The 115,343-nt window shown below is 51.1% G+C and carries 101 protein-coding genes and 1 pseudogene (2 of these 102 cut by a window edge); 71 read left to right on the top strand and 31 right to left on the bottom strand.

Annotation, left to right across the window (positions count from 1 at the left end; all coding sequences use genetic code 11):
• Together IJ22_RS24170 and IJ22_RS24175 are read right to left on the bottom strand one after the other, a co-directional pair.
• Window positions 1-632, bottom strand: the start of a protein-coding gene (locus tag IJ22_RS24170; protein WP_054817334.1) for a sensor histidine kinase. 859 nt of this gene lie to the left of the window's left edge; 632 of the gene's 1,491 nt are visible here — the first part of the coding sequence; it begins with the start codon at window positions 630-632; the stop codon falls past the left edge of the window.
• Window positions 629-1,315: a response regulator transcription factor gene (locus IJ22_RS24175; RefSeq protein WP_054817335.1), complete on the bottom strand. Its 687-nt coding sequence runs from the start codon at window positions 1,313-1,315 to the stop codon at window positions 629-631. The genes IJ22_RS24170 and IJ22_RS24175 overlap by 4 nt, the downstream gene beginning before the upstream one ends.
• Window positions 1,316-1,423: 108 nt before the next feature.
• On the opposite strand from IJ22_RS24175, the gene IJ22_RS26420 reads away from it, so the two are divergent.
• Window positions 1,424-1,567, top strand: coding sequence for a hypothetical protein (locus IJ22_RS26420; protein ID WP_160327407.1), 144 nt, complete (start codon window positions 1,424-1,426; stop codon window positions 1,565-1,567).
• Window positions 1,568-1,644: 77 nt separating this feature from the next.
• Here IJ22_RS26420 and IJ22_RS24180 read toward each other — a convergent pair whose 3' ends face one another.
• From IJ22_RS24180 to IJ22_RS24220, 9 genes are all read right to left on the bottom strand, one after another.
• Complete coding sequence (locus IJ22_RS24180) at window positions 1,645-2,343, bottom strand: ABC transporter ATP-binding protein (protein ID WP_175471946.1); 699 nt, start codon at window positions 2,341-2,343, stop codon at window positions 1,645-1,647.
• Window positions 2,327-3,055, bottom strand: coding sequence for an ABC transporter ATP-binding protein (locus IJ22_RS24185; RefSeq protein WP_062410607.1), 729 nt, complete (start codon window positions 3,053-3,055; stop codon window positions 2,327-2,329). The genes IJ22_RS24180 and IJ22_RS24185 overlap by 17 nt, the downstream gene beginning before the upstream one ends.
• On the bottom strand, window positions 3,024-4,034 hold the full coding sequence (locus IJ22_RS24190) for a branched-chain amino acid ABC transporter permease (RefSeq protein WP_062410608.1): 1,011 nt from the start codon (window positions 4,032-4,034) through the stop codon (window positions 3,024-3,026). The genes IJ22_RS24185 and IJ22_RS24190 overlap by 32 nt, the downstream gene beginning before the upstream one ends.
• 3 nt (window positions 4,035-4,037) lie before the next feature.
• A complete protein-coding gene (locus IJ22_RS24195; protein ID WP_062410609.1) occupies window positions 4,038-4,913 on the bottom strand; it encodes a branched-chain amino acid ABC transporter permease in 876 nt (291 codons plus the stop codon).
• A gap of 111 nt (window positions 4,914-5,024) precedes the next feature.
• Window positions 5,025-6,260 (bottom strand): ABC transporter substrate-binding protein, encoded by a 1,236-nt coding sequence (locus IJ22_RS24200; RefSeq protein WP_062410610.1) that lies wholly within the window; start codon window positions 6,258-6,260, stop codon window positions 5,025-5,027.
• A 22-nt stretch (window positions 6,261-6,282) separates the two neighbouring features.
• Window positions 6,283-7,719, bottom strand: a complete 1,437-nt coding sequence (locus tag IJ22_RS24205) for an aldehyde dehydrogenase family protein (protein WP_062410611.1) — start codon at window positions 7,717-7,719, stop codon at window positions 6,283-6,285.
• A 195-nt stretch (window positions 7,720-7,914) separates the two neighbouring features.
• On the bottom strand, window positions 7,915-9,330 hold the full coding sequence (locus IJ22_RS24210; protein WP_054817345.1) for a sigma-54-dependent transcriptional regulator: 1,416 nt from the start codon (window positions 9,328-9,330) through the stop codon (window positions 7,915-7,917).
• The gene (locus tag IJ22_RS24215) at window positions 9,308-10,774 is read right to left on the bottom strand and encodes an ATP-binding protein (protein ID WP_062410612.1); all 1,467 of its coding nucleotides are present in this window, start codon (window positions 10,772-10,774) and stop codon (window positions 9,308-9,310) included. Before IJ22_RS24215 ends, IJ22_RS24210 begins: the two co-directional genes overlap by 23 nt.
• Window positions 10,743-12,218, bottom strand: coding sequence for a sodium:solute symporter family protein (locus IJ22_RS24220; RefSeq protein WP_062410613.1), 1,476 nt, complete (start codon window positions 12,216-12,218; stop codon window positions 10,743-10,745). The genes IJ22_RS24215 and IJ22_RS24220 overlap by 32 nt, the downstream gene beginning before the upstream one ends.
• Window positions 12,219-12,434: 216 nt before the next feature.
• Here IJ22_RS24220 and IJ22_RS24225 point away from each other — a divergent pair, with 216 nt between their 5' ends.
• The 23 genes from IJ22_RS24225 (at window position 12,435) to rpoN (ending at window position 39,072) form a co-directional block, all read left to right on the top strand.
• Entirely contained in the window at window positions 12,435-13,760 is a 1,326-nt protein-coding gene (locus tag IJ22_RS24225; RefSeq protein WP_062410614.1) for an ABC transporter substrate-binding protein, read from the top strand.
• A gap of 23 nt (window positions 13,761-13,783) precedes the next feature.
• Window positions 13,784-15,532, top strand: coding sequence for a sensor histidine kinase (locus IJ22_RS24230; RefSeq protein WP_062410615.1), 1,749 nt, complete (start codon window positions 13,784-13,786; stop codon window positions 15,530-15,532).
• The gene (locus tag IJ22_RS24235; protein ID WP_062410616.1) at window positions 15,507-17,159 is read left to right on the top strand and encodes a response regulator transcription factor; all 1,653 of its coding nucleotides are present in this window, start codon (window positions 15,507-15,509) and stop codon (window positions 17,157-17,159) included. The genes IJ22_RS24230 and IJ22_RS24235 overlap by 26 nt, the downstream gene beginning before the upstream one ends.
• Before the next feature lie 193 nt (window positions 17,160-17,352).
• A complete protein-coding gene (locus IJ22_RS24240; protein ID WP_062410617.1) occupies window positions 17,353-18,672 on the top strand; it encodes an ABC transporter substrate-binding protein in 1,320 nt (439 codons plus the stop codon).
• Window positions 18,673-18,744: 72 nt separating this feature from the next.
• Window positions 18,745-19,617 carry a carbohydrate ABC transporter permease gene (locus tag IJ22_RS24245; protein WP_054817350.1) on the top strand — a complete coding sequence of 291 codons (873 nt, stop codon included), beginning with the start codon at window positions 18,745-18,747 and terminating at the stop codon, window positions 19,615-19,617.
• A gap of 10 nt (window positions 19,618-19,627) precedes the next feature.
• Window positions 19,628-20,455 carry a carbohydrate ABC transporter permease gene (locus IJ22_RS24250; protein WP_062410618.1) on the top strand — a complete coding sequence of 276 codons (828 nt, stop codon included), beginning with the start codon at window positions 19,628-19,630 and terminating at the stop codon, window positions 20,453-20,455.
• Window positions 20,455-21,417, top strand: a complete 963-nt coding sequence (locus IJ22_RS24255; protein ID WP_062410619.1) for a phosphoglycerate dehydrogenase — start codon at window positions 20,455-20,457, stop codon at window positions 21,415-21,417. The genes IJ22_RS24250 and IJ22_RS24255 overlap by 1 nt, the downstream gene beginning before the upstream one ends.
• A 23-nt stretch (window positions 21,418-21,440) precedes the next feature.
• On the top strand, window positions 21,441-22,355 hold the full coding sequence (gene rbsK, locus IJ22_RS24260) for a ribokinase (RefSeq protein ID WP_062410620.1): 915 nt from the start codon (window positions 21,441-21,443) through the stop codon (window positions 22,353-22,355).
• An 18-nt stretch (window positions 22,356-22,373) separates the two neighbouring features.
• A complete protein-coding gene (locus IJ22_RS24265; protein WP_062410621.1) occupies window positions 22,374-23,282 on the top strand; it encodes a dihydrodipicolinate synthase family protein in 909 nt (302 codons plus the stop codon).
• 597 nt (window positions 23,283-23,879) lie between these two features.
• Window positions 23,880-24,611, top strand: a complete 732-nt coding sequence (locus IJ22_RS24275; protein ID WP_062410623.1) for an IclR family transcriptional regulator — start codon at window positions 23,880-23,882, stop codon at window positions 24,609-24,611.
• A gap of 63 nt (window positions 24,612-24,674) precedes the next feature.
• Window positions 24,675-26,060, top strand: coding sequence for a hydantoin-5-propionate amidohydrolase (locus tag IJ22_RS24280; protein WP_062410624.1), 1,386 nt, complete (start codon window positions 24,675-24,677; stop codon window positions 26,058-26,060).
• A gap of 12 nt (window positions 26,061-26,072) precedes the next feature.
• Window positions 26,073-27,197, top strand: coding sequence for a betaine/proline/choline family ABC transporter ATP-binding protein (locus IJ22_RS24285; protein WP_062410625.1), 1,125 nt, complete (start codon window positions 26,073-26,075; stop codon window positions 27,195-27,197).
• 15 nt (window positions 27,198-27,212) lie between these two features.
• On the top strand, window positions 27,213-27,881 hold the full coding sequence (locus IJ22_RS24290; protein WP_373864983.1) for an ABC transporter permease: 669 nt from the start codon (window positions 27,213-27,215) through the stop codon (window positions 27,879-27,881).
• Window positions 27,882-27,926: 45 nt separating this feature from the next.
• Window positions 27,927-28,859 carry an ABC transporter substrate-binding protein gene (locus tag IJ22_RS24295; protein WP_062410627.1) on the top strand — a complete coding sequence of 311 codons (933 nt, stop codon included), beginning with the start codon at window positions 27,927-27,929 and terminating at the stop codon, window positions 28,857-28,859.
• Between the two features lie 29 nt (window positions 28,860-28,888).
• Window positions 28,889-29,629 carry a cyclase family protein gene (locus IJ22_RS24300; protein ID WP_062410628.1) on the top strand — a complete coding sequence of 247 codons (741 nt, stop codon included), beginning with the start codon at window positions 28,889-28,891 and terminating at the stop codon, window positions 29,627-29,629.
• 7 nt (window positions 29,630-29,636) lie between these two features.
• Complete coding sequence (locus IJ22_RS24305; protein WP_062410629.1) at window positions 29,637-31,001, top strand: UbiD family decarboxylase; 1,365 nt, start codon at window positions 29,637-29,639, stop codon at window positions 30,999-31,001.
• Window positions 31,002-31,005: 4 nt separating this feature from the next.
• Entirely contained in the window at window positions 31,006-32,559 is a 1,554-nt protein-coding gene (locus tag IJ22_RS24310) for an HAL/PAL/TAL family ammonia-lyase (protein ID WP_062410630.1), read from the top strand.
• 2 nt (window positions 32,560-32,561) lie between these two features.
• Window positions 32,562-33,302 (top strand): SDR family NAD(P)-dependent oxidoreductase, encoded by a 741-nt coding sequence (locus tag IJ22_RS24315; protein WP_062410631.1) that lies wholly within the window; start codon window positions 32,562-32,564, stop codon window positions 33,300-33,302.
• A gap of 28 nt (window positions 33,303-33,330) precedes the next feature.
• Entirely contained in the window at window positions 33,331-34,044 is a 714-nt protein-coding gene (locus tag IJ22_RS24320; protein ID WP_062410632.1) for a cyclase family protein, read from the top strand.
• A gap of 108 nt (window positions 34,045-34,152) precedes the next feature.
• Entirely contained in the window at window positions 34,153-35,415 is a 1,263-nt protein-coding gene (locus IJ22_RS24325; RefSeq protein WP_062410633.1) for an N-carbamyl-l-glutamate amidohydrolase ErtE, read from the top strand.
• Between the two features lie 450 nt (window positions 35,416-35,865).
• Window positions 35,866-36,726 (top strand): DUF421 domain-containing protein, encoded by an 861-nt coding sequence (locus IJ22_RS24330; RefSeq protein WP_062410634.1) that lies wholly within the window; start codon window positions 35,866-35,868, stop codon window positions 36,724-36,726.
• 81 nt (window positions 36,727-36,807) lie between these two features.
• A complete protein-coding gene (locus IJ22_RS24335) occupies window positions 36,808-37,581 on the top strand; it encodes a transporter substrate-binding domain-containing protein (RefSeq protein ID WP_235594215.1) in 774 nt (257 codons plus the stop codon).
• 174 nt (window positions 37,582-37,755) lie between these two features.
• Entirely contained in the window at window positions 37,756-39,072 is a 1,317-nt protein-coding gene (gene rpoN, locus IJ22_RS24340; RefSeq protein WP_062410635.1) for an RNA polymerase factor sigma-54, read from the top strand.
• On the opposite strand, the gene IJ22_RS24345 is transcribed toward rpoN, so the two are convergent.
• Window positions 39,065-40,753, bottom strand: coding sequence for a sigma 54-interacting transcriptional regulator (locus tag IJ22_RS24345; protein WP_062410636.1), 1,689 nt, complete (start codon window positions 40,751-40,753; stop codon window positions 39,065-39,067). The genes rpoN and IJ22_RS24345 overlap by 8 nt on opposite strands.
• Window positions 40,754-40,964: 211 nt before the next feature.
• Here IJ22_RS24345 and IJ22_RS24350 point away from each other — a divergent pair, with 211 nt between their 5' ends.
• The 11 genes from IJ22_RS24350 to IJ22_RS24400 all read left to right on the top strand — a co-directional run bounded on the left by IJ22_RS24350 (window position 40,965) and on the right by IJ22_RS24400 (window position 55,372).
• Window positions 40,965-42,398, top strand: a complete 1,434-nt coding sequence (locus IJ22_RS24350) for an aldehyde dehydrogenase family protein (protein WP_054817373.1) — start codon at window positions 40,965-40,967, stop codon at window positions 42,396-42,398.
• A gap of 13 nt (window positions 42,399-42,411) precedes the next feature.
• A complete protein-coding gene (gene ahlS, locus IJ22_RS24355; protein ID WP_054817374.1) occupies window positions 42,412-43,260 on the top strand; it encodes an AhlS family quorum-quenching N-acyl homoserine lactonase in 849 nt (282 codons plus the stop codon).
• A 29-nt stretch (window positions 43,261-43,289) separates the two neighbouring features.
• Window positions 43,290-44,474, top strand: coding sequence for an iron-containing alcohol dehydrogenase (locus tag IJ22_RS24360; RefSeq protein WP_054817375.1), 1,185 nt, complete (start codon window positions 43,290-43,292; stop codon window positions 44,472-44,474).
• 349 nt (window positions 44,475-44,823) lie between these two features.
• Window positions 44,824-45,690, top strand: a complete 867-nt coding sequence (locus IJ22_RS24365; protein ID WP_062410637.1) for an AraC family transcriptional regulator — start codon at window positions 44,824-44,826, stop codon at window positions 45,688-45,690.
• A 64-nt stretch (window positions 45,691-45,754) separates the two neighbouring features.
• The gene (locus tag IJ22_RS24370; RefSeq protein WP_062410638.1) at window positions 45,755-47,053 is read left to right on the top strand and encodes an ABC transporter substrate-binding protein; all 1,299 of its coding nucleotides are present in this window, start codon (window positions 45,755-45,757) and stop codon (window positions 47,051-47,053) included.
• Between the two features lie 69 nt (window positions 47,054-47,122).
• The gene (locus tag IJ22_RS24375) at window positions 47,123-48,022 is read left to right on the top strand and encodes a carbohydrate ABC transporter permease (protein WP_062410639.1); all 900 of its coding nucleotides are present in this window, start codon (window positions 47,123-47,125) and stop codon (window positions 48,020-48,022) included.
• A 1-nt stretch (window position 48,023) separates the two neighbouring features.
• Complete coding sequence (locus IJ22_RS24380; RefSeq protein ID WP_062410640.1) at window positions 48,024-48,848, top strand: carbohydrate ABC transporter permease; 825 nt, start codon at window positions 48,024-48,026, stop codon at window positions 48,846-48,848.
• Between the two features lie 118 nt (window positions 48,849-48,966).
• Window positions 48,967-50,463: a glycerol kinase GlpK gene (glpK, locus tag IJ22_RS24385; protein ID WP_062410641.1), complete on the top strand. Its 1,497-nt coding sequence runs from the start codon at window positions 48,967-48,969 to the stop codon at window positions 50,461-50,463.
• Between the two features lie 220 nt (window positions 50,464-50,683).
• Window positions 50,684-53,170: a glycoside hydrolase family 31 protein gene (locus tag IJ22_RS24390; protein WP_054817377.1), complete on the top strand. Its 2,487-nt coding sequence runs from the start codon at window positions 50,684-50,686 to the stop codon at window positions 53,168-53,170.
• Window positions 53,171-53,205: 35 nt separating this feature from the next.
• A complete protein-coding gene (locus tag IJ22_RS24395) occupies window positions 53,206-54,891 on the top strand; it encodes a glycerol-3-phosphate dehydrogenase/oxidase (RefSeq protein ID WP_062410642.1) in 1,686 nt (561 codons plus the stop codon).
• A 169-nt stretch (window positions 54,892-55,060) separates the two neighbouring features.
• Window positions 55,061-55,372: a YnfA family protein gene (locus IJ22_RS24400; RefSeq protein ID WP_373864985.1), complete on the top strand. Its 312-nt coding sequence runs from the start codon at window positions 55,061-55,063 to the stop codon at window positions 55,370-55,372.
• Here IJ22_RS24400 and IJ22_RS24405 read toward each other — a convergent pair.
• The 3 genes and pseudogenes from IJ22_RS24405 to IJ22_RS24415 form a co-directional block, all read right to left on the bottom strand.
• A complete protein-coding gene (locus IJ22_RS24405; RefSeq protein WP_062410643.1) occupies window positions 55,347-56,468 on the bottom strand; it encodes a GerAB/ArcD/ProY family transporter in 1,122 nt (373 codons plus the stop codon). The genes IJ22_RS24400 and IJ22_RS24405 overlap by 26 nt on opposite strands.
• A gap of 1 nt (window position 56,469) precedes the next feature.
• Window positions 56,470-57,549, bottom strand: coding sequence for a Ger(x)C family spore germination protein (locus IJ22_RS24410; protein ID WP_054817379.1), 1,080 nt, complete (start codon window positions 57,547-57,549; stop codon window positions 56,470-56,472).
• Window positions 57,550-57,564: 15 nt separating this feature from the next.
• Window positions 57,565-59,094 (bottom strand): annotated as a pseudogene (locus IJ22_RS24415) (spore germination protein).
• 207 nt (window positions 59,095-59,301) lie between these two features.
• Here IJ22_RS24415 and IJ22_RS24420 point away from each other — a divergent pair.
• On the top strand, window positions 59,302-59,562 hold the full coding sequence (locus tag IJ22_RS24420) for a metal-sensitive transcriptional regulator (RefSeq protein WP_054817380.1): 261 nt from the start codon (window positions 59,302-59,304) through the stop codon (window positions 59,560-59,562).
• Window positions 59,563-59,705: 143 nt separating this feature from the next.
• Here the strand turns inward: IJ22_RS24420 and IJ22_RS24425 are convergent, their stop codons facing one another.
• Window positions 59,706-60,257, bottom strand: a complete 552-nt coding sequence (locus IJ22_RS24425) for a DJ-1/PfpI family protein (protein WP_062410644.1) — start codon at window positions 60,255-60,257, stop codon at window positions 59,706-59,708.
• A 176-nt stretch (window positions 60,258-60,433) separates the two neighbouring features.
• Here IJ22_RS24425 and cdaS point away from each other — a divergent pair, with 176 nt between their 5' ends.
• The gene (gene cdaS / locus IJ22_RS24430) at window positions 60,434-61,048 is read left to right on the top strand and encodes a sporulation-specific diadenylate cyclase CdaS (RefSeq protein WP_062410645.1); all 615 of its coding nucleotides are present in this window, start codon (window positions 60,434-60,436) and stop codon (window positions 61,046-61,048) included.
• A gap of 141 nt (window positions 61,049-61,189) precedes the next feature.
• Here cdaS and IJ22_RS24435 read toward each other — a convergent pair whose 3' ends face one another.
• A complete protein-coding gene (locus IJ22_RS24435; protein ID WP_235594379.1) occupies window positions 61,190-62,803 on the bottom strand; it encodes a catalase in 1,614 nt (537 codons plus the stop codon).
• A 150-nt stretch (window positions 62,804-62,953) separates the two neighbouring features.
• Between IJ22_RS24435 and IJ22_RS24440 the strand changes: the two genes are divergently transcribed.
• The 5 genes from IJ22_RS24440 to IJ22_RS24460 all read left to right on the top strand — a co-directional run bounded on the left by IJ22_RS24440 (window position 62,954) and on the right by IJ22_RS24460 (window position 67,336).
• Window positions 62,954-63,880, top strand: coding sequence for an MBL fold metallo-hydrolase (locus tag IJ22_RS24440; protein WP_062410647.1), 927 nt, complete (start codon window positions 62,954-62,956; stop codon window positions 63,878-63,880).
• Between the two features lie 138 nt (window positions 63,881-64,018).
• Window positions 64,019-64,786: a DODA-type extradiol aromatic ring-opening family dioxygenase gene (locus tag IJ22_RS24445; RefSeq protein WP_062410648.1), complete on the top strand. Its 768-nt coding sequence runs from the start codon at window positions 64,019-64,021 to the stop codon at window positions 64,784-64,786.
• 33 nt (window positions 64,787-64,819) lie between these two features.
• The gene (locus IJ22_RS24450; protein WP_054817382.1) at window positions 64,820-65,233 is read left to right on the top strand and encodes a DoxX family protein; all 414 of its coding nucleotides are present in this window, start codon (window positions 64,820-64,822) and stop codon (window positions 65,231-65,233) included.
• Between the two features lie 225 nt (window positions 65,234-65,458).
• Window positions 65,459-66,109 (top strand): DsbA family oxidoreductase, encoded by a 651-nt coding sequence (locus IJ22_RS24455; protein ID WP_054817383.1) that lies wholly within the window; start codon window positions 65,459-65,461, stop codon window positions 66,107-66,109.
• Window positions 66,110-66,202: 93 nt separating this feature from the next.
• Entirely contained in the window at window positions 66,203-67,336 is a 1,134-nt protein-coding gene (locus IJ22_RS24460) for an NADH-dependent flavin oxidoreductase (RefSeq protein ID WP_062410649.1), read from the top strand.
• 59 nt (window positions 67,337-67,395) lie between these two features.
• Here IJ22_RS24460 and IJ22_RS24465 read toward each other — a convergent pair whose 3' ends face one another.
• On the bottom strand, window positions 67,396-68,067 hold the full coding sequence (locus IJ22_RS24465; RefSeq protein WP_062410650.1) for an SOS response-associated peptidase: 672 nt from the start codon (window positions 68,065-68,067) through the stop codon (window positions 67,396-67,398).
• A gap of 134 nt (window positions 68,068-68,201) precedes the next feature.
• Here IJ22_RS24465 and fdhF point away from each other — a divergent pair, with 134 nt between their 5' ends.
• The 8 genes from fdhF to IJ22_RS24500 all read left to right on the top strand — a co-directional run bounded on the left by fdhF (window position 68,202) and on the right by IJ22_RS24500 (window position 74,568).
• A complete protein-coding gene (gene fdhF, locus IJ22_RS24470; protein ID WP_062410651.1) occupies window positions 68,202-71,180 on the top strand; it encodes a formate dehydrogenase subunit alpha in 2,979 nt (992 codons plus the stop codon).
• A complete protein-coding gene (locus tag IJ22_RS24475) occupies window positions 71,155-71,637 on the top strand; it encodes a helical membrane plugin domain-containing protein (RefSeq protein WP_062410652.1) in 483 nt (160 codons plus the stop codon). The genes fdhF and IJ22_RS24475 overlap by 26 nt, the downstream gene beginning before the upstream one ends.
• 25 nt (window positions 71,638-71,662) lie before the next feature.
• On the top strand, window positions 71,663-71,890 hold the full coding sequence (locus IJ22_RS24480) for a heavy-metal-associated domain-containing protein (protein ID WP_062410653.1): 228 nt from the start codon (window positions 71,663-71,665) through the stop codon (window positions 71,888-71,890).
• A gap of 47 nt (window positions 71,891-71,937) precedes the next feature.
• Window positions 71,938-72,081: a hypothetical protein gene (locus tag IJ22_RS26425; RefSeq protein ID WP_160327408.1), complete on the top strand. Its 144-nt coding sequence runs from the start codon at window positions 71,938-71,940 to the stop codon at window positions 72,079-72,081.
• A gap of 121 nt (window positions 72,082-72,202) precedes the next feature.
• Window positions 72,203-72,904: an MBL fold metallo-hydrolase gene (locus tag IJ22_RS24485; RefSeq protein ID WP_062410654.1), complete on the top strand. Its 702-nt coding sequence runs from the start codon at window positions 72,203-72,205 to the stop codon at window positions 72,902-72,904.
• A 36-nt stretch (window positions 72,905-72,940) separates the two neighbouring features.
• Window positions 72,941-73,528 (top strand): TetR-like C-terminal domain-containing protein, encoded by a 588-nt coding sequence (locus IJ22_RS24490; protein WP_062410655.1) that lies wholly within the window; start codon window positions 72,941-72,943, stop codon window positions 73,526-73,528.
• Between the two features lie 85 nt (window positions 73,529-73,613).
• Window positions 73,614-73,916: a hypothetical protein gene (locus IJ22_RS24495; protein ID WP_054817387.1), complete on the top strand. Its 303-nt coding sequence runs from the start codon at window positions 73,614-73,616 to the stop codon at window positions 73,914-73,916.
• A gap of 241 nt (window positions 73,917-74,157) precedes the next feature.
• Window positions 74,158-74,568 (top strand): hypothetical protein, encoded by a 411-nt coding sequence (locus IJ22_RS24500; RefSeq protein WP_054817388.1) that lies wholly within the window; start codon window positions 74,158-74,160, stop codon window positions 74,566-74,568.
• A gap of 128 nt (window positions 74,569-74,696) precedes the next feature.
• On the opposite strand, the gene IJ22_RS24505 is transcribed toward IJ22_RS24500, so the two are convergent.
• From IJ22_RS24505 to IJ22_RS26430, 3 genes are all read right to left on the bottom strand, one after another.
• Window positions 74,697-75,425, bottom strand: coding sequence for a YwmB family TATA-box binding protein (locus IJ22_RS24505; RefSeq protein WP_062410656.1), 729 nt, complete (start codon window positions 75,423-75,425; stop codon window positions 74,697-74,699).
• Window positions 75,426-75,731: 306 nt separating this feature from the next.
• Complete coding sequence (locus tag IJ22_RS24510) at window positions 75,732-76,238, bottom strand: SMI1/KNR4 family protein (RefSeq protein ID WP_062410657.1); 507 nt, start codon at window positions 76,236-76,238, stop codon at window positions 75,732-75,734.
• A complete protein-coding gene (locus IJ22_RS26430; RefSeq protein ID WP_160327409.1) occupies window positions 76,222-76,377 on the bottom strand; it encodes a hypothetical protein in 156 nt (51 codons plus the stop codon). Before IJ22_RS26430 ends, IJ22_RS24510 begins: the two co-directional genes overlap by 17 nt.
• Before the next feature lie 144 nt (window positions 76,378-76,521).
• Here IJ22_RS26430 and IJ22_RS24515 point away from each other — a divergent pair, with 144 nt between their 5' ends.
• The 8 genes from IJ22_RS24515 to IJ22_RS24550 are packed head-to-tail and all read left to right on the top strand — an operon-like array spanning window position 76,522 to window position 89,271.
• Window positions 76,522-78,924: a DUF7408 domain-containing protein gene (locus IJ22_RS24515; protein WP_062410658.1), complete on the top strand. Its 2,403-nt coding sequence runs from the start codon at window positions 76,522-76,524 to the stop codon at window positions 78,922-78,924.
• A gap of 8 nt (window positions 78,925-78,932) precedes the next feature.
• Entirely contained in the window at window positions 78,933-79,862 is a 930-nt protein-coding gene (locus tag IJ22_RS24520) for an ABC transporter ATP-binding protein (RefSeq protein WP_062411136.1), read from the top strand.
• The gene (locus IJ22_RS24525) at window positions 79,859-80,758 is read left to right on the top strand and encodes an ABC transporter permease (protein WP_418007066.1); all 900 of its coding nucleotides are present in this window, start codon (window positions 79,859-79,861) and stop codon (window positions 80,756-80,758) included. Before IJ22_RS24520 ends, IJ22_RS24525 begins: the two co-directional genes overlap by 4 nt.
• 12 nt (window positions 80,759-80,770) lie before the next feature.
• Window positions 80,771-82,441, top strand: a complete 1,671-nt coding sequence (locus IJ22_RS24530) for a hypothetical protein (RefSeq protein WP_062410659.1) — start codon at window positions 80,771-80,773, stop codon at window positions 82,439-82,441.
• A gap of 33 nt (window positions 82,442-82,474) precedes the next feature.
• The gene (locus tag IJ22_RS24535) at window positions 82,475-83,464 is read left to right on the top strand and encodes an AAA family ATPase (RefSeq protein WP_062410660.1); all 990 of its coding nucleotides are present in this window, start codon (window positions 82,475-82,477) and stop codon (window positions 83,462-83,464) included.
• Window positions 83,461-84,360 carry a DUF58 domain-containing protein gene (locus IJ22_RS24540; RefSeq protein ID WP_062410661.1) on the top strand — a complete coding sequence of 300 codons (900 nt, stop codon included), beginning with the start codon at window positions 83,461-83,463 and terminating at the stop codon, window positions 84,358-84,360. Before IJ22_RS24535 ends, IJ22_RS24540 begins: the two co-directional genes overlap by 4 nt.
• A gap of 50 nt (window positions 84,361-84,410) precedes the next feature.
• The gene (locus IJ22_RS24545) at window positions 84,411-86,390 is read left to right on the top strand and encodes a vWA domain-containing protein (RefSeq protein ID WP_062410662.1); all 1,980 of its coding nucleotides are present in this window, start codon (window positions 84,411-84,413) and stop codon (window positions 86,388-86,390) included.
• The gene (locus IJ22_RS24550; RefSeq protein WP_062410663.1) at window positions 86,371-89,271 is read left to right on the top strand and encodes a VWA domain-containing protein; all 2,901 of its coding nucleotides are present in this window, start codon (window positions 86,371-86,373) and stop codon (window positions 89,269-89,271) included. Before IJ22_RS24545 ends, IJ22_RS24550 begins: the two co-directional genes overlap by 20 nt.
• A gap of 27 nt (window positions 89,272-89,298) precedes the next feature.
• On the opposite strand, the gene IJ22_RS24555 is transcribed toward IJ22_RS24550, so the two are convergent.
• Entirely contained in the window at window positions 89,299-89,634 is a 336-nt protein-coding gene (locus tag IJ22_RS24555; protein WP_054820148.1) for a L,D-transpeptidase, read from the bottom strand.
• 192 nt (window positions 89,635-89,826) lie between these two features.
• Here IJ22_RS24555 and bacA point away from each other — a divergent pair, with 192 nt between their 5' ends.
• Window positions 89,827-90,624, top strand: a complete 798-nt coding sequence (bacA, locus tag IJ22_RS24560; protein ID WP_054820149.1) for an undecaprenyl-diphosphate phosphatase — start codon at window positions 89,827-89,829, stop codon at window positions 90,622-90,624.
• A gap of 74 nt (window positions 90,625-90,698) precedes the next feature.
• Here the strand turns inward: bacA and IJ22_RS24565 are convergent, their stop codons facing one another.
• A complete protein-coding gene (locus IJ22_RS24565) occupies window positions 90,699-91,478 on the bottom strand; it encodes a DUF1836 domain-containing protein (protein WP_062410664.1) in 780 nt (259 codons plus the stop codon).
• 255 nt (window positions 91,479-91,733) lie between these two features.
• Here IJ22_RS24565 and IJ22_RS24570 point away from each other — a divergent pair, with 255 nt between their 5' ends.
• Window positions 91,734-93,074: a hemolysin family protein gene (locus tag IJ22_RS24570; protein WP_062410665.1), complete on the top strand. Its 1,341-nt coding sequence runs from the start codon at window positions 91,734-91,736 to the stop codon at window positions 93,072-93,074.
• Between the two features lie 520 nt (window positions 93,075-93,594).
• On the opposite strand, the gene IJ22_RS24575 is transcribed toward IJ22_RS24570, so the two are convergent.
• Window positions 93,595-94,461 carry a transposase gene (locus IJ22_RS24575; protein WP_062410666.1) on the bottom strand — a complete coding sequence of 289 codons (867 nt, stop codon included), beginning with the start codon at window positions 94,459-94,461 and terminating at the stop codon, window positions 93,595-93,597.
• A 324-nt stretch (window positions 94,462-94,785) separates the two neighbouring features.
• Between IJ22_RS24575 and IJ22_RS24580 the strand changes: the two genes are divergently transcribed.
• The 5 genes from IJ22_RS24580 to IJ22_RS25905 all read left to right on the top strand — a co-directional run bounded on the left by IJ22_RS24580 (window position 94,786) and on the right by IJ22_RS25905 (window position 99,377).
• The gene (locus tag IJ22_RS24580; protein ID WP_054820151.1) at window positions 94,786-95,109 is read left to right on the top strand and encodes a DUF2325 domain-containing protein; all 324 of its coding nucleotides are present in this window, start codon (window positions 94,786-94,788) and stop codon (window positions 95,107-95,109) included.
• A gap of 178 nt (window positions 95,110-95,287) precedes the next feature.
• Window positions 95,288-95,920 carry a stalk domain-containing protein gene (locus tag IJ22_RS24585; RefSeq protein ID WP_062410667.1) on the top strand — a complete coding sequence of 211 codons (633 nt, stop codon included), beginning with the start codon at window positions 95,288-95,290 and terminating at the stop codon, window positions 95,918-95,920.
• A 271-nt stretch (window positions 95,921-96,191) separates the two neighbouring features.
• Entirely contained in the window at window positions 96,192-96,743 is a 552-nt protein-coding gene (locus IJ22_RS24590; protein WP_062410668.1) for a hypothetical protein, read from the top strand.
• Window positions 96,744-96,829: 86 nt separating this feature from the next.
• Window positions 96,830-97,699: an alpha/beta fold hydrolase gene (locus IJ22_RS24595; protein WP_062410669.1), complete on the top strand. Its 870-nt coding sequence runs from the start codon at window positions 96,830-96,832 to the stop codon at window positions 97,697-97,699.
• 196 nt (window positions 97,700-97,895) lie between these two features.
• Window positions 97,896-99,377 (top strand): DUF3658 domain-containing protein, encoded by a 1,482-nt coding sequence (locus IJ22_RS25905; RefSeq protein WP_082660946.1) that lies wholly within the window; start codon window positions 97,896-97,898, stop codon window positions 99,375-99,377.
• Window positions 99,378-99,476: 99 nt separating this feature from the next.
• On the opposite strand, the gene IJ22_RS24605 is transcribed toward IJ22_RS25905, so the two are convergent.
• Window positions 99,477-99,950, bottom strand: a complete 474-nt coding sequence (locus tag IJ22_RS24605; RefSeq protein ID WP_054820158.1) for a hypothetical protein — start codon at window positions 99,948-99,950, stop codon at window positions 99,477-99,479.
• 256 nt (window positions 99,951-100,206) lie between these two features.
• Between IJ22_RS24605 and IJ22_RS24610 the strand changes: the two genes are divergently transcribed.
• The 3 genes from IJ22_RS24610 to IJ22_RS24620 are packed head-to-tail and all read left to right on the top strand — an operon-like array spanning window position 100,207 to window position 104,586.
• Window positions 100,207-102,507 (top strand): putative bifunctional diguanylate cyclase/phosphodiesterase, encoded by a 2,301-nt coding sequence (locus IJ22_RS24610; protein ID WP_082660947.1) that lies wholly within the window; start codon window positions 100,207-100,209, stop codon window positions 102,505-102,507.
• Between the two features lie 17 nt (window positions 102,508-102,524).
• Window positions 102,525-104,165, top strand: coding sequence for a thiamine pyrophosphate-binding protein (locus IJ22_RS24615; RefSeq protein ID WP_054819609.1), 1,641 nt, complete (start codon window positions 102,525-102,527; stop codon window positions 104,163-104,165).
• Between the two features lie 40 nt (window positions 104,166-104,205).
• On the top strand, window positions 104,206-104,586 hold the full coding sequence (locus tag IJ22_RS24620) for a carboxymuconolactone decarboxylase family protein (RefSeq protein ID WP_235594216.1): 381 nt from the start codon (window positions 104,206-104,208) through the stop codon (window positions 104,584-104,586).
• Between the two features lie 71 nt (window positions 104,587-104,657).
• Here IJ22_RS24620 and IJ22_RS24625 read toward each other — a convergent pair whose 3' ends face one another.
• The gene (locus IJ22_RS24625; RefSeq protein ID WP_062410670.1) at window positions 104,658-106,262 is read right to left on the bottom strand and encodes an ATP-binding protein; all 1,605 of its coding nucleotides are present in this window, start codon (window positions 106,260-106,262) and stop codon (window positions 104,658-104,660) included.
• A gap of 334 nt (window positions 106,263-106,596) precedes the next feature.
• Between IJ22_RS24625 and IJ22_RS24630 the strand changes: the two genes are divergently transcribed.
• On the top strand, window positions 106,597-107,829 hold the full coding sequence (locus tag IJ22_RS24630; protein ID WP_054819613.1) for an aminopeptidase: 1,233 nt from the start codon (window positions 106,597-106,599) through the stop codon (window positions 107,827-107,829).
• A gap of 92 nt (window positions 107,830-107,921) precedes the next feature.
• On the opposite strand, the gene IJ22_RS24635 is transcribed toward IJ22_RS24630, so the two are convergent.
• From IJ22_RS24635 to IJ22_RS24645, 3 genes are all read right to left on the bottom strand, one after another.
• Window positions 107,922-108,500 (bottom strand): thymidine kinase, encoded by a 579-nt coding sequence (locus tag IJ22_RS24635; protein ID WP_062410671.1) that lies wholly within the window; start codon window positions 108,498-108,500, stop codon window positions 107,922-107,924.
• 246 nt (window positions 108,501-108,746) lie between these two features.
• The gene (locus IJ22_RS24640) at window positions 108,747-109,256 is read right to left on the bottom strand and encodes a hypothetical protein (RefSeq protein WP_062410672.1); all 510 of its coding nucleotides are present in this window, start codon (window positions 109,254-109,256) and stop codon (window positions 108,747-108,749) included.
• A 59-nt stretch (window positions 109,257-109,315) separates the two neighbouring features.
• Window positions 109,316-111,109, bottom strand: a complete 1,794-nt coding sequence (locus IJ22_RS24645) for an ABC transporter substrate-binding protein (RefSeq protein ID WP_062410673.1) — start codon at window positions 111,107-111,109, stop codon at window positions 109,316-109,318.
• 139 nt (window positions 111,110-111,248) lie between these two features.
• Between IJ22_RS24645 and IJ22_RS24650 the strand changes: the two genes are divergently transcribed.
• Window positions 111,249-111,665: a hypothetical protein gene (locus IJ22_RS24650; protein ID WP_062410674.1), complete on the top strand. Its 417-nt coding sequence runs from the start codon at window positions 111,249-111,251 to the stop codon at window positions 111,663-111,665.
• Window positions 111,666-111,687: 22 nt separating this feature from the next.
• The gene (locus tag IJ22_RS24655) at window positions 111,688-113,214 is read left to right on the top strand and encodes a DUF4153 domain-containing protein (protein WP_062410675.1); all 1,527 of its coding nucleotides are present in this window, start codon (window positions 111,688-111,690) and stop codon (window positions 113,212-113,214) included.
• Window positions 113,215-113,231: 17 nt separating this feature from the next.
• Here the strand turns inward: IJ22_RS24655 and shc are convergent, their stop codons facing one another.
• A complete protein-coding gene (gene shc / locus IJ22_RS24660) occupies window positions 113,232-115,139 on the bottom strand; it encodes a squalene--hopene cyclase (protein WP_062410676.1) in 1,908 nt (635 codons plus the stop codon).
• A 59-nt stretch (window positions 115,140-115,198) separates the two neighbouring features.
• Window positions 115,199-115,343, bottom strand: partial view of an HAD family hydrolase gene (locus IJ22_RS24665; RefSeq protein ID WP_062410677.1) — the final stretch only. It continues 608 nt past the right edge of the window; 145 of the gene's 753 nt are visible here — the last part of the coding sequence; its start codon lies off the right edge, out of view — the gene reads right to left on this strand; the stop codon is at window positions 115,199-115,201.

Consider the following 115,343-nt stretch of genomic DNA (forward strand, 5'->3'; position numbering starts at 1 on the left):
GGCAGATAGAACGCCAAGCCACCCGCCAATGCTAGAACGGACAGCGCCACGAACGTCAGCAGCTGGCGCATGACCACATCCTGCAGAGGCGCTGTGGCTGTCCCCATTTGAAACATGCCGCCGATCTGCAAGCCGACCGGCCGGAACACGATGAGCTGTTCTTTCCCTTCCTCGTCCCGGACAACGCGATAGTGGACCCGTCCCCGATGATCGGACGGCTGAATGGAGCGGTACTCCTCGTCCGACAGACGCGGCGAAACGGAACCATTATCCCTGGTCAGATCGATGAAGGTTCCGTCGTGCCCGATATAGGCGACAGACATATCCGGGAGGAACAGAACCGGGCCCCGAGGCCGGCCTGTATCGGACTGCGAGCCGGGCGCACGGTCGCCGGAAGACCGTTCCGGAAGCGGATTCGGCCGGGTCAATATATCTCTTGGCAGCGTCCTTAGCTGCGTTACCATCGTTTCCGCCTGATTCCGGTATAGAAAATCCTTCATTAATACATATTGCAGCGCGCCGATCAGCAGGAGAAGGGCGGCCAAAATGAACAGCGACCGTGTCAGAAGCTGAAAACGGAGCGAACGGGGAGCCATCACCCGTTTAACCGGATCAAGAACTTTCCTTATCATGGCAAATCCATCCGGTACCCGGCGCCCCTGAGCGTCCGGATCAACCGATGCTCCTTGTCGGCCAATTTGTCCCGCAAAGAACGGATGTAAACCTCGACAATATTTTCTTCCCCTCCGAAGTCATATCCCCAGACCTTATCCAAAATTTTCGTCTTGCTTAGCACGATGCCATGATTGATGACCAAAAATTTAAGCAGCTCGTATTCCGTCGGGGAGAGCCCCAGCGCCTGCTCCTGATAGACGATTTCTTTTCTGCGGTCGTCAATGCGGAAAGGGCCGATCGTTACCTCGCCGAACAGATTCGGAAACTGATTGCGAATCCGGGCGCCGATGCGGGCAAGCAGCTCTTCGAAGCTGAACGGCTTGACCACGTAGTCGTCCGCTCCGAGTGTCAGTCCCTTTACCCGGTCATCGACTTCGTCTTTGGCAGTTAACATGATCACGGCAATATTGTTCCCGTTCTTCTTGAGCAGCCGACACACCTCAAATCCGTCCATGCCCGGCATCATCACGTCCAGCACGACGACATGCGGCTCGAATTCTTGTGCCAGATTGACGGCGCTCATGCCGTCAGGCGCGGTTTTGACTTCGAAGCCTTCGTTTGTCAGTCCCAGCTCCAGAAATTGCAGTATGTGGGGTTCGTCATCGACCAGCATAATTTTAATGCCTTTTAAGCTTTTCATCCCTATGCCTCCCACGTCAGTCCATGGTATAAATTATCCGCCACGAAGCTGAATGTACGCTGAATGCGGCCTGAACCGCGGCTGAATCATTGCAGGAGGCTTGAAAGCATGCCGAGAAGCGATGCCGTACTCGCATTAAAGGAGGGCCTTGCCATGACAAAACCAACGGTTCTGTACGAAGCGGACTTGGATCAAAGAAGCTCTCCTTCTATGGTAACGTTTTGGCTGTATGAAGTAAATTCAACCGGATAAACAAACGATTAAAAGCAGGCTTTCGAGTGATTATCGGAAGCCTGCTTTGGTTTCATCCATATTCGTCGAGGGGTCATTTATAAGCCGAGGTAGGCTGCTTTGACATGCTCGTTTTCCTGCAATTGTTTGCCTGTTCCGCTGATGGCCACCTTGCCATGCTCGATGACGTATCCCTTGTCGGCAATCGACAAGGCGTGATGAACATGCTGCTCTACGAGGACAATGGTGATGTTCTTTTTCATTTTTTGGATCGTTTCGAATATTTCATCCACGAGAATCGGTGCGATTCCAAGTGACGGCTCATCCAGCAGCAGCAAGGAGGGCTTGGATGCGAGGCCCCGGCCGATGGCCAGCATCTGCTGTTCTCCGCCGGACAGGTTCCCGGCCATATTGCCTGCTCTTTCTTTTAAGCGGGGGAAGGTATCAAGGATATGGGCGATGGATTCCTCGCGAAATTTCGCCGCCCGCTTGTTATAGCTGCCCATTCGCAGGTTCTCCAGGACGGTCATTTGCGGGAATACCTTACGGCCCTCCGGGACATAGGCGATTCCGAGCTCGGCCATTTTGTGAGCGGGAAGATGGCCTATTTCCTGATCTTTGAAACGGACCGATCCTGTGTGAGCGGTCAAACCTACAATCGACTTCAGTATCGTTGTTTTACCGGCTCCGTTGGTGCCGATGATGGATACGACCTCTCCGGGACTGACATCAAAAGAAACATTCCAGACCGCTTGCACCGCCCCATAGAAAGATTCCAGATTAGTGACTTTTAACATATCCATCCCCCAAGTACGCTTTAATCACCGTCTCATCGTTCATAACCGCCTTTGGGTCCCCGTTGGCAATCATGACGCCGTTCTGGAGCACGACAATGTGATCCGAAACCGCCATCACGGCTTTCATAATATGCTCGATAATCACAATGGTTGTTCCATTCGTACGGATTTGATGAATCAGCCTGATCGCCTCGTCCACCTCGGATGGCGTGAGCCCGCCCATCGGCTCGTCCATGAGAAGCAGCTTGGGTCTTGTCGCGATTGCGCGCGCCACCTCAAGCCGTTTCAAATTTCCGATCGAAAGCTGTCCAGCCGGAATATGCTGAAGAGATTCCAAATGCGTGAAGGACAACATCTCCTTTGCTTTTTCTTGAGCTTCTTTTATATTTTTGCTTTTAGCCAAGGAGGCGACCATCAGATTATCGAAAACGGTTAATTTGGCCAGCGGTTTTACGATTTGGAAGGTGCGTGCGATCCCTATGGCATTCAACTCATGCGGCTTCTTTCCGGTAATGTCCTGACCGTCGTAATAAATTTTTCCTTCGGAAGGAGGGAAGACGCCTGCAATCATGTTAAAACAGGTCGTTTTGCCGGCTCCGTTAGGTCCGATGAGCGCGAGTATCTGCCCTTCTTTCACATGAAAGCTGATGTTCTCATTAGCGGTGACTCCTCCGAACCGTTTAGTAATGCGGTCGATTTTCAGTAAGCTCATGCGGTTCTCCCCTCCTTTTTTTCATGCGTGTCATCCATTTCTTTATCCCGTCAACCATGCCGCCCGGAAGGTAAACGATAACGGCCATAATCATCAGACCGTAAATGACCAGATAAAGGGAAGGGTAGGTTTGCAGCGCAGGAATTCCCTTTAAGTATTCCTGCAGGCCGATAAGCAGCGTGGACCCGATTATGGGCCCGGCGATGGTTCCGATACCGCCGATAACGGTGACAAAAATCATTTCCGCTGAAAGATGAACGGTAAAGGCCATCTCGGGATCGATAAACTTGTTGAACAATCCGTAATAGGAGCCTCCCAAGCCTGTGATCGCTGCAGAAAGAAATAAGGATAGGCTCTTATATCGTGCGGCATGAATCCCCATGGACTCCGCGGCATCTTCATTCTCGCGGATCGCGATGAGCGAATAACCGGTTTTTGTTTTCATCAGATAAGAAATGAACAGACAAACCAGAACCGTTAACGCCAAGCCGAGAAAAAAATACTCTTGTTTATCCGAAACGCTTATGCCAAGAAAGGTGCCGCCGGACTCCAGCATGATCCCTTCGCCGCCATTGGTCACGCTTTTCCAGTTTCGGGCGATAATCAGCAAAATTTCGGCCATCGCCAAGGTTCCTAAACCGAGATAAGGTCCCCGCAGCCGGAATATCAGTTTGCCCAGAGGGAGGGAGAACAGTCCTGCCAGCAGGGCGGAGAGCGCCATGCTCAGAAACATATCCATGTTGAGCTCGTTCATGAAAATCATGGAGGCGTAAGCCCCGATGCCAAGAAACATGGCGTGACCGAAGGAAATTTGTCCGGTGAAGCCGCCGAGCAGGTTCCAGGCTTGCCCCAAGATGATCCAAACGAGAATATAGGAGCAAACGGTGTAGAAGTAAGCGTTTTGTGCGCCGATGAAGGGGACGATCAAGCCTATGGCCAGGGCTGAGACGAGGGCAATGACAGCCGTTTTGGTTTTCATGTTTTATTTCGCCCTCCCAAACAATCCCTGCGGTCTGAACAGGAGAACCAACAGAAAGATGACTAACCCGAACATATCGCGGAAGCCCGTTCCGCCCGGAATGTAAGCCGCACCGAAGCTTTCCGTAACGCCAAGAATCAAACCTCCGAGCGCGGCTCCCGGAATGGAACCCATGCCGCCCAATACGACGATGACGAATGCTTTAACGACAAAAAGTGTTCCGATGGAAGCATAGATGGGATAATTGGCCGCCAATATATTTCCGGCAATCCCGGCAAAGGCCGCACCGAGACCGAAGGTTAAACCGGAGATGACCGACACGTTGACGCCGACAATCGTAGCCGCCATAGGCTCTTGTGATGCGGCACGGATGGCAAATCCGGTATCTGTTTTCGTTAAGAACTTGTGCAGACTATAGATCAAGAGTGCGGTGACGACAAAACCGGCCGTAAGGGTGGCATTGAGCGACAAGCTTCCGAAATGCCATACTTTGTTTTCCCAATACAGGTTTTCACCGTTAAGACGCAGGAATTTAGGTCCGATAAAAGCGGGAAGCGCCATCACATTGGCAAATAAAATTCCCGTGCCTGCCGTAAGCAGAAGCGTATTTTCCTCGCGAGCTTTTTTGGCTTTTTCAACAAACCATCGATAAAGAAAATACCCGATAGCAAAACAAACGGGTACAGAGAACAACATGCTGATAAAAGGATCCATGCCGAATTTGGAAAACAGGAAATAACTGATAAACATACCGATCATCACGAATTCGCCGTGGGCCATATTGATGACGTGCATAACCCCGAATATCAGGGTCAACCCGAGGGCGATAATGGCGTAAATACCCCCGATCAGCAATCCATCCAGGAGGGTCTGGAGCATAGGTGTACTTCCTTTCTGTAAATAAAGTCGGGCAAGAGGGGACGGGGGATCCCATCCCCTCCGCCACGATACGCATCGTAAAGAATGCCTCTCTGATTCCTGCCGGGCTCTTTACCAGCCTTTGAAATCTTTCATTTGATCCTGTGCGTACTCATCCGGATACACGGTGATCATTTTTCCGCCGATCCATTGGGAAATATCGGTCATGCCCTTGTTCTGATTTTTGTAACCGTCAAAATCTTCGAACTTCACACGTCCAAACACCGTTTCCAGATCGGTGGCTTCCAGCGCTTCTTTTACTCCTTCACGATCCAGGGTTTTGGCGCGCTTCAAGGCGTCGGCGATGACATAAATCGCTGCATAGCCCTCTACCTCGTGCTCGCCGGGCTCATGCTGGAACTTGGCGGTGAAGTTTTTATGGAACTCCTGGAATTTCGGATCCTTTTTGTTTCCGTGCCATGGGCCTGCGGTCAATACCGTTTCGGCGAGCTCGCCGGACTGCTGCGCAAAGCCGATGATCGAGTGGCCCGCGCCGGTACCGACAAACATCTTTGGAGACAGGCGGGATTCTTTGGCTGCCTTCATGATTTGAGTGGCGTCGTTGTCATCCCCGGCGGTGACGATAACCACCTCGGGGTTAGCCGCTTTGATTTTTTCCATTAATGGCTTGAAGTCCAGCTCTCCGGCTTTATACTTTTCCAGCGTGAATGGAATGCCTGCGGAGTCGGTATATTTTTTGATGCCGTATTCATACACCGCTTCACCGAACGCATTATCTACATTGATATAGGCGATGGATTTCGGCGGATTGGTTTGAAAGTAGTCGCGCAGAGCGGAGGTGTACATTCCGGCTGTCGGGCTTAAACGAAATACGTAATCATAATCGCTCATCGTGGCTTTATCGGAGCTGCCGTGATCGATCAGGTAAGGGATTTTATTTTCATTGGCCACTTGGGCTTCGACCAGGGTGACCCCGGATGAGCGTCCGCCGGTCAGCAGCAAAATGTCCTTATTGGCCACCAGCTTCTCCGTCGCGGTTTTACCCACCTGGGGCTTTTCTTGAGAATCTTCAATGATAATTTCGAGCTTTTTCCCGTTGATCCCCCCGGCCGCGTTAATTTCTTCAACGGCAAGGGAGTAGGCTTGCTTGAATTTTTCTCCGAATACGGCCGAACCGCCTGTCATCGGCAGCACGGCGCCGATTTTCAGGGTACCTTCACTGGAGGGGGCGGGCGTTCCGGCGTTCGAAGGTGCATTCGTCTCCGCAGCTCCGCATCCGCTGAGAAGCGAGCCTGCCAGAAAGACGGCGGACAAAACACCCCAATAGGCTTTTCGTGAATTTTTCATGGCTTACTCTCCTTTGAATGAATTAAAGCTGAATGACAATCAATTTTTCTTCGGTCATTTCCGAAATGGCATAACGGATTCCTTCTTTGCCGATTCCCGAGTCCTTGACGCCGCCGTAAGGCATATGGTCGGCACGGAAGGTAGGAATTTCATTGATCATGACCTGACCGACGTGCAGCCCTTGTGCGGCACGGAAGGCGGCATCCAGATTCGTGGTGAAAATCCCGGCATTCAGGCCGTAACGGGATTGATTCGTTAGACGAACCGCTTCTTCCACCGAGCCGACGCGATTGATGATGACAACGGGGCCAAACACTTCCTGGCAAACGACCTTCTCTGACTCGTTGACATCGGTCAAGATGGTAGGGGGAATGACTTGTCCGTTGGCTTCACCCCCGGCCAGAAAAGTCGCACCGGATTGCCGGGCTTCGTCGAGCCAGGCCGTAATACGCTGCAGGCTGCGTTGATTCACCACGGCGGAGACATCGGTTTGTTCATCGGAAGGAGCTCCGACGATTAATGTTTTGGCGGCTTCGACAAAGCGTTCCACAAAAGCATCGTAAATCGCTTCGTGCACATAAATCCGCTGGGTATGAATACAAACCTGTCCCGCGTAGGTGAAGGCACCGGTTAAAGCTTTAGGAACGGCTTTATCGAGATCGGCCTGCTCGTCGATGATGAGCGCCGAATTTGATCCTAATTCTAGGGTGATCTTCTTTAAGCCCGATTGGGAACGAATGAGCTTTCCTACTTCGGGAGATCCCGTAAAGGAAATTTTCTTCACTCGTTCATCCGCCAAGAGAACAGGCCCCAGCGTCGGTCCATCCCCTGCAACGACATTCAACGCACCGTCGGGAAGTCCGGCGTCCCGCAGCAGTTCAGCGAGCTTGAAGCTGGTCAGCGGCGTTTGTTCCGCCGGCTTAAGCACGATCGTGTTACCGCTTGCAATCGCGGGAGCGACTTTGTGGGCTACCAGGTTCAGGGGAAAATTGAACGGTGTGATAGCTCCAATCACTCCAATAGGTTCCCGGACGGTAAAAGCGATTTTTCCTTCCCCGCCTTTGGCCGCATCCATCGGGATGGATTCTCCGTACATCCGCTTGGCTTCCTCGGCGGCGAACAAGAACGTTTGAATCGACCTGGTTACTTCCATGCGGGCGGTTTTAATCGGTTTCGCCGCTTCCAGGGAAATCGTTCGGGCGAAATCCTCCGCCCGCTCTTCCAGCAATTGTGCGGCTCTGTACAAAATGCTTGACCTTTCATGAGAGGAAAGGGTTTTCACAAGTGCGTAAGCCTGTTCGGCTTCTGCAATGGCTTCCTCCATTTCCTCCGGTGTAGAGAGCGGGATTTCGGCAATGGTGGATAGATCATAGGGATTCTTTAATTCATAATGAAAAAAGCTCGATTTCCATCGTCCCCCTATAAAATTGGCTTTTCTTATTACAGCTGCCCCATTCAACGGATGTCCCTCCTTTTTCTCGCCTTCGTACGGCTCAAGTTATAAATAAGCAAAGTCCATGCCAAAGCTTTTTGTATCAAATAAAGGCTAGCGCATGTTTGGAGAGCGGCTGATAACCGAAAGCCCACACCTCAAGTGTGGGCTTTCGCACAGCAACTATTTAAAAATCGAGCGATTTCGCACAGTATCCGGGCGCTAGAATACCTCGCCAAAGTATTTCTTCACTCTCCGCTGTAATGAAAATCGGCTGATCCCCAAGAGCTGGGCCGATTTACTTAAGTTCCACCGTGTTTGATGCAGAGCCTGCTCGATATATTGCTTCTCCAATCTCTCCAATTCCCGTTCCAGATGAAAAGCTTCCGGGAAAGGGCGGACGGTTTCGCGGACGGAGGCCTTTTCGCAGTCATTTTCCGCCGCTTTGAGATCCAACTGATGCAAGGCCTCGATGACGATTTCCTCCGGCAGTTGGGAAGGGGTGATCATGGTGTCATGGTTGAGGATGACCAATCGTTCAATGCAATTTTTCAATTCCCGCACGTTCCCCGGCCATGGATATTGGCGGAACAAGTCCAGTACGGCGGGGGAAAAGCCGGGGATATTTTTGTTGAGCTTGGCGGACAGCGATTTCAAAAAATGGTCGGAGAGCAGCACCACATCGTCTCCGCGGTCGCGCAAAGGAGGCAAATAAATGGGGACCACATGCAGACGATAATAGAGATCCTTGCGAAAAAGCCCGGTATCGACCATTTCTTTCAGATGACGGTTGGTTGCCGCTACCACGCGAACATCGATCGCCCGATCCTTTGTGCCGCCTACCCGGCGAAGCTTCCGATCCTCCAGGAACCGCAAAAGCTTGACTTGAATGTCCAACGGCAGTTCTCCGATTTCATCGAGAAAGATGGTGCCTCCGCAGGCTAATTCAAGCAAACCGGATTTTGCCTTGTCGGCCCCCGTAAACGCATGCTTCTCAAAACCAAAGAGCTCGCTCTCGAGAAGATTGGAGGGTATTGCGCCGCAGTTCAGAGCGATAAAGGGCATTTGCCGGCGATGGCTGCAGGCATGGATGGCATGGGCAGCCAATTCCTTTCCTGTGCCGGTTTCTCCCATAATCAGAATACTTGTATTGGTCTCGGCCACTTGGCGGATTTGGGCAAGCACGTCCAGCATCGGACGGGACCCGCAGATGATCGGAGGGTGATCGATAGGCTGCTCCCCCTGATGCCGGGGGGAACCAAGCTCCGCCGCCTTTTTCTCCTTTGTCCACACGCTTTCGATGAGGGTCAGCACATCCTCCAGTTCAAACGGTTTATCAATGTAATCAAAGGCTCCCGCTTGAAGGGCCTTGACCGTGGATTGGGCATCTCCGTAGGCCGTCATCATCAGCACGGTCACGTCGGGATTCATTTTTTTAATGTCCTTCAGAATCTCGATCCCGTTTTTCCCCGGCAGCCGAACATCCAAAAATACCAGATCCGGCTGAACCTCGGCAATCCGCTTCAGCCCCGATTCGCCGGTTTCTTCGGTCCAAACCGAAAATCCCTCATCCTCCAAACCCATTTGCAAGGACAAGCGGATAACCGCTTCATCATCAATAATGACCACTCGCTTCATTAACATGCTTCCTCCTCTTCTTCGGTATTGTAAAGGAAAATACGGTGCCTTGTTCCTCATCTCCAACATCTTTGGCGTCAATATGTCCGCCGTGCTCCGTCACGAGCCGGTGTACGACAGACAACCCTAATCCGGTTCCCTTCGGATCGGTCGTAAAAAAGGGATTAAATATTTTATCCGCATGTTCGGGAGGGATCCCGATGCCATTATCCGAGATGTCGATGCGGAGTTCATCGGAGTTTTCCGTCATGTGAATGACAATTTTGCCTTCTGCAGACGGGACCACTTTAATCGCGTTCAGCAGTAAATTCAGATAAATCTGTTTCAAATGATCCGGATCGTAAAAGGCGAAAAGAGGGGTATGCGTCTGTCGTACTTCAATGCGGATCTGTTTGTCCCGGATGGGCTGGGCGAGAAGGGCCAGTACTTCATCCAGTACTTGGCGGATGTCAACCCGGAGCAGCCTGGCAAGCTGCGGCTTGGCGAAATGAACCAGCTGAATGGTTAGCCGATTCAGCCTTTCAATTTCCGACTGAATTCCGGTGAGCAGCATATCGTTTTGCTCATTTCCGGCAATCCGCCTTTGCAGCACCTGCACGCTCGTTTTCATTCCCGTCAGCGGATTGCGGATTTCATGGGCCATACCTGCTGCAAGCTCACCCAGCGCGGCTAATCTTTCCAGGCGGGTCAGCCGGACTTCCATCTGTTTTCTCTCTTCCATTTGCCGGACCATTTGATGAAAGGCGTCGACAAGGATTCCGACTTCATCCTTCCTTTGCAGCATTTCCTCGTTTTTCTTTTCAAGGTGGAAGGGCTGCCCGTCCCGAACCTGATCAAACCATCCGGCCAGACGTTTCAATGGCTTGGCAATGTGGTGCGCCAGCAGGATGGTTGCCTGAATGACGAATATACTGGCAATGACGATGGTGATCAGCGTATACTTCTGGATATTGGTTAAGGCTGGGGAAAACGGATTTATCGTTACCAGGATGCCTATGCGCCAATTCCATGGTTCATAGGTATCAAACAGCAAATACGACTGATGAAACCAGGTATTGTCAAGGATGACCCGGCCATGAGGCTGATCCGTTCCGGACAGATGCAGCCGGAGCTCCGTCCATGGATCGGACGGCGCCAATAACATGACCTCTCCTTCGACAATGACCATCTCGTTCTTCCACAGCTTTTGGGTAAACTCGATACTATCCTTCTTTCCTTCTGTCAATGAAACGGCCCGGGCGAGGACTTTCTGATGGATGTGCTCCAGCTGCAGCAGCGCTTGATTAAGGCTTAACGCCGCTTTTTCTTCCATGCTCTGGCTATAGTTTTTATAAGCGGACCAATAGGAAATTCCCCCGACGAAGAGAACGGGGAAAATGACCAGCAGGAGAAAGGGAAGCATAATTTTGGTTTCAATGGAGGGTGAGAATGGGATCTTCTTCATTTTTCCTGTTCCTTTTTCTTCTATAGAATGTGCTGACCGTTACCAGACAGAGAAGAGAGACCAGGACGCCGGGTAAAGCCGGATTCGTCCATTCGCCTTCGAGACGGAAGAAGAGGATTTCCATGATATAGATCGAGGTGCCGCCGACAAATCCCGCCCATGCCCCTTCCTTGGTCGCCCCCTTCCAGAACAGTCCGCCATACAGGGGGACGAAGAACGTCGCGGCAAAAAATCCCCATATATAGCTGCTGTAATCGAGCAAAGTTCCGGGAGGAATAAAAGCCATCAGCAAAGAGACGGTTGCTCCAATGGTAACAAGCCATCGGCTCACGCGAATCAGCTTCTCTTCAGTGGCTGGGCGTTTCACGGCATAACGATAAATATCCCAGCTGAAGCTCCCCGCCAGAACCAGAAGCTGGGAGTTGGCCGTAGAAACGGCGGCAGCCATAATGGCCGTCAAAATCAGTCCGGCCCAATAGGGGGCGAATAGGCGTTCCACTGCCATGGGCATGATTTCGTCTAACGATACGGCCGCAAGCTCCGGGGATAAGGCCCGGATTCCCAGGCTGGTGAAGATCAGAACGGCATACGTCGCAACCAGCAGGATGAGGGAGATGCCGATCATTTTGACTGCAGTGGAACGATCCTTCGCCGCGAGCACCCGGTTCATATATTGGGGATAGGTGGATTTGCCCAATGCCCAGCTCATAAACATAAACATGCCTAAATAAAAAAGCGAGGACCGGTCTGCGGCCATTGGGGATGAGGTGCCCTGCGGCAATGAAATGGAAGCGGATACAAACTTTTGTGCAGTATGCAGGCTTCCGCCAAGCTCCTGATAAACGAGGATGGCTCCGGTGAAAGAACCTATTAGAATTAACAAAAAATTGACCATATCTGTCCTGGCAACGGATTCAAAGCCGCCAAAGGTCGTGTAGATCAGGAATAAATAAACCAGTAACACAGCCAGCGCGTAAGGAATTTCCAGCATATGGCCGACAACGAGGCCAAAACCCCGAATCTGCAGCATGATATAAAACAGGTGGGAAAAAACGACCGCCATTCCGCCTACTGCCTGCAATCTTCTGCAGCCATAACGGACATAGAAATATTCCGGGAGCGTACGAAGGGATTTCCGGAGGGATTGATGGGCCAACCGGTTGGTCAAAGGAATAAAAAGCAGCGCCCCTGCGAACCAGCCCAGAACGCCGAACACGGACGGATACAGACCGAAGCGGTAGACGCTGCCCGTAATGAATAGCATGGAAGTGGCGCTAATCCATGATGCGCAGAACGTACAAACGCCCAGAAATACGCCCATATTCCCATGGCCTATAAAATAATCCTTGCTGCTTTTCACCCGATCAAATCCGTATTTTCCAAACCACAGCAGCACGATACTGTAGAATAAAAAATAGAGCAGGTACAACAGGCTATGTTCCATCCAAGCTCCTCCTTAATGGACTGCATACAAGAGACGATTCAACCATTCATGCGATGAATAATTTTACCAGTTAAATATATACCAAAATATGAACAAGATCTATTGGAAACGCATTAAATGGATAATTTTATACCATAAATGTTAAATAGATTGCATATCAAAAGATTGAAAATTGCTATAAAATGAACTATTAGCAAGTGCTGGAGGGAGGATTATATGAGAATCAGATGTATTCAATGGACAACTTTATTTGTTTGCATCATGCTGATGGCAAGTACATTGGCGGGTTGTTTCGGAGGTCATGATCAGGATTCCGATAATTCTTTCGGCAAGAACGGCAAACCGTATACGGGCACAAGTATAACCGCTTACATGGGGGTTAGCCCTGCGGCGGATGTGATCAGGTCGATGCTGCCCGAATTTGAGTCCCAAACCGGGTTGAAGGTCAATTTGCAGATTTTGGCCAATGAACAGCTGAGCCAAAAGCTGTCCGTTCAATTAACGGCAGGCAGTTCCAATCCCGATGTCTTCATGATTCGTCCGTTGGAAGAAGTGAAGCTTTTTCATAAAAACGGTTGGGTACAGCCGTTGGATGAATATGTGAGAAGAAATCCGGATTATGACTTTGATGATTTCTCCAAATCAGCCATAGAATCTACAACGGCCGACGGGAAGCTGATTTCCGTGCCGCTTTCCACCGAACAGCAAATTCTATACTACCGGAAAGACTTGCTGGAACAAGCCGGCATACCCGTTCCCAAAACGTTGGATGAGCTGGAGGAGGCGGTAAAAAAGCTGCATGATCCGGACAATGGCGTCTACGGTTTTGTGGCCAGGGGGCAGAGGAATGCACTTGTCACTCAGCTTTCGTCTTTCTTATATTCGGAAGGCGCCGATTTTCAAAAGGACGGTAAAGCGACAATCAACACGCCGGAAGCCATCAAGGGGATCAGCAGATATGCCAATTTGCTGAAAAATTATGGTCCTCCGGGTGTTTTGAATATGGCCTGGCCGCAAGCGATGGGTGTGTTTGCCCAAGGGAAAGCGGCGTTCTTTACCGACGCGAGCGCGATCTACAGCAGCATGCTTGATCCCGGTACATCGAAAATTGTGAATAAGGTTGGTTTTGCTATGTTCCCTGCGGGCCAGGCCGGGGCCAAGCCTTTTAATATCACGGCTTGGGGATTGGCGATGAATTCCGCATCGGCGAATAAAGAAGCGGCATGGACATTCATCGAGTGGGCAACCGGTAAAGACCTTGTCTTGAAATCGCAGCAAAGGGGAAACCCCGGAGCGCGGAATTCGGTATGGAATGATCCTCAAGGGGTTTCCGGATTTCCGGAGGAATATATCCCTGTCATAAGCGAATCCATACAAGTCGGGGTGGGCCATGACCGCCCGCAGGTAATCAGTGTAAGCGAGGCGCGCGATATCATAGGCGACATTGTCATTAAGGGCTTGTTAGGCGAGGATATTAAAGACGCAGCAGATAAGGCCAATCAAGCATATCAAGCGATCATCGACAGGGAGAAAGCCAAATAATACATCATTGCAGGAGACGTCGTATGAACATAAAAATGAACACCTTCGGCAAAGTGATCACGCTCGTCTTTTCTTTGCTTATCCCGATCATTTTATTATATGGATATTCCCATCAAGTAAGCATGAACGTGGTTCGGGAGACGGTTGAGGACGGAAATCGCAACCGGCTTTCTTTTTTTATGAGCCAAATGGAATTAATGATCGAGCAGTTTACCAAGTATTCGGTGATTGCCAGCCGGGACTACAGTATAAAAGAATATTTGGAGGGACGCAGCACAGGCAAACCGCTCGATCAGGTGCAAAGAAAAATGCGGATTGTGGAAATGCTGAATATGCAGATTGCAACCAGCGGCTGGAACAATCAGATTATTCTCCATTTGTCGGATTCCAAGGAAGTCATATCCACCGACTATTCGGTTGAATACAACCAGGACTATATCGATCAGACGGAATTAAAAAAATGGCTGCACCGGGATACGGTAGTCTTTGGAGCAAAGCAGATGTTCTTTTCCCGAATGAGGGAATCCGATAACCCGAATTTACTTATTGAGGTTAGATTTACAGATGACAATCTAAAAAATATGCTGAATCAGCTGAAGCAGGGCGGGAGGAGCGAGCCTTTTTTCTATCTGGCCGGTAAGGAGCCGATCTTAAACCGTACGGCGGATCATACGCTTGTGAGCAGCGCCGTCGAACAACTAGACCGTTTGAAGCTGGGCAAGAGCGGAAATTTGACGATATCGCTGAATGAACAGCAATATATTGTCAATTATATCCGTTCGGAAAGCCTTGGCTGGTATCTCGTGGATCTGGTCCCGCTGGAAAGTATCTATTCTCCGATTACGGTCAGCCGGAATTTATTTTATACTTCGGTCGGTCTGCTGATGGTGTTAAGCATTTTGATGACGTTATTATTGTACCGGAATGTTCAAAGGCCGATTCAATTGCTGCTGCGCGGCGTACAAAGAATCAAAGACGGGCAGTATTCCGTAAGGCTTCAGAAGCAGCCCAACAATGAATTTGATTTTTTATTTAACAGCTTTAACCAAATGGCCGAACAAATCCAAGAGCTCATAGAAAAGGTATATAAAGAAACGCTCCGCTCGAGGGAAGCGACTTTGAAGCAGTTACAATCGCAAATCAACCCTCATTTTTTATATAATTGTTTGTTTTATATCAAGAACATGGCGAGTTTGGGAGAAAAAGAGGCCGTGGTGGCCATGTCTCTGAATTTAGGAGAATATTACCGTTATACGACCAGGCTCGAAAACCCGATGACCACCATCAGGGAAGAAATGAAGCTGATCCAAAATTATCTGGAGATCCAGACGATGAGAATGCAGCGTTTAGGCTACGAGATCGCGATTCCTGAAGACATGATGGAATTGGAAATTCCGCGCCTGCTGATTCAGCCCATTGTGGAGAATGCCGTCATCCATGGGGTGGAGAATCAGTTGGAATTCGGCATCATTCATATCAAAGGCGAACGTTCCAACGGGACGAATCGGATCATTGTAGATGATAACGGCGGCGGCATGTCGAAGGAGGCCATGACAGAGCTCCAAACCAAAATCAACGTGCCCATGGATGAACAAACAGGCTGCGGACTCTGGAACATTCACCAGCGTTTAATTCACATGTATGAAGGGAAATCCGGGTTGTTTTTTTCACCGTCACCCTTAAACGGACTTCGCGTTGAAGTGATATGGGAAACGGCCGGCGGTTCAAAGAAAGGAGAGGATGGAGATGTTCCAATTACTGATCGTAGATGATGAAGCCAGTGTCGTGGATAGTCTTGCAGATACTCTTCCTTGGCCTGAAGCCGGAATCGGCTCCGTTTATAAAGCGTATTCCGGATTTGAAGCACTGGACATCTTAAAAACCAATCCCATCGATATTATCATGACCGACATCCGGATGCCCGGCATGAGCGGATTGGAGCTTTTGGAGGAGGTCCGCCGCAATTGGAAAAAAATTAAATGCATTTTATTGTCGGGACATGCGGAATTTGAGTATGCCAAGCAGGCGATTCAGCATAATACCTTTGACTACCTGTTGAAGCCGATTAGCGATGAAGCGATTTTATCGAAGGTGAAGCATGCGGTGGATGTATTGCAAAGGGAGCGCGAAGAAAGTCAGTCTTACCAGCGCGTGCTGAAAGCGTTGGAGGAGAACCTTCCGAAGCTGAGGGCCGAGCTGTTAAACGAATTATTGCAGGGTGTGAAGTATTCCAAGCAGCGATTAACGGAGAAGCTGGATTTGCTTAAGATGAGCATTGCTCCCGATTGCCCGTTCGCTTTAATGCTGGTTCGGATGGAAGGGCAGCTTTCGGAGCTGGATTTTTACAGCTTGTCTTTGATGGAATATGCGATCGGCAACATGGCGGAGGAAATATGCGAAGGTTATTTTCATCTATGGCCGGGTAAAGACGTTTACGGCTATTTGGTCTTCGTTGTCACGGTTACCGATGAGAAACAGGCGGAGCTTGCCCAAACGGAGAATAGGCGGGAGACCGTAGAAAATCAGCTGCAGCTTATGGCCTCCCAATTACAGCTTAGCGTGAGCCATTATCTGAAAGGGACCGTTTCCGTCTTGATAAGCAAATGGGGGTCGTTCCCCGATGATATGAATAGGCTTTACCAGGACAGCCTGTTATCCCTCCGCAGGCGGGTAGGAAACCAGAGCGGGCTGTTGATCTACGTATCCGACGAAATGGAGCAGCAGCCTGTCCATTCGCTGCAAAGACTATATGAACCGCCCCTGCTTATCCATTTGCTGGAGTCGGGGAATTGGGATGCGGCACATGAAAAATTAACGGGCATCCTGGACGAGCTTCACATGAAATGGGCGGATTCCGCCGAGCATCTGATCGAAGTTTTTTTCTTCGTCTATGCTTCCTTCAGCTCCTTTGCCCATAAAAACGGCCGGGAGCTGGCGCAAATGATCGGACCTGTGTTGTCCGATGCAGCGGGCTTGACGGCATGCCGTTCGATCGCGGCTTTGGAGAACTGGATGTTTCAATCGTTTCGGCGGCTGCAGCAGTGTATGGAGAATGAAACGAGGAACAACCGAGAGAATGCCGTCCGCAAAATCCAGCAGTTTGTCCAAAAGCATCTGGTGGAGGATGTTTCTTTACAGGCCATCGCCGATCATATGTATATGCATCCTGTGCATGTCTCCCGGATTTATAAGCTGGAGACCGGAGAAAATATAAGCGATTATGTCCTGCGCCTCAAGATGGAAATGGCCGCTTCTTTGCTTGCGGATAACACATTGAAAAACTATGAAATTGCTCTCAAGCTGGGCTATCAGAACCCCAACTATTTTATCAAAGTGTTTAAAAAGTACTATTCCTTAACTCCGCAGGAGTTTCGTTTAAAGCTTGAAGAAGGAAAATAACAGCCCTATGGATGCAGCCGCCTCGGAACGAGGTTTGGCTGCATTTTTGTGTCGGTGGCCATCGGCCCAAAACACGTTAATTTTGTATCACGAAAGTTAAATAGTTGTCATTTTATCGTAAGCGTGTACACATTACAATGAACATGAAAGCAAGCTGAAACGATTTTGCACCCTATTGAAGGAGGTCTTTTTCATGAAACCATGGGTAACCAAAGCAATGGCCGTCACTTTGATGGCATCGGTTGCCGCAGGCTGCAGCGGCGGGCCGTCGGCAGGCGAAGCGCCAAAACAGGAGAAGCCGACACAAACGTTAACGTTCTGGATGAAAAAACAATTGTTCGAGGATCAAAATAAATTGATCCTCGAACGGGCTAAACAATTTGGAGCCGAAAATCAGGTCAATGTCAATGTCGAACTCATCGCCTATGAAGATTTTTATCCCAAATGGTCCGCGGCCATCGAATCCAAAACGACTCCGGATGTATCCTTCTTCGGATATCAGGAAGTAGGGCAGTTTTATGCCAAGGGTGTTCTGGAGGATGTAAGCGATTTGGTGAAAAAGGTAGAAAGCGATAATGGCGAAATTCATGAAAGCATGAAGAAAGCGATCAGCTTCCAAGGCAAGCAGTACGCCGTTCCGTTTTGGACGGAATCGCAGGTGCTTTATTACCGCAAAGATCTGCTGAAAAATGCCGGCTTCGATGCGCCTCCGAAAACCTGGGATGAGTTTAGGGCAATGGCGAAGAAGCTTACGGATCCTGGTAAAGGCGTATACGGCGCGGGGCTGGGCTACGGAAAAGGGAACTCCGACGCTGAATTTTTGACAAGAGCGATTATCTGGTCCTATGGCGGCTCGCTGGATACGAAGGACGGCAAGACCGTCATCGTGAACAGTCCTGAAACGATTGCAGCCGCGAAGTTTATCAAAGAGATGTTCACCGTGGATAAGAGTACGCCTCCAAGCTCCATCGGTTGGGATGACAGCGGGAACAACAAGGCGTATTTAAGCGGTCAGGCCGCGATGATTTTCAACGTCGGAAGCGTACTCGGCACGATCAAGAAAGACAACCCTGAGCTTTACGAGAATACCGGCATTGCTCCTATTCCGGCCGGACCTAAGGGAAGCGTCATTCCGGGCATCAGCAACAACCTGGGCATTTTTAAAGATTCCAAAAATAAAGACCTGGCGAAGAAGTTTGTCGAGTACATGGTGAAAGAGGATTGGTACAAAACCTGGGTGGAAAAAGGCGCTCCGCTGACAGGACCGATCTATCCGGAATTGGCCAATGAGCCGGTGTGGCAGGAAGAGAAAAACAAAGGGTTTGTGGAATCCATCAAAAGCTTTGCGTTCCTGGGATTCCCCAGCGAGTACAATCCGAAGGCGGGAGAAGTATTCAACCTGCGTTACGTGAACGATACATTCCAGAAGCTGTTGCTCGATGCCAACTATACTCCGGAAACGGCAATCCAAGATTTGCATGCCAAAATTGAAGAAGTGTACAACAAACAATAATGTCCAAAGGCGGTTAAGGTATCAGAGGCATTCTCCTGATACCTTAACCTAACAAGTAAGGCGGGGTGCGGCTTGAAAACCAATATAGATCATAAACTTGCCTATGTGTTAGTGAGTCCGGTAGTGATTTACTTGCTTGCCATCATGGTTCTTCCGTTCGGATGGGCGGTCTATTTAAGCTTTACCAACAAAGTCGTGGGTGTACCTGCCACGTTTATCGGTTTGAATAACTACATTGAATTAGTCAAAGACTCGTTGTTTTGGAAAGCCGTATGGAACACCATCCTGTTTACTGCGGCAGCCGTCATCGCCAAAACGGTGTTCGGCATGATTATGGCCTTGGTATTGAATGAAAAAATCGTGTTTCGCAATCTATTTAGAGTTCTGTTATTTCTCCCTTGGACAATTCCGACCATCGTCTCGGTCTTTACATGGCAGTGGATATACTCCGACGTTGGAGGCGTACTGAATTTCTTATTACTAAAAACCGGCATCATCAGTCAACCGGTAGGCTGGCTGTCCACTCCGGATTTAGCGATGTTCTCCGTTATTCTGGTCAATGTCTGGCGGGGCATTCCGTTCATGGGCATTGCCATCCTTGCAGGTCTGCAGACCATATCCAAGGAAATGTACGAAGCGGCTATGCTGGACGGAGCTGGGGCGGTCAAACGCTTTTTCTATATGACCCTGCCTTCCATCAAAGAAGTCACGATACTGGCAGCCGTGATGACCACGATCTGGACGCTGAACGATTTTGAAATCATTTGGTTATTGACCCGCGGAGGTCCGGACAACGGCACTCAAGTATTGTCTACACTCAGCTATACGATAGGTTTTTTGAACATGAGCCTGGGTAAGGCGATTGCCATTGCGATCATGACCATGCCTCCGCTGATTATGCTCATCAACTATGTAACGAAGCGTTCGCTTTCATCGAAAGAGTAGGTGGTCCGCTATGGAAAGAAATTCATTAAGCAAGCAAATCATAGTTTACGCAACGTTGGCCGTTTTGTTGATTTTCGCCCTGTTTCCGCTGTATTGGATGATCAATACCTCCTTTAAATCACAAAGCGAGATCTACAATATGACCCCGACATTTTGGCCTCATCACTTCGGCTGGTCGGCCTATGTCAAATTAATGGAAAAAGAATTTCTCGTCAATATCAAGAACAGCCTGATCGTTTCCCTGGTTGTATCTTTTGCGTCTATTATCGTCAGCATGCTTGCGGCTTACGCCATAGCCAAGCTGAAATTCCGGGGCAGAAGCATGATGTCCAAAGGAATCTTGTATGCCTATTTGATGCCGAGAGCGGTATTGTTTATTCCGCTGTATATGCTGGTGTCCTCTATCGGATGGAACGATTCCATTTACGGCCTGATGCTCATCTACCCGACCATTACCGTGCCGTATGCGACATGGATGCTGATTTCGTATTTTAAATCCATTCCCGTGGAAATTGAAGAGGCGGCGATGATCGACGGCTGCACGAGGCTTCGAACCATGCTTAATATTATCTTTCCGCTGTCGGCTCCCGGTATTGCGGCTACGTTCATTTTCGCTTTCACCTTGTGCTGGAGCGAATACCTGTACGCACTGGTCGTGGTGACCAAGAGCGTCGACAAAACGATTACGTTGGGCTTGTCCGATATGATCGTGGGTGACGTATTTGCTTGGGGTCCTCTGATGGGCGGCTCCATCATTGCTTCCATTCCGGTCATTATCATGTATCTCTTTACATCCAAATATATGGTTAGCGGCATGACGGTAGGAGGAGTTAAATAATGACACAGGCGAAAAAAGTATTAGTGACGGCGACCAATTATTCGACGCTTTGTGCAGAAGCCAAGCAGCTGTTGGAAAGCCACGGCTGTGAAGTGATCGAAAACAAGCTGGGCCGGCCGCATACGTTCGAGGAGCTTAAGCCTCTTGTGGGCGATATCGATGCCGTGGTTGCCGGAGTCGATACATGGGACGAAGCGGTGTTCCAACTGGCCCCCAAGCTGAAGATCATCGCAAGATTCGGTGTCGGTGTAGATAATATTGATTTGGAGAAGGCCAAGCAATACGGAATCCGGGTCACCAATGTACCGGGAGGTAACGCCAACGCAGTGGCGGAGCTGGCCGTTGGTCTGATCCTGGGCGCGATGCGCAACATTCCGGGCCTGCATCAGTCGGCAAGAAGAGGATACTGGGACCGGTTTGTAGGGGCGGAATTGATAGGCCGCAAAATCGGACTGCTTGGCTTCGGAAATATCGCCCAGATGGTAGCCAAGAAGCTGCAGGGCTTTGATGTACAGCTGTATGCCTACGATAAGTATCCAAATGTGGAAAAAGCCAAGGCGCTCCATGTCACCTTAACCTCCTATGAAGAAATATTGCGCGAATCCGATGTGGTCAGCATGCATCTGCCCAGCCTGAAGGAAACGCATCATTTTATGAACCGCGAAACCTTCGGCATGATGAAGGACGGGTCCTATTTCGTCAACACGGCAAGAGGAGCCGTCGTCAGTGAAGAAGCGCTCGCCGAGGCGCTGAAATCCGGGAAGCTGGCCGGAGCGGCTATCGATGTATACGAGCAGGAGCCGGTATCCGATGACAATCCGTTGTTTCAGCTGCCGAATCTCATCACGACGCCTCATACGGCAGCGGAAACCTATGAAACCTATCATAAAGTCAGCCTGACAACAGCACAGGCGATTCTTGATGTATTTCAAAATAAGGTACCGGAGAACATCGTCGTTTAAACAGAAACAAGCGGGGTGAGAAGATGAAGCCGAGTGTAGTCGTTGTGGGCAGCTTGAATCAGGATATTGTGGTTCAGGTAGAGGAGCTGCCCCGGGAGGGCGAAACGCTGATGGGCATCGGCATGTCGGAGAGCCCCGGCGGGAAGGGAGCTAACCAGGGGGTTGCAATCGGAAAGCTGCAGGCCTGCGTGAGCATGATCGGCAAAGTGGGCTCCGATCCGCACGCCGCCAGCCTGATGAAATCGCTGCAGCAGGCAGGAGTAGATACCCGATATATCATGACGTCCAATCGTCCGACAGGGTTGGCCTTCGTCACGGTCGACCGGGCGGGAAGCAACCATATTGTGGTTATTCCCGGAGCCAATCATGAGCTGACGCCGGAGGATATCGACAGCCAACGTCAAGCCATCGAGAAATGCGAAATCGTCGTCTTGCAGCTGGAGATTCCCTTGAAAACGGTGGAATATACGCTTCGGTTAGCGAAGGAGCTGGGGAAAACGACGGTATTGAATCCGGCGCCGGCCCAAATGCTCTGTGACGAGATCCTGCGTTTTGTGGATTTTTTGATCCCCAATGAGCATGAACTGCAGAGCATGTCGGGTATGACGATAACGGACGCGTCTACTCTTCAAGCGGCGGCCCGGGTTTATTTAAGCAAGGGCGTTCGTGCGTTAATTGTTACGTTGGGCGGCAAGGGCTGCTGCTATATCGATCATGAAAGAGTACAGACCTATCCGGCCCGCAAAGTGAAGGCGCAGGATACCACCGCGGCCGGTGACAGCTTTATCGGAGGCTTTGTCGCGGGATATCTCAAGTATCATGATGTGGATCTAGCCATTGAACTGGCTCAAAAAGCAGCGGCGATAACGGTAACCAGGCATGGAGCGCAAAGCTCTCTTCCCACCTGGGAAGAAGTAGCCGCCTTTGACTTATCATAAAGAGGAGATGCAGGAATCATGAAACATTTATACGGTGTGACAACAGCTATGGTAACCCCATTTGACCGCAATGGGCAGGTAGACCTGGAAAAATCGGCGGGCTTGACGGAGTTCCTGATCTCCAAAGGCGTGCATTGTTTATACCCCTTGGGTACAACGGGCGAAATGGTCAGACTGTCCGTATCCGAACGAAAAGCCGTGGCGGAAACCGTAGTCAAAACCGCTGCGGGCAGAGTGACCGTGTTTATCCACGTGGGAGCAGTAACCCTGGAAGATACGATAGAGCTTGCGCAGCACGCCCATTCCATCGGCGCTGACGGCATCGGCGTCGTAACCCCGATTTTCCTGGGCGCCAACGACAGGGAAATGGAACAATACTTTGCAAGCGTAGCTTCAAGCATTCCCGGGGATTTTCCAATGTATCTTTACAATATCCCTCAATGCGCCGCTAACGACTTGAAGACGGAAGTGGCCCAAAGAATAGCAGAACGATTCAAGAATGTGATCGGCATCAAATACAGCTATCCTGACTTTTTGAGAACGGCGGAATACCTTGGTATTAACGATGGGCATTTCTCGGTGATGCACGGCACGGACCGCTTGTTCCTGGCGTCTTTGGCTATGGGCTGCGACGGCACCGTATCCGGCGTATCATGCGTATATCCCGAGCCTTTCGTCGCCTTGTATCAGGCCTTCCAGGAGAAGGATCTGGAAAAGGCGAGACAGCTGCAAAAAGTAGCCGTAAAATATTGCGAGACGTTGAGAAACGGAAGCAATATGTCCTACTTTAAAGAAGCGCTCAAAATGAGAGGCGTGGACGTTGGTTATATGAGAGCGCCTCAATTGGACCTGACTCCGGAAGAAAAGATGCAATTGCAAAACCGGTTAAATGAATTAAATAACGAAACGCGTTATATCCAGGCATGATTTTCGATTAGGTCCTCCGTTTTCGGAGGGCTTTTTTTATATGCAGGGACGCCATAAGGCTGATTTCGGTTTTCCTTGGATCCGTGGCAATCGGTTTCAGCGCTTCTGGAATATATATCCATCATATGTAAAATCATCTTACTCGGGATGTAATATCATAGCCTGCATCGAACATCATCGTAAACGAAAATGACATAAGAATACAAATGCAATAATATCATTTTTTTCTCCAAATCGCGGGGACGATGCATCATGCGAAGGAAGCCGTCCTCGAATTGTCCTTGTGCGGCAATGCATTGATGCATTGCCGTTATCGATCGGGCCGGCACCGCAATGTTCGTGCAAACAACGTTTGGGACGTCGGGCCGCCGCATGGCGAGCATGGTCGAACCATCGATTCCGCCTGCCTTTTTCCTGATATGCAAGTAATTATATCGGAATTTAAGAAAAAATGTCAAGAAAATCTCGAAATGCTATTGACAACCTTCTGCTGCGTCAAATAATATAACGTCAACAGCAGTTTGAAAATGATAATCGAATATCACTATTTGATAATTATTCTATGAGGAAGTATGGCTCTACGTAAGGAGGATCGGTGTGAGCGCAGAGAAAACGTTGGACATTCTTGATTTGTTCAGTTTGGAAACTCGCGAGCTAAGCGTGGCCCGCATCGCGGAATTGCTGGATCAGCCCCAAAGCTCTGTGTACAGGCATCTAAGGACATTGAAGGAGAAGGGGTACATCGTTGAATCGAACACAGGGACCTACAGGCTCGGATACCGTTTTTTGGCGCTGGCCAAAATTGTAAGAGCCGATAATACCCTCTCATCCATTGTCCTGCCAGTTATGAGACATCTCACGAAAGAAACGGGAGAAACGTCAATCCTGACGATTGTATCCGAGTTGAATGTCGTTTGTTTGGAGACGATCGCTTCTCCGCAGCCGATTAAAGTATCCGCAGAACAGGGGCAGCTTTTGCCTTTGCATGCAGGCGCTTCATCCAAGCCGTTTCTGGCATTCATGCCGGAAAAAACGGTGGACGAGCTAGCCAAACGGGGAGACCTGCGCCAATTTACGGAACATACGATTACGGATGTGCAGCTGTTGAAAGCGGAGCTGGCGCAAATCCGCAAGCAGGGCTATGCGGTGTCCGATTCCGAGGTGGATGAAGGCGTTTATGCGATTGGGGCGCCCATCCGGGATTCGGAAGACCGGATCGCCGGGGTGCTAAGTATTGCGGGGCCAAGAGAGCGCTTCTTAAACAAAGAGGTGGGCAGCTTGGTGCAGCATGTGCTGACGGCCGTGGAGGAAGCGCAAAAATATTTATAGCCTCGGAGACCGCCGTCTAAATGGACGTTTGGAATAAGACACACAACAAGGGATTGTATGCCAATGCAACTATTCGATTTGGTTATAAGCGGACAGCTGGTCTTGGAGGATAAGGTGGTTGTCGGGGAAATCGGCGTGAAGAACGGAAAAATCGCTTGTATCGCAAAGGAAGGAGGCACGCTGGAAGGCAAGGAACACAAGCCGTTCGGCAAAGCCTATATTTTTCCCGGCTTTATCGATACCCACGTGCACTGCTTCAGCAATCCGGACGAAGGGTTTATCCGGACAAGCGCCTCCGCTGCGGCGGGCGGCGTAACGACGTTCCTCGATATGCCCTATGATCTCCCGCATCCGATCAATCATGTGGAGCGGTTCAAGCGCAAGACGGAGCAAGTGGAGAAGGAAGCGATCGTGGACATTTGCTTATGGGCGACGATATCCAAATTCGACGGAACGGATCAAATCGGTCGGCTTGCCGAAGCAGGCGCGGTCGCCTTTAAATTGTCCACGTTCGAGACGGACGCCTACCGATTCCCGAGGATTCCCGATCACGAAATGCTGAAGGCGATGAAGCTGATCGGAGAGACCGGGCTGCGTGCGGCTTTTCATTCCGAAAACAACGAAATCATCAGCGATCTTATGGAACGGTATCGGCAGGCGGGCAGCGTTTATCCGCGCGCTCATATGGAGACGCGTCCGCCTGTCACCGAATCGAGCGAAGTTTTGAAGCTGATGGAATTCGCATATTGGACGGGTGCGAAAATTCACATCGTGCATGTCAGTCATCCGCGCACCGTTGATTTGATTGAAAACTTTAGACAGAGCGGCCTGGACGTGACATGCGAAACGTGTTATCCGTATCTGCTGCTCGACGTAAACGATCTGGATCGGCTTGGGCCCAAGGCAAAGATGAATCCGCCGCTTCGCCATCCGGAGGATGTACAGGGGATGTGGAAGCATCTGCAGTCAGGACGAATTGATCTGCTGAGCTCGGATCATGCGCCATGGGGGAAGGAGAAGAAGGAAGCGGGCAACAACAACATCTTTATGGCTTCTTCAGGCCTGTCGGGCGTCGAGCTCCTTGTGCCGCTCATGTATGACGGCGCCGTGGCCAGCGGCAAGCTGACTCCGGTCGAATTCGCCAAGGTCATGGCGCAGCATCCGGCGGAGGTGTACCAAATCGCGGGGAAAGGAAAATTGGCTCAAGGCTATGATGCCGATTTTACGGTTATCGATCCGGACGCTTCATTCACGATCGACGAAACCAGGCTGCGTTCGATATCCAAGATGACGCCTTTTCACGGCAGAAGATTGCGGGGCAAAATCGTCTGCACTTTTGTCCGGGGCCGTGTTGTGTATGACGGCAGCGAAGTCGTCGCGGAGCCGGGATATGGAACCTTTGTCGCCGGTCATGTCCGGCAAAAGGCCCGAACCGGGACAACGATGTAAAGGAGGGCATATATGATTCGTTTCGACAACGTGAACAAACGATACGGAGATATCCACGCGCTTAAAGATATCAGCTTTCAGGTCGAGAAAGCGGAATTGGTATCCTTGATCGGTCCGAGCGGCTGCGGCAAAACAACGATGCTGCGTATGATCAACCGGTTGATCGAGGCAAGCTCCGGCACCATTTATGTTCAGGGCCGGGATATTTCCAAGGTCGATCCCGTTGAACTGCGGCGGAGCATCGGCTATGTCATTCAGCAGATTGGCCTGCTTCCCCACCTGACCATCGGCAAAAACATCGGTCTGGTGCCGAAGCTGAAAGGCATGAAAGAGTCGCAATATGCTGCGCGCATCGATGAACTGCTCGATATAGTCGGCCTGGATTCGAAAGTGTTCCGAAACCGGTATCCTTCCGAGCTCAGCGGGGGGCAGCAGCAAAGAATCGGAGTGATTCGCGCATTGGCCGCCGAGCCTCCGATCGTATTAATGGACGAACCGTTCAGCGCATTGGACCCGATCAGCCGAGAACAGCTTCAGGACGAACTGGTCCGTTTGCAGAAATCGATCCATAAAACGATCGTATTCGTCACGCATGATATGGACGAGGCGCTTAAAATTTCCGACCGGATTGCGATCATGAATCAAGGCGAAATCGTGCAGTATGACACGCCCGAAGCCATTCTGAGGCAGCCTGCCAACGATTTTGTCAGAGGGTTTATCGGGGAGAAACGGCTGGCCGCCGCCAAGAAAAGCGCAGAAACCGTACTGGACGTGATGGTTTCACAATCGTCCACGCTGACACCGGAACATCGGATCAAAGACGCTTTGGCGGTCGCGGAGGCATCCTCGCTGGATGCGGTTCTTGTCACTGACAAGGACGACCGTTTAGTCGGCTATGTTCCGGCGGCGGACTTGAGAAGCCATACAGGTGTCGGCGAGCGGCCGTTGGGTGAGATGACGAAACGCGGCATGCCGCAAATCGAATATTCATCGCACTGGAATGAGGCGGCGAAGCTGATCGTCGATTCGGACGGGCGTGCGGTGGCCGTGATGAGGAATGGCAAGCCGCTGGGGATTGTAACCGAGAGGTCAATTCTGAGACAAATGCTGCGTGAGCGGGCTTCCGCAGATGCGTAAGTGGAGGTGATGAGTGTGGACGATTTCTGGGTCAAGTTCGTTGACGTTATTGTAAATCGGCGGGATATGATCTTAACTTCGTTATGGCAGCATGTATACATATCGCTATCCGCCATGGCCATTGCGCTCCTCGTCGCGGTTCCGCTGGGCGTCTGCTTGACGAGGAAGAGAAAAATCGCCGATTCGGTCATTGCCTTCACCGGCATATTCCAAACGATTCCAAGCATCGCGCTGTTCGGTTTTCTGCTGCCGTTTGTCGGAATCGGGGTGAAGCCGACGATTATCGCGCTGGTACTTTACGCGCTGCTGCCGATCGTGCGAAACGTATATACGGGCATTGTCGAGGTGGATCAGTCGGTAGTTGATGCCGGCCGGGGAATGGGAATGACCGATTGGCAAATTCTGCGGATCATCGAACTGCCGCTTGCGCTTCCCGTCATTATGGCCGGCATCCGCACCGCTACCATATCGACGATCGGCGTAACGACGATTGCCGCTTTTGTGGGAGCGGGCGGTCTGGGAGAAATTATTTTCCGGGGCGTGTCCATGCTCCGGACGGAACTGATTTTAGCCGGCGCGATACCGGCTGCGCTGCTTGCGGTATTGGCCGATTTCCTGCTGAAGAGGCTGGAGATTAGAGTGATTCCCCGCGGGATGTCCAAGAGAAAGGGCCTGAACCGGTAATAATGCTATACCCGATAGAGACCAATCATATGGAGGAGAGTAACGATGAAAAAAATTGTATTGGCCGTTCTGATTTTTGCCGGTACCCTGTTGTCCGCCTGCGGATCTTCCGGGAACCAGCCTTCAAATGAGGCGGCGCCCGGAGAAAATGTGCAGCCGGCCCGCATTACCGTCGGCGGAAAGCCGTTCACCGAGCAGCTCATATTGGTTCAACTGATGGCTCAGCTGCTGGATGCGAAAACCGGGCATACGATCTCGACAGCAGAAGGCCTGGGGTCCTCGAATGTGCTGATGCAAGCGCTGAAGGACGACGATATCCAGGTTTACGCGGATTATACCGGAACAGGTTATATTAACATTTTGAAAAACGAGCTGAAGCCCGACGATACCCCGGAAACGGTCTATGAGAAGGCGAAGCAAGGATATGAGGAACAATTCGGATTCACCTGGCTTAATCCGATCAAATACTCCAATACCTTCACCCTGATTATGAAGCGGGAAAAAGCGGACGCACTCGGCGTGAAAACGTTCTCCGATCTGGTCCGGCATGCGCCGAATCTGGTGCTCGGCTCCGATGCCCAATTTTTCGAACGCGGTGACGGTTATAAAGGCATGGCGGAAAAGTACGGATTTGAATTTAAAGGCCGCAAGGAGATGGATATCGGCATCGCCTATCAGGCGCTCACCGAAGGCCAGATCGACGTGCTGGTCGGTTATTCCACTGATGGCCGGATTCCCGCACTCGAGCTTCAAATTCTCGAAGACGATAAAGGCTACTTTCCGCCGTATTACCCGGCTCCCATTCTGAAAATGGAGTTCCTGAAGAAGTACCCTGAGGTAGGCGAAACGCTTAATCTGCTGGCGGACAAGCTGGACGAGACGACGATGGCCGAGCTAAACGCCAAGGTAGATGTAAAGAAGGAAGAGCCGAAGGATGTGGCTGCAAACTTTTTGAAGCAGGCCGGACTTATCGAATAGCCATATACGAAAGCGAGGGACGAGTCGCCATGAAAATCATTGATCTTTCGTTAGTCATTGACGAGGAGACGAAATTTGCCGGTTTCCCAAGAAGTCTTGTCTACGGTGAAGAGGAATCGAGTACCAAAATTACAGAAGTGGCTTCGATCGCCAAAAATAAGGTTCAATCGCATAATTTTACGATGTGCACGCAGCATTTCACCCATTATGACGCACCTGCCCATTTCCTGGAGGGCGGCTTGCAAAATCACGAGGTGCCGCTGGATTCATTCATCGGCGAAGCGGTTCTCGTGGACATGCTGCACAAAGAACCCGGCTCCTATGTGACGAAAGAAGATTTGCTGCAGTCTGGCGCCGATATCCGAGAAGGCGACATCGTCGTGATCCGCACCGGCTGGACGGATCAGGCGTGGGGCACGTTCCGGTTCTGGGATGAGATGATCGGCTTGTCCACTTGTGCCGCAGAGTGGCTGAGGGACCAACGTATCAAATCGGTCGCGGGCGATTTTATGCTTTGCGATTCTCCGCTCCATCCCCCGGAAGGGCGTACGTGGAGCAGCGATGAATGGAGCCCGAATCACTTTACGTTTTTGAAAGAGAACATTGTGATGCTGGAATGGCTGACGAACTTGAAGGCCATTACAGAGAAACGGTTTCTGTTCGGCTGTGTACCGATCAAGCTGAAAGGTACGGACGGGGCTCCGTGCCGCGCCTTTGCCATTGAAGGCCTGCTGTCCCGGGAAAGCGTTCCTGATACCGAAAGGGCGTGAAAGAGGAATGGGATGGAAAGAGCAAGATATGCGCTCCGCTCTCCGCAAGCTGGAGAAATCGGGGCGTCTGACCACCGTACAAGGCGCCGTGCATCCAAAGTTTGAGCTTGCAGCGGTGCTTGCGCAGGCACCGGGAAGAAATGCGGTGATGTTCAACCGTGTAGAAGGCTATGAAACCCGTGTTGTCGGAAATCTCGTCGACCGGACTAATTTTTCCGTCAGCTGCGGAATTGAACCGACACTGGAGGCATCCCTGCAGCACATTTCCCGAGGCATCGAGCATCCGGTACCAGCCGCTCTGATCCATGACGCGCCGTGCCGGGAGGTCGTAATCACCGATAAGATCGATATCATGAGCATCATGCCCGTCGCCACTTTTTTTGAACGGGAGGCCGGTCCATATATTACGGCAGGCGTCATCGCAGCGAAAGATCCGGAAACCGGAAAGCGCAATGTGTCGATGAACCGGCTGCTTGTTCTCGGCCCGGATAAGCTGATGATCGGCATGTCTCCAAGCCATCACTTATATCAGCTGATGATCAAAGCCGAGAAGCTCGGCAAGCCGCTCGAAATTTCCGCAGCGATAGGCAATCACCCGGCCGTGCTGGTCGCAGCCAACGCTTATGTCGATCTTGGATTTGACGAATTCGAAATCGCCGGCGGCATGTTCGGTGAACCTTTCGAGCTGTCTCCCGGTGTTACGGTTAACGTTGAGGCGCCTGCAGGCGCGGAATTTGTGATCGAGGCGGAATTCGTTCCGGGCGAGCTGTACGAGGAAGGGCCGGTATCGGAATTTCACGGCATGTACGTAGACTATGGCAAAAGCCCGGTCCTGTGTGTGAAGGCGGTCACGCACCGCAAAGATGCGATCTATCAGACGATTCTTCCCGGTAAATACCATGAACATTTTCTGATCGGCGCGATGGCGATCGAGACGACGGTTCTGCATCACGTCCGCCGTGCTGTACCGAGGGCCAAAGCCGCCTACATTACAGAAGGCGGAATGGGGCGCTGTCATGCCGTCATTTCGATTGCCGAACCGAGACCCGGCGAAGGGCAAAAGGCGATGTTCGCCGCCTTCGCGCACTGCAATTTGGTTAAACAGGTCATTGTGGTTGACGACGACATTCCTATCGACGATCCGATTGCGGTCGAGTGGGCGATCGCGGCAAGAATGCGCGCGGAGCGGGATATGATCGTCATTCCGGGCGTACGCACGGACCGCGCGGAGGCGCTTGTTCATCATGGCACGGTAGCGAAGGTAGGGATCTTCGCGCTGCGTGAAGCGGAGTCGCCCCCTCTCGCCGAAATTCCACGGTCGGTGATGGAGCACGTACGTCAGAAATGGGATAGCTACCAGGTGCGGGGATAACGATATGCTGACCAACTCATTCAACAAGCAGACCAATGAAATTGTATTAAACGGCGAGCAGTTGACCGTGCAGGATGTCGTCCGGGCAGCCTGTCAAAACGTACGGGTAAGGTTTGGCGGCGAAGTGATGGAGCGCGCCGCAGCCGACCGCGAGGCTCTTCTGCGCATTGCCGGCCGAAATACGCCGATCTATGGCGTAACGACCGGGGTTGGCGCGAACCGGAACGTCGTCATTTCCCCGGAGGATATGGCGGCATATCAAAGAAGAATTCTTGTCAGCCACTGCGTCGGTATCGGCCCTTACTACCCGGAATCCGTCGTCCGGGCCATTTTGACCGTCCGGGCGAATGCGCTGGCTAAAGGCGGAAGCGGCGTCAATCCCGAGATACTGCACATGCATGCGGCGTTCTTAAATAAAGGCATCCATCCGTTGACCCCGTCGGGCGGCTCGATCGGCGCCGCCGATCTGGGCCCTCTCGCCGAAATGGGGCTGGCGTTTATTGGCGAAGGGAAGGTCATGTACAAAGGCGAGATCGTCCCTGCTGCGCAGGCGCTTCATGCCGCCGGGCTCGACCCCGTCGTACTGGGGCCGAAAGACGGGCTCATTCTGTGCAGCCATAACTCGGCTTCACTGGGTCATGCCGCGCTTCTGCTTCACCGATGCGCTTGTGTGCTCGATCTGGCCGATCTGTCGTCTTCTCTCTCGCTGGAGGGGTTTGGCGGCAACGTATCGCCGCTTGACGCCCGGATCGGGCGTTTCCGCCCGCACCCGGGCCAGCTATCCTGCGCGAACGACATCAGAGCCTATCTCGAAGGAAGCTATCTGTGGGAGGGCAAGGTGCAGCGGACCGTTCAGGATCCGATCAGCTTCCGCAGCGTAACGCAGGTTCACGGGGCTTGCCGCGACGTGTATGAGTTCGCGCTGCAGGGAATGAACATCGAGTTGAACAGCCTCGGCGACAACCCGTTCGTATTGACCGATGATGAGGAGGTCGTCTCTCACGGCAATTTTCACATCGCGACCATCGCGATGCGGTTTGATTTTCTGGGTATACAGCTTTCATCGCTCGCCGGCATGATTCAGAATCGCCTGCAGCGGCTGATGACGTCGGAATTCAGCGGACTGCCCAAATTTCTGGCGAGGCGCGAAGGCACAACGAACGGATTCAGCACGCTGCAAAAAACATACACAGCATTGGCCGCCGAAATACGGCATTTCGCCGATCCCGGCTCGCTGGATGCCCTGCCGGTGGCCAACGGCGTCGAGGATCATGCTACGATGGCTCCCTGGGTGATGCAGAAGACGGAGCGTATACTCGACAAGCTGGAATACATGATCGGCATCGAACTGATGGCAGCCGCCCAAGCGATCGACCTGCGCGGACATCCGCGCCTCGGCCGGGGAACGGAAGCCGCTTATGCGTGCATTCGCCGGTTCATTCCCCCGCTGGATGATGACCGGGTGCTCCGCCAGGACATCGAAAGCGCCAGACGTCTGGCAGCGGACGGCACCTTGCTGGAGGCGGTGATGAACGCGATTCAAAACAAGGAGGAGTAAAGATGCGGCTTCAGGGAAAAGTGGCCATCGTTACAGGCGGCCTGCAAGGTATCGGCAAAGCGACAGTTGAACTGTTTCTGCAGGAAGGGGCCAGCGTGGTCGTGGCCGACTTGCCGAAGACAGGGGGAGAATGGAATCTGGCTGCGGACAGCGAGCCGTCAAAATACGTTTACATCCAAACGGACGTTACGCAAGAAGAGAGCGTAAAGCGACTTGTTGCGCAAACGGTCGATCGGTTTGGCCGTCTGGACATTCTGTTCGCCAATGCTGGCATAGGCGAATCCGCCATGATCCATACGATGACTTATGCGGATTGGCAGCGGGTTATTGACGTCAACCTTAACTCGGTCTTTTTATCCAACAAGTACGGGATCGAAGCGATGCTTGCGGGGGGCGGCGGCTCCATTATCAATAATGCGTCGTTCCTCGGCTTTGTGGGACAGCAAGGCGTCATAGCGAACGCGGCCGCCAAAGGCGGTGTCATCAATTTGACGAGGACGCTCGGGGTCAATTATGCGAAGCAAGGCATTCGCGTCAATTCCATCTGCGCCGGTTACACGTTGACGCCGGTCATCACGGCCAAGCCGCAAGAGGTCATCGACGAATTTGTAAGCAAACATCCGATCGGCCGGCTAGCGGAACCGATCGAGATCGCCCAAGCGGTGTTATTCCTCGCCAGCGACGATTCATCTTTTGTCGTCGGCTCCAATCTAATGGTCGACGGGGGCTATACCGCTCAATAATTACATAAATTTAAGGAGCGTGCTGACAATGAAAGTGATCGACCTGACTCTGACGATCGATCCCGAAACGAAATATCCCGGATTCCCGCGCAGCAAAGTTTACGGAAAGCCCGAATCCGTCAACACCATTACACAAGTCGCGTCGGTGGAAGAAAACAAGGTTTCTTCCCATGATGTGCAGCTGTCGACTCAGCACTTCACGCATTACGATGCGCCCTCCCATTATATTATCGGCGGGTTGAACAACGATGAGGTGCCGCTCGATTGGCTCGTCGGCGAAGCCGTCGTGTTCGATATGATGCACAAACAGGCCGGCGAATGCGTAAGTGCAGCCGATTTGGAGGCGACGGGCGTTCAAATGAAGCGGGGCGATATCGTCGTTATCCGAACCGGATGGACGGATAAAATGTTCGGGACCTTCGAATTTTGGGATCAAATGATCTATTTGACGACCGATGCGGCGGAATGGCTGATGGAACGCGGGATCAAGACGCTCGTTCAGGATTTCATGACGTGCGATTCTCCGCTCCATCCTCCAGCCGGCCGCGAATGGGGACAGCCGAATTGGAGTCCGAATCACCTGACATTCCTGGGCAATAATGTTTGTCTTGTCGAATGGTGCACCAATTTGGGGGCGATTACCGAAGAACGGGTGCTGCTCGTATGCGCACCGATCAAGTTGAAAGGTACTGAAGGAGCGCCGTGCCGTGTGATGGCGATTGAGGGCATACTTCCCCAATAATTTGCGAACAGCCGAATGACAGGCCATGTTCTCGATCATTCGGACATCATGGATGTCCATTTCGAGCGATGAAAAGGGATCTGATGAAAAGGCGAAGGGGAGAGACGGATGAACGATGCTCTTTTAAAAGCGGATGCGGAGACGATTGAACGGGATATCGAGTCGCTTGCCGCGATGGTGGATTCTTCGAAGCCGGGGTGGACAAGAAGGCCTTTTACACCCTGGTATGAACAGGGGCGGCAGTGGTTGCGGGAACGGATGGTGGAGATCGGCATGCATGTCGAAATCGACGCTGCCTCCAACCTGATCGGCCGCTTGCCGGGCAGCGACCCGTCTCTGAAGCCGATCATGGTGGGATCGCATACCGATACGGTAACGGGCGGAGGTAGATTTGACGGCATCATCGGCGTACTGGCCGGTCTTGAAATCGTGCGCACCTTGAAGCGGGCCGGGATTGTCCTGCGCCATCCGCTGATGGTCGTCGATTTCACGGCGGAGGAGCCGAGTGAATTCGGCATCTCCACGATCGGCAGCAGGGGGATGGTCGGCAATCTGCCGGAAGAGATGCTGGAAAGAACCGATCCCTCCGGCCTGGTGCTGCGGGATGCGATCCGGCTGGCTGGCGGCGATCCGGATGCGCTGCCTTCCGCCGCCCTTGGACCGGGCGACATCGCGTTGTATTTGGAGCTCCATATCGAGCAGGGTCCCGTATTGGAGCAAACGGGCACCAAGCTTGGCGTGGTTACGGGGATTGTTGGCATCCATCGTTACCGGGTGACTGTCGAGGGCCGGCCCAATCATGCGGGTACGACGCCTATGACGATGAGAAGCGATGCGCTTACGGGCGCCGCCAGAATGATACTGGAATTGGAGGCAATATGCCGGGAACATGATGCGGAACCCGTTGTGGGCACGGTAGGCAAGCTCACGGTCGAGCCCAACGCCTCCAATGTCATTCCGGGACGCGTCGTGTTCGATTTAGAGGTCCGCTCGCTCAGCGTGGACATCATGGAAGAGCTGATTTGCGCTTTCAAGAGGAGAACGGAAGAGATCGCCTTGAATTGCGGCATCGCCATTTCCATGGACTGCTTATCCAAATCGGAGCCGATTCGCGTAGACGAAGACGTCCAGGCAATTATACGCAGCGGCTGCGCAGCGACCGCATCGTCGATTTCCCTGCCAAGCGGAGCTGGACACGATGCCAATCAAATTGCCAGAATCGCGCCGATCGGAATGGTATTCGTTCCAAGCAAGGATGGCAGAAGCCATTGTCCCGAGGAGTGGACCGATTATGCGGACGTGGCGCTCGGTGTCGAAGCGCTGACGCGAACGATTGTGCTGTACGACAACCTGCGAATGAAAAACGAATAAACCGAACTGAATAACCAAAAGCGTGATATCCAGGCATGATTTCCGATAAGGTCCTCCGTAATCCGGAGGGCTTTTTTCCTATGCAGGGACGCCATAAGGCCGACAAAAAACTGCATTCTTACTTGAAGTAAGCTTGTTATATATGATAGAGCATGCGGGCCATGCTGCAGGGTCAAAACAAAATGCCCCCCAAAGCTTCCCGTCATTTCTTGAGCAAAGGAGAATGGCACATGAATCGTTTGACTATTCCTAGAGTTATATAAAACCCGAAAACGGCTTTCAAGCTGCTTTCGGGTTTTTCTTTGGACTGTGAGCTATTATTGCCCGGCGTGCTGCCAAGCTTTCTTGCTTCCAATATTTATGACCGTTAAAAACAAACCTCATAGCAAATAATTTATTTGTTGATATATGAAGGATGATGAAAGATGAAATCCATGGAGGTTATGCAAAATGCCCGATTGGTTGGAAGTCGCTCTTCGAACCTTGTTCGCTGTTGTGATTCTCTTCTTAATGACCCGACTCTTGGGGAAAAGGCAAATTTCCCAGCTATCTTTTTTTGAATATATTACCGGCATTACGATCGGCAGCCTTGCCGCTTATATCTCAATGGATTTGGAATCCCATTGGTTATTGGGTCTTGTTTCGTTAATTGTCTGGGTACTGGTTTCCCTGGGCATTGAATTTCTGCAAATGAAAAGCAAAAAGGTACGCGACTTCATCGACAGCAAAGCGACTATCCTTATAAAGGACGGTAAAATTCTCGAAGACAACGTAAAGAAAGAACGTCTTTCTTCCGATGAACTGCTCCAGCAGCTTCGGAAAAAGAATGTGTTCAAAACAGCCGACGTCGAATTTGCGGTCATTGAACCAAGCGGAGAAATCAACGTTCTTCTCAAAAAAGAGCACCAGCCCCTAACCCCCTCTCATTTAGGCATTACCGTCGGGCCGGAGCCGGAACCTCAGACGGTGATCATGGACGGCAAAATGATGGATGAACCGCTGGCTACCATCGGATTAAGCCGGGAATGGCTTTATACCGAGCTGGAGAAGATCGGCGTAACGATTGAGAATGTGTTTTTGGGTCAAGTCGATGCTTACGGGCAGTTGTATGTCGATTTATACGACGATAAGCTTCAGGTTCCGGAACCGCAGCAAAAGGCTTCGCTACTGGCTCAATTAAAGAAATGCGAAGCGGACCTCGAAATGTTCGGGCTCTCTACGGATAATGAAACGGTAAAGCAAATGTATGAGCAATGTTCCAATCAGCTTAAACAAATTATTACGGATGTAAGGCCGCTGCTTATTCGATAACGATTTGAAAAAGGCGAATACGCGGGTATAGGAATCCCTGAGGCGAGATAAAATATCCCTGAACAGTTAGGAGGGAGCAGCTTGAGTTACAGATGGCCGAAAATGTGGATGATTTTCAAGCTTTTGATCTTGGTATTGCTTTTAACATCATGCGGAACAAATAAAACGCTGCAGGTAGGGATAGAAAATAACCTCAAACCGCTGAGTTATGTGGAGAATGAAGAAAAAAAAGGCTTTGAAGTTGAATTGTGGGATGCGATTGCCGAAGAAGCCGGATTTGAGTATAAGCTCCAACCGATGGGAATGGGGGAAATGCTGCAGGCGGTCGAATCCGGAAAACTCGATGTGGCGATTGCCGGGATCACCGTCAAAGGTGACAGGGTGAGAAAGCTGGACTTTGCTATCCCTTATTATGATACCGGTCTTGTCCTGGTTACTGCGGCGGATAATCAGGATATTCAGAGCACCAAGGATTTGGACAAAAAAGTGGTCGCTACGCGAATCGGAACAACCGGATATGAGTATATCGGCAGACAAAAGGGAATTAAAGAGGTTAAAGCTTACCCCGATATTGCCCAAGCCTATCAGGCATTAATCAATAAACAGGTAGATGCGGTCGTATTCGATGAGCCGAATGTGAAATATTTTATCCGGAACGGCGGTCAAGGGAAAGTAAAAACGGTGGGTAAAGTCCTTACTAATGAACAATATGGCATTGCGTTGACCAAAAAGAGCAACTATACCGGCCGAATCAGCAGAGCTTTAGAAACGCTGGCCAAAAACGGAACGTACGAGCGGATTTATATGAAATGGTTCAATGAAAAGCCGACATCTTTACCCGGCGATAAAGAATAAGTGACACCGCTCAAGGCTTTTGCCTCCCATTACCGCGAGCTTACAATCAAAAGCAGTTCGCCTCTGACAAGGCCAACTGCTTATTATATATTCATCAAGCATGTTGTCATCCTCCCTTATAAGGTAATACAATAGAAGAAACATCACAGAAAGCTTTGTAAAGGGGGGGACGTGATGCAGCTTCAGCCAGCCTTAACCCAACAACAGCAAATCCAGCTTCATATGACGCCGCAAATGCTTCAGTCGATGAATGTACTGCAAATGTCGTCGGCGGATTTGTTGAATTACCTGGAAGAACAAGCGGCGGAGAATCCTTTTCTTGAGGTTGCCTATGGTTTCGACTCCTATAAACAGAGAAAGGCCGGATCCAAAGGCCAAAATCAGCAAAGAGAAAAAACGCTTCTGGAGCTAGTCGATCCGCGGCAGGAAACACTGGAAGCGGTGCTGCTCAGTCAGCTCCGCGTCAACGGGATTCCGCCGGAGGATTATCCGCTGGCGGCTTTCCTGGTTGGCAATCTAAATGAGGACGGGTGGTTAAGCATCACGCTGGAGGAAGCCGGGCGTCAGCTTCGTGAGCCCATGGAAAAAATGCAAAGGGCGCTTGTCTGGGTGCAGTCTCTGGAGCCTGCAGGGGTAGGCGCACGAACGCTGCAGGAGTGTTTGGCCATTCAAATCGGGAGGGATCCCAATGCCGACCCTTGGGCTGCGGTGATCGTCGGCGATTATTTGCAAGAGTTGGCGGAAGGCAAGCTTCGGCGGATTGCGGAGAATCTGGGTATTTCCGTAGAACAGGTAGAAGCCTCGCTGGCTTATATTCGTTCGCTTCAGCCACGGCCCGGCTCCGCTTACCATCACGAATCACAGAGTTATATCGAACCGGACGCTACGGTTCTCAAAAGAAACGGCATCTATGTGACCATCATGAATGAAGCGAATTTCCCCCAGGTTTCGCTTCATCCGTTGTACGGGCAGCCCCATTTTGACAGCGGTTACAATCAGGAGGCCAAGGCGTTTTTGAAGCAGTATATCCAACCCGCCCAATGGCTGATTCGCAGCTTGGAGCAGCGGCGCCTGACGCTGCAGCGAGTCATTGAAGCGATCGTGGAAGAACAGGTTGATTTTTTGGAGGAAGGCATTGATGCCTTGAAGCCCATGGTCTTAAGGACGGTGGCCCAAAAAGTGGAGCTCCACGAGTCGACCGTCAGCAGAGCGGTTGCGCACAAATATATACACACGCCCCGCGGCACCTTTGCGTTAAAATATTTTTTTACGAACGGCTTGATGAACAGCGATGGCACGCTCACATCGGCTGCAGCCATTAAAGTGAAGATCGCTCGTTTGATTGAGCAGGAAAGCAAAGACAGTCCGCTGTCCGACCAGAACATCGCCGATAAGCTGGCTGAGCAGGGCGTGCAGGTTTCCCGTAGAACGGTCATGAAATACAGGGAGGAAATGAATATTGTATCCTCCAGGTATCGCAGGGTTAATTGAGCTGCCATCGTTTAAGCTTCTTCACCAGCGTGGAGTGATCCACACCAAGAATCGCCGCGGCTTTTCTTAGCGATTTATGCTTTTCGAGGGCCTCCTGGATCATGCGTTTCTCAAATTCCTCCACCCGCTGCTTCAGGGTCCCGTGGGACCAGGGGAGGGTGGAATCATAGATATGCTGCGGCAAATGATGCGGCTCAATCAAGGTCGAGGGAACCGAAACGATCATATTTTCAATCAAATTGCGCATCTCCCGAACGTTCCCCGGCCAATGATAGGCATATAAAATATGTTTGGTCTTTTCGGACAGCTGTTTTTCAATGCGAAACAACCGGCAGTAATAAGAAAAGTAGTGCTCAACCAGCACTTCGATATCTTCCGGCCGTTCGGCAAGGGAAGGAATGCGGATTTCCACCACCTGCAGCCGGTAATAGAGATCCTCCCGGAACTTTCCTTCTCTGATCCGTTCCCGGAGGTCGCGGTTGGTGGCGGAAATAATACGGATATCGAGATTTCTTGGCTTCGTGCCGCCAACTCTCTGCACTTGTTTTTCCTGCAGGACCCGCAGCAGCTTGACTTGAAGGGACAAGGGCATCTCGCCAATTTCATCGAACATGATGGTTCCCTGATCAGCCAGCTCCAGCAAACCGATTCTCCCGTCGCGGTTCGCCCCGGTGAATGCGCCCGCTTCGTACCCGAAAAGCTCCGCTTCCAACAGTTGTTCGGGGATGGCCGCGCAGTTTACTTTAATAAAAGGCTTATCTTTACGGTTGCTCAAATGATGAATAAGGTTGGCGACGACTTCCTTGCCCGCACCGGATGGGCCGGACAACAGAATGCTCGTGGGAAAAGGCGCCACATGGTGGATTTGCTCATAAATCTGCTCCATTTTGGCGCTGCGGAAAACGATCGCCTGTTCTTTCCCTTCAAATTCCAATGCGTATCGGTGCTGATGAATTTGCGAGATGCTCCTGGCCTTGTTCAGCTCATGCTTCAATTCGTTAAGCTGGGTAATATCCCTGACGCTGGTCACGACCATTTCAATAACCCCCGATTCGTTGAACACGGGAGTTCCGGTAGCGATCACATCTTTTTTTCCCCCGATTTTCTGAATGACGGAAATACGCTTTTTCTGCTCAAGCACGAGCAGGGAGACCGACTGATCGAAATAACCTTCATGGGTCAGCTCCGCCATATGGCGACCAACGAGCTCCTCCCGGCGAAAGCCGGTAATTTCTTCATAGGCCGAATTGACTAATAAAGTAATTCCCTCTGTATTTACGACATAGATGCCATCCGTGGAGAATTCAATGACCATTTCCATTTGTTTTAATAAATTGCGGGAATGCTCCATTTCGGAAATATCCTGAATGACACCGATCGCACCGATCATCTCGCCTTCACGGTACAAAGGGGTGCGGTTTACCATACATACGCGGCCTGCAATGTTCATCTTCTCGCCGATGGAGCTGACACCGTTTTCAAGCACATGATGCATTTTGGAGTTGGGCAGCAATGATTTGATCGGCATCCCCTTCCACGCGATTCCTTCAATCTGCAGCATCTTTTCGGCGGAGGGGTTGATCATCATCACTTTGTTGTCCCGGTCAACGACGATCAATCCATTATGCATAGAGTTGAAAATATATTCTGCCAAATCGGCTGAAATCAGACGATGGTCCATGGAAAAAGCCTCCTGGTGAATATTTTCATACCTGGTGAAATTCTTCACCAATCTAATTTCGACACTTTCGGGCAAATTCCTGCTGATTTGGTGAAAAATTTCACCGATGATTTAAAATCAGGATCGGCAAAGTTGATTTTACAGGGATTTTTATAGTTGGCATGATTTTTGCTTATTAATCTATCGAACAATCGGAAAGGAGAAGAAGAAAATGGCAGCGGTAACAAAAGACCTCTGGATCAACGGCAAATTTGTTGCCACAGAAAGAACTTATCCCCTATATGCTCCTTATGACGGCCAACAGCTGGCCGCCATCGCGAAAGCCGATCCCGGCCATGTTCAGGAAGCCATAGCGGGCGCCCACAGGGCATTTCAGACGATGCGGGAGCTGCCGGCGCACCGCCGCGCGGAAATTTTATTTGAGGTGGTGCGGCAGTTAAAGGAAAGAAAAGAAGAGCTGGCCCGCATTTGTTCGTTGGAAGCTGGCAAACCGATTCGCACGGCAAGAGGGGAAATCGAACGCACCATTGCGACCTATCAATTCGCCGGAGAAGAGGCCAAGCGCATCTCGGGAGAAACGATCCCTATGGATGCGGCACCCGGAGGCGAGGATCGGGTAGGGTTTACCTGGAGAGAGCCGCTCGGTGTGGTCGTGGCGATCTCGCCGTTCAACTTTCCTTTCAATTTAGTGGCCCATAAGCTGGGTCCGGCTATTGCCGCAGGCAATACGGTGGTCTTAAAACCGGCCGAGCAAACTCCGCTGAGCGCATTGATCATGGGAGAGCTGTTCCACAATGCCGGATTGCCGGAAGGGGCGCTGCAAATCGTGACCGGCAGCGGAAGAGAGCTAAGCGAAGCGTTGATCAGCGATGAGCGGGTGAAGAAAATTACTTTCACCGGAAGCTCGGAGGTCGGCAGGCTGATTAAATCCAAAGCGGGCTTGAGAAAGACCACGATGGAGCTCGGGTCCAACTCGGCGCTCATTGTGGAACCGGACGTTCCGCTGGACAAAATCATTCCGAGATGTGTCGAGGGGGCTTTCGCGTATGCCGGCCAAGTCTGCATTTCACTGCAGCGCATCTTTGTTCATGAGAGCATTTACTCTGAATTTAGCGAGCGCTTTATTGAAAGAACCCAACAGCTCAACGTAGGGGACCCGTTGGACGAGAATACGGATCTTAGCGCCATGATCAACAGCAGGGAAGCGGACCGAATTGAGTCCTGGATTCGGGAAGCGGTGGATGCAGGCGCAAAAATCGGTTGTGGAGGTCGGAGGGACGGCTCGACGTTTTCTCCTACCGTACTGCTCGATGTAACGAGAGATATGTCGGTTTCGTGCAAGGAAGTTTTCGCCCCGATCGTTTCCATTGTGCCGTACCGCAGCCTGGATGAAGCTATTGAGCTGGTCAATGATTCCATGTACGGGCTCAATGTCGGCATCTATACGCAAAACATCGGCCATGCGTTTTATGCTTCGCGTAAAATCGAATCCGGCGGAGTGATCGTTAACGATATACCGACTTTTCGGGTGGATCATATGCCCTACGGCGGGGTCAAGGAAAGCGGCTATGGACGCGAAGGGATCAAATATGCGGTGCAGGAAATGACGGAACTGAAATTTGTTACCATCAAAACACAACTATAAGGGAGGAAGTATCATGGCGAACCTTATTAAAGCACAACCTAAGCTGTATGTGATGGACAACGGCCGTATGAGAATGGACAAAAACTGGATGATTGCCATGCATAACCCGGCAACCATCGACAATCCCAATGCGCCTGCGGAATTTATAGAATTTCCGATTTATACCGTTTTGATCGATCACCCGGAAGGGAAAATTTTGTTTGATACGGCTTGCAACCCGAATTCCATGGGACCTTCGGGGCGTTGGGCGGAGTCTACCCAAAAGGCGTTTCCTTGGACGGCCAGCGAAGAGTGTTATCTTCACAACCGCCTGGAGCAGTTGAAGGTGCGTCCGGAGGATATCAAATTCGTGGTTGCGTCCCATCTGCATCTCGATCATGCGGGATGTCTGGAAATGTTCACGAATGCTACGATTGTCGTTCATGAAGACGAGTTCAACGGCACGCTTCAAACGTATGCACGCAATCAAAAAGGCGGCGCCTACGTCTGGGCGGATATTGACGCATGGATCAAAAGTAATTTGCAGTGGCGCACCGTGAAGCGCAATGAAGATAACTTGCCTCTCGCGGAAGGGATTCGCGTCATTAATCTGGGAAGCGGTCATGCCTGGGGCATGCTGGGCCTACATGTTCAAATGCCGGAGACGGGCGGCATCATCCTTGCCTCCGATGCGATTTATACGGCCGAAAGCTACGGGCCTCCGATCAAACCGCCGGGCATTATTTATGACTCTTTGGGTTACAGCCAATCGGTGGAGAAAATTCGGCGCCTCGCCCAAGAAACCGGATCACAGGTTTGGTTCGGACATGATGCCGCGCAGTTTGCCAAATTCCGCAAATCGACAGAAGGCTATTACGAATGATGCAAAAGAAGCAAAGGAGGCCGTAACCCATGGAACATTCCAGATTGGTATTTACACCGCTTATTTATACAGGATGGGGAGCTGCTGCCGAGCTTCTCCCGGAGGTGGAGAAATACAGTCCTGCTCGTATTCTCCTTGTCACCGACTCCGTTCTGGTGCAGATCGGGTTAGCGGAGCGAGTGATTGCCCCTTTGAAATCCAAGGGATATGAAGTCGAGGTGTATGCCGAAACCGTGCCCGAGCCGCCGTTGGAGGTCGGGGAAAAGCTGGTGGCCTACACGAAGAACGGCAAATTCGACATGGTGATCGGTATGGGCGGAGGCAGCGCTTTGGATTTGGCCAAGCTGGCTGCCGTGTTATCCGTGCATGAAGGACCGGTGGCCGATTACTTGAATTTGACCGGTACAAGGAAGGTGGAGAAGAAAGGGTTGCCCAAGATTCTGATTCCGACCACGTCCGGAACCGGCTCCGAGGTAACCAACATCTCCGTACTTTCCCTGGAAAGCACCAAAGATGTGGTGACTCACGATCATCTGCTGGCTGATGCGGCCATCGTCGATCCGGAGCTTACGGTTACGGTTCCTCCAAGGGTTACTGCGGCCACAGGCATAGATGCGCTTACGCATGCTGTCGAGGCCTATGTGTCGGTGAATGCCAATCCGGCCACGGACGGCTTGGCCCTGAAGGCGATTCGGCTCATCAGCCGCTCGCTAAGGAAAGCGGTTGCCAACGGCAGGGATAAGCAGGCCCGTATCGATATGAGCAGCGGAAGTTATCTGGCGGGGCTTGCTTTCTTCAATGCCGGGGTTGCGGGAGTACATGCGCTGGCGTATCCGATAGGCGGCCAATTTCATATCGCCCACGGGGAATCGAACGCCGTCCTGCTGCCGTACGTCATGGGATATATCCGCAAAAGCTGCACCAAACGAATGTCCGATATCCTCAACGCGCTGGGAGGAAACTCCGCTTATTTGTCGGAGGAAGAAGCGTCTTACCGCTGCGTGGAGGAGCTGGAGCGACTGGTCAAAGATGTGGGTATCCCGAACACATTAGGCGGGTTTAATATCCCGGAAAGCGCACTCGACAGCTTGACGGAGGACGGCGCAAAGCAAAAACGCCTGCTGGCCCGCAGTCCCCTGCCTTTGGAGAAGGAAGATATCCGGAAAATCTACCGGGCTGCTTTCGACGGAGTTATCGTCGAACCGGGAGCATAGCGCTATTGCGGATCATTCCGGAGGAGCAGCTTCCGGAAATCTTCCGATGGATGAGCGGGTTTGGAACGACATTCTACAGATTCTACAGATTAACGTCGGAAACCACTTTTATAATGGAGCGGCTTATAGCTTAAGCTGCTCCATTTTTTGTTATTTCATCCACGAGGGCATCGAAGTGGAAATGAAAACACTTCATTATATTTTCAGCAATTCTGATTAAATTAACAGCAATTTTTGTTATATGTTGTTGTCAAATATGTGATAATATTCAATTGTAAGCGTTCGAAATTTGTCGAAAGAAATTACAGTCTTGCACAATCTTGCTATCGAGAAAGGGGGAATGATTGGGTTGATGATTCATACTCCCACCAATCTTGCGCTCAAACGAAACGGGATTTATGTTCGCGCGGATGCAGACGATTGGCAGTATAACTGGCCTGTGCATACTCACGAAGGGTTTGAGATCTACTACTTTATTCGCGGGAATGCAAATTACGTGGTAGGGGAAGATATATATGAGCTTTTACCTGGAGATATGCTGCTTTTTAACGGGAGCACGATACACCGGGTCAATCCTCAAAAGGATGTTCCCTATCTGCGCAGCTATGTGAACTTTACCGAATCGTTCCTGCAAGGGCAAGTGCCGGAGCCGATGTTCAGGAAGCTGATGTCGTTATTCGATGCTCCTAGCGGTTTATTGATCCGGTGGAATGTGGAGGAGCGGGCGGAAATTGAAAACGTTTATCGCTCGATTTACCAGGAAAATGAAAGGGAAGCTTTCGGTTACGAGATCGTTTTGAGGACGTTGTTAATTCAATTATTGATCAAAATTTACCGCAAGTCCAAGCACCTGATTGAAATGCTGCCGTCACAGCAGCCATCGCATAGTCAGGCCAACGTGCGGCGGATTTTGCAATATATTAATCAAAATTTCACGGAAAACATCAATCTTGATGATCTTTCCGCAGCGCTTCACTTGAACAAATACTACATGTGTCACTGCTTCAAGGAAGTCACAGGGTACACCATCAATAATTACCTGATGAGCAAACGGATCGAAGAGGCCAAGAAATTATTGCGGACCACCGATGAACCGATCGGAGAAATATCGGAGAAACTGGGCTTTAATACCTCCGTCCATTTTAGCCGAGCGTTCAAACAATATGCGGGTGTGTCGCCTCAAAATTTCCGGAAGCTGAGCTCGACAACGACGTAGGTTTCACTACATTCCATGCTGTTTATAAAATGATAAGTTTAAAAAAGATAGGGAGAGGTCACACATGAAGAAACACTTTAAAGTCATATCGATTTTGATGGTTTTTGTTCTTCTGGCTTTAACGTCGATGGCTTGCGCCAAAAAAGATGATGCCGGTTCCGCGGGAGGAGCGGCAGGCGGGAAAAATGTAACGCTGGATTTCGTCTGGTTTTCCGATGGTAAAGAAGGCGAAGTCATGAAAAACATTATTAAAGATTATGAGACTAAAAATCCGAATGTTAAAATTAACTTGATTGAAATTGCTTACAAGGATTTGTCGACCAAGCTGAAGACGATGATTACCGGCGGCCAACCACCGGCACTGGCCCGGATCAGCACAACGGAAATCGGGGCATTCTCTAATCAGGCTTTGGATCTCGCCACTTATGTGGGCGGCGTTGACAAATTTACAGAGCAGTTCATTGATTCCATCAAGCCTTACTATGTAGTAAACAATAAGGTTATAGCCGCTCCGATGGATGTGACGGCTAACGGTTTGTTCTATAACAAAACCTTGTTTGATAAAGCTGGAGTAAAAGTACCGACTTCTCCGGATAATATCTGGACTTGGGATGAATTTCAAGCGGCGCTGAAGCAGGTTATGGAAAAAGGCGGAGCCAAATACGGCATGGTATGGGATTTCACGCCTCACCGCTGGTCTACGCTTCTGTACCAATTTGGCGGCAGCATGATCAGCCCCGACGGAACAAAGGCGACGATCAACGATGAAGCAGGTGTCCAAGCAGCTGAATATTTCAAGAAGCTTCATACCGACGGTACGATGCCGACATCCGTTTGGTTCGGCGGCGAAAATCCGAATAACCTGTTCCGTTCCGGTACGGTTGCAGCACATTTGGCCGGCAACTGGATGATCAGCAACTACAAAGATATTACCAATTTTGAGTGGGGCGTAACGTACATGCCTAAAGCGAAACAGCGTTCTTCCGTGCCGGGCGGTAAATTCGTAATGGCCTTCAATGGTTCGAAAGTTGAAAAGGAAGCCGCTGATTTCATCCAATACTTGTCTACAAAAGAAGTGAATTCGAAGTTTAACCAAGAGTCCTTGTTCATGAGTCCGCGTAAGGACAGCGCAAAGCTTGACTACGAATTTGGCAAGGAAATGTTTGAAATCTTCTCCGATGAATTGAACAACACCAGTGCGGCAGCAGCGGAAGATTGGTCCAAACAAACGATTGTGCCTAAATTCAGCAACGATTTGAAGAACAGTCTGGTGGAAGTCATTGCCGGTAAAACGACGGCGAAAGAGGCAATGGATAAAACGGCAAAAGCCATTGATAAAGCCATTGCCGAAGACAAGAAATAAGTGAATCATATGGCTGCCGCTGAAAGTTGGCGGCAGTCCTTTATTTTCTGATGAGAAGGGGGAAGGGTGATGGCTGCAGATGCGGCAATTTCGAAGCCGGGTAAACGACGGAAAAAAGGATTTCCATTAGCGCCCTATTTGTTCGTGCTTCCGAATTTTTTGATTTTCAGTGTGTTTATCATTATCCCAACCATCATGGGTTTTATTTATTCGTTTAATGAGTATGATGGCTTAAATCCGATGGAATTTATAGGATTTGAGAATTATGTGAACGTATTTACGAACGAGGAGTTCTGGTCGGCGCTCGGTAAAACGGCATTGTACGCCGTCATTGTGGTGCCGTTGATTTATTGCTTGTCTCTGGCCGTAGCCGTGCTGCTGGTTCAGGAGATTCGATTCAAGGGGTTATTCCGCGCTGTGTTCTATTGGCCGACCATGATCTCGTTTATTATTGTCGGATTAACGTGGAAATGGATTTTTGGTGATCTGGGTGTTCTCAACTACATTTTGACTCTGTTCGGGGCGGATACGATTCCGTTTTTGTCCTCTCCGTTTTACGCTAATTTGTCAGTTATTGTGGCTACCGTGTGGTCGCGTCTCGGTTTCTTCATGGTCATCTTCGTGGCCGGCTTACAAGCGATTCCCGGCGATTACTATGAGGCCGCACATCTGGATGGAGCCTCCAAGCTGCGTTCCTTTTGGAGCATTACACTCCCGCTGCTCAAGCCGACAAGCCTGCTGGTGATTATGATTTCCCTGATCGATGCATTTAAGTCCTATCCGCTGATGTTTGCTTTGACAGGTGGCGGTCCGGGAAGAGAGACGACCTTTATCGTGCAGTATATTTATGAAGTCGGCTTTATGAAACAAGAATTGGGAGTGGCAAGTGCGATGTCCGTTGTCCTGTTTGTCATTATTTCGCTGTTTACGGTTCTGCAATTCCGCCTTGCGAAGGGGGGCGCCGTATAACATGGAAATCAAGTCTTCGGCCAAATGGATCGTGTATGTGCTGCTGCTCGTACTCAGCCTGCTGTGGATATTCCCGGTCATCTGGATCTTGCTCTCGTCTTTAAAAACAACGACCGATTTGTACAGCTTTCCGCCAAAGTTTTTGCCCGAGCCGGTAACTTTTGAGCATTTTATCAACGCTTTTGAGAAAGGCAATTTCGGTGTCTATTTCTTAAACAGTGCGATCGTTACGGTCAGCTCCACGCTGCTGCTGTTGTTGATTAACTCGATGGCCGGCTTCGCTCTGGCAAAGTACCGGTTTAAAGGGGACACCGTGCTGTTAGTCGGATTTATTTCGACGCTGATGATCCCGCTGGAGGTCATCATGATTCCGATTTTCAAGGTGATCAGCTATTTGGGGCTTTACAACAATCTGCTTAGTATTATTATCCCTCCCGCAGCTACTCCGACAGGCGTATTTCTGATGCGGCAGTATTTGCTGACGGTACCTGACGAGCTGCTCGAAGCGGCGCGGATGGACGGAGCCAGTGAGTGGAAAATTTATTGGAGCATTATTCTTCCTATTGCCAAGCCTATATTGGCTGTACTGGCTATTTTCTCCTTCATGTGGCGTTGGGATGACTTCTTGTGGCCGTTGATCGGAATCAGCGATCCGTCCCTGTATACGATTCAATTGGCTCTTTCCAACTTTATTGGTGAGTTCAACGTGGATTGGGGCAGCCTGCTGGCCATGTCCGTAATCACAATGATTCCTGTATTAGTGGTGTTCATCATGTTCCAGCGCTACTTCGTCAAAGGAATGGTCACTTCGGGTATGAAAGGGTAAAGCTTGTTAGAAACCATCCGATTCCCTATAAGTAACAGTGACGCAAGCGGATGCTGTTACTTGAGGGAATTTTTTGTCCATATCGTTTGTTACAGGTCAGACCAATGGGGGAATCCTTATGGAAACATATATTCTATCTTTGGATCAAGGTACTACGAGTTCAAGAGCGATATTATTCAACGGCAAAAGTGAAATCATTCATTCAGCCCAGCAGGAAATTACACAGTTTTATCCCCAACCGGGGTGGGTGGAGCAGGATGCGGAGGAAATCTGGGAATCGGTCCGATCGGTGATAGCGACATGTTTAGCCCAATCCGGAATCCGGCCGAGTCAGATTTCAGCCATCGGCATCACGAATCAACGCGAAACAACGGTGGTATGGGACAAGCATACGGGCAAGCCGGTTTATCGCGCCATTGTTTGGCAGTCCCGGCAAACGGCGGATATTTGCGAGCAGCTGCATGCTGAGGGACTGGAAGAAATGGTCCGGAGTAAAACGGGGCTGCTGATCGATCCGTATTTCTCGGGCACGAAGCTGGCATGGATCTTGAATCGGACGCAAGACGCAAGACAAAGAGCGGAAAAAGGAGAGCTTCTGTTTGGCACGGTGGATTCCTGGCTGATTTGGAAGCTCACGGGGGGAAGTGTGCATGTCACGGATTATTCAAACGCTTCCCGAACGATGCTTTACAATATCCATAAGTTAGCCTGGGATGACGAACTGCTCAGCCTGCTTCGGATTCCTCGCGCCATGCTGCCGGAAGTCAGACCGTCCTCTTGCATCTACGGTTATACTGCGGATGATCTGTTTAAGGGACAGTCCATCCCGATTGCCGGGGCTGCAGGGGATCAGCAGGCGGCGCTTTTCGGGCAGGCCTGCTTTGAAGAGGGAATGGCGAAAAACACCTACGGTACGGGCTGCTTTATGCTGATGAATACCGGTGAAAAAGCGGTGACCTCCAGGCATGGCCTGCTGACAACAATCGCTTGGGGGATTGGCGGAAAAGTTCAATACGCTTTGGAAGGCAGTATCTTCGTAGCGGGGTCGGCCATTCAGTGGCTAAGGGACGGACTTCGTATGATCGCTGACGCAAAGGAGAGCGAAGAGTTCGCCGTGGCTGCTGGGTCGACCGATGGGGTGTACGTGGTACCGGCTTTTGTCGGATTAGGCACGCCCTACTGGGATAGCGACGTACGAGGGGCCGTCTTTGGGCTGACCCGGGGAACAACCAAGGAACATTTCATTCGCGCCACTTTGGAATCCCTCGCGTATCAAACCAAGGATGTGCTAACAGCCATGGAGGGCGACTCGGGCCTTTCGTTAAAAGCATTGCGCGTCGACGGCGGGGCGGTCAAAAATAATTTTCTGATGCAGTTTCAAAGCGACATGCTGGGTGTGCCGGTAGACCGTCCGGTCGTCAGCGAGACGACAGCCTTAGGCGCTGCTTATTTAGCGGGCCTTGCAATCGGGTACTGGAAAGACCAGTCAGAGATTAACGCGCAATGGAGTGTGGACCGTACGTTCCGCTCGACGATGAAGGAAGCTGAAAGAGAGAAGCTGTACGGCGGATGGAAGAAAGCGGTTCATGCGGCCAGAGCTTTTAAATTGTCATAAGCCGTCTGAAATCAGACAAGATCGGTAAAATATACAGCAATAATGGTAAAGCAATGTAAATTATAAATGATATCATAGAAGTAAGAATCCTGCTGCAAAGGGATTTTAACTTACTGAATACATTCAAGGTCTTGCTTATGATTGATGAATATTGTTTTCAAATGGGGAGCTATGATCGGGTTTATGTTTATTATCATCAGGAAGAAAGGCAGATGTTGTCATGAAAATAAGCCATAAAATTGTAAATATCGCCTCCGGCGCCAATGTGTTGGAGCTGGAGACCAATGCGGCCAAGTACAGAATCATGCTTATAAACGATGAGATCGTGAGAATCCGCTGTACGTTTGACGAGCAGTTTGCGGAGGAAGCTTCGTATGCGCTGGCCATGACCGCGTGGGAAGATAAAATGGATGACCTGCTGGAAGAAAGAACCCGGGTAGCGGCCCTTCCTATCCCTTATGAAGACTTAGGCACGCATTTGCTTTTGTCGACGTCCAATTTAAAGGTTCGTGTGTACAAAGAACCATTCGCCATTGAGATCACTGATCCGAACGGTCAGGTACTGCATTCCGATTTGAAAGAAAAATCCTATGTCAAGGACAGCCTGGGCAGACTTTATCATTATTCGTGCATGGATGATGACGATTATTTCTATGGCTTTGGGGAAAAATCGGGATATCTAAACAAAACGAAACGCAGAATGCGGATGCACAATGTGGATACGCTCGGTTACGATTCAGAACTGACGGACCCTTTATACAAGCATATTCCGTTTTACATTAAATTAAACGGGAAAAGCAAAATCGCTTCAGGCTTGTTCTATCACAACTCCCATGATTCAGTGTTTGATATGGGATGTGAACGCAGCGGCTATTGGAACAAGTACTCCTATTTCTGTGCGGACGGGGGAGAACTGGATGTCTTCTTCATCCTGGGTCCTCAAATCAAGGATGTCATCCGGAATTATACCGACTTGACGGGAAAGACGATGCTGCCTGCCAAATATTCACTCGGGTATATGGGCTCCACGATGTATTATACGGAGCTGGAAAAGGATTCGGATAAGGCCATTCTGAAATTTTTGGAAAAATGCGAGCAGGAGGGCATTCCCTGCGACGGTTTCTTCTTGTCTTCCGGATATACAACCGGACAAGACGGGAAGCGGTATGTATTCAACTGGAACCGCGACAGGTTCCAAGATCCGAAGGGCTTTGTGGAGCAAATGGAGCGCAAAGGCGCTTCCCTAGCGCCTAACATCAAGCCGGGCATGCTGAAAACCCATCCTCTGTATGCCGAATTTGCCGAAGCCGGGGCCTATATCAAAGACGAGCAGGGGGAGCGGCCCGAGATCGACCGATACTGGGGAGGAGCGGCCTCATTCGTTGACTTTACGAATCCGAAAGGCAGGGAGCTTTGGAAGAAGCATCTGAAGGACGCTTATATTTCCTTGGGAATCACTTCGATCTGGAACGATAATAACGAATACGAAATAAATAATTTGGATGCGCAATGTCATTTTGAGGGCTCCGGTAAAGAAATCGGCGCATTACGGCCGATTATGCCAAACCTGATGGCATTGATGGCCAAGCAGGCCATAGCCGAGGTCGATCCCGACGTAAGGCCTTATATCGTGAATAGAGCCGGCTTTGCGGGGATACAGCGTTATGCCCAAACCTGGGCTGGAGACAACCATACGAGCTGGAAAAGCCTGAAGTTCAATATCCCGGTCATTCTTGGAATGGGCCTTTCCGGTGTCGCGAACCAAGGCTGCGATATCGGCGGCTTTTACGGACCCGCCCCGGAGCCGGAATTGTTCGTCAGATGGGTGCAGAACGGAATATTCCAGCCGCGGTTCTCCATCCACTCCTGTAACACGGATAATACCGTAACGGAGCCTTGGATGTATCCGGGCTACACCCAGTATATCCGGGATGCGATTCAGCTTAGATATCAACTGGTGCCTTACTTTTATTCGCTGTTGTTTGAAGCTTCTACAGTGGGATCTCCGGTGATGCGTCCTTTGGTCTATGAATTTCAGCAGGATGCGAAGGTGCTGGAGGAAAGCTTCGACTTTATGCTCGGCAGCTTCCTCCTGGTGGCCAATGTGCTGGAAAAGGGGGCGGAAACCAGAAGCGTTTACTTGCCGGAAGGAACGGATTGGTTTGACTGGTACACCAAAGAATGGTACCGCGGAGGACAGACGATTGAACAGAAGGTTACTTTGGGCTCGATTCCGATGTTCATCCGCAGCGGAGCGATTATCCCGATGGCGCCCGGACTCCGTAATATTCATAAGGACGTGATCGAAGAGCTTCGGCTGCTGATCGAACCGTCCGAGGAATCCAGCTTTGTGTATTATGAGGATGACGGAAAGACGAACAACTATCAAAAAGGCGATTATCTGAAAACAACCATCAGCATCCGGAACGGCAAAGAAACGAAAATCTCCTTTGTGAAAGAAGGGCGTTATGAGACGCCGCTCAAAACGGTCGTCGTCGACGTCATCTGTAAAGAAGTCGCTCCGGTTCAAGTGAAGCTCGCGGATACCAAACTCCCCATGTTTTTGGAACCGGCGGAATGGGAAGCGAGCGCGGCGGGCTGGTATTATGACATGGAACAAAAAACGGCAAGAATTAAGCATGAGTATGTGAAAGACGATTACGATTTGATCATTAATTTTGATGTGAAAGATCTGATTTCGATTTAACCATACGGATCGATTCAATAGAGGAGATAACGGCCATGGAAAATTCGTTTTCTGGCGTGCAAAGAGAAGCGCTGTTTCAAAAATTAGCTCATCAGACCTTTGACCTGCTGGTTATCGGCGGAGGCATTACGGGGTCTGGCATTGCTTTGGATGCGGTCGCCCGCGGGATGAAGACCGTGCTTGTCGAAATGCAGGATTATGCCGCCGGCACTTCGAGCCGGTCGACGAAGCTTGTTCACGGGGGACTGCGCTACCTCAAACAGCTGGAAGTCAAGATGGTGGCGGAAGTCGGTAAAGAGCGGGCTGTCGTATATGAGAACGGGCCTCATGTGACAACCCCGGAATGGATGATGCTGCCGCTGCATCAGGGGGGCACCTTCGGTAAATTCAGCACTTCACTCGGGTTAAGAGTATATGATTACCTGGCCGGCGTAAAAAGAAGCGAGCGCCGCACCATGTTAAACGCCGAAGAAACCGCGCAAAGAGAGCCCTTGGTGAAGCGGGAGGGGCTAAAAGGCAGCGGGGTTTACGTGGAGTATCGGACGGATGATGCAAGACTGACGATAGAGGTGCTGAAAGAAGCGGTTCACCGGGGGGCCTCGGCAGTCAATTATGCGGAGGTCGTAGGCTTCCTCTATACCGAAGGCAAAGTATCCGGTGTTCAAGTGAAGGATCGCATCGGGGGCGGAATTATCGAGATCTACGCCAAAAAGATCGTCAATGCCGCCGGACCATGGGTGGATACCCTCCGGGAGAAGGATAGATCCAAAGATAAGAAGCGTCTCCAGTTAACCAAAGGGATCCACCTGGTCATAGACCAGCGCCGCTTCCCGCTCCGGCAGGCCATATATTTCGACACCCCGGACGGCCGAATGATCTTTGCGATCCCCCGTGACGGCAAAACCTACGTTGGAACGACGGATACGGTATATCAAGGGGATATGGAGCACCCGCGGATGACTTCGGCAGATCGCCAATATGTCATAGACGCGATCAATTATATGTTTCCTTCCGTGAATATCACGGTCAAGGATATTGAATCCAGCTGGACCGGCCTTCGCCCCTTGATCTATGAGGAAGGGAAAAGCGCATCGGAAATATCCCGGAAAGACGAAGTGTGGCAATCCCCATCCGGTTTAATTACCATCGCGGGCGGTAAATTAACGGGATACCGGAAAATGGCGGAGATGGTTGTCGATCTGGTCGTTGATTTGTTCAAACAAGAGCACGGCGCATCTTTCCCCTCCAGCAGTACCAAAAACATGCCGATTTCGGGAGGGCAAGTCGGAGGGTCGGACCGTTTTGCGGCGTATTGCCAAAGGAAGGCCAGAGAGGGATTGGTTGTCGGCTTTACGCTGGAGCAATCGGAGCGGCTGGTCCGCAGATACGGCTCGAATATCGACCGGTTGTATACACTGGCTGCACAGCATGCTAAACAAGCTGCGGCATATCGGCTGCCGTTGGATGTGTTCACGATGCTGGAGTACGCGATTGAAGAGGAAATGGCGGTCAAGCCTGTAGACTTCTTTATCAGACGTACCGGCGCATTATTGTTTGATATCGCCTGGGTAAAGCGGCATAAAGCTTCGGTTATAGCCTATATGGCTGAAAAGCTGGGCTGGAGCGAGGAACTGCAAAAGCAATATACGGAAGAGCTGGAGAAGCATTTGCATGATGCTGTCGTTCCGGTAGATGAAGAGGCAGGCTTGCGGCAGGCATGAAACCAATCCCGTTCCACGTTGAAGTGGAGCGGGATTTTTTCATGTATTTGTATTCCTTCCATCTTGTCCGTTATATTGTTAGTATAATTTGATCAAAGATCAACCCGCTCAGGCTGCCTCTCTAAAGAGTTCCTTAGGATAGGAGTGTTATCTGTTGATTAGCGCGATCATGCTGTTCGTTCTTGCCGGATTGGCCGAAATTGGCGGAGGCTATCTGGTATGGCTGTGGCTGAGGGAGTCCAAGCCGCTTTGGTATGGCATCGTGGGGAGCATCGTGCTTATTGCGTATGGCATCATTCCCACGCTGCAGAGCTTTCCGAGCTTCGGCCGGGTTTATGCCGCTTATGGCGGGGTGTTTGTCGTGCTTGCCGTTGTCTGGGGATGGTGGATAGACAAGAAGACCCCTGACCTCTACGACTGGATCGGAGCCATCGTTTGCATCGCGGGTGTCTCTATTATGCTTTGGGCGCCTCGTCAGTGACCGTCCCCGGCTTTATCCATTTTTGTCTAATGTGGACGGCAACAAAGAGCAGCGGGATATATACATAGATAAAATAAAACCCGATTTCGCTGTACACGGCGGTAAATCGTCTAATGAGATTGCGGTCCTCTATTATATTGGTTAACAAGCCGAAACCCACTAAAAAAATCAACAGCAGGATACGCTGCTTGCACTGCACCATTTTTCTCACACCGCGGCAGGCCGACCATAAATGGAGGGTAATGGTGGGCAATACGACCAGAAGCCATAAGGAGACTACAATATATTCAAATCTTTCGATGATGGGCACTTGCGCAATCTTGAGCAGGGTTAATGTCGGCCATAAGGTATGCTTCAGCTGTCCCTCACTAAAGTAAACAAAGGTAACAATGGTCACCAAAAGGTACAGCAATATGCTGAATAAAGTTCCGTAATGGGCCCATTTTTGCGATTTTTCGGCATTTTTTATAAAGGGGTAGAACATAAATAAGGTTTCAAAGCCCTGAAACTGAAACAGCATGGACTTGGAAGATTCGAATATTTCTTTCGCCGAGTGATGGAATAAGGGGAGCAGGTTGTTAAAATGCGCAAATTCCAAAGGAGAAAATATGAGTGGAAACAGAAAAAGGAAAGGCAGTACGGCACCCCAAAAACATAACCCGGTAATCACGCGGAATCCGCTTGAAACGATGTAATAGATGAGCAGCAGAATAATAATGCTGATTTGCCATGTACTCATCAGGGGAAACATCCAAACCTGGATCACTTCAATGTACGAGCGGAATACAACAAATGCCGCAAAAAGATAGTACAGCATGATACAGAGATTAAACATTCCCCCGATCCATTGGCCAAAGCAAAATGAGTTGATATGAATGACATCGCGATTACCGGTTCCGAGAATGCGATACATCATCCAAATGACGGCTTGAATGCTTAATCCGCAGATGATGACGGACATCCAGGCATCGTAACCGGCACTCTTCGCTATGGTTCGTTGAAACGTAAGCATCCCTACATCAACCTGGCTCGAATAAATCAGAAAAAAGACGAAAAAAGGAGATACTACAAACCGTTTGTCAATGAATGGTTTCACCTTATTCCCCCGCACCCGTTTGAATAATATTCACCTTCGTATTCACTTCCGTTTTCAGTTGAGGATAAATCTCATCCTGAAATCTTTTGTAATCCCAATTTCGCGATTTTGTCCGGACTAAATCTCCAAGCCCGAGCGGATCCGTCCTATGCTTTTGGAACAGTGAAATTAAATTCCGGATGTCATCGTTAAAATGTTTGCCTATGAGCTTTTCCAGATCCCGAAGATTTTTGGTTCCGGTTAGAAGCGTTCCCGGGGGAACATCCTTGATTTCGGTGTCCATGGTTAAATCAATGGCTATTTTCGGTATGGGATCGGTCTGCACAATCGTAAAATGAACTTTTGCACTCAAATTTTTCAACTGCATCACCCCTTTATTCTTAATGTCGATTTGATAGCTCGCGTTTTTGGCACCATCCAATAACGTTTTTAAGATAAAGGACTGCCTTAAACTGATAGGCCGGATAAATTTTCCTTTCCTGAATAGAGCCAGCCCGTCGATTTTGATTTGATTCTTCTCCATGATGAAATAGGGTAAATAAGGATCCATTCCTTCCGCATATAATCTGGCCAAAAAGACGTGAAGGTTGGTTGCGGGCAAATTTCCTTTTTGTATATTGTGGACTATTTTATTGCTTAGATGGAAAGGAACATTCTCTTCTTTACTCCTTAATAAAAAGTCATCGGCAAGGTGTTCTGCAACGCCGATTTGTATCCGGCTGCCTGCTACGGGATCCCGGCTGTAGCTATATAGCACTTTATCGATTCCTCGCTTCGCAAACGTGCTTCCAAACAAAATCATGCGTAATTGGCCTATTTCGATCGGAAACGCAGATTTTGAATTTAGCCTGGGGAGGATATCATGATACGAATTCGATTCGGTCTCATATATCTTGAGCCGGCTCTTGCCCTTTTCCTCGAAAATAGGATAGATCACGGTCCCTTTAATTTTGTCATCAACTACATCGTATCCGATCCCTTGTATAACCTGAATTTTATCGACGATCCTTTGACTGGTGCACCCGGTTAGAAAAATCATGCAGCTCATCATCAAGAGAAAATAAGGGTTTATTTTTATCATAGGGAACCACTCCGGTTATTCATCAAACTCATTTTTATTTTGTTGTTCGCGGCTTGGATGATATCTCCAAATGGACCGCGTTCGTAAATGGGCCGGTCTTTTGGCAATCACCATTAAAGAAGAGCGGATGATGCTGTCTTTGAAATCGGTTGGCCGGAAGGGATATAAAGGAACAGTATAGGGTGAGCCTAATGATTCCAACCGTGAGAGATGGACGAGCAAAAAACTGATTCCTATCGCGATCCCTAATCCGCCCCATATCGAAGCAAATATAATTAAGGGAAAACGCAGAAAGCGTATGGTGTTCGACATTTTAAAAATAGGCGTAGTAAAGGAAGCCAGGGCGGATAAAGCCACGATAATCAGCAGTACATTGCTTGTCAGGGCAGCCTCGACGGAGGCCTGCCCTATAACGATACCGCCTACGATACCGAGTGTTTATCCTACTTTTGCAGGTAACCGGGCTCCGGCTTCACGTAAAAGCTCAATCGTAATTTCCAAAAAGAAGACCTCTAACACAGGCGGAAAAGGAACGTTATGACGCGAAAAGTTAAGGGGACCCAGCAAAACCCTTGGAATCATTTCATAATGGTAGGTTAGAACGGCGATATAGATGGAGCTGGCAAAGATGGAGAACAAAGCCCCGAAAATACGTATTACGCGAAAAAAAGAAGCAAGTAACCAAGGTAAATAGTAATCTTCAGGTGAGATAAAAAAATCCAGCAGTGTGGCAGGGGCCGTGATGGCATATGGCGATCCGTTGCTGAGCACAGCCACCTGTCCGGTAATGAGTGACCAGACCGCTCTGTCGACACGTTCCGTGGTCAAAGCCAGCGGAAAGGGCGTCAAGCTATTGTCGGATATAATTTGATGAAGCTGGGAGGAATCAAAAACAACATCATAATCAATATTTTGCAGTCGTTCGGTCATCGTTTGCACATGGTGTTCATTCGTCACGCCTTCAATATAAATGATGATCACTTTCGTATGGGACATCGATCCGATATTCATTTCTTTGATGATGAGTTGGGATGAATTGATGTGCTGTCTTAATAAATGAATATTAATCTCAATATTTTCGACAAAGCCGATCTTGGGCCCTACGACACTGAATTCATTTTCAGCTTCGTTCTGATCACGAAGCCCGGTATTTTCATGAAATAATTGGATCATGGCGCATCTGCGGTCAGATGCTTTGAGCTGCAGCATCCCGTATCCCTGAAGAAGCTTGGACTCGATCATCTCTGTATCCTCTGTAATCACAATATCTTCAATAGGAATGATATTCGTGATATCGTCAATCCGGTGAATATCGCTTTGCTGCAAAGCCAGCTCCCGGAACGCTTTCAACACACGTTCCTGCAGTTTTTGATGATCAACAAGAGTTCGGTAATAAGAGATAATCAAATATCCTTTTTCGTTCGTCAGAGAAAATTGTCTGAAATCGCTTGATCGTTTAAGCAGGGTTAATAAGTCGTCCATACTTTGGGGGGTTGCCGGTTGCTGCTTATGCTTATTGTTTTGAAGCCATTTTTTGAAAAACATTTCACCACTCCCAAGGTAAAAAATCAATGATTATCTATAGGATGATGAACTTGGAATTTAATTATGTATGCTCAGCCTTATAATTAAGCTTCTGCTTCATATGCTCCTCCAGGGTACAGGTATGTTGAGAGTCCAAGTAATTATCGGGAGACGAGTTCCGCCAATTCGGGTATAATGAACCTATATGGGTATGGGAGGATGACGGTCATGAATTACGATGATGACATTAAAAGACGCCTGCGCCGGGTGGAAGGACAGGTTCGCGGTGTGTTGAAGATGATAGAAGAAGAGAAAAATTGCAAGGATGTCGTCAGTCAATTGTCGGCGGTGCGCAGTGCGGTGGATAAAGCGATGGCTTATATCGTAGCAGTCAATCTGGAACAATGCATTCTTGAAGAAAAGGAATCCGGCAGAGACACCGGCAAGCTGGTTCAAGAGGCCGTGGAACTGCTGATCAAGAGCAGGTAACGTCTTACGCCGCAGTCCAAACCAAAATTCTGCCGGGCAAACGGAAAAACCTTTGTTTGAATCCCCCATCATACGAATCCATTACGGCAGGCCACCCTGTCTGCAAAGCAAGCTTTACTCGAAGGATGGCCCGCTTTCGTTTTTTATCTCAGCAGCTTAATAAACTCCCGCATGAAGCCGGGCAGGTCGGGCCAAGCGCGGCCTGAAACCAGATTTCGGTGCGTATGTAATCCTTCATCAATATAAGTCGCCCCGCATACCGTCACATCAGGCTTGCAATTTGTAAACGCAGTGTATTCCCGGCCTTTCATTACATCCGGAATGACCGTAAGAATCTGCGCCGCATGGCAGATCGCGCCCACAGGTTTATCCTGCTCAAAAAAGTGGCGGACAATCTTCGGCAGCGCTTCATTCATACGGATATATTCCGGAGCGCGTCCTCCCGGAATGATCAAGCCGTCATATTGCGCGGGATTCACATCTGCAAAAGCCGTATCGGATTGAATGCCGTAAGCGGGTTTTTCCACGAACGTTTCCATATCGTCAATAAAATCGTGGCTTACGGTATGCAGCTTTTTGACAGAAGGGGAAGCGATCGTGACATCAAATCCTTCTTCGAGGCAGCGGTAATACGGATAAAATATTTCGAGAGCTTCTACCGCATCTCCGGAAACAATCAGCACTTTTTTGCTCAAAACATAACCTCCATTCGTTATACACCCAGAAATAGAAGCAAATGTACCTGCTTCAATACCTCTTATCATGCTTGTAAATGTAAAAACCTATGCGCGTTTTTTGTGTATAGCAGCGGTGAACCTGGGGATTATAGGTTTATAACAACTCCGCAGAAAACAAAGGATAAGTGACAATAATGGAAAAAGACTGTGATTTTTCTTCTCTGAAATTGGAGCTCAAAGAAAAAATTCAAACCCTTATAGGCAAAATGCAGCAAACGTTAAATGGATTGGACGAAGAAGAGACCTGCATTTTAAACGAGTTCGGACAAATAGGCGGAGAAATCAACAGGATTGAATCGCTTGCCGCATCCTTTTATTTGAAATGTTATATATCTTCTTATACCGACAAGTACTCCGAAATATCGTATTCCGTCCGGAATCTCTCTCAACGGCGGCATGGTGCCCTTATTGTAATCCAACGGGAGGATGCGCTTGAACGGCTGATTACACCGGGTGTTTCCATTGATGCAAACTTAACCTGCTCTTTATTGGAATCTGTCTTTGTGCCGGGAGGGCCTTTGCATGACGGAGCCGTTCTGGTGCAGGGGAATAAAATTGCCTCCGCGGCAAATGTGCTCCCATTAACGAATCTGGTGACAGACCGGAAGCTTGGCACCAGGCATCGGGCCGCACTGGGGCTGACGGAACGAAGTGATGCGTTTGTCATCGTCGTTTCTGAAGAGACCGGGAAGGCGTCTTTCAGCATTGAAGGAAATATGTATGCTTTTGCCACGGAATCATCAGATTAAAAAATTCGCATAGGTATTATTTTTTATCATAAAAGATTCAGGCGATCGATACTTCGGTGCTTCACTGGAGGCGGTCGCCTGTTTGTTTACATCGCAATCCAAATGTAAAAGAACACCTTTCGGTGTCCTTTGTCCTGACAGTCAATATCCATCCGTACGTTGTCCCAATTCTTCCGCCAGTTCCATGGACGTTCTGGCGGTGTCGGAGCCCATATGAGACGGGTCGGCTTTTGCCTTCGCAAGCCCTTCCGCAACCCGGCTGCCATACTCGGGATCGGCAAGGGTGAAATGCTCGATCATCTTTTGTTGGATCTGAGGATTACACACCTTCAAGGCGTCGACCAGGTTGCTGATTAATTCATCGCGTTCCCATGGCTCGAATTTGCGATACGTTTCTCCCGCTTGTTTAAAGTCATTGGCCCGTTCGATTCTTTGCCGGACCAGCTTCGCGTTATAGGCAGGCTGATGTTCTTTGCCCCGTCTGGTTACCTCCTGCAAGCCGCCCAGTGAGGAAGGCTCATAATTGACGTGCGGAGACTGTCCGGGTGCCCGATCGACGAAATACGTCATTTGACCGTCGCGCTGATTGGTGGCTACCCGCTTTTTGGGCGCATTGATAGGAAGCTGCAAATAATTGGTGCCCACCCGATAGCGCTGCGTGTCGGAATAGGAGAAGGTGCGTCCTTGAAGCAGCTTGTCATCGGAGAAATCAAGTCCGTCGACCAATACGCCCGTGCCGAAAGCCGCCTGCTCCACTTCGGCAAAATAATTTTCCGGATTTTTATTGAGCACCATTTTACCGACCGGCAGAAAAGGAAATTGTTCACGGTCCCATAGTTTGGTCGGATCCAGAGGATCATAATCGAGCTCGGGATGCTCGTCATCGCTCATCATTTGAACGTACAGCTCCCATTCCGGATAATCGCCGCGCTCGATCGCTTCATAAAGGTCTTGCGTAGCATGACTGTAATTTTTCGCTTGGATGGCCTCGGCTTCCTTTTGGGTCAGATTGCGGATGCCAAGCTTGGGTTCCCAGTGATATTTAATTAAAACCGCTTGCCCTTCCGCATTGACCCATTTGTAGGTGTTGACGCCGGAGCCCTGCATCTCTCTGTAATTCGCAGGTATCCCCCACGGAGAGAAGACGAAAGTAATCATATGGGTCGCCTCCGGCGAATTCGAGACAAAGTCAAACATCCTTTCCGGATTTGAAATTTCGCTGACGGGGTCAGGACGGAAGGCATGTATCATATCCGGAAACTTCAACGGATCGCGGATGAAAAATATTTTCAGGTTATTGCCGACCAAATCCCAGTTTCCATCCTCCGTATAGAACTTTACGGCAAAACCGCGCGGGTCGCGGAGCGTTTCGGGCGAATGCCTTCCATGTATGACCGTGGAGAACCTGACGAATACGGGCGTCCGCTTCCCGGCTTCCTGAAAAAGCTTCGCGCGGGTGTATTTGGCGATCGGCTCATCTCCTACCTTGCCGTAGGCTTCAAAATAGCCATGGGCGCCTGCTCCGCGCGCATGAACGACTCTTTCCGGAACCTTTTCGCGGTCAAAATGGGATATTTTTTCAAGCAGGTGGTAGTTCTCCAGAGTTACGGGACCACGGCTGCCTACGGTTCGTACGTTTTGATTATCGGCTATGGGATGGCCTTGGCGGTTTGTTAAAGTCATCTCATTCTCATTCGTACCCAACCTTTGATCGGCAGGCCCGCCCGTGCCCTCTATATTTGTTCCGCTGGTCATATTTCCATCCATCAAATCCAACCTCCATTGTGATCGTTGTACAGAACCATGTTTTGCCTTTGAAGCTGTTTTTATGCATTTAAGTTTTTCGTTCCGAACCGATATAATGAGAATAGTCACACATCCTTTACAGACGGAGACAGGGGAAATATGAAAAAAACCAGATATCAAAATTATGACGGCGTACAAAATACACATACATTTTCTGATATGGTCCGATGGTACAAAGAGAGAAAAGCCAAAATAAAAGATTTATCCACACTCATTCCTCAGGCGGAACATAAGGACATAAAGAGAATACAAGAAAACCGGACTTCATTTTCTATTACCTGGATAGGGCACTCCACCTTTTTGATTCAAATGCAGGGACTGAATATTTTAACGGATCCGGTATGGGCCAAGCGGATGGGCTTTGGCAGCAGATTGACAGAGCCGGGCATTCTGATCGGACAGCTTCCGGAAATCGACATCGTTTTAATATCCCACGGCCACTACGACCATCTGGATTTCGGCTCGATCAGGAAGCTCAAAGGATCGCCTGCATTTTATGTTCCGATAGGATTGAAACGGGCCTTTACCCGCAGAGGGTACCGTAACGTCATTGAAGCGAATTGGTGGGACCGGTTTACGCATAACGGGGTAAGCCTCTCTTTTGTACCTGCACAGCATTGGACAAGAAGAACGCTGTCCGACATCAACACGTCTCATTGGGGAGGATGGATTGTAGAGCATCCGGAGACGAACCAATCGGTTTACTTCGTAGGGGATACCGGCTACTTCAGAGGGTTTAAGGATATAGCCGACCGTTATGAGCTGGATATTGTCTTAATGCCTATCGGAGCCTACGAACCGGAGTGGTTTATGTCTATTTCCCATATCAATCCGGAGGATGCGGTCAAAGCCTTCCTGGAACTGAAGGGCAAGACGTGTATTCCGATGCATTACGGGGCGTACCGGCTTGCGGACGATACAGGACCGGAAGCTTTGGAACGGCTGTTTAAAGAATGGGACCGGCTGCGGTTAAATAAGGATAGGTTAAAAGTGATGGCATTGGGCGAGTCATATTGGATCACTTAGCATCATGCAGATAACCCCGCTTCTTTGGAGGGGGGGTTACGCTTTAAAAATTAATTACTTGACACAAATTTATTATTAATATATATTAGCTTACATAAAGTAACTATATAAATTATACGTAAGGAGGGAGGTTGAGTTATGGTTCCGGCTTTATTTTTAGCGCACGGGTCGCCGATGCTCGCCATAGAAGATACGGTCTACAGCGGCTTTCTGAATACCTTGTCCCGGCAGGTGCAGCCCAAGGCGATCGTGATTTTTACCGCGCATTGGGAAAGCGAGGTTCTCACCATTTCGTCCCTGGACGGCACATACGACACCATTTACGATTTCGGCGGATTTCCCGATGCGCTGTATCAGATTAAATACCCGGCCAAAGGTTCTACAACCATCGCCTCAAAGGTCGAAGAGCGGTTCCAACAACAGGGAATCCCGGTGAAAAAGGATACATCAAGAGGGCTGGATCACGGTTCATGGACTTTATTATATCGCATGTATCCAAAAGCCGATATTCCGGTGGTGCAAATTTCCGTTCATCCCTATCTGCCGCCGGACAAACAATTCCGGATTGGCGAATGCCTTCGGGAGCTGGGAGAAGAAGACATTCTGGTGATCGGCAGCGGGGTAACCGTTCATAATTTAAGGATGATTCATTGGGGGCAATCGGCTCCTGAGCCCTGGGCTATTGCGTTTGATGACTGGCTGATAGATAAGGTTGAAAAAAGAGACCTGGAGTCGCTTTTCAACTATGAAAAGCTTGCTCCGTATGCCCGTCAGGCTGTGCCCAGACCGGAGCATTTCGTTCCGTTTTTTATTGCGATGGGCAGTGGAAATCCGCAAAACACACCGAAGGTCATTCATCGAAGCTATGACCATGGAACATTAAGTTATTTAAGCTATCAATTTTGATGAAACGTCTATTTCTTGGGGGAGTATGAATCAATGAGTACAAAACATGAAGCGGGTTCGCTTATTTTGAGATTGGTACTGGGGATTTCTTTCCTGGTTCACGGATGGATCAAGTTTCAGAGCGGTATCGATAACATCGCCGGATGGTTCCAAAGTATCGGCCTGCCCGGATTTGCCGCTTATGCCGTGGCCGTCATTGAACTGGTTGGCGGTATAGCGCTTATTGTTGGAATCGGGACCCGTATCGTATCGGTATTGTTTGCTCTGATTATGGTAGGGGCCATCCTATTGGTGAAATTGGCGGCAGGCTTTGCCGGGAATGGCCAAATGCCCGGCTATGAATTGGATTTGGCTTTTCTGGCCATGGCGATTTATCTCGCATTGAACGGAAGCCGTTTATACTCGTTGGGAAGCCTGTTCGGCTCAAATCCAAAGAATGCTGCTTAAAAATCGTAATCATACAGATGGAGGTTCTTGCCCATGGGCGGGGCCTTTTCTTTTTTAGTGAGATCGCGGTCTCCCGTCCATCTGTTTGACATTGGCTTCAATAAGGTATATGATTTACCATGAACTAATTAAAAATTAGTAACCTATTTTTAATATGAATATGGGGGAGGATATGGCTTTTTGGTGCTCTAGTGCTCTAATGCGGATGTGAAGGGGGGGAATCCTATGACTCTTAAAATCAAAGTCTATTCCGATTACGTATGTCCGTTTTGTTATATAGCGGAGGTTCCGTTGGAAGAGGCCGTCAAAGGCAAGGATGTAGAGATCGAATGGATGCCTTTTGAGCTCCGTCCCTATCCAAACCCTACGCTTCGGCCGGAAGACGAATATTTACCCAGCGTTTGGAACCAGTCTGTGTATCCCATGGCGGCCCAATACGGTTTGCAAATGGTATTACCCAAGGTTTCGCCGCAGCCGTATACCCATTTGGCGTTTGAAGGGTATCAATATGCCAAGGAGCATGGGAAGGGCAATGCCTACACGCATCGGATGTTCAAGGCCTTTTTCCAAGAGGAGCGGGATATCGGTAAAATCGATGTGCTGACCTCATTGGCCGGTGAGCTGGGGCTGAATGAGCAGGAATTCCGCCAGGCTTTAGAAACCCGCAAATATCGGGAAATTCACCGGAAGGCCTTGGAGCATGCGGTTCAAGAGGCGCAAATTACAGCCGTTCCTACGATGGTGATTGGAGAAACGATCCTTCAAGGGGTCCGTTCCAAAGCATCGCTCGAAAAGGTTATTGAAGAAGAGCTTGCGAAGAAGCCGAGGCTGCTGGATTTTGCCGAAGGCATGGCCTGCGGAATCGATGGCTGTTAATCCGCGCCCGATGGCAGGCCGGAATAGCATTCAAACCGGCAGCAAAGAATAGCAATTGCATTTTGTCTTAAGACGAAAAAGGAGGCCCTATAGATGAAAGAACAGTTTAAGCCGTTATTCGAATCCTTTACTCTCAGAAGCGGAATTCATTTGAAAAATCGCGTGGTTCTTGCTCCGATGACCAATTTCTCCTCCAATCCTGACGGTACGGTCACGGACGATGAAATAAAGTATTACATCCGCAGATCCTCGGGAGTCGGTATGGTCATTACGGCATGTACGTATGTAACGGCCAACGGCAAAGGGTTTCCGGGAGAATTCGGTGCGGACACCGACGAGATGATCCCCAGCTTACGCCGCCTGGCCACTGCAATCAAAGAGCAAGGCGCCAAAGCCGTATTGCAAATCTTCCACGGCGGCCGGGCATGTCCGCCGGAATTAGTGCCTAACGGCGATATCGTCAGCGCAAGCGATGTAGCCATGAACCAGGAAGGCGCCAAAGCCCCCAGACCGCTTACGGATTCGGAAGTGGAGTCGATTGTCAAGGCCTTTGGAGAAACCACGCGAAGAGCGATTGAAGCCGGATTTGACGGCGTAGAGATCCATGGAGCGAACGGTTATTTGATTCAGCAATTTTTCTCACCGCATACGAACCGCCGGACCGACCGCTGGGGCGGCAGCGTTGAGCAGCGCTTGAGCTTCCCTCTGGCCGTTGTGAAGGAAGTCAAGAAAGCCGTGGCTTTGCATGCCAAGGAGCCGTTCATTGTAGGCTACCGTTTTTCACCGGAAGAAGAGGAGACGCCTGGTATTACGATGGCGGAAACCTTGGTATTAGTGGATGCTCTGGCGGATCAGGAGCTTGACTATCTCCACGTTTCTCTGATGGATTTCTGGTCAAAGCCAAGACGTGGAGTAGAGGATACAAGATCCCGTATCGAAATCATCAAAGAGCGCGCAGGAGATCGGGTGCCTGTGATTGGGGTAGGCTCGATCCATACCGCGGCTGATGCGGCGAAGGCTTTGAGCGTCGTTCCTCTGGTCGCACTCGGACGTGAATTAATCGTAGAACCGGATTGGGTAGAAAAAGTGGAGCAGGGCCGCGAAAGCGAAATCGCGACGACCCTGACAAAGGACGATCAGCAGCGTTTGGTCATTCCCGACCCGCTTTGGCAAGCGATTATAAACACACCGGGATGGTTCCCTGTCGTTGAATCTTCCTCTAAATAAGAATAGACCCGCAAGCTGCCGGCTTGCGGGTCTATTTTTTTACCTGATATGAGGTTCTCTTAAGGAGCAAGCTGCTGTATGCATTCGGGAACATCGTTCCTGGCATTTCCTACTAATGAAGGAACAGGATAGGCCTTCATTTCCTCTGCAGGATAAGGTTTGAGAAGAGGCATAAGCGCCGCCTCCGGGTCGTGTATATTCCTGTTTAACCAAACGGCCTCATCCTGCGGGCTTAAAATCACCGGCATCCGGTGATGAATGCCGGCAACCAGCGAATTCGCCGTTGTCGTAATAATGGTACAGCTATTGATCTTCTGCCCATCGGGAGCAATCCATGTTTCGTACAGGCCGGCCATGCTAAAGAGCTTTCCCGATTTCAGCATGATTCTCATCGGCTGCTTGCCCGCCTCCGTCTTTTTCCACTCAAAAAAGCTGTCTGCAGGAATCAGGCATCTTTTTCTTGCAAACGGAACTTTAAATGCCGGCTTGTCCTTCAAGGTTTCGGCGCGGGCATTGGCGAGCGCCGTTTTATCGTCTTTGGACCATGAGGGAATGAGCCCCCACTTCAACGGTCCTATCCGGTTATGGACCCCGTCGTTGATGACGGCTAAAACCGTCTGGGAAGGACTGATGTTGAACCGGGGTTGATGCCGGACCGAACCGGATAAGCTGGAGTAAAAATGGACCATCAATTCATCTAACGTAACGGTAAGCGTATATCTGCCGCACATAAAGCCTCCGTCATACCACAGTGGTTTTCTGTCTATTATACTACAGCCCCCTGTTCTTTTTGAAATGGAGTTTAGATTTTCTATAATTCGGAAACCATATGGGCAATAGGGGAGCTATAAGAGGTGGTGTGTATATGAAGGACCCGACATTTGCTATTCGGATTAATGACCAGGAATATACCTGTACCCCGAATCAAACGATTTTGGAGGTAGCCAAAGCGAACGAGGATTACATCCCGCACGTCTGTTATCATCCCAACTTGGGTGCGATTCAATCGTGCGATACGTGTATGGTGGAAGTAGACGGTGAATTAAAACGGGCCTGTGCCACTCCGGCTGTACCCGGGTTAAAGGTCTACAGCAAGTCCAAGCGGGCCAAGGACGCCCAAATGGAGGCCATACAGCGGATTTTGGAAAATCATGAGCTGTACTGTACCGTTTGTGACAATAACAACGGGAACTGCACCGTACATAATACGGCGGAATATTTGCAGGTCGAGCATCAAAAATACGAATTTTCGCCGAAACCTTACCCTCCGGACAACTCGCATCCTTTTTATCGCTATGAGCCGGATCAATGCATCCTTTGCGGCCGGTGCGTTGAAGCGTGCCAGGATCTGCAAGTGAATGAAACGTTAACGATTGACTGGAGTCTGGAAAAACCGCGGGTCCTGTGGGATAACGGGGTTCCTATCGATCAGTCCTCCTGTGTGTCGTGCGGACACTGCGTAACCGTATGCCCGTGCAATGCGTTAATGGAAAAATCCATGCTGGGTGAAGCGGGGTATTTGACGGGGCTCCCGAATACTCTCCTTTTGCCGATGATTGATTTGACCAAAAATGTGGAACCGGGGTATCAGGAGATCTTTGCCATCTCGGAAGTCGAAGCGGCGATGAGGACATCCCGCATCAAGCGGACCAAGACCGTTTGTACCTATTGCGGGGTCGGGTGCAGCTTTGAAGTGTGGACCAAAGACCGGAAAATTCTCAAAATCGAGCCGCAGGCGGAAGCCCCGGTCAACGGAATTTCGACATGCATCAAAGGCAAGTTCGGCTGGGATTTTGTCAACAGCGAAGAGAGATTAACGAAGCCGTTAATTCGCAAAGGGGATACGTTTGTCGAGGCGACATGGGATGAGGCTCTGACCTTGATTGCCGGCAAAATGAAAGAAATGAAGGAAACGTATGGCCCCGATTCGATCGGCTATATTGCTTCCTCGAAATGCAGCAATGAGGAGAATTTCATCTTTCAAAAGTTTGCCCGGGCTGTGATGGGAACGAACAACGTAGATAACTGCTCGCGTTATTGTCAGTCTCCGGCTACGGCGGGGCTGATGCGTACAGTGGGAATCGGCGGCGATTCCGGAACCATTGTGGATATTGCCAGTGCGGAATTGGTGTTGGTGGTCGGAGCGAACCCGGCGGAATCTCATCCTGTACTGGCTACGCGGGTCAAACGGGCTCATAAGCTCCACGGCCAGAAATTGGTGGTCGTCGATCTTAGAAAGCATGAATTGGGGGAGAGAGCGGACCTTTTTCTTCGCCCCAAACCGGGCAGCGATTTAATTTGGCTGTCTGCTGTGACCAGGTACATTCTGGAGCAAGGATGGGAAGATAAAGAATTCCTCAACCAACGGGTGAACGGTTTCGAGGAATACATCAAATCCCTGGACCTATACACGCTGGATTATGCAGAAGAGCAAACCGGACTAACCAAAGACGAGATCGTTCGAATCGCAACCATGATTCATGAGTCCAAAGCGACGTGTATTTTATGGGCCATGGGGATTACCCAGCATATGGGGGCGACGGATACCAGCACGGCGATATCCAATCTGCTGCTAATTACAGGAAATTATGGGCGCCCAGGTACAGGGGCCTATCCTCTGCGGGGACATAACAATGTTCAGGGGGCTTGTGATTTCGGGACGATGCCGGCATGGTTTCCGGGCTATGAGGCTGTACAAAACGACACCGTCCGGGCCCGGTATGAGCGGGCATGGGGCGTGAAGCTTCCGGAAAAACCGGGTATGAACAACCACCAGATGGTCGAAGGGATTCATGACGGCAAGCTGAAGGCCTTGTATTTGTTCGGGGAAGATATGGCGCTTGTCGATTCCAACTCGAATCACGTGCAGGCCGCATTCGAAAAGCTGGAATTTTTCGTGGTTCAGGATATTTTCTTTTCCAAAACCGCCCAGTTTGCCGATGTGGTGCTTCCCGCGGCGCCAAGTCTTGAAAAGGACGGGACATTCACCAACACGGAAAGAAGGATTCAGCGCTTTTACAAGGTGTTCGAGCCTCTTGGCGATTCCAAGCCCGATTGGGAAATCATTCAAGAGATGGCTAACCGTCTTGGGGCTAATTGGAACTACAAGCATCCGTCCGAGCTGATGGATGAGGCGGCAAGCCTCGCGCCTGTTTTTGCAGGGGTCAGTTATGAACGGCTGGAAGACTGGAAGAGCCTGGTGTGGCCCGTGGCGGCCGACGGAACGGATACACCTCTGTTATACACGGAGAAGTTCGCGTTTCCCGACGGAAAGGCCAGATTGTTCCCGGTGGAATGGACACCGCCGTATGAAGCTGGAGAGGAATTCGATTTGCATTTGAACAACGGCCGATTGCTTGAGCATTTCCATGAAGGAAACATGACCTACAAATCCAAAGGGATATCGCATAAGGTGCCTAGCGAATGGGTGGAGGTATCGCCTGAACTGGCTAAAGAACGCGGCATTGATCATGGCGCATTGGTTCGTCTTACCTCGCCCTATGGCAAAGTGGAGGTGCGGGTAGAGGTGACGGACCGGGTGAAAGGCAATGAATTGTATATGACGATGAATTCGGCGGAAGACCTGTCTGCGGTGAATCGTTTGACGAGCAGCTATCACGACCGGATTACGCACACGCCGAATTTCAAAGAAATGGGAGTGAAGATGGAAGTATTGGAACCGAAGGGGAAGCGGCCGCTTCCGCCCGTGAACCATCGTTTTGGGCATCGTGTACCGCAGCTCGGCGTAAAGGTAGAGGAAAAGTGGAAGCGTTCCGACTATACGCCGATTCCGGAGATCATTGACGGGGGGGACAGCCGTGGCGAAGGCGATTACCAACATTGAAAAGCACATACCCGATCAGGCGGAGCAAGAGGCACAAGCGGTTCGGCACATCGTACAAGCTGCCGCGGGCTCTCCCGAGCCGCTGGTCAAATTGCTGGATATCCTCCAGGAACTGGACCGGCTGGGCGTGCTGGATGCAATTCAGGGAATATTGAAAAACAGCGAACAAATCGCTTCCATCGGGATCCATCAGTTGAATAAACCCGGTGCTCATCGAATCATAAAGAATGCGATAGGGGCCGTTCAATTTTTGAGCCGGTTGGACCCGGACAAGCTTCAAACGATTTTTCACGGCTTGTCCGCCGGCGTAGAATATGCCGCCGACGATTCGCCAACCAAGAAGCAGGGATTATGGGAGATCATCAAAACATTGCGCGAACCCGAAGCCGGCGCATCGCTATCCATGATGACGAAATTTTTGCAGGGGATGGGCAAAGGGCTGAAGGAATCTCAGTAACGGTGATGAACGGGGTGCAGCAGACATGATTACAAAAACGGTAGTCGTTCAAGGTATGGATGACCAGGAGGATGTCAATAAAGTCCGACTCGCCCTGCATGAGGTTTGGGGTGTCGACAGCGTGGAGGTCAGCTTAAGTAAAAAAAAGGCTACATTTACCTATGACGAGACGGCTGCCTCCTTTCGTGATTTCGAGCAGGCCGTTCATGAATTGGGGTATGAAATCAAGACGGAGGATGGCGTTGCGGAATAACATTTGCATGATTGACGTACCCGAAATATGGCAGGAGGAAATGACGTATGCCCATCATCTGTGAAGTTTGCGGAAGTATCGAAGATTCCGGGGAGTGGATTGCTCCAAACGATCATCTCCACGTTTGTGCAAATTGTGTGACGGATCGGCAGCCGCCTGACCTATCCGGGCTGCAGGATGAGGAAAAATAGCGCAGTGATAAGGAAAAGGGCTGCTCAAGCGTGAGGCAGTCCTTTTTGCACTTGCATAAACTAATAATGTTAGTTATATTAAAACTAATATCATTAGTTTTTGTGACAAGGAGATGGTTCCATGAGAATCATTCGGGAAAATAGCTTATACCAATTGACGTTTTTGTCCCGCATTTTCCCCGTGAACTGTTATTTGGTGGAGGAAGATGACGGTTTGACGCTGGTGGATGCCGCACTGCCTTACAGCTCAAAGGGAATTATGCAGGCGGCCGCTCAGATCGGCAAGCCGATCACCCGGATCGTATTGACCCATGCGCATGATGATCACGTAGGCGCTCTCGACGCGCTCAAACAAGTGCTTCCCGATGTTCCCGTGCATATTTCCGCAAGGGATGCGCGGCTGCTTGCCGGAGACCGCACGTTGGAGCCCGGCGAGCCGGATACCCCAATTCGCGGCGGCATCTCGGGTAAAGTTCGGACGAGGGAGGACGTTCGTCTTCAGGAAGGAGACCGGATCGGTTCACTGCTTGCTGTAGCGGCGCCGGGGCATACGCCGGGCTCGATGGCTTTTCTCGATACGCGCACGCATGCGCTCATCGCCGGCGATGCCTTGCAGACCAGGGGCGGTATTGCGGCAGCCGGACAGCTTCGGCCATGGTTCCCTTTTCCTGCCTGGGCTACATGGAATAAGCAGGCGGCGCTAGAGAGCGTACTCAAGCTGAGGGACTACCGTCCTTCGCTGCTTGCGGTGGGTCACGGACGCATGCTGAGGGAGCCCGAAGCCGCTATGGATCGCGTTATTGCTGAAGCAGGCGGAATCTGAAGCATCATCAATCGTTCTAGTAAAGGAGCAAATGGTATGTCCCCAAGAATCGGCCTCGACTTGCCAACCATTATACAAGCCGCTGCAGAAATTGCCGATACGCAAGGCGTCGATGAAGTGACTCTGGCCTCGCTTGCCGGCAAATTAAAGATTCGCCCCCCGTCGCTCTACAATCATGTGAACGGGCTTCACGACTTGCGCAAAAAGCTCGCGATCCATGGCCTCGAGCAGCTCCGCATCGTATTGACGCGCGCTGCGGTAGGACGCGCAGGAGATGAGGCGGTGCGAGCGCTCGGTGAAGCTTATGTAGCTTTTGCCAAAACCCATCCCGGATTGTATGAAGCGACCCTTCGCGCGCCCGAGCCGCAGGACCCTGACGTCCAAAAGGCGGGAGCGGAAATCGTGGATCTGGTCGTACGCGTGCTTAGGGCTTACGATCTGGAGGGGGAAGCGGCGCTTCACGCTGTACGAGGCTTGCGCAGTATTCTCCACGGCTTCGCCTCGCTTGAGCAGCGTGGAGGCTTCGGACTCCCGCTCGACCTCCATGTGAGCCTTCGTTTTTTGCTCGATACCTTTTTGGCCGGAATCCATAAAATGAAACCGGGCGGGAAAACATTCGGATGAGTTTTCGTTTCCTTTGTAGCGGGCTAGGTGCAGAAATTGTATAATATGGATGTATCTGCAGGGTAAAATAGGAAGGGTGAGTTTAATGAATCCGCAAACGGCTAGATTGTTAAACCTTATACAGTTGATATCCGAGATCGGAATTGCTGCTGGTTATTTGATCGGTATGATTCCTTTGGCATACGCCTGGTCGGGTACTTGGGTCGTTCCGCTGGCGGTCGTTAACTTGATCATTGCGTTATTGACCTCTAATGGAACCCTCGTGATGACCATCATTAATGTCGTGCTTTCACTGGTCAGCTGGATTCCGATTGTCGGCTTCGTGACCCGGATCGGCGGGAGCATCGTATCCGTCATAAACATCATGAACCTCCGCCAGCGTGTCTAAAGGCTCCGGCCTTCAGACGCTGTCGGGTGGCCGATTACGTTTTTGCGGCCAAGCTTTCTGTGGACCGAATGGTTCTTGCCCGAAAGGCTTCTACAAGAAGCTTTTCTTTTTTTTTGCGCCTTTTTTTGCGGCGTATGGGGATAAGGCGGGCAAATCCGCCACCGGCAGAACACCGGAAACGGATAATACTTAATATTTTGGTTACGTTATAAACATCATCCAGTATGTTAGGAGTCAGACGATGATCAGTAACCGCGAACTGAAAGGCCAGATGGATCAATTAGCCGAACAAAACCAGTATTTGACGGAAGAACTGGAGCAAATCAAGGCATTATTGAAACAGCAGGCGAAAAAAAATCAAGGACAACAAGCTTCTAACCAAGATTCACAGGATAGCGGCGGAAGCTCCGCCAGTTCCGGGGGTTCCAATGGCAATAGCATCTCCGATCTGGCCAACGATTTCAGCAAGCTCAAAGATTTAACGAGCCAATTGGAGAACAAGATGAACAATTATATTGCCCAGCAATCCTCCACTAAGCCGATGAGCGACGAAGATGCCGTCAATCTCATCTTAACGATGATGAACGGGATGATCGACTGGTCGATGGACCTCCTTTCGAGGTCGTCCAATTCATCGAATTCACAGCAATAGAACCGCTCACGGCTGACCGTCCCCGTCAAGGGGACGTTTTTTTTATGCGGCTCCGCTGCCTGACGACTGCGCTGCCAAGCCGATTTTCAATCCAGCATCCGCCGAGTGCATGGATTCAGCCGCTTCACTCAATATTCCATGGTGATGACCGGAACGCCCAAGGTGACTCTCTGTTTGCCCGTGTCGGAATGTTCATGGACGGCTGCCTGAAGGTTCATTTGCCGTTCTCCCGTAAGCAGTCGGGCCTTAAGATCGCGAGAAAAATAAGAGACGCTGACCGTCCCGTTGTCCGTATAGCGTTCTACTTCTGCCGCATTCAACAGCTGCGGCAGCCGCTGCAGAAATTCGCCTGCAGCCGCATGTTTTCCCCGCAGCTCCCCTTGAACCATCACATTCCACTGGACCGGCATGTTCAAGGAAGCCATTTTTTGCTCAAGCTCTTGCTGCAGCTCCAAAATGTGCGCCAACCCTGTTTCGCTATCCGTTTCCAGGCTGAGGACAAGGTACGCTGACCGGTCCTGCAGGGTGCCCGTATAAAGCAAGGAAAGCACTACGTCATGCAGTGTCTTCGTCGTTTTGTATGCCAGATGATCGGCCTCATGCGCAAGCTGATGATTGACAGGCAGACCGAATACCGTGCTTAATTCCGCGGCTGTCTCGGCAAAATCCTCTTTATTTATGAACGTGGAATAAGGGCTGAATTGTTTGATAAGCACCTTTTTATTACCTTCCATGACCCGGTCGGATAACGATAGCAGCCGCTGAGCGTCAGATTTCGCATTGGCGCTGACATCGAATCCCTTCCAAATCAATAGTGCAGCTATGATCATCCCTATAAAAAACCATCTGGATTTCATGATACCGGACCTCCCGTGAATACTTGACATACTCTAAGGATGACCCAATCTGGCAATCTTTAAACATCGATTGATAGATTACGAGAATCGTCCTTCCTCTTGCCGTTTAACGTGACGTACCCATGATGTTCCTTACCTCTTCCATAGTCGGCATACCGTCTAGTATTTTCGGTTGTTTCACGGCTATTCCTCCTTATTTGAGATCCACAGTCTGCTCCACAGATCAGGGACATCCGCCATCCCCTTTTTTGTCATGATTGCGGCAAATAATCTAGGACCCGAAGTGCTGTATCCCGAGCCACTGCTTCACGAGCAGAGCATGATCGCTGGTGTGATCGATATACGGTGCGTTAGCGGAAGAGAACAGCATGAAATCTTGCCCCCAATGACCGGCACAGCCGACATGAATCCAATGATGCATAAAAGACGCAAATCATAACCTAGCCGCCAGCCGTGCATGATCCCGTCCATGGACAAATAAATGACCTCTCCGCTCGTTTGATCAATGCCAAAATAGCTTCCGTTTCCGTGGCTGCAAAACAGCAGGGAGTCGGCCCAATGGGTTCTGCAGCCGTTCTCGTCAAGGTAGTCCAGATCCTCCCTGAGCTGCTCCAAAGCCGTCAGTTGATCCAGATCCCACAGCCCGCAGTCCAAATAACCGCCGCTGTAGATGGACCTTTCCTTGAATTCAGGCACGTTTTCGTTGTCGCTTTGATAAGTCCGGGCATTTTTTCGCAGGACAAGACGCTCCGACTCGTCTAAAAACCAATGAAACCTCACCTGTTTCGAGAAACCGCTAAGCACGCTGCGCATCGATTCCGGAAGCCTCCTGCCGAGCGTTGGACTCGACGTCAGCGCGAAACTGCTCTTCCGGCATGCGATAGTCTTTAGCGGTTGAAGGGTTTCCGTCCCGTATACTCATCAGTATATGAAACAGGTATCTCATACTCATGGCTTCACTCCTCCAAATTAATAGTATTGAAAAAAAGGAGGGATTTCCAGTTTCATTCCAAACTTTTCTTTATAGCAGCAACTTTTAAATGAGCTTTCTCGTCATAGGATTTATGCGGATAATACGATGCTTAGGAGGATCGCAATGGAAGGGTTACGATCAGAGAGAATAAAGGGGGTCCGTCGGCTGCTGCTCCTGCTGCTTGCGCTTTGCATGACCTTTCAAATCATGGCAGGAACGGTTGGCGCAGCGCCGGCTACTTCCGGAGTCGAACTGCAAATTCAGACGGGCATCGACGGAAAAATGAAGGAAGGCCGATGGTTTCCTGTCAAATTCACGCTGACCAGTCCACATGAGGATATAAGCGGTGATTTGGTCGTACAAGTGGCAAGTCAGACGGGAGGCAAGGATATCACCTACGTGAAGCACGTCGAGCTGCCCAGGCAGAGCACGAAAACCGTATGGATGGCGCTGCCGGGCATGACCCTGAACAGCCGCAATAATGTCGTGAAGCTCTATCAGGGTCCGGTAGAAGGCGGGACATTAGTGCCGATCTCAAAAGGCAGCAATTATATTGAAACGGTAAGCGTGCGTTCTACCCAGGTAGGGGTGCTGGCACGCGATCCCGATACGCTGAATTTTTTGTCTCTATTGAATACGCAGGGCTATGACGTGAGTGTATCCCGCTTGAATGTGGCGGACTTTCCCGCGGAAACCATGATGCTCGACGGTCTGGATGCGATTGCGATTAATGATATAGCTACCGACCAGCTCAGTCCGGAGCAGGTACAGGCGATTAACGGCTGGGTGGCCAGAGGGGGAAGCTTGATTCTGGCCGGCGGCGCGGGATATGCCAAGACGGCCAAAGCATTCGAAAGCCTGTCTCCAGTCACTTACCAAGGCACGATCTCTTTAAGCAAGCTGGGCTCTCTGGAGAACTTGGCGGCCAAAGAGCTGACCCTGACGGAGCCGTTTACGGTGTCCTCCGCTGCGGTGAAGTCCGGGAATGTGCTTGCGCAGGAAGGACAGGTTCCGCTGCTTGTGAGCAAAGAGGTGGAAAAAGGCCGGGTCTGGTACGCAGGATACGATTTATCCTTGCAGCCGCTGGCATCATGGACGGGCAATCCGAAGCTGTGGGAGCAGGTGCTTCAACCCCACCTGGTTACCTCCGCGGCTAAGAACGGATTCCAGACCAATATCATGAACCGGTACTGGGACCTGCAGTATATTCTCGATTTTTTCCCGTCGATGAGGATGCCATCCTTCTTTTTATTGCTGACGCTGTTTCTGGTGTACGTCCTGATAGCGGCGCCATTGTTATATTTACTGCTGAAACGATTGGATAAACGCGAATGGGCCTGGGTCATCATTCCCGTCCTTTCCATCATCTCCAGTATCGGTATATTTAGCGTAGGCGCCTCGGACAAAAGCTCCGTAATGACTCACACGCTGAATACGCTGGAGCTCAGCGGGAATGGCCAAGGCACGCGAAGTGCGGCAACGGCGGTATTCGTTCCAAGCGGCGGAACCTATGAGCTTCAGCTGCCGAAATCGGCTAAAGTGGTATCGTTCAGTGAAAACCGCGGATCGATGAATCAGAATGGCGAACTGGCCGGGGCAACCGATCAATATTTGTACATGGATGAAGCTGCACGTCTTGTGTGGACGGATGTGCCTTACTGGTCCGTCCGCAAAGCTCAGGTGGAGCATGCGGAAAGCGAGCCTCTTGGCCAATTTGATGTGGCGGCGAGCATTGACCAAAACGGAATCAAAGGCGAAGTGACGAACCAAACCAAGTCGGACTTAACGAACGTCAGCTTGATCTATAACCGCCAGCTGTTTGCCGTCGGCGATTTGAAGGCGGGAGAGAAAAAAACGATCGGCGGCAGCATCAATACGATACCGCAAGGCTATATCGATTTCGGCCAGTTGATGTTTCCATATAACCATACCGGAGGGCCGGATGTATTCAACCGGGAGCGGCAAATGGTCAATGCCTACATGAACAGGCTGTGGAACACCGGTGCAGGCGGTGAAACTATGATCATCGGTTGGAGCAAGGATAACGAATCGTTGTATCAGGTCAACGGCCGGAAGGCGCAATCCGACCAACTGAACATGTGGGTGCAGGAAGTGAAGCTTCAAGTGGTGCAGGGAGACAAGATCTCCATCCCTTACGGATATTTGAGTCCGTCCATTGTACAGAACAATCTGCAGCAGATGCATCGCGAGCCGGACGGCAATATGTTTGCCGGCAGCGGCGATTTCACGTTCGAATATAACCTCCCGGTCATTCCGGGGGCACAGTACGATACGCTTCGCATTCAGAGCGCCGGAGGCTTGCCGCCTTATTTATCGCTGCAAATATGGAACGAGGCCAGGAAGGATTGGGATCCGCTTGATTTGCGTTCGGTGTTCGTGCTGCAGGACGGCCGGCAGAACGATATGCTGATCGGAGGCCGGACGATTAGGCTGAAGGCTACGGTGACGCAGGATCTGAGCTTCCGTTATCCGCAAGTGTCTTTGGAAGGAACGGTGAAACGATGACCACGCCTATGATCGAAATTGAGAACTTAACCAAAACCTACGGCAGCTTCACAGCGCTGAAATCGATGAGCATGTCGATTGCCAAAGGAACGGTTTTTGGGTTTGTCGGACCAAACGGCGCGGGCAAATCGACGACGATGTCGATCCTCGCGACGTTGCTTGCACCGACCTCCGGGACGGCGAAGGTTGGGGGTTACGAGGTTACGCGGCACCCGCAGGAAGTACGCAAGCTGATTGGTTATATGCCGGATTTCTTCGGCGTGTACGATCATTTCAAGACGACCGAGTATTTGCATTTTTACGGTGCGAGCTACGGGATTCCCCGGGCGGAGCGGGAAAAAATGATTCCGCAGCTGCTCGAGCTTGTCAATCTGACGGACAAAGCCGACTTTTACGTCGACTCGTTATCCAGAGGAATGAAACAGAGGCTGTGTCTGGCGCGGTGTCTTGTCCATGATCCCGAGCTGCTGATCCTCGACGAACCGGCATCGGGGCTGGATCCCCGGGCCCGTATTGAGATGCGGGAAATTTTAAAAGAGCTGAAATCGATGGGCAAAACGATCATGATCTCCTCGCACATTTTGCCGGAGCTTGCGGAGATGGTTGACGAGATTGGCGTCATCGAGCATGGCGAACTGATCGCCAAGGGTAAGGTACAGGACATCCAGAACCGGATGCGAACCAATCGGACGCTGCATATCCGGCTCATGGAGGGAGAAAAGGAGGCCGCGGAATTTTTGCGCGACCAGCCGCATGTCTCGATGGTGCTGGAGGATGAACAAGGCGTGCACGCGCATTTCGGCGGTCAGGATGAAGAGCAGGCGGAACTCCTCGGCGCTTTGATAGCCAAAGGGTTTCGGATCGTATCCTTTAGCGAGGCGCAGACGAATCTGGAGGATGTATTCCTGGAAATCACCAAAGGAGGGGACTCGGCATGATGGATCGCATGTCTTGGCGCAGCAAGCTGATCAACCCCGTGCTGGATAAGGAGTTTCGCTTGCGGATGAGAACGTTCCGTTCGCCGCTGGCGCTCATGTTCTACCTGCTTACGATCGGGCTTATAGCGCTGGGCTTCATTTATTTGAACATAGGCGGGTTTCGTGGTGGTCCGGTCGGCTTCAACCCGAATCAGAGCCGTGAAATGTTCTATGTATTGAGCGTGGCGCAGCTCGTCCTCATCGCTTTCATGACACCGGGCTTGACGGCGGGCGTGGTCAGCGGAGAAAGGGAAAAGCAAACGCTGAGCATTCTGCTCACCACGCAGCAAAGCTCGGCTACGATCATTTTAAGCAAGCTGGTCTCCTCGTTAAGTTTTATGCTGCTTGTCATTCTGGCGACGCTGCCGGTGTACAGCATCGTCTTCTTGTTTGGAGGCATCTCGCCGAAGCAGCTTGTACTTGTCTTTTTGTTTTACGTGTTTACCATGTTCGTACTCGGGGCGTTCGGTGTGATGTTCTCGACACTGGTCAAACGGACGATGGTATCGGTTATCGTGACGTATGGCTTCACGATGTTCATTTTCGGGGCAACGGGGCTGCTATTCTTGTTTCTTCAAGGCTTGATGAGGCAGATTTATCAAAGCAGCACTGCCACTTACTCCTGGATCGGCTACGTGCTTGGGTTAAATCCGGTGGCGGCGCTGTTGAGCCTGTTTGAGCCGGATATTTCAAGAGAGGCGTTTCGTACGTGGAATAACAACAGCTCCGTGATGAATCAAGCCCCTCCGATTGAGCTGTGGCAGGAGTTTGTGGCGGTTTATGCCGTGCTGGCGGTAGCAGCGGTCTTGATCAGCATCCGGTACATTCGTCCGGTGCTCAAGAAACGAAGAAAATAAGGAGGCGGCAGGATGGACGGAAGGCGTTTGTTGGAGCTGCTGAAGCCTGTACGGCTTCGTTTGCAGTGGCTGCGTACGATCGAGACGGGCTTGCTCGGGGCGGTGGTCGGCGCCGCGGCGGGCCTGCTGCTGACGGCAGCCGCCTGGATGCTGCCTGTAGCCTATTACCGGGTGACCGCGGCCGCTCTTGTACCGGCAGGGATGATGGCAGGCGCCCTTTACGTGCTCCTGCTGCGCAGAGTGACGCCGGAGACCGCCGCCGGGACGGTGGATGCCTCGGGCGGGGACGATACGGTCCGAACCGCGCTGGAATATTTGCGTGAAGATACGCCCATCGCACGGATGCAGCGCGAAGGCGCGATTCGTTACGCAGAGGCGTATGCGGCGCAAATGCCCAAATGGGAACTCAGTCCACTGCTTCGGAAAAGGCTGTGGATCGCGGCGGCCAGCGTGGCTGTGATGGTTATTGCGGTTGCCCTGCCCAGTCCGATGGACCATGTTGTAGCTCAAAGACAGGAGGAAGCCCAATGGATAGACGAACAGCAGCAAAAGGTTGAAGAGCTGAAGGCGGATATCCCGGAGGAGCTGACTCCGGAAGGCAAAAAAACGCTGGAGGACAGCCTGAACCGGCTGGAGGAAGGCTTGGAGCAAAGCAAGACCGCGACGGAAGCGCTGGATGAGATGGAGAAGGCGATGAAGGAATTGGACGGAGAAGCGAAGGAGCTCGAAAAGAAGCAGGTGAAGGCTGAACAATGGGCAGAGCGTTTGAAGCAGGAGCCCATGCTGAAGGATGTTGGCGAGAGCCTGCGGCAGATGGATGAGAATGCTCTTCAAAAAGGTATGGAGCAGCTGCGGAGCCAGATGCTGAAGCTCACGCCCGAACAGAAGCAAGCGCTCGCGGAGCTGCTCGAGAAGCTGGCGGCTTCGGCGTCCAATCCGGATGCGGAGAAGGAAAAGCAGCTGCGGGAGACGATGGAGCGTGCGGCTGCCGAGCTGAAGGCTAATGCGAAAGCGTCCGCTGAAGGCGCTGCTGTGGACCCGAAGCAGCTGGAAGAGCAGCTGAAGCAGCTTGAGCAGCAGCTCTCCGAGGCGCTGAAGCAGCTGCAGCAAAATGCCGCGCAGCATGCGGCTTCGGCGCAGCAGGCAGCCGGCATCGCGCAGCTCGGCCTGCCGATGGCCGGGCAGCTTGCGGGCCAAGGCGCAGCATTGCCATCGGCATGGCTGCCGGGCGGCCTCGCGAATGCGCTGGCCGCTGCCAGCGGCGCCGCCAGCCCGGGCGGGACGCAGCCGGGGGCCGGGACGCAGCCGGGAGCTGGCGCGGGAGCAGGTGCGGGCACCGGAGCCGGTACAGGAGCAGGAGCAGGAGCCGGAGCAGGTGCAGGAGCCGGAACGGGCGGGCTGCAGGGCGGTTTCGGCAGCGGGCACCGCAATCTGGTGGCAACGCCGCGCGTTTTTGAGGGCTCGGGCAACATACAGTCCGACCAAGGCCCGATAACGGGTGGCGGAGGCGAGCTGCAGAAAGGCGGCACATCCCCGATGATCGACGGAACGTCCAGACCGTACGAGGAAGTGTTTTCCGAATACGAAAGGGAAGCCAAGAGCGCATTGGATCGTCACCCGCTGCCTCAGAACATGCAAAATCTGGTGCGGGATTATTTTACGGAGATTCAGCCGAACCCTTGACGGATGTCAAATCGGCACGAGGAGGAACCGTTCATGATAGAAACAAGAGAGCAAGTCGAAGCGTGGGGGGCGACGATCACTGCGGTCAAGGAACAGATCGGCCGGGTGATCGTCGGGCAGCAGGATGTAGTGGAGCAGCTGTTGTGGTGTATTTTTGCAGGGGGACACGCATTGCTTGAAGGGATACCGGGACTCGGCAAAACGATGCTGGTGCGAACGATTGCCGATACGCTCGATATGAGCTTCTCGCGCATCCAGTTTACGCCCGACCTGATGCCGGCCGACATCACAGGAACAAACGTAATCCAGTTCGGTTTGAAAGGTGAAACGTCTTACCAATTTCAGCCGGGTCCGATTTTCGGCAATCTCGTCCTGGCCGATGAGATCAACAGGGCGACGCCGAAGACGCAAAGCGCGCTGCTGGAAGCGATGCAGGAGAAGACGGTGACAGTCGGGGCGGAGACGCATCGGCTGCCAAATCCGTTTTTCGTGCTTGCAACGCAGAACCCGCTGGAGAACGAGGGGACGTATCCTCTGCCGGAGGCGCAGCTCGACCGGTTTTTGTTAAAAATCAACGTATCATACCCCAGCCGGGACGAGCTGAAGGAGATTGTCCGGCGGACAACGGCTTCGCATGAAGCGACGGCGGAGAAAACGGCGGATGCCGCGGCCTTGTCGGCCATACAGCAGGGGGTCAAAGAAATCCTGCTGGCTGAAGAGGTGCTGGATTACGCTGTACAACTGACGATGATGACGCATCCCGGAGAGCAGGGGGTGCCGGACTCGGTGAAAAAATATGTACGGTTCGGCTCGGGCCCGCGCGGTCTGCAGTCGATCATTTCCGCAGCCAAGGTGAGGGCGCTGACGGCCGGAAGGCTGCACGTATCGGTGAACGACATCCAGAAGGTGGCTCTGCCGGCGCTCCGCCATCGGATCTTCCTGAACTTTGAAGGTCAGGCGATGGGTGTGGGAACCGATGCGGTGATTGAGGATATCTTAGCCGCAGTGGAGAAGCGGAAATGAGCGCGTCGGATTTAGGGCTGGATCCGAAGCTGTTGCTGCGGCTGGAGCAGATGTCGCTTGTGGCCAAGCGGCGCACCCGCGGTACGATGCAGGGCAAACGGCGGTCGAAGCAACTGGGCGCTTCGCTGGAGTTCGCCGACTATCGCATGTACGCGCCGGGCGATGACATCCGCCGTTTCGATTGGGGTGCATACGCCCGTACGGGAAAGCCGTTCATCAAGCAGTTCATGGATGAACAGGAGCTTCAGGTGAACTTGTATATCGATGTCACTCGTTCGATGGGCTTCCCGCTGGAAGAAGCTGCGGGAAACAAGCTGATGTACGCCCGGCAGCTTGCTGCTTGTATCGGTTATATGGCGTTGTCCGGCTATGACCGGGTTAGCGCCCGCCTGTTTAGCGACCGGATTGTGCGAGAGCTCCCGATGCTGAGAGGCAAGGGCTCTGTACATCGGCTGTTCCGTTTTTTGTCGGAGGCGGAAGCGGAATCGGGAGGGAATATAGCCGATGCCGTGATGAAGCCCGGAGCCATACCCAGGCAGCCGGGGATGACATGGATTTTTTCCGATTTTTTATATGAATCCGGTATTGAAGAGGCGTTAAACTATTTGCTGGCCGCCCGGCAAGAGGTCGTCGTGGTGCAGGTGCTGTCGGAAGAAGAAGTGCGGCCGGCGCTGACAGGCGATCTTAGGCTGATTGACAGTGAATCCGGAACCGGCAAAGAGGTGGCCGTCACCGCCAGGGTCATCGAAGCTTATCAGGCTGCAATCCGGCAGTATACGCATGGCTTGAAGCAGTTTTGTCATGAGAGAGGCATGACGTACGTGCTTGCGACGACAGATGTTCCGGTAGCGGATGCCGTTTTGCGTTCGCTGCGGGAACACGGCCTGCTGCTGTAAAGGTTCGGAGCATCGGGAAAGAGCAAATCGCGAACGGAGGTGATCGCCAGATGCAATTTCAATCGCTTGTCAGCTTATGGTTTGGCTTGACGCTGCCGGCTATCGTTCTGATGTATTTGCTTAAGCGCAAATATGTCGATACCGAGGTGCCGAGCCATTTGCTGTGGAACAGGGTGCTGCGCAGCCTCGAAGCGAACCGCCCTTGGCAGCGGCTGCGCAATCAGCTGCTGCTGATTTTGCAGCTTCTCACGGCGGCGTTGCTGGTGCTCGCGCTGATGCAGCCATGGATATGGGCCGAAAGCGGTGCGAAAGGGCATCTCGTGCTCGTGCTGGACCGTTCGGCCAGCATGGATGCGCTCACTCCGGATCCGGAGCACTCGAAGGAGAAGCTGACAAGACTGGAGCTCGCCAAGCGCAAGGCGGCTGATGTAGTCAAGGGTGGAGCGAACGGCAGCGCCGTTACGGTCATCTCCATGGGCAGTCAGCCGGAGGTGCTGGTCTCAAGAGAAACAACGGCGGATACGGTTCTGGCTGCTATAGCGGGTATAGAGCCTTTTTACGGGAGAACGGCTTACAAGGAAACGATGTCTTTGGCGGCCGCTTTGACTCAGGACGATACGGACGCGGAAATTCGGGTATTGACCGATGCAGTGTGGAGTGAAGGCACGGAAGGGTTAACGTTCCGTGTACCCGTTCGGGTTGAGCCTGTCGGAGCCAATCCGGCGAACAACGTCGCCATCGTACAGTTCGGCGTGAGGAACGGCGCAGACGCGGCGGGAGGCTCCGCCGTCAGCGGCGTCGCCGCTTTGAAAAACACGGGGAGCGGGAAGCTGGATACGGACGTCACCCTGTATGCCGGCACTTCTGCCGCGGAAACGGTACGGATTCAGCTTGAACCTGGCGAACAAAGGACGCTCCATTTTGACAATATACGAAGCTCGGAATATTACAAGCTGTCGGTGGATGCCGAAGATGATTATGCGGCGGATAATCAAGCCTATGCTTTTTTGTCCGGTGAGCGCAACCGCAGGGTGCTGCTGCTGACCGAAGGGAATTTGTTTCTGGAAAAAGCGCTGCAGCTCGCAAGGGCCGAGGTCATTAAGGTGCAGGCCGCAGGGATGGCTGCACCTCCCCAAGGCGATTTCGATCTGGTCGTTGCGGATCGGCTTGCGAGCGGCGCCGCTGCCGGAGAGGCTTGGCAGCGGCTGTTCCACGAGAAACCGCTCTGGTCCATTCGCAGCGGCTACCAAGGGGAGGAGGTCCGTCCGCCTCAGGCCGATTACCGGATCGGCGAGCATCCCGTGACCAAATATATCCGCTTTCAGGATACGCATATCGCCAAGCTCCTGCCCATCGATCCGAAGGATCAAGCGGCCTGGGGTCAGCCGGTCGTATCGGCCGGCTCACAGCCGTTGATCGTCGCAGGTATGGAGAACGGCCGTCCGAGGCTGCTGTTTACCTTTGATTTGCAGCAGTCCGATCTGCCGCTGCGTCCGGAATTTCCGATCCTGGTGCAGAATGCGGTCGATTGGCTGGGAAGTGCCCAAAGCGCCAGTTTGGGGCATGTCATTGCGGGTGAGAAAACGGACATCCCGATTGTTGCCCAAACCGTCTCAGCCCACTGGGTGCCGATGGAGCTCGCAGGATCGGCTGCAGGTGAATTACAAGCTGCAGGGCAGTCTTATCTCCCCGCCGAACAGGCGGATGGAGCCGTGCTAAGCCGTCAGAGTGTCCCGAATCGTCCGGGGCTTTATCAATTTGTAGAAAAGGGAGAAGACGGAAGCGAGCGGAAAACGCTTTTGGAAGTATCGGCCGATCCGGGAGAGTCAGCCATCGGAGAACGTAGGGAACTATCGTTCACCAGCGCTTCATCGAGCCCCCCTGCGACCGAACAGGGCGGAGCTCAGGCGCTGACGGAAGAACGTGAAGGAGAGTCGCCATATCCGCTGCTCCCATGGATTATCGGCTTGGTTATGTTGATCGTTTTGGCGGAATGGGGGGTGTACCATCGTGGGAATTCAATTTCGTGAGCCCTGGTTTTTGCTGCTGCTCATTCCGTTGGCGGGCTTTGCCGTTTGGGCCTGGCGATCCAAGCTGCGCATGGAAGACAACCGAAAACGGCTGGCGGTCGGGCTGCGTACACTCATCCTTTTGCTGCTGCTTACAGCGCTGGCAGGCATGCAGTGGTTTGTTACATTGGAGCGGCAAGCCGTATTTTACATCGTTGACCGTTCAGACAGCATGCCTGCGGGAAGCCAGTCCTATGAGCAGTGGTTGAAGACGTCCGCAGAGGCCAGAAAAGATCAGGATCTTATTGGCGTCATCTCTGCCGGCGGCAATGCCGTGGTCGAACGCAGCCTTTCTTTGCAGGCTTTGCGGCAGTTTTCCTTCTCCGGCGAAGTGAACCGGCAGTTTTCAAACATGGCGCAGGGGATGCAGTTGGCGGCAGGCTTGATGCCGGAAGATGCTGCTCCGCGGATCGTGTTGATTACGGACGGACAGGAGAATGTCGGCGATCTGCTGCGCCAAGGGCAGCTGTTGAAGAATAAAGGCGTGGCCGTCGATGTGCTGCCCATTCCGGCACCTGCACGCAAGGATGTCGCGATCGAAAACGTGAAGCTGCCGGAGAACCTGTACCAGGCGGAAAAATATGCTTTGGAAATACAGCTCTCCAGTACCTTTGCTGCAACGGGAGAGCTCCGGGTATACGAAGACAACCGGGAGCTGACACGGCAGACGGTGTCCGTTGAACGCGGCGACAACCGATTTGCTCTGCAGGGCTTGGCCAAAGAACCGGGCTTTCACCGGTATCGGGCCGAGATTTATTTCGAGGGTGACGAGCAGGCGGTGAACAATGCCGGCTACGCGTTCAGCCGGGTGAGCGGACCTCCCAAGGTGCTGATCGTAGAAGGAACGCCTGGTTCCTCCGGCAACCTGGAATCGGTTATGGCTTCCGGCCTGATCGGTTATGAAACGATTGCGCCCGAGATGCTTCCGCTGGAGATAGCCGATTATACCGGGTATGACAGCATGATTTTGAATAATGTGTCCGCTACTCGGATGTCCGGCATGCAGATGGAAATGATCGAGAAGGCGGTCAAAGATCACGGGATCGGTCTGGTGATGACCGGCGGCGAGGACAGCTACGGTATGGGCGGCTACTTCAAAACGCCGATTGAGCGAGCCCTTCCCGTATCGATGGAGCTGGAGGGAAAACGGGAAATTCCTTCGCTGGGACTCATTCTTGTCATTGACCGGTCGGGCAGTATGGATGGCGATAAACTGGAGCTTGCCAAGGAAGCGGCCATGCGAACGGTCGAGCTGATGCGCGAGAAGGACAGCGTGGGTGTGGTCGCCTTTGATTCCACACCTTGGTGGGTAGTAGAGCCCCAGAAGCTGACGGATAAGAAGAAAGTGCTGAGTCAGATTCAATCGATTCAGCCGGCAGGCGGCACAGAAATTTATACGGCCGTGCAGGATGCCTATCAGCAGCTGCTTAAGGTTGACGCCCAGCGCAAGCATATCATTTTGCTGACGGACGGTCAGTCGTCTACGAATCAAAGCTACGACCAGCTTACGGCAAACATGGTCCAAAACAACATGACGCTATCCTCTGTAGCCGTAGGAGACGGGGCGGATGTGGCGCTGCTTGAGGCGCTTGCCAAGCAGGCCAAGGGACGGTTTTATTTCACGAACGATCAGAGCACGATACCCGCGATTTTCAGCCGGGAGGCGGTGATCATGGCGCGGACGTACATCGTGGATCAGCCTTTTGTGCCGGCGGTAGGCCAGCCGGGGGATTGGGGGACTTTATTCGGGCGGGGCGTGCCGCAAATTAACGCCTACGTAGCCACAACGGCTAAGCAGACGGCAGAAGTGGCGCTGACCAGTCCGGAGCCCGATCCGCTGCTTGCCCGCTGGCAGTATGGCTCAGGCCGTACGGTCGCCTGGACAAGCGATGTCACCGGCAAATGGTCACGCGACTGGGTGGCGTGGGATGCGTTTGCACAGACGTTCACTCAAATCGTAAAATGGACCTTTCCCCAATTTCAGGATATGCCGCTGGAGCTGACGACAAGGCTGAACGGTAATGAAATGAAGCTTGGCATCAAAAGCCAGGATGCCGAATTCAAAGGCGGGCTTCGCGCCTCGGTAACCGATGAAGCGCTGCAAACGAAAACGCTGCAGGTAACGCCGACCGCCCCGGGAGAATATGAGGCCGGCATGGATATCTCCAAGCCGGGCGTCTTTCTGACGAGGATTGACTTATTGGACGAGAGCGATCCGGACCGCACCTTAGGCAGCTTTACTACAGGCTTCGTGCTGCCTTACTCACCGGAATACCGTATCGGCTCCGGTGATCCGACGGCCAAACTGAAACAGCTGGCCGACATGACCGGCGGCAGAATGCTCAGCATGGAACGCCCCGAGGAAGTGTTCCAGGGGGATGTCGCGGCGAAGAAGCAGCTGCACGATCTGACGCGTTGGCTGCTGACTTTGGCCGTGCTCCTGTGGGTGCTCGACATCGCCGTACGCCGTCTGTCGCTGCCTTGGGGGCGTCTGGCCGCACTGCCGGGTGCGCTGCTGCGCCGCGGACGCGGAACCGCAGCGCCGAAGGCGCCTGATGCGGAAGCCGCGATGGAGCGGCTGCGGGAACGCAAGCGCAATGTCGGCGCATTCTATCGTGGGGCAGACGCGATTCAGGATGCTGCCGACAGGTCCAGGGACAGTTCCTCGCTGCTGGAGCGGGGAACTGAGGCTGCGCCTGCTGAAGTGCCGCAGCAGACCTCGACCGAACAACGGTCCAAACCAGGGACGACCGTTTCTAAACCCGCCGTTTCAGAGACGACGGACAAAAGCGCGGAAACCATGAACCGGCTGCTCGCGGCCAAGAACCGCCGCCGAAGGTAAAAACCCTAAGGGAGCGGCAGAGACCGGTTATTCTCTTATGGTGACGCGCGTCCCGATTGGAACGAGCCTGGATAAAGCGAGAACGTCGGCATTATGCATGCGGATGCATCCTTTTGAGACGGATTGGCCGATGGACGCAGGATTGTCGGTGCCGTGAATGCCGTAATGGGGCCTTGATAAGCCCATCCAGAACGCGCCAAACGGACCGCCCGGGTTCGGGGCTTTGTTTACGATCGTATATTCTCCGACAGGAGTTTGCGTCAGCATTTTCCCGATTGCGATAGGATAGGAATGAATGACGGTATTGTCTTCCAACAGGTGCAGCCGACGGTCAGACAGGTCGACGATGATCCGGTAGGCCATAATCAAATTTCTCCTTTATCAAGCGGATGGAAACTGTATTACCTTATGCGTATCGGCCTTCTGATGCATTGGTCAAACACCTGAAAGCATACTGCCTTTTTACATGTAAATTCCTTATTTTGCTTTTAACTTTCCATAAACATCAACTATAATGTGTATGGAGGTAACTAGAGACAGGAGAGAGGGAGAGCATTGAGTGACATACTGATCGCCATCATTATGGGAATTGTGGAGGGCCTGACGGAATTTTTGCCTGTATCGTCTACCGGACATATGATTCTTACGGCACATTTGCTAGGATTTGAGGGTGAGAAGGCCAAAACGTTTGAAATCGTCATACAGCTTGGAGCGGTATTGGCCGTGTTTGTATTATACTGGCGCCGTTTTTTGGGTATGCTGCACTTCAAGCCGGGCTACATGCAGGAACGCCGTGCCAATATTGTTCATGTTGCCCTTGCGATGGCTCCGGCGGTTGTGATTGGTCTTGCTTTGCATAGCTTGATCAAGACATACTTGTTCGGACCGGAAACGGTATTGGTCGGTTTGGTGGCCGGAGGCATTCTGATGATTGTGGCTGAAAAATCCAGGAGAAAGGTAACGGCCGAAACCATGGACGACATTTCGTATAAACAAGCGTTCGGTATCGGAGTATTTCAATGCCTTGCCTTGTGGCCCGGATTCTCAAGGTCAGGCTCGACCATATCCGGAGGGATGCTGCTGGGTACGAGCCAGAAAGCCGCGGCGGAATTTACCTTTATCGTTTCTGTGCCGATCATGTTCGCGGCGACGATTCTTGACTTATACAAGAGCCGTGAGTACTTATCTGTGGAAGACATGGGATTGTTTATTACAGGTTTGGTATCCGCATTCGTCGTCGCTATGATTGCGGTAGTAACCTTTCTGAATCTGATCAAACGCCTTAAGCTGTCGTGGTTTGCTTATTATCGTTTTGTGTTAGCCGCTATTTTCATTTATGTCTTGTTTATGTAGAAAAAACAAACAAGCCGTAAGCTTTTGGGGCCGTGGATGAGCGGGGCCGGAAAGCTTGCGGCTTTTCTTTTAACTTACGATTGCAGATTCTGCAGGAATAAGGTAGCGTTCAAGAAGCGCCTGGCCAGCGATTGAAAATAGGTGGTTTGTACGGAAACCATGGCAATAAAGATCGTATTGCTCACGGCTTCCTTTTGTTCTTCGCTTAGCCCATCAAGCGAGTCCGTGAAATCGTCCGCCCTTTGCTTAATAAGCTGTTCCAGCATATGATCGTGGTTGCGTCTGCCGATGTCATGTCCGGAGAGATCCAATACCTGATCGTTGTTCTGATCCATTTCCTCAAAGATTGAGGAATACAAAGCATATAATTGGAGCGGGCTGATCAAATCGTCGGAGTCTTCATCCGGGCTTTGAAACAGCAGCGTCAACAGCTTGCGGATGGATTCGAAATCCAGAGTCGCTTTCAAATCATCAATAATGAACAGAACGGCGGTTTGCTTGATCGAATACTTTTTTCCTACCTGAGGAGAACCGATTAAATCTTTAAAATCCCGTTTCACCCAATTTTGTACCGTGGTGATAGAAAAATGAGTATATTCGATCTGATTGCCCAGCGAAACGATTTCCGTCAGAGAAAATCCGTCATTTTGAACTTTTGTTTTAATGATTTTTTCAAAAATCGGGGGGAGTGACGTGGAAATAAAGGCGCCGAACGATTTGCCGCCTTGAATTTCGGCCCTATGCGATTTGGCCCATGCTTCCTGCAGGACGGCCAGAGGCGTCTTGCAGCTTATTCCTTGCAATGACATTAAGAGAGCGGCCATTTGTTTTCTCGTCAAATAGAACAATTCCATCGGGTTTCTTCCTTCTCGATTTTGAAGTTCATATGAACTCATCATATGATTATTTCGTAAAAAAGTCAAAGCCCCCAAGAAGAAAAGAATACCACATGCACAGGTGTCAATTAAGCATAAATTGCTTTAATTTAAGCAAAAATGATCAAATACGGACTTTGCAGTTTTCTTACGAAAAGGTCTATGATAAGTTCATAAGAACTTTATATGTTGGTGTTCATAAATCACAAAATCCTAATAAATAAGGAGAATCAGATGTACGCCTTAAATTTGTTTATGGTCGCAGTGCTCATTGTGGCTACGGCATTTTTTGTAGCTACGGAATTCGCCATCGTTAAACTCCGGCCCAGCCGGGTAGATCAGATGGTGATGGAGGGCCGCAAAAATGCGCTTGCTGTGAAACAGGTCACCAGCAATCTGGACGGCTATTTGTCCGCCTGTCAGCTGGGGATTACCATTACAGCTTTAGGACTGGGCTGGTTAGGAGAGCCGACAGTGGAGGAAATACTCCATCCGGTGTTTGAGCGGTTCCAGCTGCCGGGTGAGCTTGTCACTATTCTTTCTTTCGGAATTGCCTTCATATCCATCACTTATCTTCATGTGGTGCTCGGTGAGCTAGCCCCGAAATCGGTAGCCATTCAGAAGGCCGAATGGATTAGCATCATCACGGCAAAACCGATTATTTTCTTTTATAAAGTAATGTATCCGTTTATCTGGGTTTTAAATGGCTCGGCGAACGCATTGGTAAGACTTTTTGGTATGCGGCCCGCTAAAGAGCATGAGGAAGCACATACGGAAGAAGAACTGCGCATCATTTTGGCCGAAAGCTATACGAGCGGCAATATCAATATGACCGAGTACGGTTATGTGAACCGGATCTTCGCTTTTGATGAGCTGCTAGCCAAAGAAATTATGGTTCCCCGGACGGATATGGTATGTCTGTATCTAAACAACACGCCGGAAGAGAACCTCCGCATCATTAAAGAAGAAAAATACACCCGTTTTCCGGTAGTCAAAGAAAGCAAGGACCACGTGGTCGGGATGATCAACACAAAAGAATATTTTCTGCGTCGAGATGACGAACCTGGAATCGAGCTATCCGAACTGATTCATCCGGTGATGACGGTCTCGGAAGTGATGCCGGTCAAAACACTTTTGAAAAAGATGCAGCAGGAGCGCGCGCATATCGCCATCCTGGTAGACGAATTCGGCGGCACATCCGGCATGGTCACCATCGAAGACGTATTGGAGGAAATCGTCGGGGAGATCCGGGACGAGTTCGATGCAGAAGAGCAGTTGGAAGTGGAGAAGCTTGGCGAAGGCCACCTGATCGTAGACGGCAAGGTGACATTGACTCACCTGAACGATCTACTGAATACGGATATTACCAGCGAAGAACTGGATACGATCGGCGGTTGGTTATACCGGCAAAATCCGGATTTGGAAAAAGGCCGGGAGTGGAAATACGAGAATCTGACCTTTATCATTCGTGAAAAAGAAGAGCACCGGATTCGTAAATTGGAGGTTGTGAAGCACGGGCCGCAGGATGCGGAGGCAGATTCCAACGAAGGCCGTGAAGAACCGGTAAACATGTAAAGAAAGCTTTGGGCGAGAGGAGAAATCCAACCTTGTCCAAAGCTTTTTTATTCCATAGGTGCGTTGCTTTGCTTTGTCGGACGGTTCTCTTGTTCCGTATGTTTAATAACTCCTTATGGCCACTATCCCCTCGGCTCAGATGATATTTCCGCCAGCCCAATTGCCGAATCGAAATGGATGGATTATCGACTAATAGACGTACGGGGTGTGAATAGGAGGGAACTGCAGACGTGCTGCTCTCGAATCAAGAGTTTTCAACACCAAAGATACGACGTATCAACCCTGAGTTGGAAGGATGATCAGCATATAAGATGTGCAAGATGCGGCAGCAGCATAGCTTCAGCCAAATATAATGTGCAAGGTGCCGGCAGCAGCATAGCTTCAGCCAAATTTGATTTCATGTCTGTCATTACACGAAGAATCCGGATTCACCGAATGAGAAATAATATAGCTATGGGGTTAATGGGTTGGTTCCAGTACGAGCCTTTGTGAAAAGTGCGGCCGACGTAAAGGATAAAGTTCATCTGGTTACGGTACCCTTTAACATCGAATAGGTAACTTTCTCTGATTTGGCGCATAGGTGCGTCAGGTGGTGGAATATCGGCGTTCTTTGAAGGGAGAGATTCAGACGATAACAAAATTCGTCCAGATAAGCTTGAAGATGTTTGGAGCCAATTCCATGAAAGGTGGAGTTGATCCATTTGCTAGCCGCGGCGGAGACGCGCAGCAGCCGTTGGAAGCGTTTGTGACTCCAGCGGCTTGTGACGGTTTGGACATCTTTTGTCCGAGGTTCTATATGCTGTTCAATAAAATTCTGTTCAGCGGAACGAAGGATCAGCCGCTCCCTTCTGTATTCCTCGGAGACAAGCTTCATTTTGATGCAGATAGGCTCTCCCTGCTCGTCCATCGATGCGCCGATCAGCAGCGGATGTTCTTGTGGATGGTGATACCAGCTGGGATTGTGAGGTCGTCCGTAAACGGATCCGTTAACCCGAACGATGCCTGATAGAAGGGAGCGGCCATCGGCCTCACTGATGACATGACGGATCTTTCTCAGGATTAACCAGGCTGTTTTGTAAGTAACACCGATCACACGGCTTAGCTCGACGGCATTCGTGCCGCACTCGGTCCGTGAGATGAGAAAGAAGGCCATAAACCATTTGCGCAGATGAGTGCGGCTTCCTTCCATAATCGTTCCCGAGGTAAGAGATGATTGGTAGTAACAATGGCGGCACTCATAGAGCGGCAGCCTGCGGGTGACGATTGTAGAGGCAAGGTGATGTCCACAGCGGGCGCAGGAGAACCCGTTGGGCCACTTGAATTGATACAAGGCATCGGCGCAAGCCTCCTCCGTATTGAAATATTGACAAAATTCTTCCCAAGTCATGGCCCTATACTCCAAACGAAACCCACCCTTAACAGAAACGTATGTTCGTAATATAATATTACCAAACATATGTTCTGATTTCAAGTGTGAATTTTGCCGTTTCGATCCGAAATGTCATTTGAATACCATACTGAGCTTTGGGGATAGTGGCTATAAGCGTTCAAAAGGGACCACATATTTCCCAAAAAAGTTGACAATAAGACTGAGAACAATTATCATTAATAACATAGATGATATTGAGAATCATTATCATAAAACAACTTTGGTATACATAGAACAGCTAAGTTCATCCCCTAAAACTATTTGGTAAAGGAGAACGTTAACATGGCATCGATTTTGGTCGTAGGAGCCGATCATTTGGGCAATATGCCCGAGCATTTGGCCGGTCTTGGGTTTGATGAAGTCATGCATATGTCGGGTCGCAAGTGTCAAATGGTACGAAAGGGCATACCGGACAAGGTTGATGCAGTGCTGGTGCTCACCGATTACGTCAATCATAATTTGACAAAAGCGATTAAACAGCAGGCTAAAGAGCAGGAAGTGCCGATCTATTATGCCAAGCGGTCGTGGTGTTCGGTCAAAAAAGCATTGTGTGCATGTGCGGATACCTGCGAATGGTTGAATGACAGGAAGGACGTGCTTTCGTAAACATCCGGAATATACTCCGCTGGTGAAAGCGGCGGAGGATAGGAAGAGAAACGGAGACTTTCCCGTCTGGGGAGTCTTTTTTTGCCTTTGGTGATAAAACTTTCTATGATTCTCGGGCTCTAAACCTAGTATGATAGAGGAAGAGGATGAGGAGGATAGCACCCGAGGAGGTTTTTTTATGAAGAAATTTATCATGGGACTGGTTTGCGGGGCCGCTCTGGCTACTTCTGCTACCATTAACGCATCCAGTGAAATTCAGGCGCTGCTGTTTCCTGTCAAATTTCAATTTAACGGCGCGAGCAAGGAATTAGGCTCCCGTTTCTCTGCATTGAACTATGAAGGACATACGTATGTGCCGCTTAGGTTCGTAGCTGAAAATCTCGGCGCAGGGGCTGTCTATGATGCGAAAGCAGGTATGGTTTCTGTTGTTTCGGAGCCGAAGGACGCGGATGAAGCACAGCATAAAATCTGGGCGGTCAAGTATCGCCTGGAACGCGGAATGGATCAAAAAGAAGTAAAAGCGGTGCTTGGCGATCCGTCTTTTATGACTTTGATCGAAAGCTCGAAGCAGCAAGTGTGGCGTTATGATTTTGGAGCTCAAGCGGACTACCTGTACGGAGGATTGAACGCCGATGTAGAGGGAATACGCCGGGGGGACCTCGAAGCACAGCTGTTTATCAATTGGAATTCCAGCGGTCAAGTCGACCGGTATGAACTGTGGAGCACTGCTGTATCCGGCAACGGAACCGGCAGCGTGTCAAGCTATATCGTTTATCCTGACGGCTCTATTGGAGACTCAGCGGCAGACTAAATAAACAGCCGGTATCCCTTCAAGGAGCCGGCCATTGTTTTATGAATTCCGGATATCGAAAATTTGGATATTCTGTGTATATTAAGTTCAAACCGCAACTTGTAAGCGCTTTTTTCGTATAAAAAGGTATTATTTTCTTTTTTTTAGAAATGTAGGTGATGAGTTGAACTCCATATTTTTTCCCAAACCTCTTTTTATTGCCGTCGTTGTAACGCTAACTTTGTTTCTTATAGTTATTGGAGTAGGGTTCAGGAAGGACAGTACCCGAATCATGCATGCGGTCAGCTGGGATCGGGTCAAGGCTTATCAATATGAAAAAACGCCCGGGCTTAAAAGGGCAGAGGAGCTGGGTTTGACCAGAAGCTATCAGATTGAGATGCCTGTACCTGAAACGGACCTGATTTTATCCATTTACGAGGTTTGGTACAACAAAGAACACGTTTATTTTTTCTACAGCTTTGAGCGGACTAAAGGAAGCTTCGCCAAACATTTGAAGGACCGTGAAGCGCCTGTTTTATCGTTTCGGGCGTTTTTATCCGACAGCACGGAGGATACCGATACCGCCGGCAATGCGTCTTACCCTTTGAACTGGCCATCATGGGAAGGAGCGCGGCATCAAGGGAAGTTCCATCAAAGGCTGGCGGTGGCCCCCTTTATTGAAGAGGATCAGGTTCTCGTATCCAGAATTGAGGAGATTGTGCTGAAGCAAGTCTTGGTTCAGTGGGGAGACCATACGTACCCGCTTGAAGATATACGGCTGCCGTTGCATATTGACCTTACCACCGGGCAGAACGAGACGGTACCGCTCTGGCATAGTGAATGAATTTGCCGAATGTGTATAACTTCCCCAAGCCCTGGAAAGGATAAATGCGATTTATCTCAGGACAATACCAAAAGGGGTTGGCCCACATGCCTTATGCCGACATCAACGGAACCAGGCTGTACTACCAGGTCAAAGGACAGGGTGTGCCTATTCTGTTCTTGCACCCGCCCTTGATGACGGGACTCACGTTTGCTTATCAACAACATCAGCTTGCGGATCAATTTCAGGTGATCACTTTCGACATCCGCGGCCACGGCAAAAGCCCTTATTCCAGGCAGTCCGTTACATACTCGCTTATAGCCGAGGATATACGGCAGCTGATGGATGAATTGGGGATTCCAAAAGCGTACCTTTGCGGATACTCCACCGGCGGTTCGATAGCGCTGGAGGCGATGCTGAACTACCCTGATCGCTTCCTTGGAGCCATTCTTGTCAGTACTATGTCGGAGGTTAGCACCCCTGTTCTCAAAATGCAAATTTGGCTGGCCTCCGCTCTTACGGCGGCAAGAGTTAAACGTTTGCTTGCGGCCGCCATTTCAGCCGGCAATGCCGACAGCCTGCAAACGTATAAACAGCTGTACGGATCCTCCATGCAAGGGGATATCCGGAACATGTATCAATATTATCGCTTCAGTGCGAAATACAATTGCACGAAACGCCTGAAAGAGGTCCGCGCCCCCATCCTGCTCTTATTCGGGCAAAAGGACAAGAGATTCAAGCGTTATGTCCGCATTCTCCATAGGCAATTGCCGGTGAGCTCGCTTTATATGCTGGAAAATGCCAGGCATCAGCTCCCGACGAAAGAAGCGCAGCGCATGAATGACATCATTCGTACATGGGTTGCGCGCCAGCAGGAAGAAGCCAGCCAAAGCCGTGCTCTCTGCCCGGACGGGGGACTGCCGTACTTGGCAGAAGAGATGATGACGGTAACTGAACCGGAGGAAACACATATTTAGCCAAACGAGCGCGCTATGTGACTCTTCCTGTGGAATAAATGGCCATCGGACCGTTCGGAGACTGCCGAATGGTCTTTTTAGCTTTTCGTCCGTTTTTTCCTGAGTCCTCTTACCAAAATCGACTTCATAAGCTACAATACTTTGTACAAGCCCTTGTCAAGGAAGCTGCGAAGGCGAGGAGGTTAACAAGACGGTTATGAACCGACATCGCATAATCGAAGAGGCAAGAAGTTATGTAAAAAAAGAATTGGAGCGCGACAGCAGCGGCCACGACTGGTGGCATATCGTACGGGTAGCTGGAACGGCCAAGCGGCTTGCCGCTTTGGAACAGGCGGATGTCTTTATCTGTGAGCTGTCAGCACTGCTGCATGATATTGCTGATGAGAAGCTGAATCCGGACAAGGAAGCGGGGCTTAGCAAGGTTGAGCAGTGGCTGGAAGAAGCCGGGGTGGATGTCCGTCATCGTCAACATGTGATGGAAATTATCTCCACGATGTCCTTCAGGGGAGGCCGTGGTCAGCCGATGTCCACGCTGGAAGGACGCATTGTTCAGGATGCCGACCGGCTCGATGCCATCGGCGCGATCGGGATTGCGAGGACGTTCGCCTACGCCGGATGGAAAGGTCATGCCTTGCATCACCCGGAGCTTCCTCCGCGGGAGCATATGACCAAAGAGCAGTACAGGAACGAACCAGGAACCGCAATCAACCATTTTCATGAAAAGCTGCTGAAGCTGAAATCGTTGATGAACACAGAGGCCGCACGCGCGTTGGCGGAAGAAAGGCACAGCTTCATGAATCTGTTTTTGGAGCGATTCGATCAGGAATGGTACCTGGGAGACGATGTATCTTCCCGGTTTTCGCCGTCCGTACAAGCTGGGGATTGGAGCGGATATAGGACACATGTGGTTTTCGGACCGTCAGCACGCGGGGCGGTGAAGCTGGCACTCCGCAGCCGTCCGCAGGAGTCGGTCATCAGCCTGGATGATGATTTGATGCATGGACCTCTGGAAGGCGTTGGAGGACCGTCACGTTTGGCATGGTGGAAGCAGTTTCTGAATGAAGAAGATCGAGCTGATATGATCCCGGCACTACTCAAACATTTCATGTTGTGGCAGGGATGGCCGCGCCAGATCAAAGGCTCCGTCGTTTTGTGGGCGGGAAACTCGGCGACCGAGCAAATAGGGCTTCGCTATGCGCTGGCCGCTTTGCCTGAGGATATCCCCGTATCCGTCATCGATGTCACTTCCGAGCTGCATCGGCTCTACCCCGACAGGGATTATCGCAGCGCAGCTCAGGCTTCACCGGGTCAACTGGCCGGGCTGGCGGACAACGCCGTCTCTTTATCCGGCCGGGATAGAGCGGATCAGATCAAGGATTGGAACCGGCTTGTCGCCGACGGAGGGCTGCTTCGCATCGTGGAGAATGGATCGGTACGTACTGTGGACGAGGGTTACTTTGATGCGCTGATCTTGGAAACTGCGCACCGGCTCCTTTCGAACAGAGACAGCGAGCTGAAAGCGGCCCGTCTGGTCGGTGAAATCATCGGCGTCTTGGATCAGCCCGTATCCGACACGTACATCGAATACCGCCTGCGGAAGCTGTTGGACCAGGGGCAGCTGGAGTATACCGGCTCTTTGCAAGCGATGAGGTATTACAGCGTAAAGCTGGCCACGTAACGGCATGCTGCAAGCCTTCCGGCTGGATGTACCGGAAGGCTTATTCCAAACGGAAGACGGATACCCGTATGTGAATCAGCCGGCTATCGCGCGGCCCGATTATTTCGGCGGTTGATCTCCGGAGGTCTTCTCATTGTTTCCGTTGAACAGGGTTTCCGTCAAAACCTTCAATTTATCCATCAGCTTGCCGTAGCCGAAGCCGACCAAAAAAGCGATGCCGATTTTCGCTTCCATCGAGGTGCCGGTTTGCAGCAGCATGATGCCGCTTTGGAACAGCACGATCGTCATTACCGCCGCTCCCGCGCATTTAATCGGCCTCAGCAAATACCATAAAATCCAACGATCCGATATTTGATCATAAAACGCGTGAAACAGTCTCATGGCGTACAGGGTGCCCCCGATCGCTCCGGCAAGCGCGTAGTATACGTATTCTTCCACCGCCCGCAGCTCGACGCCGAGCCAGTGGACGATTGCGCCGCTTTTTATCATTCCGCCCATCCAGAAGCTCCCCATAAACCAAACCAGCATATACAGAAGCAGGCCAAGCTTGTACCATTGATCTCTGGGAAACATCTTATCGCCCTCCCGCATAGATGTATATCAGCTTATTCCCAAATAAGCGAAAAGGTGCAGGCCGTTGTACATAGGCATTATTTTAAGCGTTATCCCATAGATCTAGAGAACTACAAGAGAATAAAGTCAAGTTTTAACCATTATTTTATGTTTTTTTTTGCAGGAATTGCTCAGGTATTTGTGGAAGAGTAGGTAGCGCTCACTCTCATAAATTGCCTATTTTCGTTCTTATTTTACAAAAGGGATGTTGATTATTATGCTGGACAGTCAAAGTAACGAAGAAGCGGGAGGCTTGGGAAAAAGCGTAAAAAGGGAGAGGGACCAAAAACCGTCCAAGGCGCAATATATCATGGCATCCAAGCAAAGAAGCCGGGAGGCTCGCCTCAACCCTGACACCATTCCCGTTTTTAAAGAAAAGTTGTCGACGTCCGAGCTGAACCGCAAATTGAGCGAGTATGAGAACGTGCTGGCCGTCGTTCGATTCTTTGTGAAGAAACTGCTGCTGTCTTCCAAAGGAAATCCGATTTTAATCGTCATATCCGATGAAACGGGAGTCATTCTGGACATGGATGGGGATGAGACGATTAAACAGACGGTCAATCAGCTCGGGATTCAAATCGGTGTTCGGTTCACCGAGGAATCATGCGGGACGAATGTGATTAATCTGAGCCTCAAAGAACGCCACCCGGTAGAACTGATCGGCCAAGATCATTACCACACTTATTTTTTCACCCACGCTTGCTATGCGGTTCCTTTTCATTATAGAGATCGCAATGACCTGCTCGGAACGATCTCCATCATGACCTCGATTGATCTGGCCAACCCTTTTTATTTGACTCTGCTTGATTTGGCTGTCGATTCGATTGAACGCGAGCTGCTTCTGATTAAGCAGAACCAAAGGCTGAACATGTTGAACCAAATCATGATCAATTCCACCCGCAACGGCATCATCATGACGGACAAAGAAGGCACCATTGTGGAAATGAACGAAATCGCCGAACAATTAACGGGCTTAAGGAAAGGCTTGAACCGACATCAAGTTGTGCGTATGTTCAGTCCTATGGGACAATACATATCGGATGTTATCGAAAAAGGAAGCAAATACGAGAACATTCAGCTCATCCTCGAAAGAAACAGGACCAAATCGAAATTTGTCTGCTTGTTTGATGCGATCCCGATATATGACGAACATTACCAGATTATCGGAGCCATCGGCCAGTTCAGAGATGTGACAAGGCTATACGAGGCCGAAGAAAAATATAATCATTTGGCTTATCACGATGACTTGACGGGATTGCCGAACCGCAGAAATTTTTATAAGCAGCTTGGTGAAATGTTTGAGACGGCCAGACACAACGACAGCCGGTTCGCTGTCCTGTATATTGATCTCGACCGGTTCAAAATGGTCAATGATACGTTTGGCCATCAAAACGGAGATATGCTGTTGTGCGAAGCCGCCGACCGTCTGAAGAACGGACTCCGCACCGGCAGCTTCCTCTCTCGGATGGGCGGAGACGAATTTACGATTATCGTACCGCTAGGTTCCGAACCGGAGGCGGCCGTCCTTACGGCGAAGACCATCTTATGCAACTTTGAACGCAGCTTTATGATCCAGGGGCAGGAATTCCATATTTCTGCGAGCGTCGGCATTGCTTATTACCCGGATGACGGACAAGATGCGGAAACCTTAATGATTCACGCCGATACGGCTCTTTATAAAGCCAAGGAAGCAGGACGAAATACGTATGTGCTGTACGCACCTTCTATGGACCAGTCGTCCCATGAGAGATTGGCGCTGGAGAATGCACTTCGCAAAGCAGTGGAGAGGGAGGAATGGGTTCTTCACTACCAGCCGCAAATCGATATGAATACCGGCCAAATCGTCGGCGTGGAAGCGCTGATTCGTTGGAAGCATCCCGTGTATAAGCTGATTCCCCCAAGCGAATTTATACCTCTTGCCGAAGAAACGGGGTTGATTGTTCCGATCGGCGAGTGGGTCTTAAAGGAAGCTTGTTTGCAAAACAAGCGCTGGCAGGATTCGGGCTTTCCTAAGATACGGATCGCCGTCAACTTATCGACAGCACAATTTATGAAGAAAAATTTGTACAAAACAGTAGAAAAAGTACTTGAGGAAACCGGACTGGAGCCGCAGTATTTGGAACTGGAAATCACCGAAACGATGACCATGGATGTGGAAAAAGCGAGTGCGATATTGGATGAGCTAAGCGGGCTCGGCATCCAAATCAGCATCGACGATTTCGGTACGGGCTACAGCTCCCTGAATTATTTGAAGCAATTTTCGATCCACCGCCTGAAAATTGACAAATCTTTCATCAGGGATATCATAAGCGATGAGAGCAATGCGAGGATCGTAGGGGCCATTATTGCCATGGCCCATCACTTGGGCTTGCATGTGATCGCCGAGGGTGTCGAGACGCGGGAGCAGATGTCTTTTTTGAAAGAGCAGAAGTGTGATGAGATCCAGGGCTATTATTACAGTCCTCCCCTGCCTGCTGAGGAATTGAAGACAAAATACTTTAAAAGCGTCACAGTCTGATATAGGAAGGTGTAACCATGCGATTGTCGCAAGTATTGGCGAACAATGTGAAGGAATGGGGGATCAATCACGTATTTGGCATACCCGGAAAATCCATTTCCCCCTTGATGCTCGATTTTGACAGCGCGGGTGTGGAATTCGTACTGACCCGACACGAAGCAGGAGCGGGCTTTGCAGCGGCTGGCTACGCGTTGGGCAACAAAAAACTGGGAGTGGCCATAGGAACGTCCGGGCCGGGAGGGACTAATCTGCTGACTGCGGCCGGCCAAGCGAAGGCTTATAACCTGCCGCTGCTGATTATTACAGGTCAGCCTTCGGCCGCGGAATCGGGCAAAGCATTAGGACAGGATTCCAGCAGCTTCGGTACCGACTTGGTCAAGATGTTTGAACCGGTTACGCTGTTCAGTGCCAGAATCGAACGGCCGGACCTCGTCCCCCTTTATGTTCAACATGCTCTAGAGAAAGCCAAAACCGGCGTTAAAGGACCGGTGCACCTTTGCATTCCTTTTGATGTTCTGATGGCGCAGGTCGAGCCGTTCACGATTCATCTGCCCGATCATATTCCTCAGATGATCTCGGCTAATGTGGAAGAAGCCATCCCGCTGCTGAATGCCGCCAAAAGGCCTGTGCTGTTCATCGGCAAAGGCGTGATGGCTGCGGAAGCCTACGATGAAATCCGCATATTGGCCGAACACTGGAACATCCCGGTCATTATGACACCCGGCGGCAAAGGGGCCTTTCCTACAAATCATCCGCTCAGCCTTGGAAATTTTGGGCTTGGAGGTACGATACAGGCAAACGACTACATGAAATCAGGCGTCGATCTGTTAATTGCGGTAGGGACGAAGCTGAGCGATATGACCTTGTCCGGGTTTACGCCCCAAATGATGCCGAAGCAGGTTATTCATTTTGATTATGACGTGACCTTTGTATCCAAAGCGCTTCCGGTTCCAACCTGCGTCATTCTCGGGGACGCCAAGACGAATCTGGCGAGGTTGATTGATCTGGCTGCTGCAGAGGTACAGGTCTATGAAGCGGCCGCGACAGCGGAGCTGGATGTGCCGCCCAAGGAATTGGGGGAGACACACGTTCTCTCTGCGGAAACGGCGATTCTGGCCCTTCGCTCTTCTTTGCCGGACGATGCGATTATATTCGGGGATGACGGCAGTCATACCTTCTACGCGATTCGCCATTATGATATTCGCATCCCGGGCACATTTTATTTCGACGATGTCTTCGGCGCCATGGGTCACGCCATCGGCTACGCCGTCGGAGCCAAAGCGGCTTTGCCGGATCGTACGATCGTGTGCCTGACCGGGGACGGGTGCGCCATGATGCACGGAATGGAAATTGCCACTGCCGTTAACCACCGGCTCCCGGTCGTGTTTGTTGTCATGAATAACGGTAGACTGGACATGGTCGACAAAGGTATGTCCTATAATACCGGACGCAGTGTAGGCGCGGTATACGAAACGCCTCTGGATGCCGCCATGTTCGCCCGTTCCTTAGGGGCAACCGGCATATGCTGCCGAACCGCCCAGGAGATCCGGGATGCCGTAAGAACAGCGCTGCATTCGCATGGTCCTACCGTCATTGAGATCATAGTTGACCCCAATGAAATCCCGCCCATTTTAACCAGACTGTTAACCTTGGAATAACCTTGGCAAGAATCTTTTTACGGTTGAAAGGAGTATGATTATGGCAGACGAAAGGTATGAGCAAGGGTTGGAGGTTTTAAAAGAAATGACGGGGGGAAAGGAGTTCCCTCCGTTAGAAGCGATTCATAGCTTCTATCCGGGATTCGCTGAATTTATCGTCAGCAACGGCTTTGCGGATATTTACAGCCGTCCCGGACTGGATATCAAGCAGCGCGAGCTCATTACCCTGTCTTCGTTAATCACGCAAGGGGCCGTGGATCAGCTCGACTTTCATATTCACGCCGCTCTGAATGTGGGACTCAGTCCTAAGGAAATAGTGGAATTGGTCCTGCACTGCTCGGCATACGCGGGCTTTCCCAAAGCGATAGCCGCATTGGGCGTAGTGATGCGTATTTTCAAAGAAAGAGAAGTTCAAATCTAAAACCTCCCCAAGCAGTGCCTGCGGGAGGCTCGAGCCGGAGGACGCTTGAAGAAGCGTCCTCTTTATTGTTGTCAGGACTGCAGCAAGGGTAACGTAATCGTCATGGTGGTTCCCGCATATTTATCCGAGGTAATGTCAATCGTTCCCCCGTGATTCTCAATAATCCGATAGCTGACCGACAGCCCCAGCCCCAGCCCGTTTTCTTTGGTAGTGAAAAAAGGATTCAGAATTTGGCCAAGCTCGTCCTCATCCAGGCCGATGCCGTTATCCTCGATCCGGATTTTCACATAATTCAAATCGGATTCCAACGAAACCAGAATCATTCCTTTCTCATCAACGGCTTCTAACGCATTCTGCAGGATATTAATCAGCACTTGCTTGATTTGGAGAGGATCGGCATGCAGCATAATGGGGTTGTTCTCGTGGAGAAATTGTGCAGAAACATTCTTGATAATAAATTGGCTTTCCATAAAAAGCAGTGTTTCTTGAACCAGCTCCTGGATGTTGAATAGCTTACGGTCGGGAAAGCTTGGCTTGGCCATCAACACAAACTGGGAAACCAGCTTGTCCAACTGCAGCAGCTCATTGTAAACGATTTCAATATATTTTTTTTCCTTGGTGGCCGGGTTTTCACTGGTTTTGAGTATTTTAATAAAGCCGATTATGGAAGTCAACGGATTGCGGATTTCATGTGCCAGACCGGCAGCCAGCTTGCCGATCACGGAGAACTTCTCCGCCGTGATGACCTGCCGCTCCAACAGGAAGCGCTCCGTGATGTCACGAAACTGGGCGTAGGCGCCGATGACCCTGTTTTTATCGTCGTAGATCGCATAGCTGTCAAACTGGCATACGATGCCTCCGTTTTGAATATTACCAAAGGTTAATTCCACGTTCTCGTAAGATTGGCCGTATTCGAGCACTTTGTACATGTATTTTCCGAACGGTTGTATGTCAAATATAGAGCTTCCGATCAGGTCCTGTTTTTTGCAATTGGCAATTTGCTCGGCAAAGGGATTGCATTCGGAAACTCTTCCGTAAGGATCGGTGATAATGATTCCGTGCCGCATATTTTTAATGAGAATCCGGTTCAACAGATCGAGCTTTTGGTTGTTTCTTGAAAGCAGAAGCTCTCGTTCAATGGAGTCCACGATATTGGAAAGCAGGGCGATAAAAACCGGGTTTTGGTGGTCGATTGTCGTCAGCAGGGATATGGTGCCCGACAAATGATGGCTTCTGGTGAAGTGAAACGGGACGCTGTAGCAAGCCAAATGATGCAAAGCCTCGTGATAATGCTCTTGACCGACCAGAGAAACGGGTGATCGTTCCGTCAAGGCCATATGAACCGAATTGGTTCCCATGGATTCTTCCGTGTACTGGATGCCTTTGACGATTCCAAGGTCGGTTACGGTCTTCTTGATTAATTGATCGCCGTACATCTCCAATATATAACCACTTTCATCCGTAAGGACCAACAAAAGAGGCGTGTTGTTCAGCAGATGCATGATTCGACCGGCAAACAAGCTCATGACGGATAGGAGTTCGTCAAACCTGATCCTTCTGTTTTGCAGCTCGGCCGGCGTCAATTTTCCGGAAGGCTTTGGAATCATGACGGGGTTCAATCCGAAGGTTTGGCATCTTTTTTTGGATGCCGATATACGTTCCGAAAGGTTAATCATAAGTTACCTTGGCTCCTAAATTTTGGAATTCTTTACAGATTGGAATCAACTCTTACATGATATATCAGGGAGTCTAAAAATGTTGTCTATTATTGTCGGCTGTATAACTTTTTTTGCTCCGCACCAAGGTCCATTTTTATGCTGCTAACAGCCTATAAAAGGGAATATCGGCATGCGAAAATGTTACTTGCTTCGGTAATATTTGAACGCTTGCTCCGCCTTGAGGCATGGTACCGTCCTATAAGGCGGTTTTCTTTATGTGGAAAAAATTTGGTGCCGCGGTGAGAAAAGGTTATACTGTAGAGAAAACAACTTTAATGATGGAGGATGCTCTATGGTTCCTACAAAAGAACAGTTGGAGAAGTACGCGGCGTTGGCTGTGCATGTGGGTGTGAACGTGCAGAAAGGGCAGACGCTGGTTGTGAACGCACCGCTTCAAGCAGTCGAACTGGTAAGGCTCATTGCCGTCAAAGCTTATGAAGCCGGAGCCAAACATGTGCATGTAGAGTGGAACGACGAGCAGCTCGCGCATATCAAATATAAGCTGGCTCCTGTGGAGGCTTTTCAGGAATATCCGATGTGGAAGGCTCAGGGATTGACGGAGATGGCGGAGAACGGAGCGGCGTTCCTTTCGATTTATTCACCCAGCCCGGATCTGATGAAGGATGTGGATCCCGACCGGATCTCAGCCGCCACGAAAACGAATGCTTCGGCCTTGAAAACGTACAAAAGTTATATCATGGCGCATAAGGTTGCGTGGTCGCTCATCTCGATCGCTACCGATCAATGGGCGCAAAAGGTATTTCCGGATCTGCCGGCGGATGCCGCTGTGGAAGCGTTGTGGAACCGCATATTTGAGGCGACCCGTGTGAATTTGGAGGATCCGATCGAGGCGTGGAAAAAGCACAATGCGCACCTGGCACAAACCGTCGAGCTGTTAAATAACAAACGGTATAAGCAGTTGATCTACGAAGCGCCGGGCACGAATCTGACCGTCGATCTGCCGGAGAAACATGTATGGCTGGGGGGAGCCAAAGAGAATGCCAAGGGCGTTTGGTTCAACCCCAATATGCCGACGGAGGAGGTGTTTACCATGCCTCATAAGGATGGCGTAAACGGGGTGGTGCGCAGCACTAAGCCGCTGAATTACGCCGGACAAATCATCGACGGATTTTCCCTTACTTTTAAAGACGGCAAGGTCGTGGATTTTTCGGCCGAAACGGGTTACGATGCGCTAAAACGGCTTCTGGACACGGACGACGGAGCAGGCCGTTTGGGTGAAATTGCGCTGGTGCCGCATCAATCGCCCATCTCGAATGCCAATCTGATTTTCTATAATACGTTGTTTGATGAGAATGCCTCCAGCCATTTGGCTTTAGGGCAAGCCTACCAGGTGAATCTTCAAGGAGGCACCGGGATGTCCGAAAAGGAGCTCTCAGACAACGGCGCCAACACCAGCTTAGTCCATGTGGATTTTATGATCGGTTCCGGGGATATGAATGTAGACGGATTGACCCCGGACGGCCGCCGGGAACCCCTGATCCGAAACGGGAATTGGGCGGTGTAGGTTTAGCCCGCCGTTGATCAACCGCAAATGAAAAGGACGAAGCAAAGCCGCATGCGCTTCGCTTTCGTCCTTTGGTTAAGGGATATCCCTTATTACAGGATATGAGCTTGTTTCTTTTTTGATGAATAGCATTTGCGGCAGACCGGCAGATAGCTTTCGTTGCCGCCGATTTGAATTTGTTCGCCTTCGAATACCGGACGCCCGTCCTCAAGGCGCATATTCATGGTTGCCTTCCTGTCGCAGTACCAGCAGACCGTCTTGATCTCCTCAATTTTATCCGCCCACGCGAGCAAATGATAGCTGCCCTCGAACAGCTGGGCCATGAAATCCGCCCGAAGCCCGTAAGCAATTACGGGAATGCCCAGCGTATCGGTAATTTCCGTTAACTGGAGCACCTGCTGCTTGTTCAGAAACTGCGCTTCGTCAATCAGGATGCATTTGGGTCTTTCTTTGGCTGCCAGTGCCACCATGTCGAGTTGATCGTCAATCACAATCCCTTCTTTGCGCATGCCGATGCGGGAAGCTACGGTGCCCACGCCATCGCGGTAATCCACCGCTGGAGTAAAAAGCAGCACTTTCTTTCCCTGTTCCTCGTAATTATGCGCTACACGCAGCACTTCAATCGATTTTCCGCTGTTCATGGTCCCGTATCGAAAATATAGCTTGGCCACGTTGAACGCTCGTCCTCTCCACAAAAAATAACGAAGACTTATCATAGCACAAGATGACAGAGAGGTACAGGGCGACTCATAGAATTGTACGCGGGCATGGACGGGCACTTCGAAACCAATGCGGGGAAGGAAGGTTGGGAGCGGCCCGTGAGGCGGACCGCGATCTGATGGGTTCCACTTGCGATTTTTTTTCAGTACGGAGGCGCCGGCCTGCGCCCGCATGGGCGTTTGACCGGTGGTAAGGGGTTATTTCCGCTTGATGCGTTTGTGAATGCGACAGGAGCATACTTTGCTCAGGAGATAAGGGGTCGATGTCATCGTAACCGCATGGCCAAAGAAGCGCAGCGACTGTACAATCCGCGGTACATCCTGGTTGACCATTCTTTTGAGCAGCTCAATGGCGGCCCGGTATTTTTTGTAATCATAGTCTCCGGTTTTATTGTCGTAAAAAGCATGCGGCAGTTCTTCCGGCGTCAAATAGGCGAACACTCGGCCGTCCACTTCCGCAATAAACGAAAGCGGCGACTCCGCGTATCCCTGCTTTATCCATTCCTCCCGCGTCATTCGATACACCAGAATCGTAAAGATATCTTCGTATAATTTCCCCTTATACTTAAAGCGAAAATGCAGCTCATACTCGGAATCGCGATCCTGTCTTCTTGCACCGACAACGCAGTAATTTCTCCACCATGTGGGAAAACGCAGGGTAAATCCGTATCGGTCGTTACGGTATACGAATTGGTTCGGCTTCCTCACGTCTTACCGATCTCCTTTCGCTCTCTCCTTCCTTATACTTTATTCACAAGAAAGGCTGCTTATGGCTTGAACCAAATGTTTTTGAACTGCACCCAATCCAGAGAATCGAGCGCAATGCCCCGGACGGAGGAGTGGTAGAGCGTTTTGAGCCTTTTAAAATAAAGAAAGCAAAGCATTTGCCTGGCGGTCAAATGAGATTCGATGGCCTGCAGCCATTCAGCGCGCCGCCAAGCGGACGGCTCCCGGAGAATCTTATCGGTCAATTTGGCGACATGCGCTTTGACGGAGGGCTCGAGATGTCGCTGCATGCTTTTGTATAAATCGATGATCCTCAGTTCCGCATCGTTGTCGAGCATGATGGAAAAAAGCAGCAGATCGGCGTGCAGCCGCTGCTCGCTCTTGAACTCCTGAGCCGTCAGGAGGTTGATTTCCACAGCAAATCCTGCCTCCCGCAGCAGTGCCTGGACATGCAGAGCGTCCCGTTCGTAATTGGTGATTGTGCACAGAGTAAGCGGCTGCCCTGCGTAGCCCGAGCGCTTGACCAGCATCCTCAGCTTTTCAGGAGAGTAAGGAACCGGTTCCGCATCGTGCGGAAGACCGTTCCGGTGCCGGATAAAGCTGTCCCCCGCGAAAATGGCGTCGCCGCCGAGCCTCTCGAGCAGCCTTCCGCGATGAAGGGCGGAACACACGAGGCCGCGCAATTCCGGATCGTTCATCGGTCCTTGTTTCAATAGATTGAAGGTGAGAAAGCGGCACGTTGTACCCTGCTGCTGCACCTGTTCCCACCGATGTTCCGCCTCGTCCGCCAGCCTGTAGTTATGAATGATCTGGAAGCTCTCCAGTGTCCGATCGCGATCCTGCTTCTCCATATCCGGGATATGCCATAGCTCGACCCGGTCCAGATGCGCCCTCCCTTGGAAATAGTTGTGAAAGGCGTCCAGGACGCAAACGGAACCGTCGTAATGTGTAAGCTTAAACGGTCCGGTGCCGACGGGAGCGAGCGCAAAATCCGCTTGCCGCTCCTCGCAAATCTCCGCCGGCAGGATGGAAGCCCGGTTTGTGCCGGCGAACTGAAGGAACAGCTCGTTAGGTTCGGTGAGACGGATGCTGACGGTAACCGGATCCAGCACTTCCGCACCATCGATCTGCTGCTGTATCCAGCTGTAAAGGGAGCCTGCCGCAAGCCGTTTGAGCCGTTCGAACGTATACCGGACATCCTCTGCCGTCAGCTCCCGCCCATGGTGAAACTGCACACCCTTGCGCAGATGAAAGGTCCATACCGTTCTGGACTCGTCCGCTTCCCAAGCGTGCGCCAGGTGTGCCTCTATCGCTCCGGTAAGTCGGTTGTAGCGGACCAATGGGTCGAACAATTGGTGGACAAGATGCGCCTCGGCCGTATAGTGAATCGTGGCCGGATCCAGTGATTGCAGCGGCTGCGCAAGCGGAAAGCGAAGCGTATCCAGCCGCCGGCTGCCCTTGACCTCGCTGCGGTGACCGAAGTAGCTGTTCAGCCAATGATGAAAGCTGTCTTTGAACGTATCGGGTAAGGTCGATACGTTGATTTGCGCCAGTGCGCCCCGCAGATCCTTGCGCTCCACGAGCTCTTTGGCGGCGGAAAGAATCATATCGTCCGCATTCTGAATAAACAAGAGCCGGGAGCGGCGGCCGCGTCCCCGTTCGGCGGTCCAGGTCAGCCAACCCTCATCCTGCATTTTTCTCAGCAGCAGCTGGACGTTGCGGTGTGTGCAATCGAGCTGAACCGCCAGCTCGTCCAAGGTAACAAAAAACTCCTGATGTTCGGTGATATGCGGATATTGACGGCGAAGACGGATGTAGTGGCCCGATAATTTCATAACCGGCTTTCCTCCCGTAAAATACAAATCCAATATGATAAAATACGAAATTTTCAATTTAAAAGTTGCGCTTTTTGTTCGTATTTTTCAAGCTACACTATAAAGTAACGACGAAGAACATTTGAAGGAGGAATGATTGATGCAGTCCAATGTGCTGCCGGAAATGGAGTGCCGCCGCAGCGGCGGAGCGGCAATGCCGCTTACCGTAGGGTGGGAGGAACAGATCCTGCGGGAGGTTGAAAGGTCTGTGCAGCAGGCCCAGACGGAGGAACGGCTGCTGCAAGTCTTTGGGAGTATAGCCAAGCTTGCCTATGGCCGCCTGCATGGAATGGGCTGGGTGGAGACGCTTGTACTCGAGGAGGCCGAACTGTTCGTCTATTGGGCGGATAAGCTGCCGGATCACCGAAGCACTTTAGTGATGCTGAAGGACAGGCTTCCTTTTGGAGAAAGGATCAAAAGCCCGTCCGGTGAAGGGACAACAAAGGAAATGCGCAAGCTGATCCTGGACATGCTCCGATATATGCGCCGTCCGCGGGAAGAGGCTGCGATTCATTAAAGATCTAAGGAGGGGCCTTCATATGATCAAGTCTTCGGAGAGACTGCGAAGCGATGTTATGCTGCTGGCTGCCGCTTTCGGCTGCGGAGTGCTGCATCATTATTTATTTTACGCTAAAGCTTGGGGAGTATCGTATCCTTTATTCGTACTGGTGTTCTATCTGTATTTTTATCTCTACGTCCCGAGAACCGAATCGTTCCGATCCAGGCTTTCCGCTGTCTTGCTCGTGCCAGTGCTGTTTCTGTCGTTCACTTATGTATGGTATACGAACGTTCTGTTGCACGTTCTCAACTCCCTCGCCGTACCGCTGCTGATCATCGTACATACCGTGTGGGGCATAAGAGGAGAGCAGCGCAGCACTTCCGTCGTGCTCCTGCTGGAGCAAGTGATCCTTGGGACGTTAAAACGGCTGCCGCAGCCTGTAGTGATCCTGATCCAATCATTGACCGGGCAGATGAAAGCGGATAAGGCTAAAGGGATGCTCAAGGTGATGTTGGGGATCGCTCTGTCCGTTCCGCTGCTGATCGCTGTCATCGGGCTTCTGGCATCGGCCGATTCCGTGTTTGAACGAACCTTAGCCCAGCTACCTGACTTGATGGGGGACCTTTCTGTGGGCTTGCTTCGCTTCGCTTGGATTGCGGCTGTTACCTTCGTTCTCTTTGCCTATGTTCAGGCGGGTAGGGAAGTGAAGCGTTCGGGTCCGATTCCCGTTGAAGCCCAGGATCAAACGGCCTTATGGGAGCCATCCGACTCAGGGTCTGAATCGAACCGCCTGCTTTCCGTCTTACCACAGCTGGATGCGACAGTAGCCGCTACCATTCTGATGCTGCTGAATGCCGTTTATGTATGGTTTGCCGTGTTTCAGTTTTCCTATTTGTTCGGAGGAGGCGCCGCCGCCCTTCCGGAGGGTATCACTTATGCCTCCTATGCGAGAAAAGGCTTTGCCGAGCTGGTTCTGGTCACCCTGATCAATTTCTCCGTGCTGCTAACCGCTCTATACGGCGTAAAGCGTCCCGGCCGGAAGGCATGGCGCTTTCTTCGCATCCTTCTAGCGGTGCTCATCGGCTGTACCGGCGTGGTGCTCAGCTCCGCGTTTTTGCGCCTGACCATGTATGAGGAAGCATACGGTTATACGGTGACCAGGCTGCTGGTACACGCATTTATGATTTTGCTGCTGGTGCTGTTCATTATTGCTCTGCTTAAGCTGTGGAAAGAGAATTTGCCTCTGTTTCAATGGTATACGGCTGCTGTAATCACAGCTTATGTCGTCTTGAATTATATGAACATCGATGCGATGATCGCCTGCAATAACATTCAAAGGTATGAAGTTACAGGGGAGATCGATGCGGCTTATCTCGGCAGTCTAAGCTATGAGGCCGTACCCTATCTGCTAGAGCTGAAACGCCTGCATCCCGAAGTGCAAGGGGTAGATGACGCGTTGGAGCGCTTTCGGGTAAGACTTGAACACCGTCAACCGGAATCGTGGACGGAGTTCAACCTATCCGTCCGGAGGGCTGGCAAGGCGCTGAATGTAACACAGGCGGATTAATCTGGGCCCGTTTTCTCTCACCCGCCATACTTCTTTTTGTAATTTGCGAGGGTCAGTAAGGGCCAAATGAAATTGTAGCTGTGGTAGCGGGTATAAAAATTACCGGGCAGTCCTGCGCCCGTCGGGTATTCGGCAGTCCATCCGGCATTGTCATGCAATACCATTTCAGACAAAGTCAGGATTCCTTTTTGGATGGAATCGGCAGGTACCTGATGGACGGCCACGAGCGCATCAAGCGCCCAAGCCGTTTGCGAAGGGGTGCTGGCATGCAGCGGGACATAGGCTTTCACCTGGTCGCTGCGGCACGATTCGCCCCAGCCGCCATCGGGATTTTGGATCGAGTCCAGCCATTGCACCGCTTTCAGGACAGTGACATGCTGCTTCGGCGCTCTGACGGCCATAAGTCCGGTTATAGCGGCCCATGTCCCGTATATATAGCAGATCCCCCAGCGGCCGTACCAGGAGCCATCCGGCTTCTGATGCCGGATCAGCCAGTCAGCGCCGCGGCGAACGAATGGATGAGCGATATCGAATCCCGCTTCACTGCCCAGATATTCCAGCGTGCGTCCTGTAAGGTCGGCGCTGGACGGATCGATGGCCGCTGCTTCGGCGCCGTCGACGGGCAGAAGCCGGGTAAGAAGGGCAGAGTCCTTGCCCTTCTCGAAAGCGGGCCAGCCGCCGTCCCTGTTTTGCATGGACAGCACCCAGTGCAGGCCGCGATCCCGCGCCTCCCGAAACTGCGGGCCAAAGCGGGCGGGGGTTGCGCGCAAAGCCCTCAGCGCTGCGGTCGTATCATCCACATCCGGTATGATCGTGTTCACATCGGAAAAACCCCAGCCGCCCGGCAGCGGATGATCCAATCCCAGGCTCCAGTCACCGAGCTTTGTGTGCTGGCGGGAGAGCAGGTATGCGTCCGCCCGCGCTATAGCCGGGTGCTCTGCGGAGTAACCGGCTGCCTGCAGAGCGTGGCTGATCAACGCGGTATCCCAAACCGTTGAAGAGGAATTCTGGATATGCTGCTGTCCGTCCGTCTCACCGGCCAACGATTTCAAGCCCTGGAGGGCATTGCGGATGACGGGATGATTAGCATCGTATCGAAGCGCGAGCAAGGCATAGATCATCAAAAAAGTGCTGGAGGCATAGCTGTACAGGGTCCCGTTCGGCTCAATCCGATCCAGCATGTAGGATTCCGCTCGCCGCAAGGCCTGCTGATGAAGCTCTTCGGGGAGCAGTGCGAGCTTCTGGATGCCCGCTTTGATTTGTTCGGCGAAGGGAAACCACCGCGACTCCTGCTCATGCTTTCGCAGCGCCGGATCCGGGTCAGCCGTCAACAGCTCGGACAGGTCGGGCGTTGCCTCGGTTCGTATTACAAATTTGAGGTCGGCGAGGATCAGAACGGGGGCAAGGTGTACCCTAGCATAGCTGGATAAATCATGGAAGCTGATCGGAAGGGAAGAAGGGAGCAGCATCATTTCAATCGGGATTTGGCGGAAACGGGGCCAGGGAACCTGTCCGGTGACAGCCAATATCACTTTGGTAAGCAATCCGCTGACGTTGTGAAGCCCGCCTTTGGCTATAATAAAACGTTTGGCTTTCTGTAGAGCCTCATCCGTTTGATCGACTGTACCTGAGTACAGAAGCGCGTAATAGGCCTCCACCGTAGCCGACAAATGCCCCTCATCGTCGTCATGGTACCATGTCCACGATCCCCCGGGCCTTTGTTTGTCCAGTATCCGGGAAGCCAAACGCCGTATAAGACGCTCGTCGCCGAGCTTTAATAACCTTAAGATAATGATCATATAGGCATCGGTCAATATTCCGCTCTCAAAGCAAAAACGCCATGATCCGTCCGGGGATTGCCGCTCCAGCAATCCCTCTGCCAAACGATTCATGGCGGCTTCAACCGTTCCGGTATTCCGATTCATTCGCCCATCTCCTCTCCCCTATTATTGTATGGGAGAGAACGGGGAATCATTCAAAGTACTTAAGAGCCCGATGCATACTTCGAGAGCGTGTACCCGTGGATCGTTTTCGGAATTTGGTTTAATGATGTCAAGGTAAAATAAGCTCCGGACGGCTTGACGTCTACCTCCACCTGATTATACGCCCACTCCCGCTCCGCAGGCATG

This window comes from Paenibacillus naphthalenovorans, from assembly GCF_001465255.1.
GTDB lineage: Bacteria > Bacillota > Bacilli > Paenibacillales > NBRC-103111 > Paenibacillus_G > Paenibacillus_G naphthalenovorans.

Coding starts and splice junctions, on each gene's coding strand:
- IJ22_RS24175 (WP_054817335.1), bottom strand. CDS start 1,315: ATGAAAAGCTTAAAAGGCATTAAAATTATGCTGGTCGATGACGAACCC.
- IJ22_RS26420 (WP_160327407.1), top strand. CDS start 1,424: ATGCCGAGAAGCGATGCCGTACTCGCATTAAAGGAGGGCCTTGCCATG.
- IJ22_RS24180 (WP_175471946.1), bottom strand. CDS start 2,343: ATGTTAAAAGTCACTAATCTGGAATCTTTCTATGGGGCGGTGCAAGCG.
- IJ22_RS24185 (WP_062410607.1), bottom strand. CDS start 3,055: ATGAGCTTACTGAAAATCGACCGCATTACTAAACGGTTCGGAGGAGTC.
- IJ22_RS24190 (WP_062410608.1), bottom strand. CDS start 4,034: ATGAAAACCAAAACGGCTGTCATTGCCCTCGTCTCAGCCCTGGCCATA.
- IJ22_RS24195 (WP_062410609.1), bottom strand. CDS start 4,913: ATGCTCCAGACCCTCCTGGATGGATTGCTGATCGGGGGTATTTACGCC.
- IJ22_RS24200 (WP_062410610.1), bottom strand. CDS start 6,260: ATGAAAAATTCACGAAAAGCCTATTGGGGTGTTTTGTCCGCCGTCTTT.
- IJ22_RS24210 (WP_054817345.1), bottom strand. CDS start 9,330: ATGAAGCGAGTGGTCATTATTGATGATGAAGCGGTTATCCGCTTGTCC.
- IJ22_RS24215 (WP_062410612.1), bottom strand. CDS start 10,774: ATGAAGAAGATCCCATTCTCACCCTCCATTGAAACCAAAATTATGCTT.
- IJ22_RS24220 (WP_062410613.1), bottom strand. CDS start 12,218: ATGGAACATAGCCTGTTGTACCTGCTCTATTTTTTATTCTACAGTATC.
- IJ22_RS24225 (WP_062410614.1), top strand. CDS start 12,435: ATGAGAATCAGATGTATTCAATGGACAACTTTATTTGTTTGCATCATG.
- IJ22_RS24230 (WP_062410615.1), top strand. CDS start 13,784: ATGAACATAAAAATGAACACCTTCGGCAAAGTGATCACGCTCGTCTTT.
- IJ22_RS24235 (WP_062410616.1), top strand. CDS start 15,507: ATGTTCCAATTACTGATCGTAGATGATGAAGCCAGTGTCGTGGATAGT.
- IJ22_RS24240 (WP_062410617.1), top strand. CDS start 17,353: ATGAAACCATGGGTAACCAAAGCAATGGCCGTCACTTTGATGGCATCG.
- IJ22_RS24250 (WP_062410618.1), top strand. CDS start 19,628: ATGGAAAGAAATTCATTAAGCAAGCAAATCATAGTTTACGCAACGTTG.
- IJ22_RS24255 (WP_062410619.1), top strand. CDS start 20,455: ATGACACAGGCGAAAAAAGTATTAGTGACGGCGACCAATTATTCGACG.
- rbsK (WP_062410620.1), top strand. CDS start 21,441: ATGAAGCCGAGTGTAGTCGTTGTGGGCAGCTTGAATCAGGATATTGTG.
- IJ22_RS24265 (WP_062410621.1), top strand. CDS start 22,374: ATGAAACATTTATACGGTGTGACAACAGCTATGGTAACCCCATTTGAC.
- IJ22_RS24280 (WP_062410624.1), top strand. CDS start 24,675: ATGCAACTATTCGATTTGGTTATAAGCGGACAGCTGGTCTTGGAGGAT.
- IJ22_RS24285 (WP_062410625.1), top strand. CDS start 26,073: ATGATTCGTTTCGACAACGTGAACAAACGATACGGAGATATCCACGCG.
- IJ22_RS24295 (WP_062410627.1), top strand. CDS start 27,927: ATGAAAAAAATTGTATTGGCCGTTCTGATTTTTGCCGGTACCCTGTTG.
- IJ22_RS24300 (WP_062410628.1), top strand. CDS start 28,889: ATGAAAATCATTGATCTTTCGTTAGTCATTGACGAGGAGACGAAATTT.
- IJ22_RS24305 (WP_062410629.1), top strand. CDS start 29,637: ATGGGATGGAAAGAGCAAGATATGCGCTCCGCTCTCCGCAAGCTGGAG.
- IJ22_RS24310 (WP_062410630.1), top strand. CDS start 31,006: ATGCTGACCAACTCATTCAACAAGCAGACCAATGAAATTGTATTAAAC.
- IJ22_RS24315 (WP_062410631.1), top strand. CDS start 32,562: ATGCGGCTTCAGGGAAAAGTGGCCATCGTTACAGGCGGCCTGCAAGGT.
- IJ22_RS24320 (WP_062410632.1), top strand. CDS start 33,331: ATGAAAGTGATCGACCTGACTCTGACGATCGATCCCGAAACGAAATAT.
- IJ22_RS24325 (WP_062410633.1), top strand. CDS start 34,153: ATGAACGATGCTCTTTTAAAAGCGGATGCGGAGACGATTGAACGGGAT.
- IJ22_RS24330 (WP_062410634.1), top strand. CDS start 35,866: ATGCCCGATTGGTTGGAAGTCGCTCTTCGAACCTTGTTCGCTGTTGTG.
- rpoN (WP_062410635.1), top strand. CDS start 37,756: ATGCAGCTTCAGCCAGCCTTAACCCAACAACAGCAAATCCAGCTTCAT.
- IJ22_RS24345 (WP_062410636.1), bottom strand. CDS start 40,753: ATGGACCATCGTCTGATTTCAGCCGATTTGGCAGAATATATTTTCAAC.
- IJ22_RS24350 (WP_054817373.1), top strand. CDS start 40,965: ATGGCAGCGGTAACAAAAGACCTCTGGATCAACGGCAAATTTGTTGCC.
- ahlS (WP_054817374.1), top strand. CDS start 42,412: ATGGCGAACCTTATTAAAGCACAACCTAAGCTGTATGTGATGGACAAC.
- IJ22_RS24360 (WP_054817375.1), top strand. CDS start 43,290: ATGGAACATTCCAGATTGGTATTTACACCGCTTATTTATACAGGATGG.
- IJ22_RS24370 (WP_062410638.1), top strand. CDS start 45,755: ATGAAGAAACACTTTAAAGTCATATCGATTTTGATGGTTTTTGTTCTT.
- IJ22_RS24375 (WP_062410639.1), top strand. CDS start 47,123: ATGGCTGCAGATGCGGCAATTTCGAAGCCGGGTAAACGACGGAAAAAA.
- IJ22_RS24380 (WP_062410640.1), top strand. CDS start 48,024: ATGGAAATCAAGTCTTCGGCCAAATGGATCGTGTATGTGCTGCTGCTC.
- glpK (WP_062410641.1), top strand. CDS start 48,967: ATGGAAACATATATTCTATCTTTGGATCAAGGTACTACGAGTTCAAGA.
- IJ22_RS24390 (WP_054817377.1), top strand. CDS start 50,684: ATGAAAATAAGCCATAAAATTGTAAATATCGCCTCCGGCGCCAATGTG.
- IJ22_RS24395 (WP_062410642.1), top strand. CDS start 53,206: ATGGAAAATTCGTTTTCTGGCGTGCAAAGAGAAGCGCTGTTTCAAAAA.
- IJ22_RS24400 (WP_373864985.1), top strand. CDS start 55,061: ATGCTGTTCGTTCTTGCCGGATTGGCCGAAATTGGCGGAGGCTATCTG.
- IJ22_RS24410 (WP_054817379.1), bottom strand. CDS start 57,549: ATGATAAAAATAAACCCTTATTTTCTCTTGATGATGAGCTGCATGATT.
- IJ22_RS24420 (WP_054817380.1), top strand. CDS start 59,302: ATGAATTACGATGATGACATTAAAAGACGCCTGCGCCGGGTGGAAGGA.
- cdaS (WP_062410645.1), top strand. CDS start 60,434: ATGGAAAAAGACTGTGATTTTTCTTCTCTGAAATTGGAGCTCAAAGAA.
- IJ22_RS24435 (WP_235594379.1), bottom strand. CDS start 62,803: ATGACCAGCGGAACAAATATAGAGGGCACGGGCGGGCCTGCCGATCAA.
- IJ22_RS24440 (WP_062410647.1), top strand. CDS start 62,954: ATGAAAAAAACCAGATATCAAAATTATGACGGCGTACAAAATACACAT.
- IJ22_RS24445 (WP_062410648.1), top strand. CDS start 64,019: ATGGTTCCGGCTTTATTTTTAGCGCACGGGTCGCCGATGCTCGCCATA.
- IJ22_RS24450 (WP_054817382.1), top strand. CDS start 64,820: ATGAGTACAAAACATGAAGCGGGTTCGCTTATTTTGAGATTGGTACTG.
- IJ22_RS24455 (WP_054817383.1), top strand. CDS start 65,459: ATGACTCTTAAAATCAAAGTCTATTCCGATTACGTATGTCCGTTTTGT.
- IJ22_RS24460 (WP_062410649.1), top strand. CDS start 66,203: ATGAAAGAACAGTTTAAGCCGTTATTCGAATCCTTTACTCTCAGAAGC.
- IJ22_RS24465 (WP_062410650.1), bottom strand. CDS start 68,067: ATGTGCGGCAGATATACGCTTACCGTTACGTTAGATGAATTGATGGTC.
- fdhF (WP_062410651.1), top strand. CDS start 68,202: ATGAAGGACCCGACATTTGCTATTCGGATTAATGACCAGGAATATACC.
- IJ22_RS24480 (WP_062410653.1), top strand. CDS start 71,663: ATGATTACAAAAACGGTAGTCGTTCAAGGTATGGATGACCAGGAGGAT.
- IJ22_RS26425 (WP_160327408.1), top strand. CDS start 71,938: ATGCCCATCATCTGTGAAGTTTGCGGAAGTATCGAAGATTCCGGGGAG.
- IJ22_RS24485 (WP_062410654.1), top strand. CDS start 72,203: ATGAGAATCATTCGGGAAAATAGCTTATACCAATTGACGTTTTTGTCC.
- IJ22_RS24490 (WP_062410655.1), top strand. CDS start 72,941: ATGTCCCCAAGAATCGGCCTCGACTTGCCAACCATTATACAAGCCGCT.
- IJ22_RS24495 (WP_054817387.1), top strand. CDS start 73,614: ATGAATCCGCAAACGGCTAGATTGTTAAACCTTATACAGTTGATATCC.
- IJ22_RS24500 (WP_054817388.1), top strand. CDS start 74,158: ATGATCAGTAACCGCGAACTGAAAGGCCAGATGGATCAATTAGCCGAA.
- IJ22_RS24505 (WP_062410656.1), bottom strand. CDS start 75,425: ATGAAATCCAGATGGTTTTTTATAGGGATGATCATAGCTGCACTATTG.
- IJ22_RS24510 (WP_062410657.1), bottom strand. CDS start 76,238: ATGCGCAGCGTGCTTAGCGGTTTCTCGAAACAGGTGAGGTTTCATTGG.
- IJ22_RS26430 (WP_160327409.1), bottom strand. CDS start 76,377: ATGAGTATGAGATACCTGTTTCATATACTGATGAGTATACGGGACGGA.
- IJ22_RS24515 (WP_062410658.1), top strand. CDS start 76,522: ATGGAAGGGTTACGATCAGAGAGAATAAAGGGGGTCCGTCGGCTGCTG.
- IJ22_RS24520 (WP_062411136.1), top strand. CDS start 78,933: ATGATCGAAATTGAGAACTTAACCAAAACCTACGGCAGCTTCACAGCG.
- IJ22_RS24525 (WP_418007066.1), top strand. CDS start 79,859: ATGATGGATCGCATGTCTTGGCGCAGCAAGCTGATCAACCCCGTGCTG.
- IJ22_RS24530 (WP_062410659.1), top strand. CDS start 80,771: ATGGACGGAAGGCGTTTGTTGGAGCTGCTGAAGCCTGTACGGCTTCGT.
- IJ22_RS24535 (WP_062410660.1), top strand. CDS start 82,475: ATGATAGAAACAAGAGAGCAAGTCGAAGCGTGGGGGGCGACGATCACT.
- IJ22_RS24540 (WP_062410661.1), top strand. CDS start 83,461: ATGAGCGCGTCGGATTTAGGGCTGGATCCGAAGCTGTTGCTGCGGCTG.
- IJ22_RS24545 (WP_062410662.1), top strand. CDS start 84,411: ATGCAATTTCAATCGCTTGTCAGCTTATGGTTTGGCTTGACGCTGCCG.
- IJ22_RS24555 (WP_054820148.1), bottom strand. CDS start 89,634: ATGGCCTACCGGATCATCGTCGACCTGTCTGACCGTCGGCTGCACCTG.
- IJ22_RS24565 (WP_062410664.1), bottom strand. CDS start 91,478: ATGGAATTGTTCTATTTGACGAGAAAACAAATGGCCGCTCTCTTAATG.
- IJ22_RS24570 (WP_062410665.1), top strand. CDS start 91,734: ATGTACGCCTTAAATTTGTTTATGGTCGCAGTGCTCATTGTGGCTACG.
- IJ22_RS24575 (WP_062410666.1), bottom strand. CDS start 94,461: ATGACTTGGGAAGAATTTTGTCAATATTTCAATACGGAGGAGGCTTGC.
- IJ22_RS24580 (WP_054820151.1), top strand. CDS start 94,786: ATGGCATCGATTTTGGTCGTAGGAGCCGATCATTTGGGCAATATGCCC.
- IJ22_RS24585 (WP_062410667.1), top strand. CDS start 95,288: ATGAAGAAATTTATCATGGGACTGGTTTGCGGGGCCGCTCTGGCTACT.
- IJ22_RS24590 (WP_062410668.1), top strand. CDS start 96,192: ATGCATGCGGTCAGCTGGGATCGGGTCAAGGCTTATCAATATGAAAAA.
- IJ22_RS24595 (WP_062410669.1), top strand. CDS start 96,830: ATGCCTTATGCCGACATCAACGGAACCAGGCTGTACTACCAGGTCAAA.
- IJ22_RS25905 (WP_082660946.1), top strand. CDS start 97,896: ATGAACCGACATCGCATAATCGAAGAGGCAAGAAGTTATGTAAAAAAA.
- IJ22_RS24605 (WP_054820158.1), bottom strand. CDS start 99,950: ATGTTTCCCAGAGATCAATGGTACAAGCTTGGCCTGCTTCTGTATATG.
- IJ22_RS24610 (WP_082660947.1), top strand. CDS start 100,207: ATGCTGGACAGTCAAAGTAACGAAGAAGCGGGAGGCTTGGGAAAAAGC.
- IJ22_RS24615 (WP_054819609.1), top strand. CDS start 102,525: ATGCGATTGTCGCAAGTATTGGCGAACAATGTGAAGGAATGGGGGATC.
- IJ22_RS24620 (WP_235594216.1), top strand. CDS start 104,206: ATGGCAGACGAAAGGTATGAGCAAGGGTTGGAGGTTTTAAAAGAAATG.
- IJ22_RS24625 (WP_062410670.1), bottom strand. CDS start 106,262: ATGATTAACCTTTCGGAACGTATATCGGCATCCAAAAAAAGATGCCAA.
- IJ22_RS24630 (WP_054819613.1), top strand. CDS start 106,597: ATGGTTCCTACAAAAGAACAGTTGGAGAAGTACGCGGCGTTGGCTGTG.
- IJ22_RS24645 (WP_062410673.1), bottom strand. CDS start 111,109: ATGAAATTATCGGGCCACTACATCCGTCTTCGCCGTCAATATCCGCAT.
- IJ22_RS24650 (WP_062410674.1), top strand. CDS start 111,249: ATGCAGTCCAATGTGCTGCCGGAAATGGAGTGCCGCCGCAGCGGCGGA.
- IJ22_RS24655 (WP_062410675.1), top strand. CDS start 111,688: ATGATCAAGTCTTCGGAGAGACTGCGAAGCGATGTTATGCTGCTGGCT.
- shc (WP_062410676.1), bottom strand. CDS start 115,139: ATGAATCGGAATACCGGAACGGTTGAAGCCGCCATGAATCGTTTGGCA.